The 111,468-nt window shown below is 74.0% G+C and carries 103 protein-coding genes (1 of these 103 only partly in view); 55 read left to right on the top strand and 48 right to left on the bottom strand.

Annotated elements, in window-relative coordinates; translation table 11 throughout:
* Positions 1–202: 202 nt before the first annotated feature.
* Both ACWDCZ_RS04830 and ACWDCZ_RS04835 read right to left on the bottom strand, forming a co-directional pair.
* Positions 203–910, bottom strand: a complete 708-nt coding sequence (locus ACWDCZ_RS04830) for an N-acyl homoserine lactonase family protein (protein ID WP_449815200.1) — start codon at positions 908–910, stop codon at positions 203–205.
* 58 nt (positions 911–968) lie between these two features.
* A complete protein-coding gene (locus tag ACWDCZ_RS04835; protein WP_049652743.1) occupies positions 969–1,427 on the bottom strand; it encodes an Lrp/AsnC family transcriptional regulator in 459 nt (152 codons plus the stop codon).
* 228 nt (positions 1,428–1,655) lie between these two features.
* Here ACWDCZ_RS04835 and ACWDCZ_RS04840 point away from each other — a divergent pair, with 228 nt between their 5' ends.
* From ACWDCZ_RS04840 to ACWDCZ_RS04850, 3 genes are read left to right on the top strand one after another with little or no spacing between them, the layout of a single operon-like run.
* Positions 1,656–2,285, top strand: coding sequence for a LysE family translocator (locus ACWDCZ_RS04840; RefSeq protein ID WP_074004196.1), 630 nt, complete (start codon positions 1,656–1,658; stop codon positions 2,283–2,285).
* Positions 2,286–2,307: 22 nt separating this feature from the next.
* Entirely contained in the window at positions 2,308–3,783 is a 1,476-nt protein-coding gene (locus tag ACWDCZ_RS04845) for a CoA transferase (RefSeq protein ID WP_449815201.1), read from the top strand.
* A 46-nt stretch (positions 3,784–3,829) separates the two neighbouring features.
* On the top strand, positions 3,830–4,465 hold the full coding sequence (locus tag ACWDCZ_RS04850) for a DUF6461 domain-containing protein (protein ID WP_449815202.1): 636 nt from the start codon (positions 3,830–3,832) through the stop codon (positions 4,463–4,465).
* Positions 4,466–4,569: 104 nt separating this feature from the next.
* Here the strand turns inward: ACWDCZ_RS04850 and ACWDCZ_RS04855 are convergent, their stop codons facing one another.
* On the bottom strand, positions 4,570–5,169 hold the full coding sequence (locus ACWDCZ_RS04855) for an HdeD family acid-resistance protein (RefSeq protein ID WP_049652737.1): 600 nt from the start codon (positions 5,167–5,169) through the stop codon (positions 4,570–4,572).
* Between the two features lie 173 nt (positions 5,170–5,342).
* Between ACWDCZ_RS04855 and ACWDCZ_RS04860 the strand changes: the two genes are divergently transcribed.
* Complete coding sequence (locus ACWDCZ_RS04860; RefSeq protein WP_449815203.1) at positions 5,343–7,262, top strand: NAD-binding protein; 1,920 nt, start codon at positions 5,343–5,345, stop codon at positions 7,260–7,262.
* 106 nt (positions 7,263–7,368) lie between these two features.
* Here the strand turns inward: ACWDCZ_RS04860 and ACWDCZ_RS04865 are convergent, their stop codons facing one another.
* From ACWDCZ_RS04865 to ACWDCZ_RS04885, 5 genes are all read right to left on the bottom strand, one after another.
* Positions 7,369–8,154, bottom strand: coding sequence for an enoyl-CoA hydratase (locus tag ACWDCZ_RS04865; RefSeq protein WP_074004199.1), 786 nt, complete (start codon positions 8,152–8,154; stop codon positions 7,369–7,371).
* A gap of 192 nt (positions 8,155–8,346) precedes the next feature.
* Positions 8,347–11,073 carry a pyruvate dehydrogenase (acetyl-transferring), homodimeric type gene (gene aceE / locus ACWDCZ_RS04870; protein WP_449815204.1) on the bottom strand — a complete coding sequence of 909 codons (2,727 nt, stop codon included), beginning with the start codon at positions 11,071–11,073 and terminating at the stop codon, positions 8,347–8,349.
* Between the two features lie 193 nt (positions 11,074–11,266).
* Positions 11,267–11,932, bottom strand: a complete 666-nt coding sequence (locus ACWDCZ_RS04875) for a GntR family transcriptional regulator (protein ID WP_449815205.1) — start codon at positions 11,930–11,932, stop codon at positions 11,267–11,269.
* Between the two features lie 62 nt (positions 11,933–11,994).
* A complete protein-coding gene (locus tag ACWDCZ_RS04880) occupies positions 11,995–13,077 on the bottom strand; it encodes an enoyl-CoA hydratase/isomerase family protein (RefSeq protein WP_449815206.1) in 1,083 nt (360 codons plus the stop codon).
* Positions 13,078–13,226: 149 nt separating this feature from the next.
* Positions 13,227–13,880, bottom strand: coding sequence for a TetR/AcrR family transcriptional regulator (locus ACWDCZ_RS04885; RefSeq protein ID WP_449815207.1), 654 nt, complete (start codon positions 13,878–13,880; stop codon positions 13,227–13,229).
* A gap of 101 nt (positions 13,881–13,981) precedes the next feature.
* Between ACWDCZ_RS04885 and ACWDCZ_RS04890 the strand changes: the two genes are divergently transcribed.
* Positions 13,982–14,752, top strand: a complete 771-nt coding sequence (locus ACWDCZ_RS04890) for an SDR family oxidoreductase (protein WP_375873341.1) — start codon at positions 13,982–13,984, stop codon at positions 14,750–14,752.
* A 104-nt stretch (positions 14,753–14,856) separates the two neighbouring features.
* Here ACWDCZ_RS04890 and fahA read toward each other — a convergent pair whose 3' ends face one another.
* From fahA to ACWDCZ_RS04915, 5 genes are all read right to left on the bottom strand, one after another.
* On the bottom strand, positions 14,857–16,080 hold the full coding sequence (gene fahA / locus ACWDCZ_RS04895) for a fumarylacetoacetase (protein WP_449815208.1): 1,224 nt from the start codon (positions 16,078–16,080) through the stop codon (positions 14,857–14,859).
* Positions 16,077–16,988, bottom strand: a complete 912-nt coding sequence (locus ACWDCZ_RS04900; protein ID WP_449815209.1) for a hypothetical protein — start codon at positions 16,986–16,988, stop codon at positions 16,077–16,079. Before ACWDCZ_RS04900 ends, fahA begins: the two co-directional genes overlap by 4 nt.
* A complete protein-coding gene (locus ACWDCZ_RS04905) occupies positions 16,985–18,187 on the bottom strand; it encodes a cupin domain-containing protein (protein ID WP_449815210.1) in 1,203 nt (400 codons plus the stop codon). The genes ACWDCZ_RS04900 and ACWDCZ_RS04905 overlap by 4 nt, the downstream gene beginning before the upstream one ends.
* A gap of 150 nt (positions 18,188–18,337) precedes the next feature.
* Positions 18,338–19,552: a 4-hydroxyphenylpyruvate dioxygenase gene (hppD, locus tag ACWDCZ_RS04910; RefSeq protein WP_049659944.1), complete on the bottom strand. Its 1,215-nt coding sequence runs from the start codon at positions 19,550–19,552 to the stop codon at positions 18,338–18,340.
* A gap of 229 nt (positions 19,553–19,781) precedes the next feature.
* Entirely contained in the window at positions 19,782–21,146 is a 1,365-nt protein-coding gene (locus tag ACWDCZ_RS04915) for a phosphoribosyltransferase family protein (RefSeq protein WP_449815211.1), read from the bottom strand.
* 354 nt (positions 21,147–21,500) lie between these two features.
* Here ACWDCZ_RS04915 and ACWDCZ_RS04920 point away from each other — a divergent pair, with 354 nt between their 5' ends.
* The 4 genes from ACWDCZ_RS04920 (at position 21,501) to ACWDCZ_RS04935 (ending at position 23,945) form a co-directional block, all read left to right on the top strand.
* Positions 21,501–21,914: a hypothetical protein gene (locus tag ACWDCZ_RS04920; RefSeq protein ID WP_449815212.1), complete on the top strand. Its 414-nt coding sequence runs from the start codon at positions 21,501–21,503 to the stop codon at positions 21,912–21,914.
* On the top strand, positions 21,911–22,321 hold the full coding sequence (locus tag ACWDCZ_RS04925) for a hypothetical protein (protein WP_449815213.1): 411 nt from the start codon (positions 21,911–21,913) through the stop codon (positions 22,319–22,321). Before ACWDCZ_RS04920 ends, ACWDCZ_RS04925 begins: the two co-directional genes overlap by 4 nt.
* Before the next feature lie 46 nt (positions 22,322–22,367).
* Positions 22,368–23,033, top strand: a complete 666-nt coding sequence (locus ACWDCZ_RS04930) for a hypothetical protein (protein WP_449815214.1) — start codon at positions 22,368–22,370, stop codon at positions 23,031–23,033.
* Between the two features lie 201 nt (positions 23,034–23,234).
* Positions 23,235–23,945, top strand: a complete 711-nt coding sequence (locus tag ACWDCZ_RS04935; protein WP_449815215.1) for a response regulator — start codon at positions 23,235–23,237, stop codon at positions 23,943–23,945.
* A gap of 116 nt (positions 23,946–24,061) precedes the next feature.
* Here the strand turns inward: ACWDCZ_RS04935 and ACWDCZ_RS04940 are convergent, their stop codons facing one another.
* Positions 24,062–25,777, bottom strand: coding sequence for an acyl-CoA dehydrogenase family protein (locus ACWDCZ_RS04940; protein WP_074004212.1), 1,716 nt, complete (start codon positions 25,775–25,777; stop codon positions 24,062–24,064).
* A gap of 98 nt (positions 25,778–25,875) precedes the next feature.
* The gene (locus ACWDCZ_RS04945) at positions 25,876–26,424 is read right to left on the bottom strand and encodes a PadR family transcriptional regulator (protein ID WP_049652276.1); all 549 of its coding nucleotides are present in this window, start codon (positions 26,422–26,424) and stop codon (positions 25,876–25,878) included.
* A 185-nt stretch (positions 26,425–26,609) separates the two neighbouring features.
* Between ACWDCZ_RS04945 and ACWDCZ_RS04950 the strand changes: the two genes are divergently transcribed.
* Positions 26,610–27,083 carry an SPW repeat protein gene (locus ACWDCZ_RS04950; RefSeq protein WP_310593178.1) on the top strand — a complete coding sequence of 158 codons (474 nt, stop codon included), beginning with the start codon at positions 26,610–26,612 and terminating at the stop codon, positions 27,081–27,083.
* 131 nt (positions 27,084–27,214) lie between these two features.
* Here the strand turns inward: ACWDCZ_RS04950 and ACWDCZ_RS04955 are convergent, their stop codons facing one another.
* Positions 27,215–28,621 (bottom strand): class II fumarate hydratase, encoded by a 1,407-nt coding sequence (locus ACWDCZ_RS04955; protein ID WP_380737499.1) that lies wholly within the window; start codon positions 28,619–28,621, stop codon positions 27,215–27,217.
* A gap of 135 nt (positions 28,622–28,756) precedes the next feature.
* On the bottom strand, positions 28,757–29,536 hold the full coding sequence (locus ACWDCZ_RS04960; RefSeq protein WP_449815216.1) for a carbon-nitrogen hydrolase family protein: 780 nt from the start codon (positions 29,534–29,536) through the stop codon (positions 28,757–28,759).
* 342 nt (positions 29,537–29,878) lie between these two features.
* Between ACWDCZ_RS04960 and ACWDCZ_RS04965 the strand changes: the two genes are divergently transcribed.
* Complete coding sequence (locus tag ACWDCZ_RS04965; RefSeq protein WP_449815217.1) at positions 29,879–31,903, top strand: cholesterol oxidase substrate-binding domain-containing protein; 2,025 nt, start codon at positions 29,879–29,881, stop codon at positions 31,901–31,903.
* A 31-nt stretch (positions 31,904–31,934) separates the two neighbouring features.
* Here the strand turns inward: ACWDCZ_RS04965 and ACWDCZ_RS04970 are convergent, their stop codons facing one another.
* A complete protein-coding gene (locus tag ACWDCZ_RS04970) occupies positions 31,935–32,582 on the bottom strand; it encodes a helix-turn-helix domain-containing protein (RefSeq protein WP_449815218.1) in 648 nt (215 codons plus the stop codon).
* A gap of 174 nt (positions 32,583–32,756) precedes the next feature.
* On the opposite strand from ACWDCZ_RS04970, the gene ACWDCZ_RS04975 reads away from it, so the two are divergent.
* Together ACWDCZ_RS04975 and ACWDCZ_RS04980 are read left to right on the top strand one after the other, a co-directional pair.
* Positions 32,757–33,521: an AzlC family ABC transporter permease gene (locus ACWDCZ_RS04975; RefSeq protein ID WP_449815219.1), complete on the top strand. Its 765-nt coding sequence runs from the start codon at positions 32,757–32,759 to the stop codon at positions 33,519–33,521.
* Positions 33,521–33,829, top strand: a complete 309-nt coding sequence (locus tag ACWDCZ_RS04980) for an AzlD domain-containing protein (protein ID WP_369808302.1) — start codon at positions 33,521–33,523, stop codon at positions 33,827–33,829. Before ACWDCZ_RS04975 ends, ACWDCZ_RS04980 begins: the two co-directional genes overlap by 1 nt.
* Positions 33,830–33,901: 72 nt before the next feature.
* Here ACWDCZ_RS04980 and ACWDCZ_RS04985 read toward each other — a convergent pair whose 3' ends face one another.
* Complete coding sequence (locus tag ACWDCZ_RS04985) at positions 33,902–34,228, bottom strand: hypothetical protein (RefSeq protein WP_074004216.1); 327 nt, start codon at positions 34,226–34,228, stop codon at positions 33,902–33,904.
* Positions 34,229–34,307: 79 nt separating this feature from the next.
* Positions 34,308–34,847 carry a GNAT family N-acetyltransferase gene (locus tag ACWDCZ_RS04990; RefSeq protein WP_416873110.1) on the bottom strand — a complete coding sequence of 180 codons (540 nt, stop codon included), beginning with the start codon at positions 34,845–34,847 and terminating at the stop codon, positions 34,308–34,310.
* A gap of 100 nt (positions 34,848–34,947) precedes the next feature.
* Here ACWDCZ_RS04990 and ACWDCZ_RS04995 point away from each other — a divergent pair, with 100 nt between their 5' ends.
* The 5 genes from ACWDCZ_RS04995 to ACWDCZ_RS05015 all read left to right on the top strand — a co-directional run bounded on the left by ACWDCZ_RS04995 (position 34,948) and on the right by ACWDCZ_RS05015 (position 40,259).
* A complete protein-coding gene (locus tag ACWDCZ_RS04995; protein ID WP_049652265.1) occupies positions 34,948–36,135 on the top strand; it encodes an acyl-CoA dehydrogenase family protein in 1,188 nt (395 codons plus the stop codon).
* A 74-nt stretch (positions 36,136–36,209) separates the two neighbouring features.
* Positions 36,210–36,587 (top strand): ADP-ribosylation/crystallin J1, encoded by a 378-nt coding sequence (locus ACWDCZ_RS05000; RefSeq protein ID WP_449815220.1) that lies wholly within the window; start codon positions 36,210–36,212, stop codon positions 36,585–36,587.
* Between the two features lie 318 nt (positions 36,588–36,905).
* The gene (locus ACWDCZ_RS05005; protein WP_449815221.1) at positions 36,906–37,784 is read left to right on the top strand and encodes an alkaline phosphatase family protein; all 879 of its coding nucleotides are present in this window, start codon (positions 36,906–36,908) and stop codon (positions 37,782–37,784) included.
* Positions 37,785–38,198: 414 nt separating this feature from the next.
* Entirely contained in the window at positions 38,199–38,681 is a 483-nt protein-coding gene (locus ACWDCZ_RS05010; RefSeq protein ID WP_049657923.1) for a hypothetical protein, read from the top strand.
* Between the two features lie 276 nt (positions 38,682–38,957).
* The gene (locus ACWDCZ_RS05015) at positions 38,958–40,259 is read left to right on the top strand and encodes a multidrug effflux MFS transporter (protein ID WP_049657919.1); all 1,302 of its coding nucleotides are present in this window, start codon (positions 38,958–38,960) and stop codon (positions 40,257–40,259) included.
* A gap of 165 nt (positions 40,260–40,424) precedes the next feature.
* Here the strand turns inward: ACWDCZ_RS05015 and ACWDCZ_RS05020 are convergent, their stop codons facing one another.
* The 10 genes from ACWDCZ_RS05020 to ACWDCZ_RS05065 all read right to left on the bottom strand — a co-directional run bounded on the left by ACWDCZ_RS05020 (position 40,425) and on the right by ACWDCZ_RS05065 (position 52,145).
* A complete protein-coding gene (locus tag ACWDCZ_RS05020; RefSeq protein WP_416873107.1) occupies positions 40,425–42,482 on the bottom strand; it encodes a glycosyl hydrolase family 18 protein in 2,058 nt (685 codons plus the stop codon).
* 580 nt (positions 42,483–43,062) lie between these two features.
* Positions 43,063–43,638: a hypothetical protein gene (locus ACWDCZ_RS05025; RefSeq protein WP_449815222.1), complete on the bottom strand. Its 576-nt coding sequence runs from the start codon at positions 43,636–43,638 to the stop codon at positions 43,063–43,065.
* A 214-nt stretch (positions 43,639–43,852) separates the two neighbouring features.
* Entirely contained in the window at positions 43,853–44,791 is a 939-nt protein-coding gene (locus ACWDCZ_RS05030; protein WP_449815223.1) for an ABC transporter substrate-binding protein, read from the bottom strand.
* Positions 44,792–44,835: 44 nt separating this feature from the next.
* Positions 44,836–45,513 (bottom strand): ABC transporter permease, encoded by a 678-nt coding sequence (locus ACWDCZ_RS05035; protein ID WP_049657036.1) that lies wholly within the window; start codon positions 45,511–45,513, stop codon positions 44,836–44,838.
* On the bottom strand, positions 45,510–46,178 hold the full coding sequence (locus tag ACWDCZ_RS05040; RefSeq protein ID WP_049657035.1) for an ABC transporter permease: 669 nt from the start codon (positions 46,176–46,178) through the stop codon (positions 45,510–45,512). The genes ACWDCZ_RS05035 and ACWDCZ_RS05040 overlap by 4 nt, the downstream gene beginning before the upstream one ends.
* Positions 46,168–47,373 carry an ABC transporter ATP-binding protein gene (locus ACWDCZ_RS05045; RefSeq protein WP_449815224.1) on the bottom strand — a complete coding sequence of 402 codons (1,206 nt, stop codon included), beginning with the start codon at positions 47,371–47,373 and terminating at the stop codon, positions 46,168–46,170. Before ACWDCZ_RS05045 ends, ACWDCZ_RS05040 begins: the two co-directional genes overlap by 11 nt.
* 215 nt (positions 47,374–47,588) lie before the next feature.
* Entirely contained in the window at positions 47,589–47,975 is a 387-nt protein-coding gene (locus ACWDCZ_RS05050; protein ID WP_049657033.1) for a rhodanese-like domain-containing protein, read from the bottom strand.
* A complete protein-coding gene (locus ACWDCZ_RS05055; protein ID WP_449815225.1) occupies positions 47,969–48,559 on the bottom strand; it encodes a cysteine dioxygenase in 591 nt (196 codons plus the stop codon). Before ACWDCZ_RS05055 ends, ACWDCZ_RS05050 begins: the two co-directional genes overlap by 7 nt.
* 195 nt (positions 48,560–48,754) lie before the next feature.
* Positions 48,755–48,832, bottom strand: coding sequence for a putative leader peptide (locus ACWDCZ_RS05060; RefSeq protein WP_107086570.1), 78 nt, complete (start codon positions 48,830–48,832; stop codon positions 48,755–48,757).
* A 145-nt stretch (positions 48,833–48,977) separates the two neighbouring features.
* A complete protein-coding gene (locus tag ACWDCZ_RS05065) occupies positions 48,978–52,145 on the bottom strand; it encodes a hypothetical protein (RefSeq protein ID WP_449815226.1) in 3,168 nt (1,055 codons plus the stop codon).
* Between the two features lie 430 nt (positions 52,146–52,575).
* Here ACWDCZ_RS05065 and ACWDCZ_RS05070 point away from each other — a divergent pair, with 430 nt between their 5' ends.
* From ACWDCZ_RS05070 to ACWDCZ_RS05085, 4 genes are all read left to right on the top strand, one after another.
* Complete coding sequence (locus ACWDCZ_RS05070) at positions 52,576–53,418, top strand: nitrilase-related carbon-nitrogen hydrolase (RefSeq protein ID WP_449815227.1); 843 nt, start codon at positions 52,576–52,578, stop codon at positions 53,416–53,418.
* 11 nt (positions 53,419–53,429) lie between these two features.
* On the top strand, positions 53,430–54,878 hold the full coding sequence (gene hydA / locus ACWDCZ_RS05075; protein WP_449815228.1) for a dihydropyrimidinase: 1,449 nt from the start codon (positions 53,430–53,432) through the stop codon (positions 54,876–54,878).
* Positions 54,879–55,053: 175 nt separating this feature from the next.
* A complete protein-coding gene (locus ACWDCZ_RS05080; protein WP_387820187.1) occupies positions 55,054–56,067 on the top strand; it encodes a TIGR03842 family LLM class F420-dependent oxidoreductase in 1,014 nt (337 codons plus the stop codon).
* 63 nt (positions 56,068–56,130) lie between these two features.
* Positions 56,131–57,687, top strand: a complete 1,557-nt coding sequence (locus tag ACWDCZ_RS05085) for an NCS1 family nucleobase:cation symporter-1 (RefSeq protein WP_449815229.1) — start codon at positions 56,131–56,133, stop codon at positions 57,685–57,687.
* A 72-nt stretch (positions 57,688–57,759) separates the two neighbouring features.
* Here ACWDCZ_RS05085 and ACWDCZ_RS05090 read toward each other — a convergent pair whose 3' ends face one another.
* Entirely contained in the window at positions 57,760–59,004 is a 1,245-nt protein-coding gene (locus tag ACWDCZ_RS05090; protein ID WP_449815230.1) for a glycosyltransferase, read from the bottom strand.
* A 272-nt stretch (positions 59,005–59,276) separates the two neighbouring features.
* On the opposite strand from ACWDCZ_RS05090, the gene ACWDCZ_RS05095 reads away from it, so the two are divergent.
* Together ACWDCZ_RS05095 and ACWDCZ_RS05100 are read left to right on the top strand one after the other, a co-directional pair.
* Complete coding sequence (locus tag ACWDCZ_RS05095) at positions 59,277–59,543, top strand: GlsB/YeaQ/YmgE family stress response membrane protein (RefSeq protein WP_117491020.1); 267 nt, start codon at positions 59,277–59,279, stop codon at positions 59,541–59,543.
* A gap of 206 nt (positions 59,544–59,749) precedes the next feature.
* Complete coding sequence (locus ACWDCZ_RS05100) at positions 59,750–60,013, top strand: GlsB/YeaQ/YmgE family stress response membrane protein (protein ID WP_063780048.1); 264 nt, start codon at positions 59,750–59,752, stop codon at positions 60,011–60,013.
* 101 nt (positions 60,014–60,114) lie between these two features.
* On the opposite strand, the gene ACWDCZ_RS05105 is transcribed toward ACWDCZ_RS05100, so the two are convergent.
* From ACWDCZ_RS05105 to ACWDCZ_RS05125, 5 genes are all read right to left on the bottom strand, one after another.
* Complete coding sequence (locus ACWDCZ_RS05105) at positions 60,115–61,038, bottom strand: ADP-ribosylglycohydrolase family protein (RefSeq protein ID WP_449815231.1); 924 nt, start codon at positions 61,036–61,038, stop codon at positions 60,115–60,117.
* Between the two features lie 107 nt (positions 61,039–61,145).
* A complete protein-coding gene (locus ACWDCZ_RS05110) occupies positions 61,146–61,733 on the bottom strand; it encodes a TetR family transcriptional regulator (RefSeq protein WP_074004228.1) in 588 nt (195 codons plus the stop codon).
* A gap of 80 nt (positions 61,734–61,813) precedes the next feature.
* Positions 61,814–62,827: an aldo/keto reductase gene (locus ACWDCZ_RS05115; protein ID WP_449815232.1), complete on the bottom strand. Its 1,014-nt coding sequence runs from the start codon at positions 62,825–62,827 to the stop codon at positions 61,814–61,816.
* A gap of 268 nt (positions 62,828–63,095) precedes the next feature.
* Entirely contained in the window at positions 63,096–63,398 is a 303-nt protein-coding gene (locus ACWDCZ_RS05120) for a GNAT family N-acetyltransferase (RefSeq protein ID WP_049649718.1), read from the bottom strand.
* Positions 63,399–63,447: 49 nt separating this feature from the next.
* The gene (locus ACWDCZ_RS05125) at positions 63,448–64,335 is read right to left on the bottom strand and encodes a class I SAM-dependent methyltransferase (RefSeq protein ID WP_449815233.1); all 888 of its coding nucleotides are present in this window, start codon (positions 64,333–64,335) and stop codon (positions 63,448–63,450) included.
* Between the two features lie 197 nt (positions 64,336–64,532).
* On the opposite strand from ACWDCZ_RS05125, the gene ACWDCZ_RS05130 reads away from it, so the two are divergent.
* The 8 genes from ACWDCZ_RS05130 (at position 64,533) to paaE (ending at position 73,670) form a co-directional block, all read left to right on the top strand.
* Positions 64,533–66,035 (top strand): histidine kinase, encoded by a 1,503-nt coding sequence (locus ACWDCZ_RS05130; RefSeq protein WP_449815234.1) that lies wholly within the window; start codon positions 64,533–64,535, stop codon positions 66,033–66,035.
* Positions 66,032–66,691, top strand: a complete 660-nt coding sequence (locus ACWDCZ_RS05135; protein ID WP_449815235.1) for a response regulator — start codon at positions 66,032–66,034, stop codon at positions 66,689–66,691. Before ACWDCZ_RS05130 ends, ACWDCZ_RS05135 begins: the two co-directional genes overlap by 4 nt.
* Positions 66,692–67,536: 845 nt before the next feature.
* Entirely contained in the window at positions 67,537–69,201 is a 1,665-nt protein-coding gene (locus ACWDCZ_RS05140; protein WP_449815236.1) for a M20 family metallopeptidase, read from the top strand.
* A gap of 318 nt (positions 69,202–69,519) precedes the next feature.
* The gene (paaA, locus tag ACWDCZ_RS05145; RefSeq protein ID WP_449815254.1) at positions 69,520–70,530 is read left to right on the top strand and encodes a 1,2-phenylacetyl-CoA epoxidase subunit PaaA; all 1,011 of its coding nucleotides are present in this window, start codon (positions 69,520–69,522) and stop codon (positions 70,528–70,530) included.
* Positions 70,531–70,673: 143 nt separating this feature from the next.
* Positions 70,674–70,940, top strand: coding sequence for a 1,2-phenylacetyl-CoA epoxidase subunit PaaB (paaB, locus tag ACWDCZ_RS05150; RefSeq protein ID WP_220450137.1), 267 nt, complete (start codon positions 70,674–70,676; stop codon positions 70,938–70,940).
* 13 nt (positions 70,941–70,953) lie between these two features.
* Complete coding sequence (gene paaC, locus ACWDCZ_RS05155) at positions 70,954–71,877, top strand: 1,2-phenylacetyl-CoA epoxidase subunit PaaC (RefSeq protein WP_416873094.1); 924 nt, start codon at positions 70,954–70,956, stop codon at positions 71,875–71,877.
* A 47-nt stretch (positions 71,878–71,924) separates the two neighbouring features.
* Entirely contained in the window at positions 71,925–72,491 is a 567-nt protein-coding gene (gene paaD, locus ACWDCZ_RS05160; protein ID WP_449815255.1) for a 1,2-phenylacetyl-CoA epoxidase subunit PaaD, read from the top strand.
* Complete coding sequence (gene paaE / locus ACWDCZ_RS05165; protein WP_074004236.1) at positions 72,492–73,670, top strand: 1,2-phenylacetyl-CoA epoxidase subunit PaaE; 1,179 nt, start codon at positions 72,492–72,494, stop codon at positions 73,668–73,670. It begins immediately after the preceding gene.
* A gap of 43 nt (positions 73,671–73,713) precedes the next feature.
* Here the strand turns inward: paaE and ACWDCZ_RS05170 are convergent, their stop codons facing one another.
* Positions 73,714–74,922 carry an NAD(P)-binding domain-containing protein gene (locus ACWDCZ_RS05170; RefSeq protein WP_449815237.1) on the bottom strand — a complete coding sequence of 403 codons (1,209 nt, stop codon included), beginning with the start codon at positions 74,920–74,922 and terminating at the stop codon, positions 73,714–73,716.
* A 127-nt stretch (positions 74,923–75,049) separates the two neighbouring features.
* The gene (locus tag ACWDCZ_RS05175) at positions 75,050–75,421 is read right to left on the bottom strand and encodes a YbjQ family protein (RefSeq protein ID WP_049649739.1); all 372 of its coding nucleotides are present in this window, start codon (positions 75,419–75,421) and stop codon (positions 75,050–75,052) included.
* Between the two features lie 125 nt (positions 75,422–75,546).
* Here ACWDCZ_RS05175 and ACWDCZ_RS05180 point away from each other — a divergent pair, with 125 nt between their 5' ends.
* A complete protein-coding gene (locus ACWDCZ_RS05180; protein ID WP_143204631.1) occupies positions 75,547–76,476 on the top strand; it encodes a hypothetical protein in 930 nt (309 codons plus the stop codon).
* A gap of 153 nt (positions 76,477–76,629) precedes the next feature.
* On the top strand, positions 76,630–77,328 hold the full coding sequence (locus tag ACWDCZ_RS05185) for an aminoacyl-tRNA hydrolase (protein ID WP_449815256.1): 699 nt from the start codon (positions 76,630–76,632) through the stop codon (positions 77,326–77,328).
* 115 nt (positions 77,329–77,443) lie between these two features.
* Here ACWDCZ_RS05185 and ACWDCZ_RS05190 read toward each other — a convergent pair whose 3' ends face one another.
* Genes ACWDCZ_RS05190 through ACWDCZ_RS05200 form a run of 3 tightly spaced genes read right to left on the bottom strand, consistent with a single transcriptional unit; the run spans position 77,444 to position 79,902 of the window.
* The gene (locus ACWDCZ_RS05190; RefSeq protein WP_380737477.1) at positions 77,444–78,187 is read right to left on the bottom strand and encodes a hypothetical protein; all 744 of its coding nucleotides are present in this window, start codon (positions 78,185–78,187) and stop codon (positions 77,444–77,446) included.
* A gap of 30 nt (positions 78,188–78,217) precedes the next feature.
* Positions 78,218–78,982 (bottom strand): hypothetical protein, encoded by a 765-nt coding sequence (locus tag ACWDCZ_RS05195; RefSeq protein WP_449815238.1) that lies wholly within the window; start codon positions 78,980–78,982, stop codon positions 78,218–78,220.
* Positions 78,979–79,902 (bottom strand): ATP-binding cassette domain-containing protein, encoded by a 924-nt coding sequence (locus ACWDCZ_RS05200; RefSeq protein WP_380737473.1) that lies wholly within the window; start codon positions 79,900–79,902, stop codon positions 78,979–78,981. Before ACWDCZ_RS05200 ends, ACWDCZ_RS05195 begins: the two co-directional genes overlap by 4 nt.
* Positions 79,903–80,166: 264 nt before the next feature.
* Between ACWDCZ_RS05200 and ACWDCZ_RS05205 the strand changes: the two genes are divergently transcribed.
* Complete coding sequence (locus tag ACWDCZ_RS05205; RefSeq protein ID WP_449815239.1) at positions 80,167–81,417, top strand: sensor histidine kinase; 1,251 nt, start codon at positions 80,167–80,169, stop codon at positions 81,415–81,417.
* Between the two features lie 44 nt (positions 81,418–81,461).
* A complete protein-coding gene (locus ACWDCZ_RS05210) occupies positions 81,462–82,121 on the top strand; it encodes a response regulator (RefSeq protein WP_380737469.1) in 660 nt (219 codons plus the stop codon).
* Between the two features lie 31 nt (positions 82,122–82,152).
* Here the strand turns inward: ACWDCZ_RS05210 and ACWDCZ_RS05215 are convergent, their stop codons facing one another.
* From ACWDCZ_RS05215 to modA, 3 genes are all read right to left on the bottom strand, one after another.
* Positions 82,153–83,229, bottom strand: coding sequence for an ABC transporter ATP-binding protein (locus ACWDCZ_RS05215; RefSeq protein ID WP_449815240.1), 1,077 nt, complete (start codon positions 83,227–83,229; stop codon positions 82,153–82,155).
* A gap of 142 nt (positions 83,230–83,371) precedes the next feature.
* Positions 83,372–84,181: an ABC transporter permease gene (locus ACWDCZ_RS05220; RefSeq protein WP_449815257.1), complete on the bottom strand. Its 810-nt coding sequence runs from the start codon at positions 84,179–84,181 to the stop codon at positions 83,372–83,374.
* Positions 84,182–84,321: 140 nt separating this feature from the next.
* Positions 84,322–85,170, bottom strand: coding sequence for a molybdate ABC transporter substrate-binding protein (gene modA / locus ACWDCZ_RS05225; protein WP_449815241.1), 849 nt, complete (start codon positions 85,168–85,170; stop codon positions 84,322–84,324).
* A 363-nt stretch (positions 85,171–85,533) separates the two neighbouring features.
* On the opposite strand from modA, the gene ACWDCZ_RS05230 reads away from it, so the two are divergent.
* The 7 genes from ACWDCZ_RS05230 (at position 85,534) to ACWDCZ_RS05260 (ending at position 93,916) form a co-directional block, all read left to right on the top strand.
* Positions 85,534–86,601: an RNA ligase (ATP) gene (locus ACWDCZ_RS05230; RefSeq protein WP_449815242.1), complete on the top strand. Its 1,068-nt coding sequence runs from the start codon at positions 85,534–85,536 to the stop codon at positions 86,599–86,601.
* 123 nt (positions 86,602–86,724) lie between these two features.
* The gene (locus ACWDCZ_RS05235) at positions 86,725–88,131 is read left to right on the top strand and encodes a cytochrome P450 (protein ID WP_449815243.1); all 1,407 of its coding nucleotides are present in this window, start codon (positions 86,725–86,727) and stop codon (positions 88,129–88,131) included.
* A 331-nt stretch (positions 88,132–88,462) separates the two neighbouring features.
* Positions 88,463–89,356, top strand: coding sequence for an MHYT domain-containing protein (locus ACWDCZ_RS05240; protein WP_117491058.1), 894 nt, complete (start codon positions 88,463–88,465; stop codon positions 89,354–89,356).
* A 73-nt stretch (positions 89,357–89,429) separates the two neighbouring features.
* Positions 89,430–92,348: a nitrate- and nitrite sensing domain-containing protein gene (locus tag ACWDCZ_RS05245; protein WP_449815244.1), complete on the top strand. Its 2,919-nt coding sequence runs from the start codon at positions 89,430–89,432 to the stop codon at positions 92,346–92,348.
* The gene (locus ACWDCZ_RS05250; RefSeq protein WP_049651863.1) at positions 92,345–92,755 is read left to right on the top strand and encodes a roadblock/LC7 domain-containing protein; all 411 of its coding nucleotides are present in this window, start codon (positions 92,345–92,347) and stop codon (positions 92,753–92,755) included. The genes ACWDCZ_RS05245 and ACWDCZ_RS05250 overlap by 4 nt, the downstream gene beginning before the upstream one ends.
* A 125-nt stretch (positions 92,756–92,880) precedes the next feature.
* On the top strand, positions 92,881–93,228 hold the full coding sequence (locus tag ACWDCZ_RS05255; protein WP_049651866.1) for a DUF742 domain-containing protein: 348 nt from the start codon (positions 92,881–92,883) through the stop codon (positions 93,226–93,228).
* Between the two features lie 115 nt (positions 93,229–93,343).
* Positions 93,344–93,916, top strand: coding sequence for a GTP-binding protein (locus tag ACWDCZ_RS05260; protein ID WP_049651867.1), 573 nt, complete (start codon positions 93,344–93,346; stop codon positions 93,914–93,916).
* 145 nt (positions 93,917–94,061) lie between these two features.
* Here the strand turns inward: ACWDCZ_RS05260 and ACWDCZ_RS05265 are convergent, their stop codons facing one another.
* Positions 94,062–94,433, bottom strand: coding sequence for a hypothetical protein (locus ACWDCZ_RS05265; RefSeq protein ID WP_117491060.1), 372 nt, complete (start codon positions 94,431–94,433; stop codon positions 94,062–94,064).
* Between the two features lie 332 nt (positions 94,434–94,765).
* Here ACWDCZ_RS05265 and ACWDCZ_RS05270 point away from each other — a divergent pair, with 332 nt between their 5' ends.
* Positions 94,766–95,338, top strand: a complete 573-nt coding sequence (locus ACWDCZ_RS05270; RefSeq protein WP_387966691.1) for an RNA polymerase sigma factor — start codon at positions 94,766–94,768, stop codon at positions 95,336–95,338.
* A 104-nt stretch (positions 95,339–95,442) separates the two neighbouring features.
* Positions 95,443–96,471, top strand: coding sequence for a hypothetical protein (locus tag ACWDCZ_RS05275; protein ID WP_449815245.1), 1,029 nt, complete (start codon positions 95,443–95,445; stop codon positions 96,469–96,471).
* A 135-nt stretch (positions 96,472–96,606) separates the two neighbouring features.
* Here the strand turns inward: ACWDCZ_RS05275 and ACWDCZ_RS05280 are convergent, their stop codons facing one another.
* Positions 96,607–98,061 carry a cation:dicarboxylate symporter family transporter gene (locus tag ACWDCZ_RS05280; protein WP_449815246.1) on the bottom strand — a complete coding sequence of 485 codons (1,455 nt, stop codon included), beginning with the start codon at positions 98,059–98,061 and terminating at the stop codon, positions 96,607–96,609.
* A 223-nt stretch (positions 98,062–98,284) separates the two neighbouring features.
* On the opposite strand from ACWDCZ_RS05280, the gene ACWDCZ_RS05285 reads away from it, so the two are divergent.
* The 4 genes from ACWDCZ_RS05285 (at position 98,285) to ACWDCZ_RS05300 (ending at position 104,038) form a co-directional block, all read left to right on the top strand.
* On the top strand, positions 98,285–100,144 hold the full coding sequence (locus ACWDCZ_RS05285; RefSeq protein ID WP_449815247.1) for a sensor histidine kinase: 1,860 nt from the start codon (positions 98,285–98,287) through the stop codon (positions 100,142–100,144).
* The gene (locus ACWDCZ_RS05290) at positions 100,141–100,872 is read left to right on the top strand and encodes a response regulator (protein WP_117491070.1); all 732 of its coding nucleotides are present in this window, start codon (positions 100,141–100,143) and stop codon (positions 100,870–100,872) included. The genes ACWDCZ_RS05285 and ACWDCZ_RS05290 overlap by 4 nt, the downstream gene beginning before the upstream one ends.
* Positions 100,873–101,093: 221 nt before the next feature.
* Positions 101,094–102,527 (top strand): diaminobutyrate--2-oxoglutarate transaminase, encoded by a 1,434-nt coding sequence (locus tag ACWDCZ_RS05295; protein ID WP_449815248.1) that lies wholly within the window; start codon positions 101,094–101,096, stop codon positions 102,525–102,527.
* Positions 102,524–104,038, top strand: a complete 1,515-nt coding sequence (locus ACWDCZ_RS05300; protein ID WP_449815249.1) for a pyridoxal phosphate-dependent decarboxylase family protein — start codon at positions 102,524–102,526, stop codon at positions 104,036–104,038. Before ACWDCZ_RS05295 ends, ACWDCZ_RS05300 begins: the two co-directional genes overlap by 4 nt.
* 46 nt (positions 104,039–104,084) lie before the next feature.
* Here ACWDCZ_RS05300 and ACWDCZ_RS05305 read toward each other — a convergent pair whose 3' ends face one another.
* A complete protein-coding gene (locus tag ACWDCZ_RS05305; RefSeq protein WP_049651877.1) occupies positions 104,085–104,882 on the bottom strand; it encodes an inositol monophosphatase family protein in 798 nt (265 codons plus the stop codon).
* 346 nt (positions 104,883–105,228) lie between these two features.
* Here ACWDCZ_RS05305 and ACWDCZ_RS05310 point away from each other — a divergent pair, with 346 nt between their 5' ends.
* Both ACWDCZ_RS05310 and ACWDCZ_RS05315 read left to right on the top strand, forming a co-directional pair.
* Positions 105,229–106,089, top strand: a complete 861-nt coding sequence (locus tag ACWDCZ_RS05310; RefSeq protein ID WP_387966696.1) for a (2Fe-2S)-binding protein — start codon at positions 105,229–105,231, stop codon at positions 106,087–106,089.
* Positions 106,090–106,155: 66 nt separating this feature from the next.
* Positions 106,156–106,557, top strand: coding sequence for a VOC family protein (locus tag ACWDCZ_RS05315; RefSeq protein WP_074004433.1), 402 nt, complete (start codon positions 106,156–106,158; stop codon positions 106,555–106,557).
* Here the strand turns inward: ACWDCZ_RS05315 and ACWDCZ_RS05320 are convergent.
* Complete coding sequence (locus tag ACWDCZ_RS05320) at positions 106,518–106,931, bottom strand: DUF6191 domain-containing protein (protein ID WP_449815250.1); 414 nt, start codon at positions 106,929–106,931, stop codon at positions 106,518–106,520. The two genes, ACWDCZ_RS05315 and ACWDCZ_RS05320, sit on opposite strands and share 40 nt — an antisense overlap.
* Positions 106,932–107,109: 178 nt before the next feature.
* Between ACWDCZ_RS05320 and ACWDCZ_RS05325 the strand changes: the two genes are divergently transcribed.
* The 4 genes from ACWDCZ_RS05325 to ACWDCZ_RS05340 all read left to right on the top strand — a co-directional run.
* Positions 107,110–107,868, top strand: coding sequence for a dienelactone hydrolase family protein (locus ACWDCZ_RS05325; protein WP_074004258.1), 759 nt, complete (start codon positions 107,110–107,112; stop codon positions 107,866–107,868).
* A gap of 126 nt (positions 107,869–107,994) precedes the next feature.
* On the top strand, positions 107,995–109,440 hold the full coding sequence (locus tag ACWDCZ_RS05330) for an NF041680 family putative transposase (protein ID WP_449815251.1): 1,446 nt from the start codon (positions 107,995–107,997) through the stop codon (positions 109,438–109,440).
* Positions 109,441–109,602: 162 nt separating this feature from the next.
* A complete protein-coding gene (locus ACWDCZ_RS05335) occupies positions 109,603–110,529 on the top strand; it encodes an alpha/beta fold hydrolase (protein WP_449815252.1) in 927 nt (308 codons plus the stop codon).
* A 113-nt stretch (positions 110,530–110,642) separates the two neighbouring features.
* A protein-coding gene (locus tag ACWDCZ_RS05340; protein ID WP_449815253.1) for a serine/threonine-protein kinase crosses the window boundary here: on the top strand, positions 110,643–111,468 show its 5' portion. 1,241 nt of this gene lie beyond the right edge of the window; only the first 826 of its 2,067 coding nucleotides appear in the window; its start codon is at positions 110,643–110,645; the stop codon falls past the right edge of the window.

The following is a 111,468-nucleotide window of genomic DNA, read 5'->3' on the forward strand; positions in this document are numbered from 1 at the left end:
GCCCGAGAGCTACCTCGCAGGCCTCCACCTCCGCGCCTCAATGATCTGGATAGACGACCTCGTGCGACCACCCAACTGATCACAACATCACACAGGCCCTAGATGTCCCGGCTGCCCCGGCCACCCTGGGCGCCCCGGAGGTCCCGGACGCTCCGGGCCTCCTGAGCGATCGGTCCCCTCCGGACAGCCGGGGCTCCGGCGGCTACTCGGCCGGCTCCCAGACCGCGTTGTCGTGCGCGAACAGCACCCGGTGCGGCCCGTGCTCGGCCACCCGGTCGAGCCAGGCCCGGTACCCGGGCAGCGGCGGGGCCACGCCCTCGCGCACCGCCCGCCGGGCGAGCACCGCCTGCCCGTACTCGGAGGCGAAGTCGTAGGCCTGCCCGGCCAGCAGGACCGGCCCGCCGCCCGGGCGGTCCACCAGCAGCGACTGGTGGCCCCCGGTGTGGCCGGGGGTGGGCAGCACCCGGACGCCCGGCCAGACCTCGGCCTCCCCGTCGAGTTCGCGGTGCTCGGCGCCGGGGAAGTCGACCAGCGCGTCGATGGTGTACCCGCCGCGCCGGGCGGTGGCCAGCTCCTCCGCCTGGACCAGGACGGGCGTGCCGGCGAACAGCGGGTTGCCGCCGCAGTGGTCGAAGTGGAGGTGGCAGTTGACCACCAGGTCGATGTCGGCGACGGCGACCCCGGCCGCCGCGAGCGCCTCCGGCAGCGGGCGGCGGACCGGGCGGTAGTGCGCCTCGGTCTCCGGTTCGCCGCCACCGATCCCGGTGTCGAACAGCAGCAGCCCCTCCGGACGCCGGACCAGGTACGCGAGCACCGGTTCCACGCGCGGCTCCGGGCCGCCCACTTCGGTGGCCGGTCGGACGAAGTACCCCAGGTCGAGACGGCGGATCACGTGCAATTCAGCCCCCATGTCGCAGTGCGTCGCTCTGCCCCCGTACGGGCGGCCGCGCGGGCCCCCCGTTCGCACCCTACCCGCCGACCGGCAGCCCCCGGTCGGCCTTCACCTGCTTCATCGTCAGGTGCGAGTTGACCTGCGCGATGCCCGGCAGGCCGGAGAGCACGTCGGTGATGAAGCGTTCGTACGCGGCGATGTCGGCCACCGCGATCCGCAGCAGGTAGTCGGGTTCGCCGAACAGCCGGTGGGCCTCCACCACCTCCGGCAGCTCGGCCACCCGGCGCTCGAACTCGGCGACCGTCACCTGGTCCTCGTGACGCATGGTGATCGTCACGAAGGGCTGGAACCCGCGTCCGACCGCCGCGCCGTCCAGCACCGCCCGGTAGCCGCGGATCACACCGTCCTGCTCCAGTTGACGCACCCGGCGCAGGCAGGGGGACGGGGTGAGGTCCACCCGGGAGGCCAGCTCGGCATTGGTCAGGCGCCCGTCCTGCTGGAGCTCGCGGAGGATTCTGCGGTCGATTCGGTCCATGGCGCAACATTCTGCCAAAACGCCGCTCCGACCAGCACGAAGTCGCCATCGCGTGCCAGCCCGATCCGGCTACCTTCAGTGACCGAACCCGCTGCCGGGTCACTCCGGCAGATCCCCGGGGCACCCCGGCAGGCCGCTGGAACAACCTCCGGCCGACCCGCCGGAACGACCCCTGGCCGATCCGCCGGGCCCACACCGCGACGAGCACGACAGGCCACGCCCACGCCCATGGACACCCACGCCCTCCTCCTCTTCCTCGGAGTCGACCTCCTGCTGGTCTGCACCCCGGGCCCCGACTGGCTCTACATCGCCGCCCGCGGCCTCGGCCAGGGACGCCGTGCCGCGCTGATCGCGGTCGGCGGGGTCTGCGCCGGGTACGCCGTCCACACGCTGCTCTCCAGCGCCGGACTGGCCGCCGCGCTGCGCGCCGTCCCGGCCGCCCTGCCCGTGCTGCGCCTCACCGGTGCCGCGTACCTGCTGGTGCTGGCCGTCATGATGCTGCTGGCGCTGCGCAAGAGCGGGGGCGCCGCCGCCCTCGCCGCGCCCAAGCCGCAGCCCACCGCGACGGTGCTGCGCCAGAGCATGCTGACCGCGCTGCTCAACCCCAAGGGGCTGCTGCTCTACCTGTCCCTGGTGCCGCAGTTCGTCGACCCGGACGCCGCCCTGCCGGTCGGCGGCCAGGTGCTCGCGCTCGGCTCGCTCAACGTGCTGGCCTGCGCGGTGGTGTACGGGCTGGTCGCGTACGCCAGTGGGCGGCTCGGCGGCCGGTTCGGCGGCACCCCGCAGGCGGCCCGCCGGATGACCATGGTCTCGGCGGTGCTGTTGATGCTGGTGGCGGGCGTCACAGCGAGCGCCTGAGAACGGGAGCACAATGCCGGGCATGACCGAGCGCCCGTTGCCAGAAGGAACCACCGCGGCCACTGGAACCACCGGAACGGCGGCAGCCGCCGGAGCCGTCGACCGCCCGACCGCCCACGCCTGGGCCGCTCTCGGCGGACCGCCCGAGCTGCTGGAGCGGGTGACCTTCCACGGCCCGGAGGACGTCCTGCCCTCCGGGCTGCCGGTGCGCCGGCTCGCCCGGGCCACCGTGGCGGTCTGTTCACTGGCCGCCGCCGAGCTCGCGTCCCACCGCGCCGGCGGTTCGGCGCCCCTGGCCGCGTCCGTCCCCGCCGTCCGGGTGGACCAGGGGGCCGTCGCCACCGCCTTCGTCAGTGAGCGGCACCTGACGGTCGACGGCCGCGCGCCCGTCAACTTCGCCCCGCACTCCGGCTTCTGGCGTACCGCCGACGGCTGGGTGCGCACCCACGCCAACTACCCGCACCACCGGACCCGGCTGCTCTCCGCCCTCGGCCTCGCCGCGGACGCCGGGCCCGAGCAGCTCGCCGAGGTGCTCGGCAGGCTGCCGGCCGAGCGGATCCAGGAGCGTGCGTACGCGGCGGGAGCGCTCGCGGTGGCCGTCGTGCCGGTGAGCAGCGTCGTGCACCCCCTCGTGGAGCACCTGGAGGTCGGCGCCGCCGCCGGAACCGCGCCGGTCCGCCCGCTCGGCCAGGCCCCGGTGGACCGGCCCGCCGCCGGGATCCGGGTCCTCGACCTGAGCCGCGTGATCGCCGGACCGGTGGCCACCCGTACCCTCGCCCTGCTCGGCGCCGACGTCCTGCGGGTCGACTCGCCCCGGCTGCCCGAGGCCGACGACGCCCACGCCGACACCGGCTTCGGCAAGCGCTCCACCCGCCTCGACCTCGCCGAGCCCGCCGACCGCGCCGTCTTCGACGGCCTGCTCGCCACCGCCGACGTCGTCGTCTCCGCGTACCGCCCCGGCTCCCTCGACGCCCACGGCCTCGGCCCCGACGCGCTGTTCGCCCGTCGCCCGGACCTGATCCTCGCCCAGCTCTGCGCCTGGGGCTGGACCGGCCCCTGGGCCGGGCGGCGCGGCTTCGACAGCCTGGTCCAGGCGGGTGTCGGCATCGCCGCCCACGAGGCCGCCCCCGAGACCGGATCCGGCACCGGCGGCCGCCCCGGCGTGCTGCCCGCCCAGGCCCTCGACCACGGCACCGGCTACCTCGTCGCCGCCGCCGTGCTGCGCTCCCTCACCGACCAGCGCACCCGCCGCCCCGGCGGCCGCCACCTGCGCTTCTCCCTCGCCGGCACGGCCTCCTGGCTGCTGCACGGCATCGAACCGGAGACGCCGCGGGGAGGCCCGTCCGAGCCCTACGACCCCGCCCGCCGGCTGGCCGAGGTCGACTCCCCGTACGGGCGGCTGCGCCACGCCCTGCCGCCGATCGGGTACGAGGGGGCGCCCGCCGACTGGTCGCGCCCGCCGGGGCGTTGGGGAACGGACGAGCCGGTCTGGCTCTGACGGCCTCGGGCGGGCGCTGTCCGAGGCGTCTGGCAGCATCGCCGTCATGACCGCACACGCCACGGACTACACCTGGTTCACCCGGTGCTACCCCGTCCTGGGGGAGGCCTGCTGCCTCACCCAGGTGCAGGGGCTCGAGGCCGGTGAACTGCTGCGCCGCTTCAACGCCCTGCCGGGGACGGGTGCCGTCGGGCTGGAGGGGGTGGTGGCCCGCTGGAGCTCCTACACGAACGGGGCCGACGCCGAGGCCAGGGAGCTGTTCGACCCCGCCGAGGACCGGCTGCTCGTGGCCGTCACCGAACTCGACGGCTGGGCACTCGCGGTGGAGCCCTTCGGCTACCTCGGCACCCTGGACGCGGAGATCCTCCGGCTCGCCGAGGGCACCCGGCTGGTCTCGCACTACCGCAACGCCCTGGGGGCCGACCACTTCCACTGGTGGGAGCACGGCATCCAGCGGCTGCACTTCGAGCCGCTCTTCCCCGACCAGCGGGACGGCACGGACGCCGAGGCGCCCGGCATCCCCGAGCTGCTGACCGCCTGCGGCTTCGAGCTGGAGACGGAGGCGTACGACCTGTGCGGCGAGGCCGCGTTCGCGCTCGCCGAGCGGCTGACCGACGTCCGGCTCGACCCGGAACGGCTGGAGGCCGCGACCTTCCGGATCGGCTACGCGCCGCGTCCGTGAGCCGCTCCGTGCCCGTGAGCCGCTCCGCGTCCGTGAGCCGTTCCGCCCAGCGCTGAGGCCGCGCCCCGGCGGGACGCGGCCTCGGTGTTATAGGACGGCTGTTGTCAGACCCCGGACGGGATCTGCTTGGCCCGGCTGCGGACCTGGAGTGCCGTCACGATCTCGACCAGGCCCAGGATCACCAGCCAGCACCCGGACAGTACGGCCAGCGCGGTGATCGACCCGACCGGCCACACCATCAGCAGCACACCGGCCAGGGTGTTGGCCACGCCCGCGAAGGCCTGCCAGCCCCGGGCGGGCATCATCGGGTCGGAGATCGCGGCGGCGAGCTGGGTGATGCCGCGGAACAGCCAGCCGATCCCGATCCAGAGCGCGAGCAGCAGCAGCGACTGCACCGCACTGCGGAAGCAGAGCAGTCCCAGCAGCACGCAGATCGCGCCGCTGATGAAGGCCAGCACCCGCAGCGCGGTGGTGGAGTGGGTGCCGAACGCGGCGATCAGCTGCACGATGCCGATCACCAGCAGGTAGAGGCCGAACAGCACGCCCACCACCAGGAGCGTCTCCCGGGGCCAGGCGAAGACCACGATCCCGAGGGCGAGCGAGGCGAGTCCGGCGACCAGCAGGACCTGCCAGGCGGCCTTGGCGAGCAGTCCGAGCGGACCCTGGACCGGGGTGCCGTCGGGGGTGATGATCGGAGGGGCCACGGTGGCGTACTCCTCGGGGCTGACGCCGGGGCGGCCGGCTGACGGGCAGGGAACGAACCCCAGCCTCTCCGCGCCACGGCCGGACCGCGCGTCGGATACGGCCGTTCGGGGGATTCGCCGCGGTCGCCGGAACGTCACCCTCCGGACACTTGCCGTCGATACCATCCGTCGGTATGACTTCTGAAGGGTGGGGGACCCCTCCGGTCGAGCCGATCAGCCAGCACTACATCGTCTGCGGGGGCAACGCGCTGGCACACCGACTGGTCCTGGAACTCGTCGAGCACTACGAGGTGCCGGTCGTCGTCCTGGTCGCCGACCGGACCCGCGACCACGCGCCGCAGATCGAGCAACTCTCCGGCGTGGCGGCGGTCGTGGAGTACACCAGCGTCACCGAGGAGGCGCTGCGCGCGGTGTCCATCGGCACCGCGCGCGGCCTCGCCCTGGTCGAGGGGAGCGACCAGGAGAACATCCACGCCGCGCTCAGCGCGCAGAACCACAACCCGGACATCCGCATCGTGTTCCGGATGTTCAACCAGCGGCTCGGCGAGAACATCGAACGGCTGCTCAGGAACGGTGCCGCGCTCTCCGGCTCCGCCACCGCCGCCCCGGCCTTCGCCTCCGCGGCGCTCGGGCGGCCCAACTCGGTGGAGATCGAGGGGCGTTACCTGCACATCGCGTTCGACGACGACATCACCTCCGACCGGATCTGCGTGGTCGCCGACCAGATCGACCGGCAGGACCTCGGCAGGATCCGGCTGCTGCCCGAGCAGCAGGGCGACTCGGCCGAATTCGTCCGGCTCGCCGCCGAGTTCGGCGACCAGGGGCCGATCCGCCCCGGTGGCGTACGGCCCGAACCGGCGCCGCCGGCCGACCCGGAGCCTTCGGCCGGGCCGATGCCGCCGGCCGGTCCGGAGCCTTCGGCCGGGCCGATGCCGCCGGCCGGTCCGGAGCCTTCGCCCGGCCCCGCCCGGGACGGGGAGCCGGGCGGCCGGGCGGCGCTCCAGGTGCTGCGGATCGAGCCCCGGGAACCGATCGACTGGATGAGACGGCTGCGCTGGCGGCTGCTCGACACCATGCGCTTCTTCACCAGCGCCCGGATGCGCCTGGTGCTGCTCACCGCCCTCGCGGCGGTGCTGCTGGCCTTCGGCGTGCTCTGGTACCTCAACCGGAACTTCGGCTGGACCGTCTACATCGCGCTGCTCGACCTGGCCGGCGCCGCCCAGCCGGACCAGCTCTCCGACGTCGCCGCCGGGACGGGGGCGGGCACCGGCGGGTTCTGGCAGCGGGTCGCGCAGGTGGTGATCACCATCTGCGGGATCACCTTCGCGCCGGTCGCCACCGCGATCGCGGTCGAGGTGCTGGGCTCCGGGCGGCGCGGGCAGCCGCGCAACCCCGGGGCGGGCACCCGGGACCACGTGATCGTCGTCGGCCTCGGCAACGTCGGCACCCGGGTCGCGACCCAGCTGCACACCATGGGCGTGCCGGTGGTCTGCATGGAGCGGGACCCGCAGGCGCGCGGCATCGCCGCCGTACGGGCACTGGGGATCCCGGTGGTGATGGGCGACGGCCCGTTCGAACAGCAGCTGCGCCGGGCCCGGCTGAAGCACAGCAGGGCGCTGGTCGCGGTCAGCGGGGACGACGCCACCAACCTGGAGGCGGCTCTGGAGGCGCGCCACGGCAATCCCGAGGTCCGGGTGGTGGTGCGGCTGTTCGAGGACGACTTCGCGAGTCACTTCTACAAGACGCTGGACAACGCGGCCTCCCGGTCGGTGTCCTACCTGGCCGCGCCCGCCTTCGCGGCGGCGCTGATGGGGCGCGAGGTGCGCGGGACGCTGTCGGTGCTCCGGCACGTGCTGCTGATCGCCGAGCTGACGGTGGAGGACGGCAGCGGGCTGATCGGGCTGAACCGGCACGACCTGGAGGACCCGGGCGGCGTCCGGGTGATCGCGGTGCGCTTCGCCCACGGCGGACAGCTGCAGTGGAACTTCCCCGACCGCACCCGGCGGCTCGCCCCGGGCGACCAGATCGTGGTCGCAGCCACCCGCAGCGGGCTCGCCCGGCTGAACACGGTGGCGGTGGAGGAGCAGGGCTGAGCGGGGCTGTCCTCGGACAGGGTTCAGCTGACAGATTTCAGATGTTGAAATCTGAAATCTGTCAGCTGTTATCCGTCGGCCGTCAGTTGTCAGCCGTCCTCGGCCGTCAGCGGTTCTGGAACTCCGGCGGGCGCTTCTCGGCGAAGGCCGTCATGCCCTCCTTCTGGTCCGCCGTGGCGAAGGCCGCGTGGAAGAGCCGGCGCTCGAAGCGGACGCCCTCGGCGAGGGTCGTCTCGAAGGCGCGGTTGACGCTCTCCTTCATCATGATCGCGGCCGGGGCGGACATCGCCGCGATCGTCTCGGCGGTGGCCAGCGCCTCGGACAGCAGCTGGTCGGCGGGGACGATCCGGGAGACCAGTCCGGCCCGCTCGGCCTCCTCGGCGCCCATCATCCGACCGGTCAGGCACAGCTCCATGGCCTTCGCCTTGCCGACCGCCCGGGTCAGCCGCTGCGAGCCGCCGATGCCCGGGATGACGCCGAGCTTGATCTCCGGCTGCCCGAACTTCGCGGTGTCCGCCGCCAGCAGGACGTCGCACAGCATGGCCAACTCGCAGCCGCCGCCCAGCGCGAACCCGGCGACCGCCGCGATCACCGGCTTGCGCAGGGCGCCGAGCCGGTCCCACGGGCCCAGCCAGTCGTCCAGGTAGACGTCCGGGAACCGGTTGCCCTGCATCTCCTTGATGTCGGCGCCGGCCGCGAAGGCCTTCTCCGAGCCGGTGATCACCAGACAGCCGATCTCCGGGTCCCGGTCGAAGGCGGTCGCGGCGGCGACCACCTCGTTCATCAGCTGGGTGTTCAGCGCGTTGAGCGCCTTGGGCCGGTTGAGCGTGATCAGCCCCACCCGGCCCTTGCGCTCGACCAGGATCGTCTCGTAGGTCTCGGTCTCGGTCATCGCCGTCGACTCCCATTTCCGCTGCTCGGCGCCTGTGGGCGCGCCCTGACCACCCAACGATCTACGACGCGCCCCGCCTCGCGCCAGTCTTGGTATGCGAGACGCCGGTCACCAGGGGACGGAGGCGGCGGCGGGGCGGTCGGACGGAGGCGGTGGCGGGACGGAGCGACGGCCGGATGGACGCCGGGCCGGTCAGAAACGGACGCCGTAGCGCTCCGCCGCCTGCCGTACGGTCTCCGCCTTCACCTCGCCCCGGCGGGCCAGCGCGGCCAGCGCCGCGACCGTCACCGACTCGGCGTCCACCCCGAAGTGCCGCCGCGCCGCCGCCCGGCTGTCCGAGAGGCCGAAGCCGTCGGTGCCCAGCGAGGTCCAGTCCTGCTCCACCCACGGGCGGATCTGGTCCGGCACCGCGCGCATCCAGTCGCTGACCGCCAGCACCGGCCCGGGCGCTCCGGCCAGCGCCCTGGTCACGTACGGGACGCGGGCCGCCGCGCCGGTACCGGCCGCGGCCTGCGCCAGGTTGGCCGCGTCGCAGTCCAGCGCCTCGCGGCGCAGCTCCGTCCAGGAGGGTGCGGACCAGACGTCGGCCGCCACGCCCCACTCCTCGCCGAGCAGCCGCTGCGCCGTCAGGGCCCACTGCACGGCGGTGCCGGAGGCGAGCAGTTGGAGCCGCGGCGGGTCGGCGGGCAGGTCGACGGCCGGGGTGGCGGACGACGCGGCGGCGTCCGCCGTACGGTAGCGGTAGAGGCCGCGCAGGATGCCGTCCACGACCTCCTCGCCGTCCGGGAGCGCGGGCTGCACCAGCGGCTCGTTGTAGACGGTGAGGTAGTAGAACACGTCCTCGCCGTGGGGGTGTTGCTCGCTGCCGCCGTACATCCGGCGCAGGCCCTCGCGGACGATCACGGCCACCTCGTAGCCGAACGCAGGGTCGTAGGAGAGCGCGGCCGGGTTGGTGGAGGCGATCAACTGGGAGTGGCCGTCGGCGTGTTGGAGGCCCTCGCCGGTCATGGTGGTGCGGCCGGCGGTGGCGCCGATCAGGAAGCCGCGGCCCAACTGGTCGGCCATCGCCCACATCTGGTCGGCGGTGCGCTGCCAGCCGAACATCGAGTAGAAGATGTAGAACGGGACGACCGGCTCGCCGTGAGTCGCGTACGAGGTCGCGGCGGCGGTCAGCGAGGCCATCGAACCGGCTTCGGTGATGCCCTCGTTGAGGATCTGGCCGGTCGCCGACTCCTTGTAGTGGAGCAGCTGGTCGCGGTCGACCGGGTCGTAGGTCTGCCCGAGCGGGGAGTAGATCCCGGCGGTCGGGAAGAGCGACTCCATGCCGAAGGTGCGCGCCTCGTCCGGGACGATCGGCACCCAGCGGTGGCCGGTCGCCTTGTCCCGCAGCAGGTCCTTGACCAGCCGGACGAAGGCCATGGTGGTGGCGATCTCCTGGCTGCCGGAGCCCTTGAACAGCGTCTCGAAGGGCTTCGCGGGCGGGGTGGGCAGCGGTGTGAAGCGCACCCGGCGGGCGGGCGCCGGCCCACCCAGTGCGGCGCGGCGCTCGCGCAGGTAGCGGGCCTCCGGCGAGTCCGGGCCGGGGTGCGCGTACGGGGGCAGCGGGTCGTTCAACGCGGCGTCCGGAATGGGGAGTTCGAGCAGGTCGCGCATGGCCCGGAACTCGGCTCCGGAGAGCTTCTTCATCTGGTGGTTGGCGTTGCGGGACTCGAAGCCGGGGCCGAGCGTCCAGCCCTTGACGGTCTGCACCAGCACCACGGTGGGCGCGCCCCGGTGTTCCAGCGCCGCGCGGTAGGCCGCGTACACCTTGCGCGGCTCGTGGCCGCCCCGGGAGGTGGCGACCGTCTCGATCAGCCGCCGGTCGTCCACGGTGTCGGCGAGCGCCCGCAGTTCGGGCGAGCTGTGGAAGAGGTGCTCGCGGACGTACCCGGCGTCCGAGGCGGCGTAGGTCTGGAACTGCCCGTCCGGCACCTCGCCGAGCCGGCGGACCAGAGCGCCCGTGGTGTCGCGGGCCAGCAGTTCGTCCCAGGCCTCGCCCCACAGCGACTTGACCACGTTCCACCCGGCCGCACGGAAGCGGCGCTCCAGCTCCTGCACGATCTTGCCGTTGCCGCGCACCGGCCCGTCCAGGCGCTGCAGGTTGCAGTTGACGACGAAGCTGAGGTTGTCCAGGCCCTCCCGGGCGGCCAGCGCGAGCGCGGCGGTGGACTCGGGCTCGTCCATCTCGCCGTCGCCGAGGAAGGCCCACACGTGCGAGCCGGAGGTGTCCTTGATCCCGCGCGCGGTCAGGTAGCGGTTGAACCGGGCCTGGTGGATCGCCGAGAGCGGCCCGAGGCCCATCGAGACGGTCGGGAACTCCCAGAACCAGGGCAGTCGGCGCGGGTGCGGGTAGGAGGGCAGGCCGTCGCCGTCGGCCTCCTGGCGGAAGCGGTCCAGCTGGGCCTCGGAGACCCGGCCCTCCAGGAACGCGCGGGCGTAGACGCCGGGGGCGGCGTGGCCCTGCACGTACAGCTGGTCGCCGGAGCCGTCGGCCTCCTTGCCGCGGAAGAAGTGCTGGAAGCCGACCTCGTACAGCCAGGCGGCGGAGGCGTAGGTGGCCATGTGCCCGCCCAGGCCGCCGCGGTGGTTGCCCCTGGTCACCATGGCGGCGGCGTTCCAGCGGTTCCAGGCGGTGATCCGGCGCTCCATCTCCTCGTCGCCGGGGAACTCCGGTTCGGCGGCGGTGGGGATGGTGTTGACGTACGGGGTGTCCAGCAGCGGAGGGACGTCGAGCCGCTGCAGCTCGGCGTGCTCGACGAGGCGGCGCAGCAGGTGGGCGGCGCGGTTCGGTCCGCCGAAGTCGCGGGCGGCGTCGAGGGACGCGCGCCACTCCGCGATCTCCTCGGGGTCGTGGTCGGGAAGCTGGTCGAGCTGGGACACGGGTGGTTCCCCTTTACCGGTGCGCTTCAGGGTGCTTATTCCAGGATGCGGAATAGCATTTCTCTCCATGGAACTATTTGGACGGTAGAGAGTGATCGGGTGGCCCGTCAACCGCTACTGGCGGGTAGTTTGAGCGATGATCGATCATCTCTATGCGAACTTTATGCGGAAGGGCAACCCCGGCCCGAGCGGCTCAGTCGGAGTGCCAGGCGTACTCCAGGACGTGCTCGGCCAGCAGCCGGCCGACCGCCGGGTCCTGCCGCCGGAAGGCCTCGATCAGCGGCCGGTGGTCGGCGGCGTTCTCGTGCAGCTCCGGCCGGACCCGGTGCAGCGACAGCACCGTCCACACCTCGACCCCGAGGCCCTCCCAGGCCCGCAGCAGCGTCCCGTTGCCGGAGGCGGCGACGATCTCGCGGTGGAAGGCCACCCCGTGCCGGGCCTGGCCGAGGGCGTCGCCCGCCGCCGCGGCCGTCGCCATCCGCTCGGCGTGCCGCTCCAGCGCGGTGGTGTCCCCGGCCAGCCGGACCACCGCCGACTCGGCGGCCAGCCGCTCCAGCGCGGCCCGCACCTGGTAGACCTCGCGCAGCTCGGCCGGGCCGATCTCGCGCACCCGCACGCCCCGGTTGGGCTCGGCGTCGAGCAGCCCGAGGGTCTGGAGTGCGCGCAGCGCCTCGCGGACCGGCGCCTGGCTGACGTTCAACTCGGCGGCCAGGCGCCGTTCGACGATCCGGTCCCCGGGCTGCCAGCGGCCGTTCAGCAGGCCCTCCAGCAGCAGCCCGCGCACCTGCTCGCCCAGCGGCACCCGGGACAGCGGGTCGGTGCCCCCGGCCGGGGTCGGCGGCGGGACCGGGTGGTTCATGGCGGGCTCCAGGTGTGCCGGTGGAGGTGGGGCGGGGGAAGGGGGCGGGGAAGGGGTGGGGCTCAGGCCAGGCCCAGTTCGTCGCCCACGCGCGGGGCGAGGAAGCGGGCGACGTCCGCCTCCGTCACCTCGGCGAGGGTGCCGGGCTTCCACCGGGGGTTGCGGTCCTTGTCGATCACCTGCGCGCGGACGCCCTCGACCATGTCGTGGCCCTCCAGCGCGGCGCAGGAGATCCGGTACTCCTGGTCGAGCACGGCCTCCAGCGAGGGGAGCATACGGGCGCGGCGCAGCGCGGCCAGGGTGGTCTTCACGGCGGTGGGGGAGTTCGCCAGGACGGCCTCGGCGGCCTCCTTGGCCTCCGGGACACCGGAGTTCAGCAGCCGGTCGACGATCTCCTCGACCGTGTCGGCCGCGTAGCAGGCGTCGATCCAGGGGCGCTGGGCGGCCAGTGCGGCGGGCGGCGCGGGCTCGGCGTGCGCGGCGACGACGGCCGCGACGGCGGAGGCGACGGCGGTGGTGCTGTCGGGCGCCGTGGCGGTGCTCCGGCCCAGGGCGTCGAGCAGGTCCGGGATGCGCCGCGAGGGCACGAAGTGGTCCGCGAACCCGCACAGCAGGGCGTCGCCCGGGCCCATCGAGGCCGCGCTGAGCCCGAGGTGGGTGCCCAACTCGCCCGGGGCGTGGGCGAGCAGCCGACTGCCGCCGACGTCCGGGGCGATCCCGATCCGGGTCTCGGGCATCGCGACGGTGGACCGCTCGGTGACGATCCGCACCGCGCCGTGGGCGGACACGCCGACGCCGCCGCCCATGGTGATGCCGTCCATGACCGCGACGTACGGCTTCGGGTAGCGGGCGATCAGCGCGTTCAGCCGGTACTCGTCGCGGAAGAACGCCCGGGTGCCGGCCCCGCCCGCCTTGGCGTCGTCGTGCATCGCGCGGATGTCGCCGCCCGCGCACAGGCCGCGCTCGCCCGCGCCGGTCAGCACGACGGCGCGTATCCGGTCGTCCGCGGCCCAGCCGTCCAGGGTGGCGCGCAGGGCGGTGACCATGACGTGGGTCAGCGAGTTGAGCGCCCGCGGGCGGTTCAGCACGAGCCGTCCGACGCCGCCGTCCAGGAACGCCTGGACCTCCGCCACCTCTGCGTTCATCGGGCCCGCTCCCGTTCCTCGGTGCTGTCGTCGGCGATGGTGATTCCCACCGTCCACCGTACCGGGGCAGGCGCCCGTTGTGATCACTCGCCCGGCGATCATGTTTCCGACGGGCGCTCCAGGGGCGCTCCGCGGGTGCGCGGGAGGCGCTACGGCCAGGCGCGCAGGGCGAGTTCGGCGGTGCGGGCCAGGTCGGCGGGGGTGGCGCCGTCGCGGGCCTGCTGGGACATGCCCTGGAGTACCGCACCGAAGTAGCCGGCCAGCCCCTTCGGGTCGGCCTCCGGCGGCAGTTCGCCGTCCTGCTGTGCCCGGCGCAGCCGCTCCTCGAAGGTGCGCAGGTTCCCGTTGCGTCGCTCGCGCAGCTGGTCCTGGATGACGGCGTCCTGCGGGGTCACATTGGTGGCGGCGGAGATCACCAGGCAGCCGGTCGGATGCGACGGGTCGGCGTAGACGGCGGCGGCCTCGCGCAGGATGCGGGCGAAGGCGCCGTACGCGGTGGGCTCCTCCGCCAGCGCGATGGCCGCGAACTCGCCGGCGGGGGAGTGGCCGTACTGGCGGACCACCTCCTCGAACAGCGACCGCTTGTCACCGAAGGCCGCGTACAGGCTGCCGGGGCGGATGCCCATGGCGGTGGTGAGGTCGGTGACGGAGGTGGCCTCGTAGCCGTGCTGCCAGAACAGCCGGGTGGCCGCGGCCAGGGCCTCGGCGCGGTCGAAGGCCGGCGGGCGTCCGCGACGGGGAGTGCGCGGCGGGCCGGTGGGCCCGTCCGGGGATGCCGTTGTCGCCGCGTGCGCCTCTGTCATGCGCTGAATTTTAGAGCACTCACTCAAGAAGTGTGTGCTAGCGTATTTTTTGAGCGATCGCTCAAGAAATGCGTTGAGTGCAAACAGGAGGGGGCTCGGACATGGGCGCGGACAGGCTTCAGGGCAAGACGGCACTGGTCACGGGGGGCAGCAGGGGGATCGGCCGGGCCATCGCCCGCCGGCTCGGGCGGGACGGCGCCACCGTCGCCGTCGGCTACGCCCGCGATGCGGTGGCGGCGGAGGAGGTGGTGGCGGGCATCCGGGCGGACGGCGGGCGGGCCTTCGCGCTGCCCGCCGCGCTCGGGCGGCACGGCGATGCCGTCGCGCTGTGGGAGGCCTTCGACGTGCGGATAGGCGAGTACGCGCCGGCCGGGGGCGTCGACATCATCGTGAACAACGCCGGGATCGGGCGCAGCTCCGACCTCGCCGGCCTGACCGAGGAGGAGTTCGACGAGGTCTTCGCGGTCAACGTCCGCGCACCGTTCTTCATCGTCAAGCACGGGCTGGAGCGACTGCGTGACGGCGGCCGGATCATCAACATCTCCAGCGGCCTGGCCCGGCTCGCCATGCCGGAGATCATGGCCTACGGCGCCACCAAGGGCGCGCTGGACACCTTCTCGCTCAACCTCGCCCAGCAGCTCGGGCCGCGCGGGATCACCGTCAACTCCGTGGCGCCCGGGATCATCGACACCGACCTCAATGCGGAGTTCCTGGGCGATCCGGAGGCGCGGGCCTGGGCGGCCTCGGTCGCCGCGCTCGGCCGGGTCGGGGCGCCGGAGGACATCGCGGACGTCGTCGCCTTCATCGCCTCGGACGACGCGCGGTGGATGACGGGGCGCGTGGTCGACGCCACCGGCGGCTCGCGGCTGTAGGCGGGAGCCGCCGGCGGTGGGCTGACGGATGACAGATAACAGCTAACAGATGATGAAATCTGTCAGCTGTTATCTGTCATCCGTCATCCGTCGGTCGTGAGCCCTCAGCCCCGCACGCGCCCGGTGACCTCGCCGAACCCGATCACGGTGCCGTCCGGCCCGGGCGCCGTGGCGGTGATGGTCACCTCGTCGCCGTCCTCGAGGAACGTCCGGGTCGTCCCGTCCGGGAGCTTCAGCGGCTCCTCGCCGTTCCAGGTCAGCTCGATCAGCGCGCCCCGGGTGTCCCGCTCCGGCCCGCTGACCGTCCCCGAGGCGAACAGGTCGCCGGTGCGCAGCGAGGCGCCGTTGACCGTCATGTGGGTCAGCTGCTGCTGCGCCGTCCAGTACATGGTGGCGAACGGCGGCCGGGAGACCTGGTGCCCGTTCAGCCGGACCTCCATCGCGAGGTCCAGGCCCCACGGTTCGCCGCCCCGGTCGTCCAGGTACGCCAGCGGCTCGACGTCGCGCTCCGGCGGCGTGACCCGGGCGTGGTCCAGGGCGTCCAGCGGCACGATCCACGGCGAGATGGAGGTCGCGAAGGACTTGCCGAGGAAGGGGCCGAGCGGCACGTACTCCCAGGCCTGGATGTCGCGCGCCGACCAGTCGTTGAGCAGGCAGACGCCGAACACGTGCTCGCGGAAGTCATCCAGCGCGACCGGCCGGCCCAGCTCCGACGGCGTGCCGACGACGAAGCCGACCTCGGCCTCGATGTCGAGCCGGCGGGACGGCCCGAAGGTCGGTGCGGCGTCGGCGGGTGCCTTGCGCTGCCCGGACGGCCGCACCACCGGCGTGCCGGAGACCACGACCGTGCCCGCCCGCCCGTGGTAACCGATCGGCAGGTGCTTCCAGTTGGGGGTGAGCGGCTCCGAGCCCGGGCGGAAGATCCGGCCCAGGTTGGTGGCGTGGTACTCGGAGGCGTAGAAGTCGACGTAGTCGGCGACCTCGAACGGCAGGTGCAGCTCCACCTCGTCGGCCGGCAGCAGCGCCGGCGACAGGGCCTCGCGGAAGGACTCGTCGGTGAGCCAGGTGGTGAGGTCCGCCCGCACCCGGCTCCAGACCGGGCGCCCCGCCGCCATCAGCGGGTTGAGCGAGTCCGCGTCCAGCAGCACCGACGGCGCTCCGGCCGCGCGGGCGGCCGCCCCGGCGTCCAGCACGAAGTCCCCGACGCGGATGCCGATCCGGCGCCGCCCGGGCTGGTCGGCGGCGGTGAAGACGCCGTACGGCAGGTTGTGCACGCCGAACGGCGAGTCCTGGGCGCTGGCGAGCCAGCTGCTGGGGGTGGTGCTCAACGGTCCTCCTGGTGCAGTGGACTGGGCGACGACAGCAGGCCGAGCGCGGCCAGGTCACCCAGGGGCTCGGCGATGCTACAGGTGCCGAACGCGGTGAACGAGTTGCGGATCACCACGATCTGACGGTCCGTCAGTGCGCGTGCCGCCTTGGCCAGCACCTCGCCGTCGCGTTCCGCCAGCACCGCCGCCGCGGCGGCCCGGTCGGTCTCCTGCGCGGCCAGCAGCACGTTCAGGAAGCCGTGGTGCTCGAAGCCGGTCTCCGGGTCGGTGTGCCGGACGGCGTTGTGCAGTCCGGCCGTGCACTTGTACGGCAGTCCGCGCTGCGCGCACCCGGTGAGGAAGGCGGCCAGTTCGTCCTCGTCCGGGAAGGCCTCGGCGACCAGCCCGCCGGTGCGGAACTTCGCCCGGTACGGGCTGTCCACCAGCACGTCCAGGACGGCGTCCAGCCCGTCCCCGCGCAGCAGTTCGCGCGGGAGTTCGACGGCGGCGGGGACGTCCGGGGGCAGCAGCCGGTCCAGCGCGGCCACCGCCTCGGCGGCGTCCCGGGTGGCCAGCTCGACGCCGGCCAGCTCGAACGGTGCGGCGGCGGCGAGCGCCGGGGCGAGCTCGATGCTGCCCCCCGGCAGCACCAGCCCGACCTTGAGCGGCCGGTCGCCCGCCACCACCGAGTCGTCCGCCTCCGCGGCGCCCGGAGCCGCGTCGGCCGAGACCGCCGCGGCCAGCTCGCCCAGTCGGCCGGCCCCGCAGAGGAAGGGCCCGACCGCCTCGGCGTACCAGGCCGCGCGGTGCGCCCGGTGCGCGGGTACCGCCTCGGCGACCGGCAGGTTCCCGGGCGGGAACACCGCCGCGTCGTCGAACAGTCCGCGGAACAGCTCGGGGATCACACCCCCCGAAGGCAGCGCGTTCATCGCCCGGGCCCCCGACCGGCCCAGGTCCAGGCGTAGTTGGCGTCCTCGGTGGCCCGGCCGCCCTCGCCGAGCTCCAGCGGGCGGAAGGTGTCCACCATGACGGCCAGCTCGTCGAAGAACTCCGCGCCGATGCTGCGCTCGTACGCCCCCGGCTGCGGCCCGTGGGTGTGCCCGCCCGGGTGCAGCGAGATCGAGCCCTGGCCGATGCCGGAGCCCTTGCGGGCCGCGTAGTCGCCGCCGCAGTAGAACATGACCTCGTCGCTGTCCACGTTGGCGTGGTAGTACGGCACCGGGATCGCCAGCGGGTGGTAGTCCACCTTGCGCGGGACGAAGTTGCAGATCACGAAGCCGTTGCCCTCGAAGACCTGGTGGGCCGGCGGCGGCTGGTGGATCCGGCCGGTGATCGGCTCGAAGTCCTTGATGTTGAACGCGTACGGGTACAGGCAGCCGTCCCAGCCGACCACGTCGAACGGGTGGTGCGGCACGGTGTAGCGGGTGCCCGCGATCCCGTTCGGGCCGCGGTGCTTGACCAGCACGTCGACGTCCCCGGGGGCGTCGACGACCAGCGGGCCGACCGGTCCGCGGAAGTCCCGCTCGCAGTACGGCGCGTGCTCCAGCAGCTGCCCGTACTTGGACAGGTAGCGCTTGACCGGGGTGATGTGGCTGTTCGCCTCGACGCAGTACGCGCGCAGTGGCTCGTCCCCGGCCGGCACCCAGCGGTGGGTGGTGGCACGGGGGATGACCACGTAGTCGCCCTGTCCGACCTCGATCGAGCCGAACACCGTCTCGACCGTGCCGGAGCCGGACTCCACGTACACGCACTCGTCGCCGAGCCCGTTGCGGTAGAGCTCGCTCGGGGCCCCGGCGGCGACGTACGAGATCCGTACGTCGCCGTTGCCGAGGACGAGCCGGCGGCTGCCGACGACGTCCGCGGACTTCCAGTCCTGGTCCGCGAACAGCTCGTGCAGCTTGAGGTGGCGGGGGAGGAGGGGGTGGTTGGGCACCGTGGACTGGTCCGGCAGCTCCCACGGCACCGCGTTGACCACCGCCGAGGGGATGCCCCGGTGGTAGAGCAGTGAGGAGTCCGAGGAGAACCCCTCCTCGCCCATCAACTCCTCGTAGTACAGCCCGCCTTCGGGGGTGCGGTGCTGGGTGTGCCGCTTGGGCGGGATGCTTCCCAGCTGCCGGTAGTACGCCATCTCCGTGGTCCTCCTCGACCGTTCGGCAGAGATCCGTTCGTCAGAGCCTGCCAGAGCCTGCCAGAGCCTGTCAGGGCCCGGACAGACCCTTGTCAGGGTCCGTCCGGGCTTCTACAGAGCTCGTCGGGGCCCGTCAGAGCCCTCGGACGCTCACAGGTTGCCGCGTCGGTCCTGCTCGCGCTCGATGGACTCGAAGAGCGCCTTGAAGTTGCCCTTGCCGAAGCCGAGCGAACCGTGCCGCTCGATGAACTCGTAGAAGACGGTGGGGCGGTCGCCGATCGGCTTGGTGAAGATCTGCAGCAGGTAGCCGTCCTCGTCGCGGTCGACCAGGATGCCGCGCTTCTTCAGCTCCTCGACCGGCACCCGGACCTTGCCGATCCGCGCGCGCAGCTCCGGGTCGTCGTAGTAGGAGTCCGGGGTGGAGAGGAACTCCACGCCGCGCGCCCGCAGCACGTCCACGGTGGTGAGGATGTCGTTGGTGGCGAGCGCCATGTGCTGGCAGCCGGGGCCGGTGTAGAACTCCAGGTACTCGTCGATCTGGGACTTCTTCTTGGCGATGGCCGGCTCGTTGAGCGGGAACTTCACCCGGTGGTTGCCGCTGGCGACGACCTTGGACATCAGCGCGGAGTAGTCGGTGGCGATGTCGTCGCCGACGAACTCGGCCATGTTCACGAAGCCCATGACGCGGTTGTAGAACGCCACCCACTCGTCCATCCGGCCCAGCTCGACGTTGCCGACGGCGTGGTCGAGGGCCTGGAAGAGACGCTTGGGCGAGCCCTCCGGGTGGGTGACCCGGCTCTCCGCGACGACGTAGCCCGGCAGGTACGGGCCGTGGTAGCGGGAGCGGTCGATCAGGGTGTGGCGGGTCTCGCCGTAGGTCGCGATGGCCGCGCGGCGCACGGTGCCGTTCTCGTCCGAGACGTCGTTCGGCTCCTCCAGCACGGTGGCGCCGGTCGCGCGGGCGTGCTCGATGCACTTGTCGACGTCCGGGACCTCCAGGGCGAGGTCGACGACGCCGTCGCCGTGGCGGCGGTGGTGGTCCAGCAGCGGGCTGTCCGGCTGGACGCCGCCCTTGATCACGAAGCGGCAGGAGCCGGAGCGGAGCACGTACGCCTTGCGGTCGCGGCGGCCGGTCTCCGGGCCGGAGTAGGCGACCAGCTCCATGCCGAAGACGACCTGGTAGAACTGCGCCGTCTGGGTGGCGTTGCCGACCACGAAGACGACCGCGTCCTGGGCCGTCACCGGGAAGGGGTCGGCGGCGGCGTCGTGCTCGACGAGGCCGACGAGGCGGCGCAGCTGGTCGGCGTCAAGACCGGCCTCGCGCTCCTCGGGGGTCAACTCAAGGGCGTGGGACTGCGGGGTCATCGCTCGTTCCTCCACTTCGGGCCTCGCCGTCGAGGCTTCCGCTGGATCGCGACCGCACCGAACGGGTGGGCGGTGTGGTTGCGGAGAGCTTGCTCCTGTCGGGGTGGTTGGGCAACAGGTCGGATTTTGACTGCTCAATGTGTACAAGCTGATCAGAAATTCCCGCTGTCAGCTGCGCAAAATGCGCTGCTCACCGGGGGTGAAGCACGAAGTCTGCGCAATGGGACGGTCACGCGCTCCCGGGGCCGACGGGGCGCGGGAGGTGGCGGAGGAACCAGTCCGCGGCCAGCTCGGCGACCCGGTCCAGGGTCCCCGGCTCCTCGAACAGGTGGCTCGCGTGCGGCACCACCGCGAGCCCGGTCTCGCAGCGCAGTCGGCTCCGGGCCCGCCGGTTGAGGTCGAGCACGGTGGGGTCCAGCGACCCGACCACGAGCAGCGTCGGGGCGCGGACCCGGGCCAGGGTGTCGGGCGCGGCGAGGTCCGGGCGACCGCCCCGGGAGACCACGGCGCGCACCGCCGGGCCCAGTTCGGCGGCGGTGTGCAGCGCGGCCGCGGCGCCGGTGCTGGCACCGAACAGGCCGAGCGGCAGGCCCCGGGTCTCGGGCACGGTGGCGCCCGGGCCGCCCTCCGCCGGGCCCAGCCGCCGGGCGACGGCCGTCAGCCGGCCGCCCAGCAGCGCCACGTCGAACACGTTCCGCCGGTCGGGCTCCTCGGCCTCGGTGAGCAGGTCGAACAGCAGCGTGGCCAGCCCGGTGCGGTTCAGGTACTCGGCGACGTGCCGGTTGCGCGGGCTGTGCCGACCGCTGCCGCTGCCGTGTGCGAAGACGACGACGCCGCGCGCGCCGGCCGGGACGGTCAGCCGGCCCGCGAGGCGGACCCCGGCGACGGGCAGCGGCAGCTCCCGGTCGACCCCGGCGGAGGCCCCGGGCGGGTCGCCACGGGCGGCCTCGGCCAGCAGCCGCAGCACCTCCTCGTCCTCGGTCTGCGAGAAGTCGGCGTAGAACTCGCCGATCGCGTAGAACGGGGACGGCGTGTCGACGCAGACCAGTTCGTCGGCGACCTCGTCGAGACGCTCGGCCCAGTCCGCGGGCGCGACCGGCACCGCGAGCACCACCCGCGCCGCGCCGCGCTCCCGGACGATCCGGCAGGCCGCCCGGGCGGTGGACCCGGTGGCGATGCCGTCGTCCACCACGACCACCGTCCGTCCGCGCAGGTCGGCGGGCGGCCGGTCACCCCGGTAGCGGCGGGCCCGGCGCGCCAGCTCGGCGCGCTCGCGCCGTTCCACCTCGGCCAGTTGGCCGTCCGTGACCGAGGAGAACCGGATCACCTGCTCGTTCAGCACCCGGACGCCGTCCTCGCCGATCGCCCCCATGCCCAGCTCGGGCTGGTACGGCACGCCGAGCTTGCGGATCACGCAGATGTCCAGCGGTGCGCCGAGCGCCGCGGCGACCTCGGCGGCCACCGGCACGCCGCCCCTCGGCAGCGCCACGATCACGGTGTCGGGGCCGGCCAGGTGGCCGAGCCAGGCGGCCAGCCGACGGCCCGCCTCGGTGCGGTCGGCGAAGCGGGTGAAGTGGGTTCCGGTGACGTGCATGACACGGCCTCCGGTTCCACCGTACGTCGTTCCGGGCGGCTCGGGGCGGTCGCGGACGGGGGCTCCCGGGGTGCGCGCGGACGGGGTTCCCGGGGTGCGTGCGGAGGGCGGTGCGCGGGATCGGGAGCCGCGACCGGACCGGGGGCGCGACCGGGGTGCGACCAGGGCAGGACCCTGGCGCGACCGGGGCGGGACCGGAGCGGGATCCGGCCGGGACGGGGCCGGGATCCCGGGTGGGATCGGGTCGGGAGCCGGACGGGACGACACCCCCGTGTGGCCGGGACAACGGGCGGCGCACGGTGGATCACAGAGGCGGACCGCAGCGCCCGCCCGCGACCGGAAGGAGCGCCCGTCATGTCGGGCACCGTGATCACCGACCTGCGCCGCCGAGGCGCCGTCGACCCCGGCCGCCTGCTCGCCGGGCCGCTGCGCGGCGTCGGCCTGCAACGGCTCGACCCGGGCCGGCGCACCGAGGTGGCCGCCGACGGCGTCGAGCACGCGCTCTACGTCACCGCCGGCTCCGGTCTCGCCGAACTGCCCGAGGGCGCCGTGCATCCGAACCAGCCGAACCAGCCGGACCACCAGGACCGCCAGGACCGCCAGGACCGTCGGGAGCGTGCCGAGTCCGGCCTGCCGCTGGTCGAGGGCACCGCGATCGTGCTGCCGCTCGGCTCGCGGACCGTGCTGACCGCCGGCACGGCCGGACTGGAGTACTTCCACGCCGTCCTCGCCGTCCCGCCCTCCTCCGAAGAAGGTGACCCCAGGTGATCGTCACCACCGACACCGGCGCGGCCATGGTCGTCATCGGCCCGAACGGCGAGCGGGTACGGATCCGCTCCCTCGCCCGGCGCCCGATGCTCGCCAGCGCCTGCGAGACCTTCGACCACCTGCGGCTGAGCCCCGGAGCCCACCACGTGCTCGCGGGCCGGCCCGACACCGAGACCGTCCTGCACGTGCTGCGCGGAGCCGCCGTCGTCGGGCAACTCTCCGACGAGACCGACCACTTGGCATCCGTGGGGGACCTGCTGATGGCCCACCGCGGCCGCACGCTGCACCTCGAAGCCGGACCGATCGGCGCGGAACTGCTCTGCCTGACCCTCGCCGTCCCCCGGCACACCGCCGGCGCCCGGGCCGCCCCGGCCCGCCGCCGCGCCACCCGCCGCGACCGGCCCTGACCGGCCCCGACGGGTCCTGCCAGTCCTCGATCCGAGGAGACCCCTCGTGATACTCGTCCCCGCTGCCGTCCCCCGCACCGCACCCGCGTTCCAGCGGCTGATCGACCCCGAGCAGCGGCCGGCCGTCCGCGCCGGACTCACCGTCGAGGCGCTGCCGCCGGGCGTCCGGGTCGAGCAACTCCCTTACGAATCCGTCGAATCGGTGACCGTGGTGCTCTCCGGTCGGCTGCTCGCGGCCGGCCGGATCCTCTCCCCGGGCGAGGCGCTGCACCACCGGCCCGGCACCTCCTACCGGCTCACCGCCGTCCGCGGCGCGCCGACCGCCGTGCTCACCGTCCGTCCCACCCCGCCCCGGGCCGTCATCCCGGCCCAGCGGTCGGGCTCCGCACCCGCCCCGAGCTGGCGGCAGGTGGAGGTGGGCACCGTACGGCTCGACCCGGTCGGTGTCTGCGGACCGTACGCGGACCGGGCCGCCGACGCCTTCCTGGTGGTCCTCTCCGGAGCCTCCTCCTTCCTCGGCGAGCTCGGTGAAGTGCCGCTGCTCCCCGGCGACTTGGTCTACGTCCGGGCGGGGGAGCGGTACGGCCTCCGGGCCGGCCGCCGCGGACCGGTCGCCGCCGTCCTGGGCCGCGTCGGCACCCCCAGCACCGCTCTGGGACCGGAATGGGACAGCAGGCCCATGCGCTCGGGGCAGGCCGATCCGCAGGGGTGAGGGCGCGAGGCCGGGAGGCCGCGGTGAGATGACAGTCGACAGCTGACAGAGTTCAAAATCTGTCAGCTGTCGACTGTCATCTGTTATCCGTCCGCCGCCCGTCCATCGCCGTCGGGTGCGGCGGGCGCCGGGCCGACACGCGGAGGGCTTCACGCGCACGTCACGGAAAGTCACGTGATCGCCGCTGATAGTGTCGGCCGGGTGGATGAAGAACAGCCGGTGGAACCCGCGGACCCGGCCGGAGACCCGCCCGTCCGTGTACTGATCGTCGACGACCACCCCCTGTTCCGGGAGGGGCTCAAGGCGGCACTGGAGAGCGCCGAGGGTGTCCTCGTGGTCGCCGAGGCGGAGCGGGTCGCCGACGTTCCGGGGGCGGTCGCCCGGCACCACCCCGACGTGGTGATCATGGACCTCTCGCTGCCCGACGGCTCAGGACTGGAGGCCGTCCGACAGCTCGCCACCCGGGAGGCGCCGCCGCCGGTGCTGATGCTGACCATGTCGGACGACGACGGCAATCTGCTCGCCGCCCTCCAGGCGGGCGCGCGCGGTTACCTGGTCAAGGGGGCCGGGCGGGAGGAGGTGCTGCACGCGGTGCGGACGGTGGCGACGGGCGGCGCGGTGTTCGGCGGCGAGGTGGCCGGGCGGATCACCGCCCTGCTGGCCGGGGCGAAGATGCGGGAGGCGGGGCAGCTCTTCCCCGAACTCACCGCCCGCGAGGCCGAGGTACTGGGCCTGGTCGCGCGCGGGCTGGACAACCGGCGGATCGCCCGGGAGCTGGTGGTCGCGGAGAAGACCGTCCGCAACCACATCACCCACATCTTCGAGAAGCTGCACGTCGCCACGCGCGCCGAGGCGGTCGCCCGGGCCCGTGACATGGGCCTCGGCGACGGCCGGACCTCCCCGGAGCGGTGAACCGGAGCGGTGAACCGAGGGGCGAACGGTGAAGGTGAACGCGGGCGGTGGGCCGGAGAAGTGAACCGGGGGTGCCGGCCCGCCGACCGGCACCCCCGGAGTCCTGCCGCTCCGCCCTACGGCCGCATCTCGTACGCGCCGGAGAGCGCCTCGACCCGCTCCCACACCCGCGCGTCCCGCGCCGGGTCGGCGACCGGGCGGCGCACGTTCGTCAGCGCCCAGGCGGCCTGCTCCTCGGTGGCCGAGGCCTTGCCGTGCAGCTCGGTGGCATGCGCGGAGAAGTCGCGGACCAGCGCGTCGAAGATCCGGTCCAGCACGTCGCCGCCGTCCTCGGAGGCGGTCAGGCCGGTCAACTCGGCCTGCTCCAGCACCAGCTGGCCGTAGACGATCAGCGCGAACAGCTGGCCGATCTCCAGCAGGAAGTCCAGGTCGGCCTGCTGCTCCTTGCTCGGCGCGTTCTCGAGCAGCAGCGCGCAGAAGCCGTCGGCCTGCTCGCGGAAGCGGGCGACGTTGGGCAGCGCGGCGTGGCGGTCGTAGGCGGCGCGCCAGTCGTGGAAGCGGATCGCGCCGAGGCCGCGGGCCGGGCCCTGCCGGAACAGGAAGTCGTCGTCGGCGGCGTCCAGGCGGCTCGGCACCGGGGCGTAGTCGGCCGGGGCGAACAGGTAGTTGCCCATGAACTTGAGGATCAGCGCCAGGTTGACGTGGACGGTGCCCTCCAGCTTCGGCAGGCCGCGGATGTCCTTCGCGGCCTTGTCGAAGTAGGTGTCCGCCTCGAAGCCCTTGGCGGCGATGACGTCCCACATCAGGTCGATGACCTTCTCGCCCTCGGTGGTGACCTTCATCTTGGTCATCGGGTTGAACAGCAGGTAGCGGCGGTCCTCGGGGGAGGCGGTGCGGAAGTAGTCCACGGCCCGCGCGCTGAACAGCTTCATCGCCACCAGGCGGACGTAGGCGTCGGTCAACTCCCGCTTGACGTGCGGGAAGTCGGTGACCCGCTTGCCGTACAGCACCCGGTTGTGGGCGTGCGTGACGGCCTCGTACATCGCGTGCTCGCAGATGCCGATCGAGGCGGTGCAGAGGTTGAACTTGCCGACGTTGACGGTGTTGAGCGCGGCGTCGAAGGCGGCCTGGCCGGTGTGCAGCACGTCCTCGGCGCGCACCGGGTAGTCCTCCAGGCGGAACTCGCTGACGTACATCTGCGCGTTCACCACGTTCTTGACCAGGTGGTACGCGTCGTGGCGGCTGTCGGCGGCGAAGAAGACGTAGCCCTCCGGGCCCTCGACGTCCGAGCGGCGGCCGAACACCGAGACCAGGCCGGCCACGTTGCCGTTGCCGATGTAGTACTTGGAGCCGGTCGCGGTGAAGCCGCCCTCGCCGTCCGGGGTGAGGATCATGTCGGTGGAGTAGATGTCCGCGCCGTGGGTGCGCTCGGAGAGGCCGAAGGCCATCACGTGGCCCTCGGCCAGCAGCTTGGCGGCGCGGGCGCGGACGGCCTCGTTCCCGCTCTGCCAGACCGGGCCCAGGCCCAGGATGGTGACCTGCCAGGTGTACCAGTAGCCGAGGCCGTAGAAGCCGAGGATCTCGTTCAGCTCGGCGATGCGGGCGGTGTCCCAGCGCTTGTCGGGGTCGGCCGAGGCGGGGGTCAGGAACTCCGCGAACAGGCCCTCCTTCGCGGCGAAGTCCAGGAAGTCGGCGTACCAGCTGCGGTCGATGTAGGTGTCGATCAGCGCCTTCTTGCCGCGGGACTCGAACCAGTCCACCGTCGCGCGCAGCAGTCGGCGGGTCGGCTCGTCGAACTGTGCGGGGTCGTAGTTGCGCGGGTTGAAGAGCATCGAGGGGCTCCCGGGGGTCGAGGGTGTGAGGAGGGGCGGGTGGCAGGGACCGGGCGTCGCCCGCCGTCCGCCGTCCGCCGGTCGTCGGCGGTCCGCCGTCAGCCGGCGGAGGAGAGGCGGCGCAGGGTGGCGAGCACGTCGTCGAGCCAGGCGAGGGTCATCCGCTCATACTCGATGCCGCCGCGCAGCACCACGTGCTGCAGCTGCTGCCCGGCGTCGAGCGCGGTGGCGTCGGGGAAGTCCCGCTGCTCGCCGTGCAGGTAGCGGGCGAGCAGGGCGGCATGGCCCTCGCGGTGCCGTTCGACCTCGGAGATCAGTGCGGCCGGGTCGTCGAAGGCGGCGGCCCGGATCTTGACCGCGAGCTCGTGCCGGACGGTCTCCGGTTCGACCGGTTCGCGCAGCCAGCCGGCCAGCGCGGCCCGTCCGGCCTCGGCCGCCGAGTAGACCTTCTTGTCCGGGCGTCCGTCCTGGCTGACCTCCTGCGCGGCCACCCAGCCGTCCGTCTCCATCCGCCGCAGCACCCGGTAGATCTGCTGGTGGGTGGCGGTCCAGAAGCGCCCGATCGAGCGGTCGAAGCGCCGGGCCAGCTCGTAGCCGGAGCCGGGCTGCTCCAGCAGTGAGACGAGGATCGCGTGCTCCAGTGCCATGGCCCGCATCCTGCTATGCAACGAGTTGCATAGGCAATGGCGACCCGGACGGTTGAGACGCAGGTCACCGGCGTGATCCGATGGTTATCGGTTATTCCGGACTATTGGGTGCAAATCGTTGGATAAGAGCCAGAATGGGTACGGGGCAAGCGCCTTACCGGTTCCGACCACAGGAGGTGGTATCGGTGGCAACCCATATCCCGACGACGGGCATGGAGCACCATCCGGACATCGTCGAACTGCGCGAACGCTACGAGCGGGTCACCTCGACCCCCCGCGCCCAGGGCATCGAGGCCCTGGCCGTCCTGGCCGGCCTCTTCCTGGCGGCATCGCCGTGGATCGTCGGCTTCACCGCGTACAACACCCTGACCGTGACCTGCCTGATCGTCGGGCTGGCCTACACGGCTCTGATGGCCGGCTACGGGTCGGCCTACGAACGCACCCACGCGCGGGCCTGGGCGGCCGCCGCGCTCGGTGCCTGGACGATCATCTCCCCGTGGGTCGTCTCCGGGTCCGTCGCGCACGGCAAGAACATCGTGACCTGCGTCATCGTGGGCGCCGTGATGTTCCTGCTCGGCCTCGCGGCGATCTCGATGGCGACCATGACGTCGAACGGAGCATCGATGCGGCGCGGCCGGGCCGGTCGCGCCAAGGGCTGATCTTCCCCGCAGCCCGTGACCGGGGCGCGGAGGGCGCAACCGCCCGCCGCGCCCCGGCGCGCGTCCTCCGGCGAAGGCGAGGCCGGCGACCGGGACCAAGCCGTGTCACAGCCGCCGGCCGGCCCGGCCCGCTAGGGGTGCGTCATCCGCAGCACGTCCAGCGCCTCGTCCAGCTGCTCCACGGTGAGCCTGCCCTGTTCGACGTAGCCGCGCTCCAGCACCACCTGACGGATCGTCTTGCGTTCGGCCAGTGCCTGCTTGGCGACCTTCGCGGCCTCCTCGTACCCGATGTAGCGGTTCAGCGGGGTCACCACCGAGGGTGAGGACTCCGCGTACTCCCGGGCCCGTTCGACGTTGGCGGTGATGCCGTCCACCGTCCGGTCGGCCAGCAGCCGGGCGCTGTTGGCGAGCAGCCGCACCGACTCCAGGACGTTGCGGGCGAGCACCGGGAGCATCACGTTCAGCTCGAAGTTGCCGCTCGCGCCCGCCAGGGTGACCGTCGCGTCGTTTCCCACCACCTGGGCGGCGACCATCAGCACCACCTCGGGCAGCACCGGGTTCACCTTGCCCGGCATGATCGACGAACCCGGCTGGAGGTCCGGCAGGTTGATCTCGCCGAGCCCGGTGCGCGGACCGGAGCCCATCCACCGCAGGTCGTTCGCGATCTTCGTGAACCCGACCGCCACCGTGCGCAGTTGACCGCTCAGTTCGACCAGGGCGTCCCGCGCGCCCTGCGCCTCGAAGTGGTTCCTGGCCTCCGTCAGCGGCAGGTCGGTGGCGCGGGCGACCTCCGCGATGACGGCCTCCGGGAAGCCGGGCGGGGTGTTGATCCCGGTGCCCACCGCCGTGCCGCCGAGCGGGAGTTCGGCCACCCGGGGGAGGGTGGCCAGCAGCCGCTCCCGCCCGTGCCGTACCTGCGCCGCGTAGCCGCCGAACTCCTGGCCGAGCGTGACGGGCGTGGCGTCCATCAGGTGGGTGCGGCCCGACTTGACCACCCGGGCGAACTCGGCGGCCTTGCGCTCCAACGCCTCCGCGAGGTGCTCCAGCGCCGGGACCAGGTCGTGGGTGACGGCGCCGGTGGCGGCGATGTGGATCGAGGACGGGAAGACGTCGTTGGACGACTGGCTGGCGTTGACGTGGTCGTTCGGGTGGACCGGCCGGCCCAGCCGCTCCCCGGCCAGGGTGGCGATCACCTCGTTGGTGTTCATGTTGGACGAGGTGCCCGAGCCGGTCTGGAACACGTCCACCGGGAACTGGTCGTCCCAGCGCCCGTCCGCGACCTCCTCGGCCGCCGCCGCGATCGCCTCCGCCGTCTCCTCGTCCAGCACCCCGAGCCGGGCGTTCACCCGGGCGGCTGCCGCCTTGATCCGGGCCAGCGCGGCGATGTGCGCCCGCTCCAGCCGCTGACCGGACACCGGGAAGTTCTCCACCGCCCGCTGCGTCTGCGCCTGCCACTTCGCGTCGGCCGGTACCCGGACCTCGCCCATCGAGTCGTGCTCGATCCGGTACTCCTGCGGCTTCTCCTGCTGGCCACCCATCGCGCGCTGCACCTCCTGTACGGGCCCGACCGGGCCCGGAACGGATCTCCGATCACCACAGCCGCGAGCGGGGCCCGGGTATTTCCGGTGGGGGTGACCCGGTTTCCGGTTCTGGTCCCGGTTCGGGCCCGGCGCCTACGGCCGAGGCAGGCCGGTACGGGCCACCTCGGCGCGGACCAGCTCGCCCGGGGCGGTACCGGCCTGGGCGACGAGGCCGCCGCCCGGGGCCCAGACGCCGGAGCCGCCCGAGCTGTCCGGGTACTCGCCGGTGGCCCCGGCGCAGGTCGCGAGCACGCACCACACCCCGTGGGCGGCGGCCCGGTCGCGGACGTGGCCGTCCCGGCGCTCGGCCTGGGCGGCGCCGGGCCCGTAGAGGGTGGAGGCGACGTAGGCGTCGATGCCGAGCGCGGCGGTCTCCTCGGCGTGCGTCGGATCGGCGGCGTCCGCGCAGACGGCGAGGCCGAGCCGCAGACCGTCCAGCTCCAGGACGACGGGCTTCCCGCCCGGGGTGAAGCGCTCGACCTCGGCGCCGTGCAGGCGCATCTTCCGATAGACGACCTCGGCGCCCTCCCCGGTGACCGCCAGCGTGGCGATGGACTCGCGCCCGTCGGCCTCGACCACCGGCGCCCCGACCAGGGCGACGGCACCGGCTGCGGCGCAGGCCGCCACCAGCGGTGCGAGCCGGGCGTCCGCCGGGTCGACGGCCGGTGCGGCCAGGTCGTAGCCGGTCAGCGACAGCTCGGGGAACACCACCAGCCGGGTGCCCGCCTCCCGTACCGCCTCGGCGTGCAGGGCCACGTTCTCGGACACGGTGTCCGGACGGCCGGCGGCGGCGCAGACGGGCTGGGCGACGGCGACCGTCAGCGGCCCGGGCACGGGACGCGCGGGCACGGGCGGGTTCGCGGACGAGGGCATGGCGGGGCCTCCGGCGGGCGGGGTGGGGTGATCGCGATCAACCTATGCGCCCGCCGAGGAGCCGGGCAACAGAGTCCGGACGAGGAGCTGTGCAGGTGGACGGGGTTCCCGGGGCGGATCGGACCGATCTCACTCGAAGGAGTGAGATCCCCGGCGGGTGCTTCAAACGGCCGTACGCCCCTCCATACGCTCCAGACCGGGCCGGGCGGACTCCGGCCGGACCCGGATCGCCGCAGCTCGGCCCGGGGGGACCAGCGCGAAGGGGCGGACGGACGGATGACCACAGGACACGGCCAGAGGGGCGGAACGGGTGACGGGGCGACACCGGAGGGGATGACCCCCATGAATACCCGTATGAACGCCCAGGTGGACGCCGCTGCGGACGCCCCGACGGAGGCCTCCGCGGGCGCCCGGGCGCAGGCCCCGGTGAGAGCCTCGTCGGCGGCCCCGGCGGCCCCGGCGGCCCCGGCGGCCCCGGCGGGCCCGCGGAGGAGCACCACCGACGGCCTCACCCGCCGACAGCTGCTGGGCGCGTCGGCGGTGCTCGGCGGCGCGGCCTGGCTGCTGCGCGGCACCGTCGGCCCGGACAGCGCCGAGGCCGCCACGCCCGTACCGCCCGGGCTGCCCGCCGGCACCGAGCTCTACCAGCGGGTCTTCCAGAACTGGTCCGGCGAGATCCGCACCGACCAGCTGTGGACCTGCGCGCCGCGCACCCCCGAGGAGGTCCCGGCCCTCGCCGACTGGGCGCACGCCAACGGCTGGCGGCTGCGCGCCTCCGGCTACCGGCACACCTGGGCGCCGCTCACCGTCGCCGCCGGGACCCCGGAGAGCGCCCGGGTCCTGCTCGTGGACACCAGTCGGTACCTCACCGCCATCAGCGCCGACTCGCCCGGCACCGTCCGGGTGCAGACCGGCGCCACCATGGAGGCCCTGCTCGCGCACCTGGCCCAGCGCGGCCTCGGCCTGACCGCCTGCCCCGCCCCCGGCGAGCTCACCGTCGGCGGCGTGCTCGCCATCGGCGGCCACGGCACCGCCACCACGGCGGTCGGGGAGGCACGGCCGGAGGGGCACGGCTACGGCTCGGTCAGCAACCAGGTCGTCCGGCTCACCGCCGTCGTCCTCGACCCGGCCACCGGCCGCTACACCCTGCGCACCTTCGACCGCTCCGAGGCCGACAGCGCCGCCTTCCTGGTGCACCTGGGCCGCGCCTTCCTCACCGAGGTGGTGCTGCGGGCCGGCGCCGACCGCCCCTTGCGCTGCGTCAGCCGGCTCGACATCCCGGCGAGCGAGCTCTTCGCCCGCCCGGGCAGCGGCAGCGGCACCGGGACCGGCGGCGGGCTCGGCGGAGTGCTCGGGGGAGTGCTGGGCGGCGTCCTCGGCGGCGGGAGCGGCCCGCGCACGCTCGCCGAGTTCGTGGACCGCGACGGCCGGGTCGAGGCGATCTGGTTCGCCTACACCGAGTACCCCTGGCTCAAGACCTGGAGCGTCACCCCGAACAAGCCGCTCGGCTCCCTCTCCGTCGACCGCCCCTACAACTACCCTTTCTCGGACAGCATTCCGGAGCCGGTCGCCCGGCTCGCCGGGGAGATCGTCGCCGGCGCCTGGGCATCGGCCCCGCTGTTCGGCCAACTCCAGTACCTGGTCGCGAAGGTGGGGCTCACCGGCGACATCACGGACATCCTGCTCTCCGGCGACCTGCTGCGCCGGCTGCTCAGCGGCGAGGTGCTCACCCACCTGCTCGCCGGCGGACTGCACTCCGACCTCTGGGGCCCTTCCCGTGCCCTGCTCCAGTACGTCCGCCCGACCACCCTGCGGGTCACCGCCAACGGCTACGCGATCCTCACCAAGCGCGCCGACCTCCAGTGGGTGGTGAGCGAATTCGCCGCCTACTACCGGGAGTTGCTCGCCGCCTACCAGGCCCAGGGTGAGTTCCCGGTGAACGGCGCGGTGGAGATCCGGGTCACCGGCCTGGACGACCCGGCCGCCTCCGGCGTCCCCGGCGCCCGGCCCCCGCTGCTGTCCGCACTGCGCCCGCGCGCCGACCGTCCCGAGTGGGACACGGCGGTCTGGCTGGACGTCCTGGCCTTCCCCGGCACCCCCGGACTGGAGCGCTTCGCCCGGGAGTTGGAGCAGTGGCTGCTGCGCACCTTCGATGGCACCCGGGCGGGCCTGCGGGTCGAGTGGTCCAAGGGCTGGGCCTACACCGACGCCGCCGCCTGGTCCGACCCGGACATGATCGGCCGGGCCATCCCCGACAGCCTGCGGGCCGGTGGCGGGCCCGGCTGGGACGAGGCGGTCGCCGTCCTGGACCGCCACGACCCGCACCGGGTGTTCGGAAATCCCTTCCTGGACGGGCTGTTGAAGTAGTCCGTGCCCGCAAGGAGATGCTGACTGGTCGTCAGATGTGTTCCATGACGATCACCGCGAGGGTGTCCGGGGCCAGGGCGCGGAACACGTGCGGAGCGTCGCCCGGGTAGCTCACGTAGTCGCCCGGGCCCAGTTCCACCGGCGCCTCCGTCGGCCCGACCAGCGCCCGCCCGGCACCGATCAGCACGTGCTCGACGGTGCCGGGCATGTGCGGGTCGGAGGCCCTGGTCTCGCCCGGCTGCGCCTCGATCCGGTAGATGTCGCGCCGGGCGTTGGGCGGGCAGGAGGAGAGCACGGTGGCGGCGTAGTCGGCACGCTCGGAGTGGGTCACCGGGCCCTCGCCGACCCGGATCACCTTGACCACCGGGCGAGGCGGGTCGACCAGCCGGCTGAACGGCACGTTCAGCGCGACCCCGAGCGCCCAGAGCGTCTCCACGCTGGGGTTGCCCGCCCCCGACTCCAGCTGGGACAGGGTGGACTTGGCGATGCCCGCACGCCGGGCCAGCTCGGCCATCGACAGGCCGCTGCGCTCGCGCTCGCGCCGGATCGCGGCGGCGATCTGGCCGATCAGCTCGGTGCCGTTGCCGCCGGTGCCGCCGGTGCCGTTGCCGCCGGGGCGGTTGCCGGTGCCGCCGTCGGGGCCCGTGGCCGGGGTGGTCTGGTCACTCATGCTCGCCACTCACGCTTCCTCCTGGCCCCTTCCACGTCCACGGCTCCCGGTGCGGCCGATGCCGCCGTTCATGCTGCCACGGTCGGTCGCGCCGACCGTACCGACCGCGTCGGCCATCGTTCGCCGGATCGGTCCGCCTGTTCGCCTTGACGAACGAGGCTGGAGCGGTTCACTCTAATGAACATGCGTTCGCTACTCCGAACACTGGAGCGCGCCACCCTCCGGGACGTCGCTCTGGTCTGCCTGGCCGATGCCCTCGTCGGCGCCTCCTTCGGCGCGATCAGCGTCTCCGGCGGTCTGCCGCTCTGGGTGCCGGTCGCCCTCTCCGTCCTGGTGTTCGCGGGCGGCTCCCAGTTCGCGGCGGTCGGCGTGGTGCTCTCCGGCGGCGGCGCCCTCGCCGCGGTCGCCACCGGGCTGGTGCTCAACGCCCGACTGCTGCCCTTCGGCTTCACCGTGGCCGATGTGCTCGACGGCCCCTGGTGGCGGCGCCTGCTGGGCGCGCAGCTGCTCACCGACGAGACCGCCGCCTTCGCCCTGCAGCAGAACGAGCCGCGCCGACGCCGGGCCGTGTACTGGCTCTGCGGGATCGCGCTGTTCGTGGTCTGGAACGTCTCGGTGCTGCTCGGCGCGCTCGCGGGCGGGCTGCTCGGCGACACGGACGCGCTCGGCCTGGACGCCGCCTTCCCGGCGGTGCTGCTCGCCCTCGTCCTGCCCTCGCTCGTGGACCGCCGCATCCGTACGGCGGCGCTGGTGGGAGCGGTGGTCGCGGTCGCCGCCACGCCGTTCGTCCCGGCCGGGCTGCCGGTGCTGCTGGCCCTCGTCGGGCTGCTGTTCGCCGGACGGCCGGCGGCGGGGGAGGCGGCCCGGAGTGCCGCGGACGAGCAGAACGTGGAGAACGCGGTGGGCGGGGAGAGTGCCGTGAAGGGCGAGAAGGAGACGGTTCGATGATGCCGCTGTACGCCGTTCTGCTGCTCGCGGCTGGAACGTACGCCTACCGGCTCGCCGGGCCGCTGCTCGCCGGCCGGCTCGCCCTCTCGGAGCGACTGCGGCACCTGCTGGCCGTCGCGGCGACGGTGCTGCTCGTGGCCCTGGTCGCGACCGGCGCGCTGACCCAGGGGCACGGTTTCGCGGGGTGGGCCCGCCCGGCGGGCGTGCTGGCCGCAGGGGTGCTCGCGCTGCGCCGGGCACCGTTCCCGGTGGTGGTGGTCGCCGGTGCGGCGACGACGGCGGTGCTGCGGCTCTGCGGGGTGGGGTGACGGCTGACAGCTGACAGAGTTTGAAATCTGTTATCTGTCGGCTGTCATCTGTTCGCTGTCACCCGCCCTCCGTCACCCGTCCTCCGCGTCCCCCTCGGCCAGGCGCTCCGCCTGGACCTCCGGCCGCTCGCTGTCCCACAGCAGCTCCCACACCTTGAACACGCAGTGGTAGTCGCGCATGCTCCCCTGCGAGACCAGCAGGTAGGTGTCCCCGTCGCGGAGCAGCGTCCGCCGCCGGCTGTTGAACGGGTGCTGCGGGGTGTAGGAGGGGACGAGTCGCTTCAGCTCCTCGACGGCCTCCTCGCGGCTGCCCTCGACCTCGGCGAGCACCTTGCTGCCCCAGGTCCGGTCGTGCCCGGTGCCCACCGTCTCCTCCACGACCAGCGCCCAACGTGCCATGCCCTGCTCCCGTTCCGTTCCGATCCGCTGTGTTCCTCGGCCCGCCCGGCCCGCTTCGCCCGCCCGGCCCGTCGACCCGTCAGCGCGTCGGCGACTTGAAGAAGATGGTGGTCGGCCGGAGCACGCCCGCCGGGTCGGCCGCGAAGTCCGGCACCGAGCCGACCCGGGTCCAGCCCGCCCCCTCGTAGAGCCGCTCCGCCGGGCTCCCGGTCTCGGTGTCCAGTACCAGCAGCCGGATGCCCAGCTCCACCGCCCGTTCTTCCAGGGCCGTCAGCAGCCGTCCCGCCAGCCGGTGCCCGCGATCGGCGGGGTGCACCATCAGCTTGGCCACCTCGCCCCGGTGGCGGCCGTTCGCGGTGGTGGCGGGCCGCAGCTGCACCGTGCCGGCCAGCCGTCCGTCGGCCCGGTTCCGGGCGGTCCACAGCACCAGCCGGCCGGCCGCGAGGTCCGGGCCGAGCGCCCGCCACCACGTCCTGGCCTCGGCGGGCGCCAGCGGGGCGAGGAACCCGATCGAGGCGCCGCCGTGCACGGTCTCCACCAGGAGCCCGGCGAACTCCTCCGCCGAGTCGTCCAGCTCCTGGGCCGTCACCTCGCCGATCATGTACGCACCGTCGGACATGTCGCCATCCTCACTCGTTCGCGCCCGCCCACCGCTCGGCCGGGTGCGCGATACTCGCCGGTATTCCGCTGGTATTCCGCCGAGAGTACAAGGAGCTTCGATGACGAAGCCGACCCGGATCGACCCGTCCGACCTGCTCGCCGTCGGCGACCTGCTCTCGGACGAGGAGCGGCTGATCCGCGACACCGTCCGCCGGTTCACCGAGGAGCACATCCGCCCGCACATCGGCGACTGGTTCGAGCGCGGGGTCTTCCCGGTCCGCGAGCTGGCTCCCGAGCTCGGCGCCCTGGGCGTGCTCGGCATGCACCTCGACGGCTACGGCTGCGCGGGCGCCGACGCGGTGGCGTACGGGGTGGCCTGCATGGAGCTGGAGGCGGCCGACTCCGGGCTGCGCAGCTTCGTCTCCGTCCAGGGCTCGCTCGCCATGCGCTCGATCCACGCCTTCGGCTCCGAGGAGCAGAAGCAGCGCTGGCTGCCCGGCATGGCCGCCGGCGAACTGATCGGCTGCTTCGGCCTCACCGAGCCGGACTTCGGCTCCGACCCCGCCAACATGCGGACCCGGGCGGTGCGGAAGGGCGGTGAGGGCGGCGACTGGGTGCTGTCCGGCAGCAAGATGTGGATCACCAACGGCAGCATCGCCGACGTCGCCGTGGTCTGGGCGCAGACCGAGGAGGGCGTGCGCGGCTTCCTGGTCGAGCGCGGCACCCGCGGCCTGACCGCCACCGACGTGCACGGCAAGCTCTCGCTGCGCGCCTCCGTCACCAGCGAGCTGGCCTTCGACGAGGTGGTGCTGCCCGCCGACGCCGTGCTGCCCGGGGTGGTCGGCCTGCGCGGCCCGCTCTCCTCCCTCAACGAGGCCCGCTACGGCATCCTCTGGGGCACCGTCGGAGCCGCCCGCGACTGCTACACCGCCGCCCTGGACTACGCCAAGAGCCGGATCCAGTTCGACCGCCCGATCGCGGGCTTCCAGCTGACCCAGCAGAAGCTGGTCGAGATGATGCTGGAGGTCGAGAAGGCCTACCTGGTCGCGCTGCGGATCGGCCGGCTCAAGGAGCAGGGCGCGGCCCGCCCGCCGCACATCAGCTTCGGCAAGCTCAACAACGTCCGCACCGCGCTGGAGATCGCCCGCAGCGCCCGGACCGTCCTCGGCGCCAACGGCATCACCACCGAGTACCCGGTGCTGCGGCACGCCAACAACCTGGAGTCGGTGCTCACCTACGAGGGCACCAGTGAGATCCACACCCTGGTCCTCGGCGAGGCCATCACCGGCGAGTCCGCCTACCGCTGACGGGCCGCCGCCCGCCCTCCCGGCCCGGGAAAACCGGTGGCCGGGCCCGTCGCGGCCCGGCTACCGTCCCTGCCATGACCAGCCGGTACGTCCCGAAGCGGCCCCCGACCACCACCCTCTGGCGCCCCACCGGCCCGGAGGAGCTGGCCCTGGTCGAGGCCGCCGACCGGCGCGCCTGGCCGCCCCGTCTGCCCGAGCAGCCGATCTTCTACCCCGTCCTCAACGAGGACTACGCGATCCGGATCGCCCGGGACTGGAACGTGCCCGCCTCCGGCGTCGGCTACGTCACCCGCTTCGAGGTCGACACCGCCTTCCTCGCCCGCTACCCCGTCCAGCGGGCGGGCGGCCGGACGATCCTCGAACTCTGGGTGCCCGCTGAGGAGTTGGCCGAGTTCAACCGGCACATCGTCGGCCGCATCGAGGTGGTCCACGAGTTCCGCCCGCAGTCGTGACCCGCCCCGCCGCCGGCAGCCCCGACCTGCCCCGCCGTCCGTAGCGCCGACCTGCCGCCTCCCCGCCTGCAGCCCAGTCGCCCGGAGCCCGCCGCCCGGAGCCCGCGGCGTCGGCACGGTCGGCGGGGCGGCCCGTTCCGTACGGTCCCCGTCGGCCGCGGACCGCCCCGGCGGCTTCCCGGCGCTCTTCCGACACCTCGTGGACACCCAGCGTTCGATGAGGTGACGCCGACCGGTACGGCGGTCGGTGGAGCATGGCGCGGTCGGCGGCGCCCTCGGCGGGCGCGGCCGGGTGCGCACGACCGAGAGGAACGCCCCATGTCCGCTGCCCAGTGGCCCCGCCCCCGCGTGCTCGTCGTCGGGATCGACGGTGTCCGCCACGACTACCTGGCGCAGGTGCCGATGCCGCGCCTGGAGGAGGTCGCCGCGGCCGGGTTCCTGGTGCCGGTCACCGTCGCGGACGGCACGCCCACCATGTCCGGGCCGTGCTGGACCACCATCGTGACCGGGGTCGAGCCCGCCAAGCACGGGGTCTGGGGCAACCACCTGGGCGGCAACCGGCTCGACGTGTTCCCCGACTTCGCCACCCGCCTCGCCCGGGGCGACCGGCGCCGCACCTTCGTCGCGGCCGGCTGGGACCCGCTGATGATCAACGAGTCCGGCGGCCCGCTGTTCCGCGCCCCCGGCCGGCTCTCCTACGTGGCCCCCGCCGAGGACACCCCCGAGGCCTGGGAGGCGGTGGACGAGGAGGTCGTCCGGGAGGCCGTCCACGTCCTCGGCGCCGCCGACCCCGAGGCCTCCTTCGTCTACCTCGGCGCCGTCGACGAGACCGCCCACTTCCTGGGCTGCGGCGACGAGTACCGCGCCTCCATGCGCACCGCCGACGAGCGCCTCGGCCGCCTCCTCGACGCCGTCCGCGGCCGGGCGACCTACACCGAGGAGCAGTGGACGGTCATCGTCGTCACCGACCACGGGCACGTGGACGCCGGCGGCCACGGCGGCCGTACGGTCGAGGAGCGGACGGCCTGGGTCGCCTGCGCCGGGCACGGCATCCCGGCCGGCCCGCCCACCGGCGAGATCCGCCACCCGGACGTCGCCGCGCAGGTGTACGCCTCCCTGCTGCGCCCGATCGACCCGCACTGGACCCTCGACGGCCGCCCGTTCCCGCTGGCCAGGCCGGTGCCGGCGGCGGTCTGAGCGACGGGCGGTCCGCGATCCGGGGGTACCGGTGCCCCCGGGTGCAGCAGGCCGGGCTGCGGCGGCGCCGGGCTTGAGCGAGGCTCGACCGGGGCTCGGGCCGCGCTCGACCCGGGCGTGCCGGCCTGGGCGCCGGAGCGGCACGCGTCCGAGACCGCGGGGCCCCGGACCTGCGGGCCTCAGGGTCCCTGCCGAAGGACATACGCCTGAAGGTGGAGAAGGTACCCCGTGGGTTGGAGACAAGATCGCGACCTGGTGGTGACGATCCGACGGGTCGGGACGGGCCACGATGGTTGCACCGGACGGTGGAGCACGCCGACCGGGTCGGCGACGCGGACCTGAGCGGCCGCCGGCGGCGGAGACGAGCGGTCGGCGACGGCCGCACCGGTCACGACACGGAGAGGACAGCCGGGCATGAAGGGCATCGTGAGCAAGGTCGCGCTGGGAGTCGCTGGTACCGGCATGGCCGTCGCCGTGGCGGCCGTGGCAATCGGCCCGCGGGTGTCCGACTGGTACGACGAGCACCACCAGCAGCAGGGCTCGTACGAGACCGGCACCCAGGCCAAGGCCGACCGCCGGTCGATGCCGACCTGGCTGCCCGACAACGCCTCCGGGGTGAAGTACCTGATGTCCACCAGGGGCGACGACCGCCTGCTGCGCGCCACCCTCCCGGAGGAGCGGCTGCCCGTCGGCTGCACCGCCGGGCAGCCGGGCAAGAGCGCGCACCCGGTGCCGGAGTCGCTCAAGGCCGGCTGGTTCCCCGAGGGCGTCGCGACCAAGGTCATCGGCACCTGCGGGTACTACAACGTGGCGCTGACCGGCAACCAGCTCTACGCGTGGCAGGACGGCGCGGCGGTTCAGGCGGCGCTGCGCGCCGAGCACGTCGCCAAGCGCTGAGTCCGGCGGGGAACCCGAGTACTCCTGAGCACTCCCGGGAACCCCTGAACACCTCTGAGCACTCCTGGTCGCCGCGACCGGGGAACGGAACGGCCCGCCGGGCACCGGAAGGTGCGGGTGGGCCGTCGCCGTGTGCGGGCCGGAAACGGGCGGCGGACGATCCGCCCGGCGCACCCCCGCAGCCGGACAGCACGTACCCCCGCTGTCGGAACCGGACCGTGCTGCGGTAGGACGGAGCGCGAACGAACCCCACGTCGCCCGTCCGTAAGGAGAACCATGCCCGGCCCGACCGTCGGCCCCACCGACGACACGTCGACCGCTGCCGCCACCACCGCCGCCCCCGCATCCGTCGCCGCACCCGCCACCGGCCAGACCCGTCCCGGCTGGGCCGTGATCGCCGCCCTCGGCGGCCTCACCGCGCTCGGTCCGCTCACCACCGACCTCTACCTGCCGGGCCTGCCCGCGATCGCCGACGACCTGGTCGCCCAGCCGGCCGCCGTCCAGCTCACCCTGACCTTCTCGATGTTCGGGGTCGCCGCCGGGCAGCTGCTCTTCGGGCCGCTCAGCGACCGCTATGGGCGCCGGGTGCCGCTGCTCGCCGGGCTCGTCCTCTACACCCTGTCCAGTGTGGTGTGCGTGTTCGCGCCGAACCTGGCCGTGCTGATCGCCGCCCGCTTCGTCCAGGGCGCGGCCGGCTCCGCCGGGCTGGTGATCGGACGCGCCGTCTCCCGGGACCGCTTCCAGGGCGTCGCGCTGCTGCGCTTCCTCGCCTCGATCGCCCTGATATCCGGGCTGGCGCCGATCCTCGCGCCGATCATCGGCGCGCAGCTGATGCGGTTCACCTCGTGGCGCGGCACCTTCGGCGTGCTGACGGCGCTCGGGCTGCTGCTCACCCTGGTCTCGTTCGGGGTGCTGCGCGAGACGCTGCCGCCGGAGACCCGGGACCGCGGCGGGGTGGGCGCGACCCTGCGGACGATGGGACGGCTGCTGGGCAACCTGCCGTTCCTCGGGCTGGCGCTGACCAGCTCCCTCGCCTTCGGGGCGCTGTTCGGCTACATCAGCGGGTCGTCGACGGTGCTCCAGCACGTGTACCAGGTCTCGCCGCAGACCTACAGCCTGCTGTTCGGGCTGAACTCGTTCGCGATCGTGGTGATGACCCAGGTGAACGGGCGCGTACTGGCGCCGCGCTTCACTCAGCGGGTGCTGATGCTGGGCAGCCTCGCGGCGGCGGTCGCCGCCGGGGTGGCGCTGGTGCTGCTGACCACGGTGTGGGACTTCGGACTGGCCGGGTTCTGCCCGCCGCTGTTCGTGATGATGGGCAGCCTGGGCGTGCTGCTGCCGAACACCGCCGCCCAGGCGCTCGGCCTGGTCGAGCCGCAGGTGGCGGGTACCGCGTCGGCGCTGCTCGGGACGGGCAACTTCCTGTGCGCCGCGGTGGTCGCGCCGCTGAGCAGCCTCGGCGGTCAGCCGTCGGCGGTGCTGCTGGCGCTGGTGGTCCTGGTCTGCGGGGTGCTCGCGACGGTGGTCTACCTGGCGCTGTGCCGACCGGAGCGGATGCGGGCGGCGGCGGGGGGCTGACGGGAGACGGGCGGCAGGCCGCGGCCGGACGACTGACGGCGGACGGATGACAGCGAACGGGTAACAACGAACAGAAGACGGATGACAGCTGACAGATGTTGAAATCTGTCAGCTGTCATCCGTTATCCGTTACTCGTCAACCGTCATTCGTCGCCTGGGGCGGTCTCAGGCGATGGAGAAGTCATCCCCGTACACGTTGCCCTGGCCGTACCAGCCGTGCAGGTACACGGAGACGGTGCCGTTGGCGCCGGTGGTGAAGGGAACGGACACCTTGGTCCAGCCGGAGGAGTTGGCCCACGCACTGGCGGTGGCGCCGCCGTTGACGCCGATGTAGGCGTAGTTGCCCTGCACCCAACCGCTCAGGGTGTAGCTGGTGTTGGGCTTCAGCGTGACGGTCTGCGCGCACTCGCCGGTCTGGGCGGCGGTGGCCGCGGCCTGGAGGGCCTTGGTGCCGGAGTGGACCGGGGTGGAGACCACGGCGCCGCCGCTCTGGCAGGTCCACGGGGCCAGGCTGCCGCTCTCCAGGTCGCCGTTGACCAGGCCGGTGGTCGGCGTGGTCCCGGTGACGGTCAGCGTGTAGGACGCGATGTGGTTGCCGGAGGCCCCGGTGGCGCTGATGCCCAGCGGGTAGGTGCCCGGAGTCACGGCCGAGCTGGTGGAGATGTTCAGGGTGGCGCTGTTGCCGGCGGTGACGCTGCCGGGGGTGATGGTGGCGGTGATGCCGGGGACGGGCTGGCTGACGACCGCGAGGTTGAGGTTCTGCGCCGAGCCGGCGGTGACCGCCGTCGAGATGGTCGCCGAGACGGACGAACCAGCCGCGACCGTACCGGAGTTCGGGTTCACGGCGACCGAGAAGTCATTGCCGGGCTGGGTGCCGGTGACGGTCAGGGTGAAGGTGCCGGTGTGGCTGCCGGAGGCCGCCGAGCCGGTGACCGTGATCGGGTAACTCCCGGGCGTCACCGAGGAGGTGGTGGAGATGTTCAGCGTGGCGCTGTTGCCGGCGGTGACGCTGCCGGGGGTGACGGTGGCGGTGACGCCGGCCGGGGCGCCGCTGACCGTGAGGTTGACGCTCTGCGCGGAGCCCGCCGTCACGGCCGTCGCGATGGTGGCCGAGGTGGACGAACCGGCCGCGACCGTGGCGGAGTTCGGGCTGGCCGACACCGAGAAGTCGTTGCTCACCGTCGAGCCGCTGGTGAACGGCGCGAAGACGTGGGTGAAGTCCCAGGTGTTCTGGGCGATCCCGGAGCAGTTGTCGTTGCCGGCCGTGCCCGGGCAGCCGCCGTTGTCGCGCTGGAGGGCCCAGAAGGACAGCGTGTTGATGCCCTTGGAGACCGCCCAGTTGTACACGGTGGTGGCGTTGGCCAGGGTGAAGGTCTCGGCCGGACCGAAGTCGTCGACACCGATCATCTCGGTGATCCCGATCGAACCCCACAGCTGGGCGGGGGTCTTGGACGGGTAGAGCTTGGCGAGCTGGTTGTAGAGGCCCTGCGCGGAGGTCTGGGTGTCGGCCGCCATGTCGTGGGCGGCGTTGTCGTAGTAGTCGAAGGTCATCATGTTGACGACATCGATCCGCGCGTTGTTGCTGACCGCGTTCTTCAGCACCGCGAGACCGCTGCTGGCCAGCCCGGAGGTGGTGGTGGGCAGCGTGTAGGAGAACTGGATGTTCCGCCCGTTGGCGGCGGCCCAGTCCTGCACGAGCTTGATGGCCTTGTTGCGGCGGTCGATCCCGGCGGTGTTGGTCAGCGAGTTGTCCTCGATGTCGAGGTCGATCCGGCTGACGTCGTAGGTGGTGATCACGTTCTGGAAGGCGGCCGCGATCTGGTTGACGTCGGTGCAGCTGTCGGCGATCTCGGTGCCGGTGTTGTCGGCGGTGTAGCCGCCGAAGGACGGGATCACGTCCCCGCCGTTGGCGCGGATGGTCGCGATGTCCGCACCGAACGTGGAGGAGGACACCGGCTTGGAGGTGTCGCCGTTCCAGTACGGCGTGCAGGAGCCCTTGGTGGCGGCCTGGAGGAACGCCATGGTCAGGTGCTTGGCGCCGGACTGCGCGGCCAGCTGGGCCGGGCTCTGGCCGGTCCAGGACTCGAAGTAGGGGGCGAAGACCCGGCTGGGGAGCGGGGTGGCGGCCTGGGCGGAGCTCGTCCCGGCGGCGACCAGGCCGGCCGAGGCGGCCAGCGTGGCGCAGGCCGTCAACACGGCCTGGACTGTTCGGCGGAGGCGCATGAATTCTCCAACAGACTTGGTGGGGCAGGACGTTGGGGAGGTGCGATCGGTCCGGGTGGGGCGGCCGTGTGGGGTCGGCGGCGGCCCCGGGACCGGGTCGGAACCGGGAGTACGGGGAAGTGCGGGGGCGTGCGGGCGTGCGAAGGCCCACCGACTCGCGTGGACGCGGGCGGCGTGCGGAAGCGCGCGCCGTACGGAGCGGGGGTGGAGCGGAGCATGGCAGGGCATGGCAGTGCCTCAGCCGCCGGTGGTCACACCCCCACAGTGCATCCCGGTCGGATCGACATGCTTATGTTTGGACTAGACCACTGGTCTGTCAAGAGTCCTAACAGTTCGTCAGCACACGGCCCGCGCGACGGAAGGGGGGCGGACCGGCGTCGGGACGGGTGGGCCGCCGGTGGGGCCCGCCGGGGGGCGTCGCACGCTCCGGGCGGCGGTGAGGGGGCGGTGCCGGGCGGCGGTGAGGGGCACCGGAAACGAGAAGACCGTGGCCGCGCACCCGGAAAGGGGCGCGGCCACGGCAGCCCGGCGCTCAGGACACCGGGCGGATCATGGTGCTGCGGACCAGCGGATCGGCAGGTCAGCGGGACGGCGGGCAGAGCGTGGCGAGCAGCGCGTCGTTGATCTTCGTGGCGGTGTCCGGCCCGAAGCCCTGCGGGTGGTCGGCGGAGGTGAAGCGCTGGTTGGCCAGGTCCGCCAGCTTCTGCTTGTCCTTGGGGAACTGGTACATCGACTGGCACTGGTTGCGCGCCCGGTCCACGGCCTGGTCCGGCTTGCCACCGACGATCGCCGGGTCGATCGCGTCCAGCGCGGAGACCAGCTTGGCCGTCACGTCGGTGCCCGGCTTGGCGGGCAGTCCGGCGTCGGCGGGCGGCGCGGGCTTGGACGGTGCGGGGGCTCCCGAGGCGCCGGCGTCGGGGGCGGGCGCGCCGGTGCCGCCGTCGGCGGTGGGGGCGGCCGAGTCGGACCCGGGGGCCGCGGGCGTCGTCGCCGCGGGCGTGGCGGCGTCGGAGGGCGCGGTGGCCGAGGCGGCGGGGGCGGTGGGGGAGCCGGCCGCGGAGGTGGCCTTGCCCGAGTCCGATCCGGAGCTGGAGCAGGCAGCGAGGCTCACCGCGGCGAGTGCCGTGAGGGTGGCGGCGAGGAGACGAGTGCGCATGGCGCCCAGACTGTCATGTTCGCGCCGCAGAAGGGAAGGTCCCTTCAGTGGTCGGAAAGCACCTGGAACGCACCCGTGAGCGCACCTGTGAGCGCACACGCGAGCGCACCCGGAAAGCCCCGGGACGGTGCCCCCGGAACGGCGGACGGCGGCCCGGAGGAGCTTCCTCCGGGCCGCCGCGTTCACGCTCCACGGCCGCCGGGCCGGATCGCCGTCAGCCGAGGCCGTTGGACTTCAGCCAGTCCTTGGCGACCGCCGACGGGTCCTCCTTGTCCACCGACACGCGCTTCATCAGCGCCACCAGCCCGGCCGTGTCGAGCTTGGCCGACACCGCGTTGAGCGCCGCCGTCGCGGTCGCGTCCACGCCCGCCTTGTTGACCAGCGGGGTGACGTTCTGGGCGCCGAAGATGTTCTTCGGGTCGGCCAGCGGGACCAGCTTGTACTGGACGATCTTCGGGTCGGTGGTGAACACGTTGCCGACCTGGATGCTGCCGTCCTTGAGCGCGTTCGCGGTGGCGTCGCCGGTGGGCTTCCACTCCTTGAAGGTCAGCCCGTAGACGTCCTTGAGCTGCTGCTCGCGGCGGCTCTTGAACTCCGGCGGCCCGCCGATGGTGTACTCGCCGGCCTTGGCGGCGAGGTCGGCGATGCTCTTGAGGTTGTCCTTGTCGGCCGTCTCCTGGGTGAGGCTGAGCGAGTCCTTGTCCTCGGCCGGGGAGGACTCGAGGATGCCCAGCGTGGCGGGCAGCGTCTTGGCGAGCTCCGCGTTCACGTCCTGGGTGGTGACGGCGGTGGACTTGGCGTCCAGGTAGGCGAGCAGCGAGCCGTTGTACTCCGGCAGGACGGTGAGGTTGCCGCTCTGCAACTGCCCGTAGAGCACCTCGCGGCTGCCGATGTTGAACTTCTCCTGGACCTTCACGCCCTTGGCCTTGAGCGCCTGCGAGTAGATCGACCCGAGCAGGACGTTCTCCGGGAAGTTGGCCGAGCCGACCACCACGGTCGAGCCGGACCCGCCCGCGCCGCCCGTGGCGGCCGAGGCGCTCGAACCCCCGTCGAGCGGGTTGCCGCCGGAGGAGCCGCAGGCGGTGGCGCCGAGGGTGAGCGCGGCGAGGGTGCCGAGGGCGGCGACGCGGCGGCTTCGGTTGATTGTCGACATGGTGACAGATGTCCTTCCGGAACGGGAGGGGAGGGGGAACGGAGTCAGCGGGGCCGCTGCTGGGCGCGCACCCCGGGCGGGAGCGCGAACCGGGCGAGCAGGGCGAAGAACAGCTGGGCGACGACCGCGAGCAGGACCACCAGCAGCGCGCCACCCACGGTCACGGCGTACTTGCGGGTCGCCAGCCCGTCGATGACGTAGCGGCCGAGGCCGCCCAGGCCGACGTAGGCGGCCACCGTGGCGGTCGCGATCACCTGCACGGTCGCGGTGCGGAAGCCCGCCAGCAGGGTCGGCGCGGCCGAGGGCAGGCAGACCTGCCACAGCACCTGGGGGTGGGTCAGCCCGATGCCGCGCGCCGCGTCCCGGACGTCCGGGTCGGTGCCGCGCACCCCCTCGACGGCGGCCACCAGCAGCGGCGGCGCGGCGAGCGCGACCAGCGGGACCAGTACGGCGGTGTCGCCGACCCCGGCGAGCAGCACCGCCAGCGTCACCAGGCCGAGGGTGGGCAGGGCGCGGGCGGCGCCCGCGAGCGCGGTCACCACGGTGACGCCGCGCCCGGTGTAACCGATCAGCAGCCCGAGCGGGACGGCGAGCAGCGCCGCGAACAGCAGGGCTGCGCCGGAGAGCAGCAGGTGCTCGGAGACCCGGTGCACGATCGAGTCCGGTCCGCTGAGGTGGTCCGGGTCGGTGAAGAAGTCGCTCAGCCAGTTCAGCCAGTTCACGAGCCCGCCCCCTTCTCCCGGACGGCCCAGGGCGCGAGCAGCCGCCGGGCGGCCACCAGCACCAGGTCGACGGCCAGCGCGAGGACGGCGATCAGCACGATGCCGGCCAGGATCGGCGTCGGGAAGGTGCGCTGGAAGCCGTCGACGAACAGGTAGCCGAGCCCGCCGCGACCGACCAGCGCGCCGACGCTGGCCAGCGAGATGCTGGACACCGCCGCGACCCGCAGTCCGGCGATCAGGTACGGCACGGCGGCGGGTAGCTCGACCGAGGTCAGCCGGTGCCACGGCCCGTACCCCATCGCGGTGGCGGCCTGCCGGACGGAGTCCGGGACGGCGCGCAGGCCGTCCACGGTGGTCGGCAGCAGCACGGCGAGGGCGTAGAAGGTGAGCGGGATCATCACCGTCGCCTGGGTGGCGAGGCCGGTGTACGGGATCAGCACCACGAACACGGCCAGCGAGGGCAGCGCGTAGACGATGTTGAACACGGCGGAGAGCGGCTGGTACAGCCGGGGGTAGCGGGCGCAGGCCAGGCCGAGCGGGACGGCCAGCAGCAGGCCGATGAGCACGGGGACGAGGGCGATCACGGCATGGTCGGCGAGCAGGTGGCCCAGGTAGCCGAGGTGGTCGCCGATCCAGTACCAGCGGACGATCGGTTCATCGTCCACCGTCGGCTCCGTCCGTGCTGCCCGTGCCGCCCGGGTCGGATGCCCCGCCCGGGTGGCCGCCGGCGGCCGGGGGCTTGTCGGTGCGGACGGGCGCATCAGCGGCCGGCGAACCGGTGGCAGACGAACCGGTGGCAGACGGACCGGCGGCCGACGGGCCGGAGGCGTCGGGCCGCAGGGCGGCGAGGACGGCCTCGCGGCTCGCGGTGCCGGTGACCAGGCCCTCGGCGTCCAGCGCGACCGCGACCCCGGCGGGGGAGAGGACGGCGGCGTCAAGCGCCGTGCGCAGGGTGTCGGCGTCCGGGCGGAAGGCGGCCGCCGGGTGCAGCTCGGCGGTGACGGCGTCGCGGTCGATCCAGCCGATCGGGCGGCGCCCGTCGTCCAGAGCCAACTCCCAGCCGCCGTACCGGAGTCCGTCGCCCACCGGGCGGAGCCGGACGCCGCTCGCGGGGCGCAGGGCGAGGCCGCGCAGGCCCCGGTCGCGCCCGAGGAAGGCGGCCACGCCCTCGTCGGCGGGGGTGGTGAGCAGGGTGTGCGGGTCGGCCAGTTGGGCGATCCGGCCGTGCTCGCGCAGCACCACCACCTGGTCGCCGAGCCGGACGGCCTCCTCGATGTCGTGGGTGACGAACAGCACCGTCTTGTGCAGCTCGGACTGGAGCCGCAGCAGCTCCTCCTGGAGCCCGGCCCGCACCACCGGGTCGACCGCGCTGAACGGCTCGTCCATCAGCAGCACCGGCGGGTCGGCGGCCAGTGCGCGCGCCACGCCGACCCGCTGCTGCTGGCCGCCGGACAGCTGGAACGGGTACCGCTTCGCGGTCTCGGGCGCGAGCCCGACCAGTTCGAGCAGTTCGGCGGCGCGGGCGCGGGCCTTCTTCCGGTCCCAGCCGAGCAGGTAGGGGACGGTGGCGATGTTGTCGATCACCTTGCGGTGCGGGAAGAGTCCGGCCTGCTGGATCACGTACCCGATGCCGCGGCGCAGCTTGGCGGGTTCCAGCTCCGCGACGTCCGTGTCGTCCAGCAGGACCCGGCCCGAAGTGGGCTCGACCATCCGGTTGACCATGCGCAGCAGGGTGGTCTTCCCGCAGCCGGACGGTCCGACCAGGACGGTTATCCGACCGGTCGGGACCTCCAGGTCCAGTCCCTCGACGGCGATGGTGCCGTCGGGGTGGCGCATTCCCGCGCCCTCGAATCTGATCACGTGGAGTTTCCTCGTCAGGGCGCCCCGGAAAGGCGGCGCCTGGGTCGTTCGGTCGTTCGGTCAGGGTCGTTCGGTGGCGGCGGTTTCAAGCGCCCGGGCGTACTTCCGCCCGCGTGGTTGCCCGGCTTTGGACCAGCGGAAACTCTGATCACACTATGACCTGCATCATCTCCTGTCCCTGATTTACCGCCCCGGCACGCGGTGCGACCGCAGGCTCAGCCGCCCTGACGGGTCGGCAGGCCGGCGGCCGCCCAGCCGACGAAACCGCCGTCCAGGTCGGTCGCCCGGTGCAGTCCCAGCTCGCGCAGGGAGGCCGCGGCCAGGCTGGAGGCGTAGCCCTCGGAGCAGACCACGACCACCTCGACGTCGTAGCCCGAGGCCTCGGGAATCCGGTGACTTCCCGTCGGATCGAGCCGCCACTCCAGCACGTTGCGTTCGATGATCAGCGAGCCGGGGATCTCCCCCTCGGCCGCCCGCTGCGCCGCCGGACGGATGTCCACCAGCAGCGCGCCGTCCAGCTGGGCCTGGTACGCCTCGCGGGCGCGCGGTCGGTGGACGCCCTCCCGGGCCCGCTCCACCAGGTCGTCGATCGTGGTCACCACTGTTCAGGTCCTTCCTCGGAGGTGCGGACGAGCCCGCCGGCCCGCAGGTCGTAGTGCGCCATCGAACTCAGCGGCGGCGAGTAGGCGTGCAGGGTGACGGCGGGGCCGACGGCGGTGTTGCGCACGTCGTGCACGTACTCGGGGCCGAAGGCGCGGGCGGTGCCGGCCGGGATCCGGCGGATCAGCAGGCCCTGCTCGGGCCCGCCGAGGGACAGCTCCTCCAACTCGCCGAGGGCGACGGCGAAGGCGCCGCGCGAGCCGCCGTGGTCGTGGAAGCCGGTGGACTGGCCGGGCAGCCAGCTGATCAGCCACACCTCGTGGTCGTCGTCCGCGGCCAGCCGCCGGTACCAGCGCTCCTCGGTGGAGAGGCGGACGTGGTGGATCCACTCCTCGGGCCGCTCGGCCAGTTCGCGGACGATGGTCCGCAGGGTGCCGGGGGTGAGCGGCGCGGGGGTGTCCCCGGCAGGCGGCGTCGGTGGTGGCTCGGGGGTGCTCGTGGGGCTCGCGGCGTCGGGGCGGGTGTTGTCGGGGTTTACGGTCGGCTGGGTTCCGGGGCTGATGCTCGGGCTCGGGCTCAGAGTCATGAGGGCGTCCTCGGGTGCGGCGGGAACGTCGGTGGGAAGCGCCCGGTGTCCGGCGGCGGTGGAGGGCGCGGGCCGACGGGGCGGCCCGGCACGCAAGGGTGCGCCGGGGCTGGGCGGGGTCAGAACTGCGGGTGCGGGTGCGCGGCGCGGGCCCTGGCAGACGTCACAGAGCGGGACCGGCGGGGGAGAACAAGGTCAACAGGCACAGATGGAACTCGCCTGGCGTCGCAGATCGACGTGCAGGCGGCATACCAGAGTGGCGCCGGAGTCCATGCGCCGGATCTTTCCCGAGCGAAGCGGAGGAAGTCAAGCCGGGCCGACCGTCCGCCGCCGTCCGTTCCCGGCGACCGACGGACCGGTCGGCTACCCGTCGCCCGCTCGCCGAGCACCCTTCGAGCATCCGTCGGTCGCCTCCCGGCTACTCCTCGGCCGGGCGGCGCGGTGGCGGGGGAGCCGTGGCGGACGGTGCCGGGTTGGTGTCGCGCGTCGGCTGTGCGGGCACCGACCCGGTGGGGCCCGGGGCCGGTCCGGCCGGTCCGGCCGGTGCCTGGTCGGCCCGCGCCTGGTCGGTCAGTGCCTGCTCGGCCCGCGCCTGGTCGGTCAGTGCCTGCTCGATCAGCGGCGCGGCCTGTTCTCCCAGGTGGCGGCCGAGCGTCTGGTAGGCGTCGAACTGCTGGTGGTCGAACCACTGGTCGCTGGTGCGGTCGTTCGGGAAGGCCCGGTTCGCCGTCGCGTAGGCGTGCAGCTCGTACGGCATCCCGGGGGTCAGTACCGCCTGGAGGAGGATCAGCCGGCCGTGCCGGACGGCCCCGGGCCCCTCGTCCAGATCCGGGTAGCGGATGTCCCCGGTGACCACCGCCCGGGCCGAGAGCCGGGCGGAGAGCTGCGCCGCGAGCCCGCGCAGCGGCGGCCGGCGGCCCGCGCGGCCCTGCACGCCGTCGTCCGCGCGGCCGTCCGCGTCGTCACCCTCGGCGGGCCGGTCGGCGGCGGTGCCCGGGATCAGCAGCTCGGGCTCGTGCAGGGTGATGGCGACGCCCAGCTCCTCGCGGGCCAGGGTGATCGCGGCGGCCAGGTTGGTGGCGTACCCCGCGTCGCCGCTGGCGTCGATGCAGACCACCGTCCGCACCCGGTGCCGCAGCAGCTCGACCAGCCCGAGGTTCTCGTAGTGGCCGCCGTCGGTGGTGAGCAGGAAGCGGTCGTCGGCCGGGAACCGCCCTATCAGCTCCCGCAGTTGGTACGGGAGGCGGCGGACGGCGGGCTGCGCGGGGCGGCGCCAGTCCGGCGGACCGGACCAGTCGGGGCCGAGCACCGCCGGGTTGGGCAGCCACGTCCCGAGGCGGGCGTTGGTCACCGCGAACAGCCGCTGGTAGACGCGGGATTCCCGCCCCATCGCGGAGGAGAAGGCCGCGCCGGAGACGGCCATCGCCGACTGCACGGTGAGGTCCCGGGCGATGTGCGCACTGGTGCGCCGCTCCAGCAGGTCGGTGCGCGCGTACCCGATGTCCGGGCCGCCCACGTAGTCGTAGGAGAGCGAGAAGGAGGCCGCCGGACGGCCCGGTGGCGTACGGGAGTTGCCCGACAGGTTGGCCGCCGCCGAGAAGATCACCTGGGGGAAGTCGGGGTGCCGGGCGCCGTAGTGGCTCAGCCACGTCTGCTCCCGGAAGAAGTGGTACGGGCGGGCCACCGACCGGCCGCCCTCGGTGGCCCGCCGGACCGCGAAGGCCGAGGCCAGCCGCAACCGGTAGAACGGGTGCAGGCTCACCCAGGTCTGGTCGAGGTTCAGCCCGACCGCGCCGAGCACCAGGGGCAGCAACACCTGGACGGCCCTCGGCCAGGCGTAGCCGGTGGCGACCGCCCAGCCGAGGGCCAGCAGCGCACCCGCCGTCAGCGCCAGGAGGGCGGAGCAGACCACGAGAGTCTGCGGGAGGCTGGCGCCGCTGACACGGGGCCGACCCGCCGCGCCCGGCGTGGTGCCACCCCGACCGGGCGTCCGGCGGTCGCGCCAGAGTATGCCGAGCAGCAGCGCCAGGTAGCTGAGCGCCACGGTCAGGCCGAGCCCCGCGCCGGTGAGCTGTGGCCCCGCCGCCAGCGCCTGCTGGAGCCGCACCGCGCCCCAGGCCAGCCCCGGCACCACCAGCACCCCGGCGGCCAGCAGGGCGGCCAGGGCGAGCAGGCCGAGATTGGCCCTGCGCAGCGCCCGTGGCAGCAGCGCCTGCCAGCCGAGCGAGGGGAAGGCCAGCAGCCAGAGCAGCCAGCACCCGGTGGCCGAGGCCAGCAGGAGGCCGAAGGCGGCGAGCGCCGGTGTCCGGAGCTCCAACGGCCCCGGTACGGCGCCGGCGTGGCGCAGCCCGGCCGCCGCCAGGTGGCTCAGGTCGGTGAGCGGCACGGCCCGGTAGAAGCGGCTGAGCCCGAGGCCGAGTGTCAGGACGGCGGCCAGCAGCAGGGTGAGGGCGGACAGCACCCCGCGCAGCAGCGTCCCGAGGGCGACCAGCCATTCGCCCGCGCCGTCGGCGATGTACTTGCCGTGTCGGCGGAGGTGGTCCTCCTCGGGGGACCCGGGCTCCATCACGGTGTCGGCCGTCAGGCCCGAGACGGCGCGCACCGGGCTGCCGGGCGCGGAGTCGCTGAGCGCGAGCTGGAGCGCGCCGACGGTGTAGCCGCCGCCCGAGACGGAGACCAGGTAGCGGGCCCGTTTCAGCCACGGCCGCAGCGACTGGAGCGCGCCGAGGGTGACGCAGGCGGAGCGGATGCCGCCGCCGGAGGCGCAGAAGCCGAGTTCGGCGGGTTCGCGGCCGGGCGGCACCCGGGCGGCGTCGCGCCAGTGGGCGTGCCGGACGGGCGTGTCCGGGGCCTCCGGCGCTTCGGCGGCGGGTGCCGTGGCGCCGCGCCGGGCGGCGATCGGCCAGGGCGGGATCAGCGCCGGACGGTCGGGGGAGTCGGTGCCGCGGGCCTTCGCGCCCGCCCGCGACGGCCGGAGCCCGCGCACCGCGCGGGTGGCGGTCACCAGCAGGATGCCCGCCGCGAGCACCCCGGCGGGCAGGAGCAGCAGCCACTTGACGGTGGCGAGCGCGGTGGCGACGGCGAAGGGGGTGTCGGAACCGCCCGCACCCGGGTGGAGGCCGTCCAGCCCGGCGCGCAGCAGCGCGTCCTCGCCCAGGTCGCAGCAGGCCGCGAGCAGCCCGGCGCCGCCGACCGCGACGGCCGACAGCCGCCGGCGGGCCGGCCCGAGCACGTACCCGCCGAGCAGCGCGGCGGCGAGCAACGTCAGCCCGTAGCCGCCGATCAGCCAGCCGTCGGCGCGCAGCGCGGCCAGGTGGTCCGCGGCGCGGCCGCCGACCACGGCCTCGGCGGCCGCACGGGAACCGGCGAGCTGGAGGGCGACGTCCCGTACGCGCGGCGCCTGGTGGCGGAACAGCAGCCCGCCGAGGAGGACCGGCAGCAGGGCGCCGAGGGTGAGTAGCAGGCCGGCCCAGGCGGGCAGGGCGGGCAGCCGCGCCGCCGGGCCTCCGCCCGCCGCGCCACCTGCCGTACCCGTCGCCTCCGCCGCTTCCTTCGCCGCCGCGGTTTCCGTCGCGGAATCCGCCACCACCATCGTCACCCCCCGCTTGGCCGCCCCGATCCCCCGTGACCGGGGCGCTGAACTCGTAGGAAACCACCGATGACTGACGATCCGTAGTGATCCACCGCGATGTCCACGCGGGTCTTACCCCACCATCGCCGATTGCGCACCCGGGGTGTCCGGTTTCACTCGAACGAGTAAGAAGGCGACGCGTGGGGTAGATCAGCTTTTCATCCCACCCGGGACCATCCGCGTGTCCGCGCAACAAGATCACCCCAGACGCGTTTCCACCGACGTATTGTCAGGCCACCGAGGCCGGGCCTACCGTCTACAGATCGCTTTCTACGCACGTAGACCCTGCGGTTTCCCGAGCGGACCCGCAGGCGAGACCCGCCCCGTCAACCCTCAGACCGCGGGCCCGACCGCACGGCCGGGCCGCGGAGTTGCGGAGGTAACCATGTCGCAGATCGTCCGGGCCGCGCTCGTCCAGACCCGCTGGACGGGTGACCAGGAGAGCATGATCGCGCTCCACGAGCGGTACGCCCGCGAGGCCGCCGCCCAGGGTGCGAAGATCATCGGCTTCCAGGAGGTCTTCAACTCCCCGTACTTCTGTCAGGTCCAGGAAGCCGAGCACTACCGCTGGGCCGAGGCCGTCCCCGACGGCCCGACCGTGCGCCGGATGCGGGACCTCGCCCGCGAGCTCGGGCTGGTGATGGTCATCCCGGTCTACGAGGAGGAACAGGCCGGCGTCTACTACAACACCGCCGCCGTCATCGACGCCGACGGCAGCTACCTCGGCAAGTACCGCAAGCACCACATCCCGCAGGTCAAGGGCTTCTGGGAGAAGTACTACTTCAAGCCCGGCAACCTCGGCTGGCCCGTGTTCGACACCGCCGTCGGCAAGGTCGGCGTGTACATCTGCTACGACCGCCACTTCCCCGAGGGCTGGCGCGCCCTGGGCCTGGCCGGCGCGCAGATCGTCTACAACCCCTCCGCCACCAGCCGCGGCCTGTCCGCCTACCTCTGGCAGCTCGAACAGCCCGCCGCCGCCGTCGCCAACGAGTACTTCGTCGCCGCGATCAACCGCGTCGGCACCGAGGAGTACGGCGACAACGACTTCTACGGCACCTCCTACTTCGTCGACCCGCGCGGGCAGTTCGTCGGCGACGTCGCCTCCGACAAGGAGGAGGAACTCGTCGTCCGCGACCTCGACCTCGGCCTGATCGAACAGGTCCGCCAGCAGTGGGCGTTCTACCGGGACCGCCGGCCCGACGCCTACGGGCCGCTCGCCGAGGCCTGAGGAGCAGCGCGATGACCACCAACGACGTGAGGGCCACCCGCGACCCGCACCAGCGCACCGTCGTCCGCGGCGGCCTCGTCATCACCGCCACCGAGGAACTCCACGCCGACGTCCTGATCGAGGGCGAGCGCGTCGCCGCCCTGGCCACCACCGGCAGCTCCGCCGCCGAGGCCTGGACCGCCGACACCGTCATCGACGCCACCGGCCACTACGTCATCCCGGGCGGCGTCGACGCCCACACCCACATGGAGCTGCCGTTCGGCGGCACCGCGGCCTCCGACACCTTCGAGACCGGCACCCGCGCCGCGGCCTGGGGCGGCACCACCACCATCGTGGACTTCGCCGTCCAGTCGGTCGGCGGCTCGCTGCGCGAGGGCCTGGACACCTGGCACGCCAAGGCCGAGGGCAACTGCGCGATCGACTACGCCTTCCACACCATCGTCTCCGACGTCAACGACGCCGTGCTCAAGGAGATGGACACCCTCGTGGACTCCGGCGAGTCCACCTCCTTCAAGCTCTTCATGGCCTACCCCGGCGTCTTCTACAGCGACGACGGCCGCATCCTGCGGGCCATGCAGCGCGGCGCCGCCAACGGCGGGCTGATCATGATGCACGCGGAGAACGGCATCGCTATCGACGTCCTGGTCGAACAGGCGCTCGCCGCCGGGAGGACCGCCCCCCGCTACCACGGCGAGGTCCGGCGCGAACTGCTGGAGGCCGAGGCCACCCACCGGGCGATCAAGCTCGCCCAGGTGGCCGGCAGCCCGCTCTACGTGGTGCACGTCTCCGCCGCCGCCGCGCTCGCCGAACTCGTCGGGGCCCGGGACGCCGGCCTCAACGTCTTCGGCGAGACCTGCCCGCAGTACCTCTTCCTCTCCACCGACAACCTCGCCGAGGAGGGCGCCGACGGCTTCGAGGGCGCCAAGTACGTGTGCAGCACGCCGCTCAGACCGCGCGAGCACCAGGAGGCGCTCTGGCGCGGGCTGCGCACCAACGACCTCCAGGTGGTCTCCACCGACCACTGCCCGTTCTGCTTCGTCGGCCAGAAGGAGCTGGGCCGGGGCGACTTCTCGAAGATCCCCAACGGCCTGCCGGGCGTCGAGAACCGGATGGACCTGCTCCACCAGGCCGTGGTGGACGGGCACATCAGCCGGCGCCGCTGGGTCGAGATCGCCTGCACCACCCCGGCCCGGATGTTCGGCCTGCACCCGCGCAAGGGCACCATCGCCCCGGGTGCCGACGCCGACCTGGTGGTCTACGACCCCACCGCGGTGCAGACCGTCTCCGCCGCGACCCACCACATGAACGTGGACTACTCGGCCTACGAGGGCCGCCGACTCACCGGCCGGGTGCGGACGGTGATGTCGCGCGGCACCGTCGTGCTGGACGACGGCGACTGGCGCGGCCGGGCCGGCCACGGCACCTTCCTGCGCCGGGACACCTGCCAGTACCTGGTCTGATCCCTCTCCCGATTCCCGTTCCTCCCGTTCCTCCCGTTCCGCGACGTCCACCCCGCCGTCCGGTCTGCCGACCGTCCGGTCGCCCGCCCGGCTGCCGGCCCGGCCCTTCGACCGGGGCGACCGATCCGGCCGACGGCCGGGTGGCGGCGGTCAAAACCCTTACCTGGAGCCCCTCATGGACATCGGCCTCGTCCTCCAGACCGACCCGCCCGCCCGACTGCTCATCGACCGGATGATCCGCGCCGAGCAGGCCGGGTTCAGCCACGGCTGGACCTTCGACTCCTGCGTGCTGTGGCAGGAGCCCTTCGTCATCTACAGCCGGATCCTCGCCGAGACGGAGCGGATGACCGTCGGCCCGATGGTCACCAACCCCTCCACCCGCACCTGGGAGGTGACCGCCTCCACGTTCGCCACCCTCAACGACATGTACGGCAACCGGACCGTCTGCGGCATCGGCCGCGGCGACTCCGCCATGCGGGTCGCCGGGCGGAGCCCCGCCACCCTCGCCCGGCTCTCCGAAGCCATGCACGCCATCAAGGAGTTGGCCGAGGGGCGCACCGCCGAGGTGGACGGCAGCGAGATGCACCTGCCGTGGGTCCGCGCCGGCGCCTCCCTGCCGATCTGGATGGGGGCTTACGGGCCGAAGGCGTTGAACCTGACCGGACGTCAGGCTGACGGCTTCATCCTGCAGTTGGCCGACCCCTACCTCACCGAGTTCATGGTCAAGGCGGTGCGGGCCGCCGCCGTCGAGGCCGGCCGGGATCCGGAGTCGATCACCATCTGCGTCGCCGCCCCGGCCTACGTCACCGCCGACGACTCGCCCGAGGCGCTCGCCCACGCCCGGGAGCAGTGCCGCTGGTTCGGCGGGATGGTCGGCAACCACGTCGCCGACCTGGTCAGCCACTACGGCGAGCACTCCGACCTGGTACCGGAGGCGCTCACCGACTACATCAAGGACCGGCAGGGCTACGACTACAGCCACCACGGGCGGGCCGGGAACCCGGACACGGCCTTCGTCCCGGACGGGATCATCGACCGCTTCTGCCTGATCGGCCCGGTGGAGGCGCAGCGGGCCCGACTGGCGGAGCTCCGCTCGCTCGGCGTCGACCAGTTCGCCGTCTACGCCATGCACGACGCCATCGAGACCACCATCGACGCGTACGGGACGGACGTCATCCCGCACCTGTGACCCCGCCCGGCGCCCCCACCCGAGCTCGGCCGCGGATCCGCCCGCGGCGGACGGGAGTTGCCCATGCCCGGAACCGCGACCAGTGACGGCAGACAGTGGCACCACCCCGACGGCCGGGTCGAACTCGACCCGGCCGCCGGGGACTTGCCTCCCAACGGCTTCACCAGCGACGACCTGCGGCCGGTCCCGGTGGCACGGCGTACCTGGACCACGTACAACTTCCTCGCGCTCTGGGTCGGCATGGCCCACAACATCCCGTCCTGGACGCTGGCTTCGGGCCTGGTCACGCTCGGCATGGACTGGAAGCAGGCGGTGCTGACGATCGCGCTCGCCAACCTCCTCGTGCTGGTCCCGATGCTGCTCACCGGGCACGCCGGCACCAAGTACGGCATCCCGTTCCCGGTCTTCGCCCGGGCCGCCTTCGGGCTGCGCGGCGCCAACCTGCCCGCCCTGCTGCGGGCGGCGGTGGCCTGCGCCTGGTTCGGCATCCAGACCTGGATCGGCGGCGAGGGCATCTTCCTGCTGGCGGGCAAGCTGTTCGGCGAATCCTGGCGCACGGCCGGTGAGTTCGGCGGCTACCCGTGGACGCAGTGGCTCTCGTTCCTGCTGTTCTGGCTGATCGAGATGGCCATCATCGCGCGGGGGATGGAGGCGCTGCGGCGGTTCGAGAACTGGGCGGCGCCGTTCGTCATCGTCGGCGCGCTCGCGCTGCTGGTGTGGATCACCGTCAAGGCGGGCGGGCTCGGGCCATTGCTCGACCAGCCGTCCAGGCTGGGGTGGGGCGGCGGCTTCTGGAAGGTCTTCTTCCCCGCGCTGATGGGCATGATCGGGTTCTGGTCCACCCTCTCGCTGAACATCCCCGACTTCACCCGCTTCGGCGGCAGCCAGCGGGCCCAGATACGCGGGCAGGCGCTCGGCCTGCCGACCACGATGACGCTCTTCGCGTTCCTGTCCGTGCTGGTCACCTCGGGCTCCGAGGCGGTCTACGGGGCCCCGGTGTGGGACCCGATCCAGCTGGCCGCCAAGATGGAGAACCCGGTCGGCATCCTGTTCGCGCTGCTGACCGTGCTGGTCGCGACGCTGTCGGTGAACATCGCCGCCAACGTCGTCTCGCCCGCGTACGACCTCGCCAACCTGCTGCCCCGCTTCGTCACCTTCCGGACCGGGGCGCTGATCACGGGGGTGGTCGGGATCGTGATCCTCCCGTGGCGGCTGATCTCCGACCCGCACGTGTACATCTTCACCTGGCTCGGTGTGGTCGGCGGGCTGCTCGGCACGGTCGGCGGAGTGCTGATCGCCGACTACTGGGCCCTGCGCCGCACCCGCCTCCGGCTCGCCGAGCTGTACCGCCCGGGCGGGGCGTACTGGTACGCGGCCGGCTGGAACTGGCGGGCCGTGACGGCGCTGCTGGTGGGCGGCGTGCTGGCCGTCGGCGGCTCGTACTCCACCGTCGACGCCGACGGTGTGAAGCAGGGCCCCTTCCCGGCGGACGGCCTGATCCCCGTCCTCAAGTCGCTCGCCGACTACGGCTGGGCCGTCGGGCTGACGGCGGCGGCCGTGGTGTACCTGGGGCTGAGCAGGGTGTTCGGGAGGGGGAGCGGGGAGGCGGGGGAGGGCTGACGGGGGAGGGCGAACGACTGACGGGTGACAGCGAACAGCTGACAGATTTCGAAAGTTGTCGGTTGTCAGTTGTCAGCTGTTCGCTGAAACCCGTTCGACGGCGGCGAGGACCTTGGCCGCGCCGTCCTCGGCGGCCAGGGTGGTGGCGACGGCTCGGGCGCGGGTGCGGTAGCGGGGGTCGTCGAGCGTCAGGCGGAGGGAGGTGGCGAGGCGGGCGGGGGTGAGGCCGCGCAGGGGGACGGGGCCGGGGGAGACGCCGAGCCGGGCCAGTCGGGCGGACCAGAACGGTGCGTCGAGCTGGGCGGGCACGGGGACGGCCGGGGTCCCGGAGCGGAGGGCGGCGGCCGTGGTGCCGGCACCCGCGTGGTGGACCACGGCGGCGGTGCGGGGGAAGAGCCAGTCGTGCGGGGTGTCGCCGACGGTCAGGACGGAGTCCGAGTCCTCGGCGGCCAGCCCGCTCCACCCCGACTGGAGCAGGAGGCGCACCCGGGCGGCGCGGGCGGCGGCGAGGACGGTCGCGGTCAGCCGCTCGGCGTCGGGGACGACCAGGCTGCCGAAGCCGACGAAGACCGGCGGCGGCCCGGCGGCCAGGAAGTCGAGCAGCCGGGCCGGGGGCTGCCAGTCCGGCCGGTCGGCCGGCCACCAGTAGCCCGCCACCTCCAGTCGGGGGCGCCAGTCGGCGGGTCGGGGCACCACCAGTGGCGAGAAGCCGTGCAGGACGGGGTGGTTGCGGCGGGCCCGGGCGATGCCGAGCGGCGGCAGGCCGAGCCGACGGCGCAGCCCGCGGACGGCCGGGACGAACAGCTGGTCGGTCGCGGCCTGGACGGCGTGTCCCGCCAGCAGGTTGCCGGACCGGCCGAGCGATCGGGTGCCGGTGACGGCGGGCGCGAACTCCCGGGTGGGGGCGAGGGGTTGGAGGTACAGCCCGATGCTGGGGATGCCGGCCGCCTCGGCGGCGACCTGGCCGAGTGCGCTGGTGGTGCTGGTGGTCAGCAGCAGGTCGGTCCCGAGCGCCGTGGCGTCGGCGATGCCGTCGCCGAGTGCGGGCATGAACCTCCGGCCGAGCCGCAGGAGTTGCAGGACGGCGCCGGGTCCGCTGCCGGCCCGCAGCAGGCGCCGGCCCTCAACGGAGGCGAGTTCGGCGCGCGGGTCAACCGGAAGCGGGCGGAACTCCAGCCCGGCGGCCCGTACCAACTCGGCGAAGGTGTCGTGGGTGGCGACGGCCACCTGATGCCCGGCCGCCCGCAGCCGGACGCCGAGCCCGGTGAAGGGGGCCACGTCGCCCCGGGAGCCGGCGGTGGCGATCAGGAAGCGCATGGCCGCAGTATTTCGGCGCGGACGGCGCGCGGGAAGGGCGCCACGCGCGGGCGGTCCGGCCTGGGCGGCCGGTGTCGTCAGCCGGTCCCGTCCGCCGGTCCCGTCGGCCGGTCCCGTCCGCTGGGTTCGTCCGCCGGGTTCGGACGGTGCTGCGCGGGTGGCCGACCGGGGCGGCCGACGCGGGTGGCGGAACCGGGCGGCGGGCGGTGGCGTCCTTGCGGGCAGAGCGGACGGGACGGGGCCGTCGCGCCTTGGACGGGAAGGGATGCCGGATGAGCATCGTCGCGTGGATCGTGCTGGGCCTGCTGGCGGGTGCGCTGGCCAAGCTGCTGCTGCCGGGGAAGGACCCGGGCGGCCTGATCGTGACCACCCTGATCGGCATCGCCGGCTCCTTCGTCGGCGGCTGGATCGCGTCGCACTTCATGCACCGCTCGATCTCCGCGCACTTCTTCGACGCGGCGACCTGGGTGTCGGCGATCGGCGGCGCCCTGGTGCTGCTGATCGCCTACCGGCTGCTGTTCGGCAACTCGCGCCGCTGACGGAATGGTTCGGTGCGGCCCCGGCGTGCGGGAGACGGCGGGGCGTGCCGGGGGAGGAGTTCCGCCGACCGGTACGACGGCGCCCGGATGGCCGGTTCGAACCGGTCCTTGCCGGTGCTGGAACGGTGCGAGGCCCTCGTACGTCCTTCCGAACGGGACCCGGGGGCTCGACGGGGTCGCCACACCGATGACGCAAGGGGCGGCGGATGAGCTGGATGGCGTGGATCGTGCTGGGCCTGGTGTCGGGGACACTGGCCAGGATGGCGATGTCGAGGGGGGAGCGCGGTCTGATCGGCAGCACCCTGATCGGCATCACCGGCTCCTACATCGGCACCTGGATCGTCTCGCACTGGATGCACGGGACGGTGAAGGTGAGCTTCCTCGACGTCACGACCTGGGTGTCGGCGATCGGCGGCGCCATGGTCCTGCTCTTCGGCTACAAGGTGCTCCGCTTCCTTGCCCGGCGCTGACCATCTGGTGCTGACGGCTCGATGCTGATGGCTCGGCACTGACGGCTCGGTGCTGACCGCCGGGCTCTGAAGCCGGGCGGTCAGCATCCGGCACCGCCCGGTTACCGGTCGGCGGTCCGGGACGCCTCGGCGACCCAGCCCGGGAGTGGCTCGCGCGCGGCGAGCCAGCCGGGCGGCACGCCCGCGAGCCCGGTCCGGGCGGCGGCCACACCGGCGGCGATGGCGCAGGTGGTGTCCTTGTCGCCCCAGCCCTCCAGGGTGTTCCAGACGGTCTCCGGCAGCGCGTCCAGGTGCCCGGCCGCGGACCAGAGGGCGAACGGCACGGTGTCCGCGGCGGAGATCAGCGCTCCCGAGCCGAGCACGGTGGCGGCGTGCCGGACGCTGGTGTGCTCGGGCATCCGGGCGGCGATCCGGAGCCCGGAGCGGACCTCGCTGTCCGGCAGCCGTCCGGCGATCTCGGTCAGCAACTCGGCCCGGCCGGGCGGGTTTCCGCCCCGGCTCCGGACCGCCAGCGCAGCCGCGAGCGCGACCGCCACCGCACCGGCGACGGCCTCCGGGTGGAAGTGGGTGGTGAGCGCCTGCAGTTCGGCCTGCCGGACCACCGCGTCGAGGTCCTCGGCGAACCAGGCGCCCAGCGGCGCGACCCGCATCGCGGCGCCGTTCCCGTGCGAGCCCTGACCCTCGAACTGGGCCGCGGTGATGGCGCGCCAGTCCCCGCCGGCGCCGATCCCGCGCAGGACCCGGTGCATCGACGGGCCGTACTTGCGCCCGTACTCGCGGGCGTACTCGGCGGCGAACCCCCGGGCGAGCGCGTCCGGTCGGACCTCGCCCGCGTCGAGCAGGTGGCGGACCAGCACGAGCGCCATGGCGGTGTCGTCGGTCCAGTGCCAGGGTGCGGGCCGGACCAGCCGGGCGGTGAGCGCGGCGGGCGCCTCGTCCAGCGGGACCGAGAACCACCGGTCGCCGAAGGCGTCGCCGAGGGCGAGTCCTTCCAGGCTGTCCAGGACCGGGCGGGCCGCACGCATGTCATCCTCCGTGTGAGATCAACTGTGTGCGGCAGTCTGCCGGACGGGCGGGGCGCCGGCGAGCGGTTATTCCTCCGCTCGCCGGCGCCACATCTGCTGACGGTTCGTCACTTCGCCTTCAGGCCGCCGAGGACGAGCTTCCAGACGGCGTCGAACCGGTCGTCGACGTCGGGGGTGGACCAGGTGGACGCGTAGGCCGGGTCGTGGAAGGGGCCGGTCGCGTCGAAGACGGCGCGGGCGGTGTTGCGGATGTGGGCGAGCTTGAACTCCTTGGTCTCGATGCCCTCCGCCACCATCCGCGCGATCTGGTCGACCAGGGTGTCGACGTGGGTGTCCACCAGGCCGCTGTTCTCCTCGACCAGCACCATGTAGGTGGCGAACAGCTCCGGGTCGTCCAGCGCCTTCTTCCGCTTGGCCGTGAACAGCGCCGTCAGCCACCGCTGCAGCCGCTCGGAGGCGGGGCCGCCCTCGTTGGAGACGGTCGACAGCTCGTGGTGCGCCTGGTCGAGCCAGCGCTGGGTGACCGCCTCGCGCAGCGCGGCCTTGCTGGGGAAGTGGCGGTAGACGCTGCTGTGGCTGACGCCGAGGATGCGGGCGACGTCCACGACGGTGGCCTTGGCCGGGCCGAACCGCCGGAGGACGTCCTCCGCCGCGCTCAGGATCTGCTCGGCGGTGAGTGTGGTGTCCGTGGTCACGGGGAGGTCCGTCCTTAGGTCGTGCGGTCGGGTCGTGCGGCGATGGCGCCGGTGGTGCGGCGACGGCGCTGGTGGTGCGGTCAGCGCTCGCTGTCCAGGTGGGCCATCTGTGCGGCAGCGTACCGGTCACCGGCGGCGGAGCCGGCGGGTACGGCGGCCTCGACGGCGGCGAGGTCGGCCTCGGTCAGCGCGACGTCGAGGGCGCCGAGGGCCTCGGTCAGGCGGTCCCGGCGGCGGGCCCCGATCAGCGGGACGACGTCCTGACCGCGGGAGGCCACCCAGGTGATGGCGACCTGGGCGACGGTGGCGCCCCGTGCGGCGGCGATCTCGCGCAGGGCCTCGACCAGCGCCAGGTTGTGGGCCAGGTTCTCGCCCTGGAAGCGCGGGCTGTGGCTGCGGAAGTCGGTCCCGGCGAGGGCGCGTTCCCGGTCCCAGTGGCCGCCGAGCAGGCCGCGGGAGAGCACGCCGTACGCGGTGATGCCGATGCCGAGCTCGCGGGCGGCGGGCAGGACGGCGGCCTCGATCGAGCGGGAGAGCAGCGAGTACTCGATCTGGAGGTCGCTGATCGGGTGGACGGCGGCGGCCCGGCGCAGGGTGTCGGCGCCGACCTCGGAGAGCCCGATGTGGCGGACGTAGCCGGCCTGCACCAGGTCGGCGATGGCGCCGACGGTCTCCTCGACCGGGACGCCAGGGTCCAGGCGGGCCGGGCGGTAGACGTCGACGTGGTCGGTGCGCAGGCGGCGCAGGGTGTAGGCGAGCGCCGTCTTGGTGGTGGCGGGGCTCGCGTCGTAGCCGAGCCACTGGCCGTCGGGGCCGCGCTGGGCGCCGAACTTCACGCTGATCTGCACGCTCTCGCGGTCGCGGCCGCGCAGCGCCTCGTGGATCAGCAGCTCGTTGTGGCCCATGCCGTAGAAGTCGCCGGTGTCGAGGAGGGTGACCCCGGCGTCGAGGGCGGCGTGGATGGTGGCGATGCTCTCGGCCTCGTCGGCCGGGCCGTACAGGTCGGACATGCCCATGCAGCCGAGGCCGAGGGTCGAGGTGACCGGTCCGGTGGTGCCGAGGGTGCGCCGGGCGGGGCGGGTGTGGGAGGACACGGGTGACTCCAAGGGGGCGGGTGCGGTGCCGGAAGGGGCAGGAGCAGGGTGACCCGGGTCTCACTGTGACACGACAGCGAACAGATTTCAAAATCTGTTCGCTGTCGTCTGTTATCTGAAAGTTGAAATCTGTCGACTGTCATTTGTTCGGCGGACGGGCGGGTGGGCGGACATGCGGTCGGTCGGTCGGTCGGTCGGTCGGTCGGGCGGGCGGACGGGCGGGCGGGCGACTGCGGCATGGCGGCAGACGCCCGCGCCGAAGCCGACATCAGTCGGCGACCCGGCTCCGGTTCTCGTACGCGAGGTCGGTGTACTCAGGGTGGCGGAGCATCCAGCCCTTGATGAAGGGGCAGGTGGCCAGCACGGACAGGCCGCGGGCGCGGGCGTCGTCCAGGGCGGCGCGGGCCAGCGCGCTGCCGATGCCCCGGCCCTCGAAGGCGGGCTCGACCACGGTGTGCGGATAGACCACCAGCTGGTCGCTGCGCAGGTACTCGGCGAAGCCCGCCGGCTTGCCGTCCTCCCAGGCCTCGAAGCGGTTCCGGGCTTCCACGTCACGTACCGAGATGGTCATCGCGGCTCCTCACTGCGGGAGAGTCGGAGCCGGGCCCGGCCCCGGTCCATCATCGGGGGAGCGGGGCCGCCCCGCCCGCCGATCCGGTTGCCGTGTCCGTGGCGGTCGTCGTGGTCGGTGCCTTGTCCGGGGGCGCTGGTTCGACCGCCGGCCCGACGGCGGGTTCGACAGCGGGGCTCCCGGCCGACGCCCAGGTCTCGCGGCCGCCCGGCGACCGCAGCAGGCAGGCGCGGGCGGGCGGCACATTGCGCCACACCGTGCGCTCGCCCAGCCCGTACGCCTGCTCGAACCGCCGCAGCAGCCGGACCACCGCCCGGTGGCGGGCGCCCCGGCGGGGGCCGGAGGTGAGGCTGCGCGCCGTCGTCGTGCCGAGGTACCCGAAGTACGTCAGCTCGCCGCCGGGCGCCAGCAGCCGCAGGTAGAGGTCGAGGATGTCGCGCACCTGTGCGGGCTCGAAGTTGGTGAACGGCAGCCCGGACACGATCACGTCGTACCGCTGCCCGCGGTCCTCCGCCCGGGCCCCTTCCGGCGCCGGTCGACGGCACTCCGGCAGCTCCTCGACCCGGCAGGCCGACAGTCGCAGGCCGACCCCGGGGTGGCGTGCGGCGAGGACCGGGTCCTCCCGCAGCCGTTCGGCGAACCGCGGGTTGGCCTCGACGACGTGCAACCGGTCGCCCGGGCGCAGCACTTGGGCCAGTCGGCGGGTGACCACGCCGGTGCCGGCGCCGACCTCCAGCACCGAGATCGGACGGTTCGGGCGGCTGGTGACCGGTACCACCAGGGCGTTCACCAGCTCCGGGCCGCTCGGGGCCAGCGCGCCGGTGTCGTGGAAGGTGCGCAGGGCCTCGGCGAGGAACAGCAGGTGGTCGCCGCCGACGGGCGAACTGTACAGGGGGGAAGGGGAGTCCGGACGGTGGTGGAGCCGTTCGTTGGTCATGCCGTCGACGCTAGGCAGGGCGGAGCCGCCGCGAATCGGCCGGTCAGCGGCGCCGACCCCCGACGAAAGTCGAGGGTGCGGTTACCCGGAAGACAGAGGCGCTCCGCGGCCGAGTGCCCCTAGCATCGAGCCCGAGGTGCCCAAGGGCGGACGTACGGAAGGCTTTCGGGCCGAGGAGAGCGGAAAGGAGGAGCACCATGCGCCGGAGTGTGCTCGGCTGGTACGGGCCGGACCACCGGGCCGGGACGGACACGTTGCTGCTGCTCGGCCTGCTCGGCCTGACCATCGAGGAGGCCCTGGCCCAGTGGACGCAGACCGACGGTCCGCTGCGCCTGCCGCGCACGGTCGTCGCCGCGCTCGCCGCGGTCTCGCTCTTCTTCGCCCGCCGCCACCCGGTGGCCTCGGCCGTGCTACCGGTGCTCACGGGCGGGCTGTTCAACCGGGCCGTCCCCGGCCTGTTCAGCGTCTTCCACCTCGCCTACCTCGGCCGGCCGGGCCTGGCGATGGCGGGCGGCTCGGTCATCGCGGTGGCCAGTGCGGTGGGTGTGGACTCACTGGTCGGCCGGGCGGGTACCGCCGGGTCCCAACTCCTGGTCCAGGCCGCCACGATGGCGGTCGGCCTGTGGCTGCGGGGCAGACGGGTGCTGATCCGCACCCTGCACGAGCAGGTCGACGCGCTGCGCCGCGAGCGCGAGCTGCGCGCCGAGCAGGCCCGGTCCGCCGAACGGGCCCGGATCGCCCGGGAGATGCACGACGTGCTGGCCCACCGGCTCAGCCTCCTGGTCCTGCACGCCGGGGTGCTGCGCGACCAGGCCAGGGCCGGCACCGTCGCCGACGACCCCGACCGGCTCACCCACCGCCTCGAGCTGCTGCGCACCACCGCCGCCCGGTCGCTCGACGACCTGCGCGACGTCCTTGGCGCGCTGCGGGCCGACCCGTCGGCCCCGCCCGCCACGGGAGGAGAGCCGTCCGTGCCCGTCGAGGCCGGGCGCGTCCCGGCGCCCGCACTGCGCGACCTCACCGAGCTCGTCGGCGAGGCGACCCAGGCCGGCCAACGGGTCGAACTCACCCTCTCCGGGGAGCCGGAGAGCATCCCGACCACGCACCGGCTGGCCGTGCACCGGCTGGTGCAGGAGGCGCTGACCAACGCCCGCAAGCACGCGCACGCCGCGCCCGTCACCGTACGGGTCGGCTACGGGGCGCCGGCGACGACGGTCGAGGTCCGCAACGGCCCGGGCGAGGCGCCGTTGGGCGGGCCGGGCACCGGTGGCGGGTACGGGCTGGTGGGGCTGGCCGAACGGGTCGGCGCCCTCGGCGGCCACTTCGACGCCGGTCCGGACGGTGGCGGCGGCTTCCGGCTCGCCGCCCGGTTACCCGCGCCGGACCGCCCGCCGCAGGCGGTGCCGGAGGAGGCTTCCGCCCGGCTCCGTGGCGACGGTCCGGATCCACAGTCGGCGCGCGCGGTGGCGCACCCCGGGCGGGCGTCGCCGCGGCCGGAGCGGGGGAAGGGGACGCCAGGGGCGCGGCAATCGCAGGAAGGGGCGCAGGGGGCGCGAGGAGTGAAGCAGTCGGAGCCACCGAAGCAACCGAAGCGACCGGAGGAACCGACGCAGCCGAACCAATCGACGCAAGCGACGCAACCGACGCGGGCGAAGCACGTTGAGCAGGAACCGAAGCCGCAGCCGAAGGACGCCGCATGATCCGAACAATGGTGGTCGACGACGACGCGCTGGTCCGTCTCGGCCTGGTCGACCTCCTGGCCCAGGACCCGGAGCTCACCGTGGTCGCCGAGGCCGCCGATGGGTTGCAGGCCGTCGAGCTCGCCGCCGGTCGGCGGATCGACGTCGTGCTGATGGACATCCGGATGCCCCGGCTCGACGGGATCGCCGCCACCCGGCGGCTGCGCGAACTCCCCGACGGTCCGCGGGTCATCGCCCTCACCACCTTCGACCTGGACGAGTACGTGTACCAGGCGCTCGCGGCCGGGGCGGACGGTTTCCTGCTGAAGGACACCCCGCCCGCGGAGATCGCCCGGGCCGTCCATGTCGTCGCCGGCGGCCAGGGGATGCTGCACCCGGCGGCCGCTCGGCGGCTGATCGACCGCTACCACCGGGTCGGGGCGCCCCGGTCGGTGGCCGCCCGCAGCCGGGCCGCCGGACTCACCCCGCGGGAGACGGACGTACTGCGCGAACTCGCCGACGGGCTCTCCAATGCCGAGATCGCCGGTGTGCTCGGGATGCGCGAGAGCACGGTCAAGGCGCACGTCAGTCGGATCCTGACCGGGCTCGGAGTCGCCAACCGGGTCCAGGCGGCGCTGCTCGCACGCGACGCCGGGCTGATGGGCGACGGCTGCTGAGGACGGACGGCTGGGATCGGCCGGGCCCGGGTTCGGGTGCCGGGGTGCCCGGGTGCCGATCGGTCGTGCACCCGCGGGTACGGTCGCGAACGTTCGCGCACGCGCATATCCGGGCGCTGTCCCGCTGTTCCAGGGTGCCGCCCTGTCGTGCCAGGGGTTGCAGCCGAAGCACGTCGGGGCTCGGCGGGGCTCGGTGGGGCACATCGGGGCACGGCATCGGCCGGTGTTCACCTTGGCGTTCCCCGGACGTTCCTCCGGAGTCGGGGCGGACGTCGAAGCGGGCTTCCATGAGCCGCCGCGTGCTCCCGGTTCGTATCGCGTGCTGAGCCGCTGTCACCCATCCGGCGTGGAAATGCCGTGCCTTGGCCGTTTGCGCTGCCGAACTCGGGCGGCGGGTCCATGGTGGAGATGGGCGCGATCCGGCGACCGCGTCCGCGCGCCGATCCAGGCCCGCGCGCCGAGCGCCCGCGCCGAAAGCGGACGGGTGTTGTCCGAAGCGGGGCCCGGTACCGGCACGCTGGGAACAGGGCCACCTCGCAGGAAACCGAACGGTTCTTCTAGGCTCACATCTCGGCTTCCCTGCGGCGGTCCGGCCACTGCGCCCACCGCCACGAAGCCGCCGTCCACGGGGCTCCGGGCGGACCGGGGCCACCGGATCGAGCGAGGAGGACGCACATGCCAAGCACGCCGCCCAACCGTTCCACCGTACTTGGGCCAGACAGGCCGATTCGGTGGGCCGCTCATCATCCCGGTCGGCCGGTGCGGTCCGGCCGGGCCTGGTACCCGGGCGGGAGCGGTCGGCCGGCACGGCCGCTGTATACCGGCGGCGGCCGCGGAGGCGAGCGTTGAGTCCCCAGATCGTCGGGTCGCCCGCCGCACCGGGCGCCGCCGCGGAACCCGCCCCGACATCGGTCGCCGTCCCGGCCGCCACCGACGGTGAGGCCCTGGCCGCCGCCACGGCCACTGCGACCACCGCCGCCGCTACCGCCGCTACCACCACCAACGGCACCGCCGCCGGCACCGCAACTGCCGCTGCGGATCCGGGCACTACGGTCTCGGCCCCTGCGCTTCCCGCCGCTTCGGTCCAGGCCACTGCGGCTGCCTCCGGTGCCGCGAAGACCGTCGTGGCCAAGGTGGCCGTCACCACGACCGCAGCCGCCAAGTCCGCCCTCACGAAATCCGCCCTCACCAAACCCGTCGTCGCGAAGGCCGCGGCGGCGAAGAGCCCCGTGACGAAGAGCCCTGTGACGAAGAACGTCGTGGCGAAGAACGTCGTCGCGAAGCCCGCGACGGGCCCGGCCGCCACCGCCTCCCACGGGGCCGCCGCCGTCACCACGGCGCTGCCCGGTGTGCCGCAGGCGCTCAGCACCCGGGCCCGCACCCTCGCCGGGGCCGTCCGGCGTCGCTGCGTCGACCTGGCGCGGATCGAGTCGCCCAGTGGGGACGCCCCCAGACTCGACGCGCTCGCCGAGGAGTTGGCGGCCGGCTTCTGTGCCACCGGTGCCACCGCCCGGCGCGAGCCCGGACCGGCCGGCGACCACCTCGTACTGGAGTGGGAGGGTCGGGACGAGTCCCTGCCGCACCTGCTGATCGTCGGGCACCACGACACCGTGTGGCCGGTCGGCACCCTCGCGGACTGGCCGGTGACGGAGGAGGACGGTCGGCTCACCGGGCCCGGCGTGGTCGACATGAAGGGCGGACTCGCCATCCTGGAGGGGGCGTTGTCGCTGCTCGCGGACCTGGGTGAGCGCCCGCACCGGACCGTCCGCCTGGTCGTGGTCTCCGACGAGGAGGTGGGCAGCCCCGACGGACGCCGCCTGGTCGAGCGCCAGCTGCGCGGAGCCGCCGCGGTCCTGGGTCTCGAACCGCCGCACCCCGACGGTCGGTTGAAGACCGCGCGGCGCGGCAGCACCCGGGTGCGGCTCACCGTGACCGGCCGCGAGGCGCACGCGGGCAACGACGCCCACGACGGGGTGTCCGCGGTCGACGAGCTGGTGGACCAGCTCGTGCTGGTGCGCGACCTCGCCGGTCAGCCCGGCACCGAGCTCAACGCCGGTCGGATCAGCGGTGGTTCGCGCGCCAACGTGGTCGCCGGCCGGGCCGAGGCCGAGCTGGGGCTGCGCTTCGCCACCGTCGAGGCGCAGCGCCGTACGCTGGACAACCTCGCCCGGCTCACCGCGCTGCGTCCGGGCGCCCGGGTCCGTACGGAGGTGCTGTCCAGCCGTCCGGCCTGGCCCGAGCGGACCGGCAACCCGCTGTTGCGGCACGTGCGTTCGCTCGCCGCGGTGCTCGGGCAGCAGTTGGACGGCGCTCCGGCGGGCGGGGCGGGGGACACCAACCTGCCGGGCTCGCGCGGGCTTCCGACCCTGGACGGCTTCGGCGCGGTGGGCGCCGGGGCCCACGCCCGGCACGAGCACATCCGGGTCGACCAGATCGCTCCCCGGATCGCCCTGCTGGCGGCGCTGCTCGCGGTGCCGCTGCCGCGACTGCGCGACCGCGCGGAGGGCTGAGCCGGTGGTGAGCCGCTGACGGCCGGGAGCCGGTCGCCGGTCGCCGGCCCCCGGCAGTCGGCGGCGGCGAACGTAGAACGGCGGACAGCGGACAGCGGACGGCGGACGGCGAACGTAGAGCAGCGAACAGAGAACAGAAGACAGCCGACGGATAACAGCTGACAGATTTCAGAATCTGTCAGCTGTTATCCGTTGCGCACCTTGCCATCCCTCAGCCCCTCCGCGCAGAATGGTACCGACCGAACGGTCAGTCGGTTGGTCGGTGCTCCAGGCGACCGACCGGGCAGGACACGAGAGGGGACTGTGGTGACAGCAGAGGTGGCCGAGACGGTCCCCGCGCAGACGCTGGAGGACCGGTTCGAGGCGGTCGTCGCCGCCGAGCAGCGGATCGAGCCCAGGGACTGGATGCCCGACGCCTACCGGGCCACCCTGATCCGCCAGATCGCCCAGCACGCCCACTCCGAGATCATCGGCATGCAGCCCGAGGGCAACTGGCTGACCCGGGCCCCGTCCCTGCGCCGCAAGGCCATCCTGCTCGCCAAGGCCCAGGACGAGGCCGGCCACGGCCTCTACCTCTACGCCGCCGCCGAGACCCTGGGCGTCGACCGCGCCGAGCTCACCGAGAAGCTGATCTCCGGCCGCCAGAAGTACTCCTCGATCTTCAACTACCCGACTCTCACCTTCGCCGACGTCGGCGTGATCGGCTGGCTGGTGGACGGCGCCGCGATCTGCAACCAGGTCCCGCTCTGCCGCTGCAGCTACGGCCCGTACGCCCGCGCGATGGTGCGGATCTGCAAGGAGGAGTCCTTCCACCAGCGCCAGGGCTACGAGCTCCTGATGACGCTGATGCGCGGCACCGAGGCCCAGCGCCGGATGGTCCAGGACGCGGTGGACCGCTGGTGGTGGCCGTCGCTGATGATGTTCGGCCCCTCGGACGCCGACTCGCCGAACACCGCCCGCTCGATGGCCTGGCGGATCAAGCGGCACAGCAACGACGAGCTGCGCCGGCGCTTCGTCGACATGACCGTCCCGCAGGCCGAGCACCTGGGCGTCACCCTCCCGGACCCCGAGCTGAGCTGGAACGAGGAGCGCGGCGGCTGGGACTTCGGCGAGCCGGACTGGTCCGAGCTGACCAGGGTCATCCACGGCCAGGGCCCCTGCAACGCCCAGCGGGTCGAACGCCGCCGCACCGCCCACGAGGACGGTGCCTGGGTGCGCGAGGCGGCCGTCGCCTACGCGGCCAAGCGCGCGGCCGAGGCCGCCGGGCCCACGGAAGCCACCGAAGCCACCGAAGCCACCAATGTGACCGAACAGGAGAACGGAAAGTGACCGACCCCCAGGTTGGCTCCCCGTCCGGGTCCGAGGCCGGGTCCGAGGCCGGGTCCGAGGCCGGGTCCGAGGCCGGGTCCGAGGCCGGGCCCAAGGCCGGGCCCGAGGCCGGTTCCAAAGCCGGTCCCAAGGCCGGCTGGCCGCTGTACGAGGTGTTCGTGCGTCCCCGGCGCGGGCTGAACCACGTCCACGTCGGCTCGCTGCACGCCGCCGACGACCGGATGGCCCTGCTCGCCGCCCGCGACCTGTACACCCGCCGCAACGAGGGCGTGAGCCTCTGGGTGGTCCGCTCGGACGCGATCACCGCCTCCACCCCGGACGAGCGCGACCCCTTCTTCGAGCCCAGCGGCGACAAGGTCTACCGCCACCCGACCTTCTACGACATCCCCGAGGATGTCCCGCACATCTGACGGGGGAGCCACCGTGCACGACCACACCACCTCCACCACCTCCACCGCCGGCACCGGCCAGGACGACCACGTCTACCTCAGCCTCGCCGACGCCGCCCCCGGCCCCGAGGGCGAGGGCCGCTGGGCGTACGGGACGGGCTTCGCCGATCCCCTGCTCGGCGTGGACACCGCGCTGCCCCCCGGTCTGGACGGCGCCGACCTCGCCGCCTACTGCCAGATGCTGGGCGACGACGCCCTGGTCCTCGCGCAGCGGCTGATCGAGTGGTGCACCCGGGCGCCCGAGCTGGAGGAGGAGGTCGCGCTCGCCAACCTGGGCCTCGACCTGCTCGGCCAGGCCCGCCTGCTGCTCACCCGGGCCGGTCAGGCGGACGGTACCGGCCGCACCGAGGACGACCTGGCGTACTGGCGGGAGGAGCACGAGTTCCGCAACGTCCGCCTGGTGGAGGCCCCGAACGGCGACTTCGCGTACTCGATCGCCCGGCTGCTGCTGTTCGCCACCGCGCGCGGCGCCCTGTACGAGGCGCTGAGCGCGCACCCCGACCCGGTGCTGGCCGCGGTCGCGGCCCGGGGCGTCAAGGAGCTGGCCTACCACCGGGAGTACGCCACCGCCTGGACCCTGCGCCTGGGCGACGGCACGCCGTACTCCGCCGGGCGGATGCAGGCCGGGGTGGACGCGGTCTGGCCGCTGCTGGAGGAGCTGTTCACGGCGCACCCGGTGGAGCTGCGGGCGGGCGTCGACCCGGCGGCCCTGCGCGAACCGGTGTTGCGCTCGCTCGGCGCCGTTCTCGCCGAGGCCGGGCTGACCGTGCCGGACGTACCGCCGCTGGCCACCGTCCTCGGCCTGGCCGGCCGGGACGGTGTGCACACCGAGGCGCTCGGCCCGCTGCTCGCCGAGTTCCAGGTGCTGGCCCGCGCCCACCCGGGGGCGACGTGGTGACCGGCGACGTCGTGACGGGCCCGGGGCCGACGGGCACCGCGGACCCGATGGCCCGCGAGCTGGCCTGGGCGGTCGCCGCGGCCGTGCCGGACCCGGAGCTGCCCATGCTCACCCTGGCCGACCTGGGCGTCCTCGCCGAGGTTGGGGTGGACGGCGGCAGCGGCACGGTGACCGTCTGGCTGACCCCGACCTACTCGGGCTGCCCCGCCGTCGCCGAGATGGCCGCCGACGTGGACCGCCGGCTGCGCGCGGCCGGGTACCCGGACGTCCGGGTGCGGCTGCGGTTGGACCCGCCGTGGTCCACCGACCTGATCACCGCCGAGGGCCGTCGCAAGCTCGCCGAGGCGGGCATCGCCCCGCCGCGCCCGACCGCCGCCGTCGCCGTCGCCGCGGCCGGACCGGTGGCGCTCACCCTCGGCCCCACTCGCATCGGAACCGCGACCGCGCCCACCACCCTGGCCGCGCCGAGGACCGCCGCCGCGCCCCCCGTGCCGTGCCCGCGCTGCGGCGACGCAGACACGGAGGAGCTGTCCCGCTTCGGTTCCACCGCCTGCAAGGCGCTCTGGCGCTGCCGGGCCTGCCGCGAGCCGTTCGAACGCGTCAAGGAGATCTGAATGCCCGCCGCTTCCTCCGCCGCTCCCGCCTCCTCCGCCGCCGGGTCCGCCCCCGACGCCGAGGGGACCGGCATCCGCCCCGCCCGCCGCCCGACCTTCCACCGGCTGCGGATCGACCGGGTCGAGCGGCTCTGCGAGGACGCCGTCGCGGTGACCTTCGCGGTGCCGGTCGGGCTGGCGGAGGAGTACGCCTTCCGCCCCGGGCAGACCCTGACCCTGCGCAAGCTGGTGGACGGCACCGACGAGCGCCGCTCGTACTCGATCTGCGCCCCGGTCGGCGGGCCGCTGCGGATCGCCGTCCGGGAGGTGCCCGGCGGGCTGTTCTCACGCTGGCTGGTGCGCGAGGCGAAGCCGGGCGAGGAGGTGGAGGTGCTGACGCCGTCCGGCCTGTTCACCCCCGAGCTCGGCGTCCCGGCCGACCACGTGCTGCTCGCGGCCGGCTCCGGGATCACCCCGATGCTGTCGATCGCCGGCTCCGTGCTCGCGGCCGACCGCAGCTCCACCGTCACCCTGCTCTACGGCAACCGGCGCAGTGACAGCGTGATGTTCGCGGACGAGCTGGCCGACCTGAAGGACCGCTACCTCGACCGCTTCCAGCTGGTCCACGTGCTCTCCCGGGAGACCAGGGACGCCGAACTGCTCAGCGGCCGGCTGGACCCGGAGCGGGTACGCGCGCTGCTGGCGGCGCTGGTGGACGTCGGGAGCGTCGGGCACTGGTGGCTGTGCGGCCCGTTCGGCATGGTCGTGGGGGCGAAGGACCTGCTCGCCGAGCTGGACGTGCCGGGCGAGCGGGTGCACCAGGAGCTGTTCCACGCCGAGGACGAGCCGCTCCCGGAGCGCGACGAGGACTGGGACCGGACGGACGCCTCGTCCGGCGGCTCCGCCGACGGCGTGTCGGGCCCGCGGAGCGAGGTCACGGTCGTCCTCGACGGCCGCGGCAGCACGCTCTGCCTCCCGCGCGACCGCTCGATCCTGGACGGCGCCCAGCGCTCCCGCCCCGACCTGCCGTTCGCCTGCAAGGGCGGAGTGTGCGGCACCTGCCGCGCCCTGGTCACCGAGGGCGAGGTGGAGATGCGCCGCAACTTCGCGCTGGAGGAGAAGGAGCTGGCCGCCGGCTACGTCCTCACCTGCCAGGCCCGGCCGCTCACCGACCGGGTGACCGTGGACTACGACCGCTGAGCGGGCCACCACCGCCCGCCGACCGGATCACGATCGCCGAGCCTCAGACGGTGGCGGGCTCCATGACCGGGTTACCGGGCGTCGGGCTCCCGACCCTCGGGCCGGCGATCGTCGGGCTCGCGACCGTCGGGCCGGAGATCGTCGGCCGCCCGGGCACCGGGTCCCCGAGCAGCTTGACGAGGTCGTTGACGGCTGCCCGCCCGGCCCGGTTGGCGCCGACGGTGCTGGCGGACGGGCCGTAGCCGACCAGGTGGACGCGGGGGTCGGCGGTGGCCCGGGTGCCGGTGAGCGCGATGCCGCCGCCGGGGGAGCGCAGCCCGAGCGGAGCGAGGTGCCCGACCTCGGGCCGGAAGCCGGTCGCCCAGACGATCGCGTCCACGGTCAGCTCCTCGTCGCCCCAGGCGACCCCGTGCTCGGTCAGGCGGTCGAACATCGGTCGGCGGTGCAGCGCGCCCAGTTCCTCGGCGCGCCGGTAGGCAACGGACGGGCCGAGCCCGGTCACGCTCACCACGCTGCGCGGCGGCAGCCCCTGCCGGACCCGCTCCTCGACCCTGGCGACCACCGCGCGCCCGTACTCGGGGGTGAACGGCCCGTCGTGGTAGACGGGCTCGGAACGGGTGACCCACACCGTCTCGCCGACCGCGGCGACCTCCGACAGCACCTGGACCGCCGAGGCGCCGCCGCCCACCACCAGCACCCGCTTGCCCGTGAACTCCTCGGGGCCGCGGTACTCGGCGTAGTGCAGCTGGCGGCCCGCGAAGCGGCCCGGGTAGTGCGGGAGGAACGGGCGGGTCCAGGTGCCGGTGGCGTTGATCAGCGCGCGGGTGGACCAGGTGCCGCGGTCGGTCTCGACCAGCAGCCGGGAGTCCGGGCGCTCGGACTCGGCGCGTACGGCGCGCACCGCGACCGGGCGTACGACCGGGAGCGCGTGCTGCGCCTCGTACGCCGCGAAGTACTCCGGCACCACCTCGCGCGCGGGGGCGTCCGGGTCCGGCGGCGGGAGTTCGGCGTCCGGGAGGTCGTGGACGCCGTGCACGGTGGCCATCCGCAGGGACGGCGAGCGGTACGCCCAGGCACCGCCGGGGACGGCGTTGGCGTCGAGGACGACGAAGCCGCCGTCGACGCCCGTCCGGTGACGGGCGAAGCCGCGGCGGTGCAGGTGGTAGGCGGCGGACAGACCTGCCTGTCCGGCGCCCACCACCAGGACGTCCACCCGTTCCGGAACGCTGTTCGTTGCACCGTAAACAGTCACCCCCGGGAAACATCGGGAGGTCGGCGGGTGTTCCCGCCGGGATTTCGTCCGTGGGACGTGAGAGATGCCGCGTGAACTGCGACGCGGGAACGGGGCGCGTCAGGAGAGGAATGTCACGAGAGGAACGTCAGGAGACCGGGGAGATGACCGCGGCGGTGCCGTAGGCGCAGACCTCGGTACCCACGGCGGCCGCCTCCGTGACGTCGAAGCGCATCATCAGGACGGCGTTGCCGCCGCGCGCCTTGGTCTGCTCGATCAGCCGCTGCATCGCCTCGTTGCGGCTCTCGACCAGGGTCTTCGTCAGACCGCGCAGCTCGCCGCCGACCAGTGACTTCAGACCGGCACCGATCTGGCTGCCGACGTGGCGGCTGCGGACGGTCAGCCCGAAGACCTCGCCGATCACGTGGTCGACCCGGTAACCGGGGATGTCGTTGGTGGTCACGACCAGGACGTCGGCGTTCGGGCCCTGCCCGCCGCCGTACTCGTTGATGTCAGCCATGCGGCTCATCCTGCCAAACTCCTGCGTCCGAGTGACAGCGGCGGGGCCGGGCGGTGGCCGAGAAGGCTCCCGGAAGCTGGTCCGGACCGGTGATCGGGCGACCGAAAGGCCGTACCGTTAGCCCCATGGGCGAGCGAAGTGATCATCCACAGGGGCCGGGCGCGGCGGAGGACTCCGGCGCGCAGGAAATCGAGGCGACGGTGGTGCTGGGCCTGCGGATCACCGACTGGCCGGCCCTGCGCGCGGCCGCGATCAGGGCCGTCGAGGAGCTGGACTTCGGGGGCGTCGACCCGGCCGGGCAGCGCCGCGAACTGCTGCGCGAGGTAGCCGAGGACGCCAACGCGGCGCTCGGCGCGCTGCTGCATCCGGACCGGCTGGTGGCCGCCATCCCCGGGGTGGAGGCGATCGGCGGCACGCTGGAGATCAGCGTCACGGAGGACTTCACACCGGACTTCGCCGACCTGTTCCCGCTGGAGGGCGACGAGGAGGAGGGCGGCGCGGGTGCGGACTGGACGCTCACCCCGCGCACGGCCTGCCTGCTCCACGCCCAGCTGATCGGCCTGGCGGACGCCGCGTACGACGACCTCGACGAGCACGGGGACGAGGCGGTCGCCGACAGCGATGACGTGGACTGGACGGTCTTCGCCCGGCTTCCCGAACGCACCTGGCGGATGCACCGGGGCTGGCGCCGCGCGATGGCCCGGGCCTTCGACGACCTCGCCGACGACCTCGCGCTCGGCGAGTGGCCGCTGCCGCGCTGCCTGGCCGAGGACATCGCGCTGCGGATGGCTCTGGTGGACGCCCGGGCGCTGCTCGGTGCGCAGCCCGAGTCGGTGGCGGACATGATGGGCGACCTTCCGGCCGACCTGTACGACTACGACTGGGACGGCTGCCAGGACGAGCTGTTCGGGGTCTACGGGCCGGACGAGGGCGATCCGGAGCTGGCGGCGGAGCAGCGCACCGAGATGCTGCTCGCGGCCACCCACCCGGAGGGCTGGTTCCTGATGTACGAGGACGCGGAGGAGCGGGACCCGCAGCGCGGCTACCGGCGCTGACGGGGCCAGTGCCGGCGGGAGTGCCGACGCGAGTGCCGGGGTGACTGCCGGGGCGGACGGGGCGGGCCGAGTCGGTCGGGGCGGGGCTGGCATCCTGGACGGGTGACTTCTCCTTCCGACGCCCCGACTCCCCTTACCCCGGCCCCCGCTCCGGTGGCCGACCCCGGCGACGCCCCGTCGCGCGAGGACCGCGACGAGCGGCCGCAGTACGTGCTGCCGCTGGTCGTCCGGCTGGAGCGGGCCACTCCGCCGGGCCGGACGGACGCGCTGGAGACCTCGGCGCGGGCGGTGCTCACCCTGCTCGCCGACCCTCGGGTGACCGAGGCGGGCGGCGAGTGGGCGGAGCGGGTCGAGGCCTGGGAGGACGCCCGGATCCGCAAGGTGGTCCGGCGGGCCCGGGGCGGGGAGTGGCGCCGGGCCGGTGAGCTGCCGGGCGTCACGGTGCAGGGGCGGGAGGCCGAGGTGCGGGTGTTCCCGCCGGTCCCGCTGGACGGCTGGCCGAAGGAACTCGCCAAGCTCCAGGTGTCCGGGACGGACCTCGAGGAGACGGCCGAGGTCGGCGCGCCCGAGCCGGGGCTGCCCGTGCTGTGGCTCAACCCCGAGCTGGAGATGAGCGCGGGCAAGACGATGGCGCAGACCGGGCACGCCGCCCAGCTCGCGTGGTGGCGGCTGGACGAGGCGCAGCGCAAGGAGTGGGCCGAGGCCGGCTTCGCGCTCGCGGTCCGGACCGCCTCGCCGGAGGCGTGGGAGGAACTCGTCCGCAGCGGGCTGCCGGTGGTCCAGGACGCGGGCTTCACCGAGATCGCGCCGGGCAGCTGCACGGTGATCGCGGAGCACCCGGCGCTGCGGTGACGGGCTGACAGCCGACGGCGAACAGCTAACAGCTAACAGCTTGCAGACGACTGCGAACAGATGACAGATTTCGAAATCTGTCATCTGTTCGCAGTTTGCTGTCGGCTGTCGTCCGTCAGCTGTGCTGGTACCGCCGCATCGCCCGGAGTCCGCCGTAGGCCGCCAGGGCCGTCCAGAGCGCCATGATCAGCAGCCCGGTCCAGTGGCCGTAGTGGATGCCCGGCTCGGTCTGGGTGCGCGTCGCGTAGAGGCCGGCCCGGTCGGGCAGGAACTGGCCGAGTTCCCGGACGCCGGGGATGGCGGCCAGCCAGGTGGTGCCCAGGAACACCATCGGGGTCAGCAGGCCGAGCGCGGCGCTGAAGTTGCCCAGCATCGCGGTCAGTCCGAGGCAGAGCAGCACCATCATCGGGTGGTACAGCACGCCGGCCAGGAAGCTGCGGGCCAGGCCCGGGGTGGAGAGGTCCAGGCCGACGGTGGTGCCGACGGCCAGGAACGAGCCCGCCGTCGAGGCCAGGCCGAGCAGCAGGCCCAGCCCGGCGCCGAGCGCGAGCTTGGCGCCGTACAGTCGGCCGCGCCGGGGGACGGCGGTGAGCGAGGTGCCGATCATGCGGGTGTTGAACTCCTGCCCGATCAGCAGGATGCCGAGGCAGGCCACCGCGACGTGGCCGAAGAGCAGCCCGTAGAAGATCCCGTTGGCCGGGTCCGGGGCGGGCGTGTGCTCCTTCGCCCCGTAGGCGGCGCTGACGGCGGCCGTGACGCCGACGGTCAGTGCCAGGGCGACCAGCGGGGCCGCCCACTGCGAGGGCAGGGTGGTGAACTTGACGCGTTCGGCGCGTAGGGCGCCGGCGAGCGTGCTCATGGTTTTCTCCCGTTTCCCGTTCGTCCGAGGTCACTTGGCGCCGATGCGGCGCAGCGCGCGCAGGCCGCCGTACGCCGCCAGCGCCGTCCAGAGCGCCATGATCAGTAGCCCGGTCCAGTGCCCGTACGCGACCTGCGGGTCGTCGGCGTAGCGCAGGGCGTACTGGCCGGCCCGGTCGGGCAGGAACTGGACGACCCGGCGGATCCCGGGCACTCCGCCGAGCAGTGGCGAGAGCAGGAAGACGGTCGGCACCAGCAGTCCCATGGCGGCGGTGAGGTTGCCCAGCAGCGCGGTCGCTCCGAGGCAGAGCACCACGAGCAGCGCCTGGTAGAGCACGCCGGCGACGGCGCTGCGGAGGAGGGCCGGCCCGTCCCAGGCGCCCGGGGCGGTGGCCGCGTAGCCGGCGAAGGCGCCCGCCGTGCCGACGGCGCCGACGGCGAGGCCGACGAGCGCGCCGAGCGCCAACTTGGCGCCGTACAGCCGGTTGCGGCGCGGGACGGCGGTGAGCGACACGTTGATCATGCGGGTGTTGAACTCCTGCCCGATCAGCAGGATGCCGAAGCAGGCCAGGGCCGCCTGGCCGAAGTTGAGCCCGTAGAAGACCCCGACGCTCGGGTCGTCGGTGATGCTGTGGTCCTTGCCGCCGATGGCCGCGCCGATGGCCGTGGTGACCCCGGCGGTCAGCAGCAGGGCGAGCAGCGGGGTGATCCAGAGCGAGCGGAGGGTGGTGAGCTTGATCCGCTCGGCGCGCAGGACGTGCAGGACGTGCGCGGAGCCGGCAACCGGTGTGGTCATGCGGAGGCCTCCGCGCGGTACTCGACGCTGTCGGCGGTCATCCGCATGAACGCCTCCTCCAGCGAGTCCTGTTGGACGGCGATCTCGTACAGCACCACCCCGTTGGCGGCGGCGAGCGCGGCGATCCGCTCGGGTTCGGCGCCGCTCACCTCCCAGGCGCCGCCGTCGACTTCGGTGGCGTCGAGGCCGTGGTCGTGGCCGGGGTCGCCGAGCAGGGCGGCGAGCTTGGCGGGGGCGACGGCGCGGACCCTGATCCGGGTCCGGCCGTGGCGGTCGATGAACTCGGAGGTGGCGGCGTCGGCGAGCAGTCGGCCGCGCCCGATCACCACCAAGTGGTCGGCGGTGAGCGCCATTTCGGTCATCAGGTGGGAGGAGACCAGCACCGCCCGGCCTTCGGCGGCCAGGTCGCGCAGCAGGGTGCGGATCCAGCGGATGCCTTCCGGGTCCAGGCCGTTGACGGGTTCGTCCAGCAGCAGCACCGGCGGGTCGCCGAGCAGGGCGGCGGCCACCCCGAGGCGCTGGCGCATGCCGAGCGAGAAGCCCCGGATCCGCCGTCCGGCCGCGTCCGCCAGGCCGACCTGGCCGAGCACCTCGTCGACCCGGCGGGCCGGCAGCCCGTTGCTCGCGGCGAGCCAGCGCAGGTGGCCGTGCGCGGTCCGGCCGCCGTGCATCGCCTGGGCGTCCAGCAGTGCGCCCACCGTCCGCAGTGGGGCGGGGAGTTCGGCGTACGGGCGGCCGTCGACCAGGGCGTGTCCGGCGGTCGGCCGGTCGAGGCCGAGGACCAGGCGCATGGTGGTGCTCTTGCCGGCGCCGTTCGGGCCGAGGAAGCCGGTCACCACGCCGGGTCGGACCTCGAAGGTCAGGTCGTCGACGACGCGCCGGCCGTCGTACTCCTTGGTCAGGCCCTGGATCTCGATCACGGCCCGCTCCCCTCGTCTCGTCGTCGGTGGTCTCCGCCGGTGCCCGCTGTCGCTGCCCCGGTCGGTGGCTCCATTCGACCGGAGCGGGCCGGTGCGGCGGATCCCGCCGGGGCGGGGAGCCGCCTCCCTCCCAGGAGGGAGGGCGCGGGCGACCGGCGCGGGATCCGCGGACCGGGGGCGACCTGGCAGGATGGCGCAATGTCCAAGATCGCAGCGTTGAGGGGCGCGAGCGCGGTGTCCGGAGGATCCGCGCCGGGAAGTGCGGTGTCCAGGCTCGTCGCGCCGCTGGCGGCCGGCGTCACGTACGCGCGGCTGCTGCACCTGCTGGTGGGGTGGATCTTCGCGGGCGTGGTGCTGATGATCTATCCGGGGACGTACCGGAAGGGCCTCGGCGAGATCCTCACGGCGAGCGTACTGGTGGACTGCGTGCTGCTCGCGGCGCTCGCGCTCATCCCGGCGGCTCGGCGGGCGGAGGGGGTGCAGGCGCGGCTGCTGCTGGTGCCCGACCGCGAGGAGGACATCGCCGCCGAGCCCTCCCGCACCTGGGCCGACCGGCGGCGGACGGCGGGCTGGCTGATCGGCCGGGTCGCGCTCGGCTCGGTGGCCGGGTTCGTGCTCTCCCTCGGCTCCGCCGCGTGCTACGACCGGCTGACCGGTCCGGACGCGCTCTGGTACCTCCCGTTCTCTCCTCTGCTGGTACTCGGTTTCGGCTGGTTCCTGGTCCTCGCCGGGCGCCTCCAACTCGCCATGGCTGTACGGCTGCTGGGCCCGTCTCCGACCGAGCGGCTGGCGGAGGCGGAGCTGCGGGCCGAACGCCTGCTGGAACGCAACCGGTTGGCCCGGGAGCTGCACGATTCGATCGGCCACGCACTGACGGTGACGGTCCTTCAGGCAGGCGCGGCGCGCGAGGTCGGGGACCCGGCCTTCGTCGCCAAGGCGCTCGAAGTCATCGAGGAGACCGGCCGGCAGGCCATGGAGGACCTCGAACGCACCCTCGTGCTGCTGCGCGAGACCCCGGCCGGGGCGAACGGCGTGGCCACCGAACAGCCCGGGATCGACCAGCTGCCCGCGCTGTTCGACACCGCCCGGGCGGCCGGCAGCCCGGTGGAGGCGCGGATGGAGGTGCCGCCCGGCACGCTGCCCGGGGTGCTCTCCCGCGAGTCGTACCGGATCGTCCAGGAGGGTGTCACCAACGCGCTCAAGTACGCGCCCGGCGAACCGGTCGACATCCGGATCGCCGTACGGGAAGGGCAGTTGGAGCTGCGCTGCGCCAACCGGCTGCCCGGCGCCGGGCGTTCGGCGGTCGGCGCGGCCGGGCCTGCCGGTCCGGCCGGTTCGGCACGACCTCCGGCGGGCGGTGCGGGCCGGGGCGCGACGCGCAAGGGCGGCAAGGGGCTGCGCGGCATCCGCGAGCGCGCCACGCTGCTCGGCGGGGAGGCGGCGGCGGGGGTGTCGCAGGAGGGCGGAGGGGAGTGGGTGCTGACCGTCCGGCTGCCCCTACGCTTGGGCTCGTGACGAACGATCCTGTGATGCGAGGCCCGGCCGGAGGAGCCGCGGGGATGACGGACATCCTGCTCGCCGACGACGAGGAACTGGTCCGGGCCGGCCTGCGGGCCGTCCTGGAAGCGCAGGGGGACCTGCGGGTGGTCGGCGAGGCGGCCGACGGCGCGGAAGCGGTCGCGCTGGCCCGCGCGCTGCGCCCGCACGTGGTGCTGATGGACGTCCGGATGCCGGTGCTGGACGGCCTGGCGGCCACCCGCGAGCTGCTGCGCCCCGGCGCACCGGAGGAGCGTCCGCCGAGGATCCTGGTCGTGACCACCTTCGAGAACGACGACTACGTCTACCAGGCGTTGCGCGCGGGCGCCGACGGCTTCCTGCTCAAGCGCACCCGCCCGGCCGAGATCGCCCACGCGGTACGGCTGGTGGCGGCGGGCGAGTCGCTGCTGTTCCCGGCCGCGATCCGCCGGCTGGCGGCCGGGCACGGCAACCCGACCGCCCGGGCCGCCATGGAGCGGGCGGCGCTGACCGGGCGCGAGGCGGAGGTGCTGCGGCTGGTCGCGCGGGGCCTGAGCAACGGGGAGATCGCCGAGCGGCTGTTCCTCGGCGTGCAGACGGTGAAGACGCACGTCAGCAGCGTGCTGGCGAAGCTCGGGGCGCGGGACCGCACCCAGGCGGTGATCGCGGCGTACGAGTCGGGGTTCGTCGAGCCCTCGGAGTGACGCGAGCTGATGATGCGTCAAAAAGGGCCGCTCAGGCCGGGTAGGCGTGGGTCTGGGCGGCCTTGACCGAGGCCCAGACCGCGACGCCGGGCGCCAGCTCCAGCTCCGCGACGGCGGCCGGGGTCAGGTCGGCGGCCATCGGCAGGTCGCCGGAGAGTTCGACGCGGACCTGGTCGCCGTGCAGGTCGAGCCCGGTGACCTCGGCCTGCCAGAGGTTGCGCGCGCTGGTCCGCGGACGCTCCCGGTACAGCGTCACGGCGGAGGGTGGGAAGGCGACGAAGGCCGGACCGTCCAGCTCCTCGGTGGTGGCCAGCACCGTGCCGTCCGGGAGCGTGACCCGGGAGCCCTCGGCCCGGCCCTGGTACAGGTTCAGCCCGACCAGCCGGGCGATGTAGTCGGTGCGCGGGCGCCGGGCGACCTCCGCCGGGCTGCCGGACTGCACCTCGTGCCCGTCCTCGATCACCACCAGTCGGTCGGCCAGCACCATGGCGTCCAGCGGGTCGTGCGTCACCAGCACCGCCACCGCCTCGAACTCGGCCAGGTGGCGCCGCAGTTGGGCGCGTACGTCGAGCCGGGTGCGGGCGTCCAGGGCGGCCAGCGGCTCGTCCAGCAGGAGCAGCCGGGGGCGTACGGCGAGGGCTCGGGCGAGCGCCACCCGCTGGGCCTGGCCGCCGGAGAGCCGGCCGGGGCGGACCGTGGCGTGGTCGGCCAGGCCCATCCGCTCCAGCCAGTCGGCCGCCTCGGCCCGCGCCTCCCGCTTGGGGCGGCCCTGGCAGCGCGGGCCGAAGGCGACGTTGTCGAGCGCGCTCAGGTGCGGGAACAGCAGGTAGTCCTGGAACACCACGCCGACCGGCCGCTCCTCGGCCGGGGTGTGCACGCGCTGCGCCGGGTCCTCCAGGAGGCGGCCGTCCAGGCGCAGGTGGCCGCCGGTGAGCGGGAGCAGCCCGGCGAGGGCGCGCAGGGCGGTGGACTTCCCGGCGCCGTTGGGGCCGAGCAGTGCCACCACCTCGCCGGGGGCGGCGGTCAGCGTGAGGTCGAGGGCGAACGCGGCGCGCTCGACCCGCAGGCGGGCGTCCAGGGCGGGGCCGGGGCGGCTTTCGGTGCTCATCGGGGCGGCGTCCAGGTTTCCAGTGCGTCTGCTGCGTTCAGCGTGTCCGGGATGGCAGGTGGGGATGGGAGGGCGCGTGCGCTCGGGATGGTGCGGGTGGTCGGGATGGCCTGTGCGCTCGGGGCGGCGCGGGCGGGCGGGGTCACGGCGTCGACAGCCAGCGGTCGCGCAGGCCGACCAGGACGGCGACGGAGACCACCAGCAGCACCAGCGACAGCGCGATCGCCGCCTGCGGGTCGGACTCCATGGCCAGGTAGACGGCCAGCGGCATGGTCTGGGTGCGGCCCGGGAAGTTGCCCGCGAAGGTGATCGTCGCACCGAACTCGCCGAGCGCCCGGGCCCAGGCCAGGACGGCCCCGGCGGCGATGCCCGGCGCGATCAGCGGCAGGGTGACCCGCCGGAACGCGGTCAGTCGGGAGGCGCCCAGGGTCGCGGCGGCCTCCTCGTAGCGGGGGTCGGCGGCCCGCAGCGCGCCCTCGACGCTGATCACCAGGAACGGCATCGCCACGAACGCCTCGGCGATCACGACCCCGGTGGTGGTGAACGGCAGCGTGATGCCGAAGGCCGAGTCCAGCCAGGAGCCGACGATGCCGCGCCGCCCGAGCACCAGCAGCAGCGCCACACCGCCGACCACCGGCGGCAGCACCAGCGGCAGGGTGACCAGCGCCCGGATCACCCGCCGGCCCGGCAGCTCGGTGCGGGCGAGCAGCCAGGCCAGCGGGACGCCCAGGACCAGCGACACGGCGGTGGCCGCGGTCGCGCTGATCAGCGACAGGCGCAGCGCGTCCCAGACGGCGGTGCTGGTGAGCTGCTCGGACAGGTCGCTCCAGGGCGCCCGGATCAGCAGGCCGACCAGCGGCAGGACCAGGAACGCCAACCCGAGCAGCGCCGGGAGCAGCAGGGCGACCGGGGCGCGGTACGTCCGCGGGTATCGGCTTCGAGGGCCCCGGATTCGCGGGGCGCGGTTTCGTGGGGCGCGGCGCGGCAGGGCCTTCTCGGCTTCCGCCGCGCCGCCGCCGACGGTGCGGTTCCGACCGGAGTCGCCCCCGGAGTCGCGTCCGGAGCCGTCCCCGGAGCCGGTGGTGCGCTCGCTCACGGTGCCTGGAAGCCCGCCGAGGTCAGCACCTGCTTGGCCTCGGGCGACTGGACGTACGCGACGAAGGCGGCGGCGCCGTCCTTGTTCGGCGCCTTGGCGAGCGCGGCGATCGGGTAGTCGTTCACGGCCTTGTCGGCCTCGGGGAAGTCCACGCCGTCGATCTTCGCAGCATCGGCCTGCACATCGGTCCGGTACACCAGGGACGCGTCGACCTCGCCGAGTTCGACCTTGGTGAGCGCGCCCTTGACGTCCTGCTCCAGGGTGACCGGGGTGAGGTCGACGCCCGCCGCCTTGAGCGCGGTCTGGGCGGCGGCGCCGCACGGCACCTCCTTCGCGCACAGCGCGACCTTCACGCCGGAGGCGGTGAGGTCCTTGAGGCCCGCGATGTGCTTGGGGTTGCCCTTGGGGACGGCGATGGTGAGCGTGTTCCGGACGAAGGTCGTCGGCTGCCCGTTGGCGCCGCCCGCGTCCGTCACGGTCTTCATGGTGGCCGGGCTGGCGGCGGCGAACACGTCCGCCGGGGCACCGGAGTTGATGCTGGTGGCGAGACTGGAGCTGCCGCCGAAGTTGAAGGTGACCTTGGCGCCCGGGTTGGCGGCCTCGAACTTCTTGCCGAGCTCGGTGAAGGTCTCCTTGAGCGAGGCGGCGGCGAAGACGGTGATGGTGCCGGAGGCCTTCGGGACGCTGCTGCCCGCAGCGGAGGCGTTCGCGGAGGTGCTCGAAGAGGCCGAGGAACCGGAGGACTTGCCGCCGTCGCTGCCGCAGGCGCTGACTCCGAGCCCGAGGACGAGGACCGCGGCGGTGGCGACGGCGAGCCTGCGGGCGGTGGGCGTACGGGTGCTCATCGGTGCTTCCCCTCCAGGGTGCGCGCCGGGAGGGGCGCGAGGGACGAGCCGCAGGTGCGGCCATTACGGCGATCATAGTGCCGCATATGCGAGCGATAAATCCCCTGTCGGTTCGCACAGCTGGGGGCCGGGCGGGTCTCGGGGCTGCTGTGGGATGGCTCAACCGGGACTCGCGGGGCGCGGTGAGGACGGTGAGGCGGTCAGGCTGGTGGGGACGGTGGGCCGGTGGGGGCGCTGGCGAGGGGCGCGCGGTAATTGCGTCGCGCCGTGGGTGGTCGAACGGCGAGAGTGGTCGCCGTCCGTACAGACGGCCGGGCCGGTCGGACACACGGCCGGGGCCGAACCAAGGGGAGGAGTCCGTCCATGTCCACGCTGCGCGTCACCGCCGAGAAGCTGGTCATCCTGGAGCACCCGAACGCCGATGCCCTGGAGCTCGCCCAGGTCGGCCTCTACCGGGCGGTGGTCGCGAAAGGCGCGTACCGGACCGGGGACCACGCCGTCTACATCCCCGAACAGTCCGTCCTCCCGGATGAGTTGATCGCGGAGCTGGGCCTGACCGGCAAGCTGGCCGGCGCCCGGGCGAACCGGGTGAAGGCGGTACGGCTGCGCGGCGAGCTGTCCCAGGGCGTCGTCTGCCGGCCCGCCGCGCTCGCCGGCACCGACCTGGCCGCCGCGGCCGAGCGCGGTGAGGACTTCGCCGAGCTGCTCGGGGTCGTCAAGTGGCAGCCGCCGGTGCCGACGTCGATGAGCGGTGACGTGGTCAGCGCGCCGGACCTGCTGCCCTGGGTGGACATCGAGAACCTCAAGCGCTACCCCGAGGCCTTCGCGCCGGGCGAGCCGGTCGTGCTGACCGAGAAGCTGCACGGCAGCTGCTGCCTGGTCACGTACACCGCCGCCACCGGCGAGGTGCGGGTGTCGTCCAAGGGCATCGGTGCGCAGGGGCTGGCGCTGGCCGAGGACGCGCGCAACCTCTACTGGCGGGCGGTGCGCGCGTACGACATCCCGGCGGTGGCGGCCCGGCTGGCGGAGCGCCTCGGGGCCGAGCGGGTCGGCATCTTCGGCGAGGTCTTCGGCGAGGGCGTGCAGGACCTGGGCTACGGTGCCTCGGCGCGCACCGAGCGGCCCGGATACGCCGCGTTCGACGTGTCGGCCCTCGTGGACGGGCAGCTGAACTGGCTTTCGGCGGCCGAACTGCTGGACGGGGAACTGCCGTTGGTGCCCGAGCTGTGGCGCGGACCGTTCGATCCGGAGACCGTGCTGGGGTTCGCCCGGGGCCGGGAGACCGTCTCCGGGCGTGAACTGCACCTGCGCGAGGGCGTGGTGGTGCGGCTGGTCACCGAGCGCTGGAGCCCGGTGCTCGGCGGGCGGGCGATCGCCAAGGTGGTCAGCGAGGCTTACCTGACCCGTAAGGGGGGCACCGAGTACGAGTGAGACGGGCCCGGATCCGGTGGCCGGGCAGGTCGGCCCGGCCGGCCGGTCCGGGTGCGGCTCCTCTCGGTGCTGACCGCCCGTCGGTAGAGGCGGCGGGTGAGTCCCCGTACAGAAGGAGTGCCGATGGCCACCGAAGTCCTCCCCGTTCCCGACCCCGGCCTCGTGCCCGCCCCCACCTCCGCGATACCCGTGCCGGCCGGGAACCCGCTGGTCGGATCGCTGTTCGACCTCACCCGCCGCCCGCTGCGCAGCTACCTCGCGGCCCGCCGCGACCACGGCGACGTGGTGCGCTTCCAGGCCGGGCCGCCCGGGCTGCGGGCCGACTTCTACGGGGTGTTCTCGCCGGAGGGCGTCCGCCAGGTGCTGGCGGGCGAGGCGGCCAACTTCCGCAAGGAGGACCCGTTCTACGACGAGCTCCGGAGCAGCGTCGGCAACGGGCTGCTGACCAGCCAGGACGCCGAGTACCAGCGCCAACGCCGAATGGTGCAGCCGCTGTTCACCCGGCGCCGGGTGGACGGCTACGCGGACGCGCTCGCGCAGGAGGCGCAGTCGCTCGCCGAGCGGTGGCGGGCGGTGCCCGGCGGGGTGGTGGACGCGGCGGACGAGACGTCCCGGTTCGCGCTGCGGGCGGTCGCGCGCATCCTCTTCGGCGCCGACGTGGAGGAGGCGATAGCGGTGGTCCACCGCAGCTTCCCGGTGCTCGGCGAGTACGTGAAGGAGCGCGGCTACGCCCCGGTCCGCCTCCCGCGCACCTGGCCGACGCCGGCCAACCGGCGCGGTGCCGAGGCCCAGCGGGCGCTGTACGGGGTCTGCGACCGGATCATCGCCGAACGGGCCGCGCGGGGCGGCGGCGACGAGGGCGCGGACGACCTGCTCACCCTGCTCGGCCGGGCCCGCGACGACCACGGCGAGCGGCTGGACCCGGCCGAACTCCGGGACCAGGTCCTGGTGTTCCTGCTCGCCGGGCACGAGACCACGGCCACCGCGCTTGCCTTCGCGCTGCACCTGCTGGCCAAGCACCCCGAGCAGCGGCGGCTCGCCCGCGAGGAGGCGCGGACCGTCCTGGTCGGGCGCGCGCCGACGGCGGCGGACCTGGACGCGCTCCCGTACATCACCCGGGTGCTGAAGGAGGCGATGCGGCTCTATCCGTCGGCGGCCCTGGGCGGGCGGCGGGCGGTCGAGGAGACCGTCATCGACGGGTACGTGATCCCGGCGGGCGCGCAGGTCGTCGTCGCGCCGCTGGTCACCCACCGGCACCCGGACCACTGGGAGGATCCGGAGCGCTTCGACCCGGACCGGTTCCTGCCGGAGGCGGAGCGGGCCCGGCACCGCTACGCCTGGTTCCCGTTCGGGGGCGGGCCGCGGGCCTGCATCGGGCAGCACTTCTCGATGCTGGAGGCGGTGCTGGCGCTGGGGGTGCTGCTGCGGGACTTCGAGGTGGAGGCGGTGGACCGGAGGGTAGCGCTCGCCCAGGGGATCACGCTGCGGGCGGCGAGCCCGATGCGGATCCGGGTGACGGCTGACAGCTGACGGCTGACGGGTTCAGCGAACAACGAACAGCGAACAGCGAACAACAGACAGCGGACAGATGACAGATTTCAAACTCTGTTATCTGTCTGTTGTCATCTGTGCGCCGTCCGCTGGGCAGACGACCGGAGCATTCGAACACATCACCCGGGCCTCGCGGGCAGCTTTTCAGATCTTTGTCTGACCGATTCCGGCCCCTCGATAGCGTCCCACGCACCCTAGGCCGGAAGCGCACATGCGGTTGGCATATGCCTTCGTATGCAGTCCGCCCGGCCCGGGGAGCCCGGGCGCACCGCGTACCGCCTCCGGGCCCGACCGGTCGACCGGAGGTCCCATGGGCACCATCAACCACCTCAGCTTCGGCTGGCTGACCCCCGCCCTCTCGTACCTGATGGCCTGCGCCGGCGCGGCCCTCGGGCTGCGCTGCACGCTGCGCGGCCTGGCCGCGAGCGGCCCGGCCCGGCGGAACTGGCTGGTCACGGCCGCCGCCGCGATCGGCTCCGGGATCTGGACCATGCACTTCGTCGCCATGTTCGGCTTCACCGTCGACGGCACCGAGCTGCGCTACAACGTGCCGCTGACCGTCCTCAGCCTCGTGGTCGCGGTGCTGGTCACCGGCCTCGGCCTGACCGTGGTCTGCTACGGCCGGCACCGCGGCCTCTCCCTGCTGTCCGGCGGCGTCACCACCGGTCTCGGCGTCGCCGCGATGCACTACCTGGGCATGGCGGCCCTCCGGATGCACGGCGGGCTGCACTACGACGCGGGGACGGTCGCGCTGTCCGTGCTGGTCGCGGTCGGCGCCGCCACCGCCGCGCTCTGGGCCGCCGTCACCATCCGCAACGTGTACGCGGCCGCGGCCGCCGCGATGGCCATGGGCCTCGCCGTCAGCTGCATGCACTACACCGGCATGGCCGCCGTCCACGTCCGGTTGGAGCCGACCCGGACCGGCCTCGGCGGGGTCAGCCCGATGGAGTTCGTCTTCCCGCTCGCCGTCGGTCTCGGCTCGTTCCTCTTCCTCGCCTCGGCCTTCGTCGCGCTCTCGCCGACCGCCCAGGAGCGGGCCGGCTACCGGGAGGCCGGCGAGTTGGCCACCGAGGAGCTCCCCGCCGGGCCCCCGTACCCCGAGTCCCCGTACCCCGAGCCCGCCCGGCAGGAGCTTGCCCCGGCCGAGGCCGGGCGGCGCGGCGGCGAGGGGCGCGACGGCGAACGGCACGGCCGCGCCGCCTGAGCCGCGCCCCCTCCAGCCCCCGCCCACCTGCCTCCGTCCTCCAGCCTCTCCCTGCCCGAAAGGCCCCTCACCCATGCGAGAAGACCGCGGTACCGCCCCCGGTGCCCGTCGGGGTGCCCATGCCGGGCCGCCCGCCCGTCCACCGCGGCCCGGCCCGTGGCTGCGCGGCCTGCGCCCCCGGACCGTCCGCGCCCGGATCATCGCCCTGCTGATGGTCCCGGTCGTCTCCGTCATCGCCCTGTGGGGGTTCGCCACCGTCACCACCGCCCAGGGCGTCTGGGGCCTGATGCGCCAGCGCGACGCCCAGCGCACGCTGCTCACGCCGGTCGCGGAGACGGTCGCCGGGCTGCAAGCCGAACGCACGGCCGTCGGTCAGCTGCTGGCCGCCCCGGTGGCCGCCCCCAGCGCCGTCCGGGAGAGCGCCCTGCGCGAGGCGGCGGCGGCCACCGACCGGGCGCTCACCCCGCTGTTCCCGGACCCCCGCCGGCCCGACCGGGGCTACAACCGTGCCGACGCCCAGGGCCTGGGCGGGGACGCGGCCGCCCGGCTGGACGCGCTCGGCGGCTCCCTCGCCGCCCTGCCCGTCCTGCGCGACCGGGTCCTGGCCAGGAGCGTCGGCTGGCCCGAGGCGTACGCCGCGTACGGCGAGGCGGTGGACCGGGCGCTCGCCGCCGCCGGTGCCGTCGCGCCGCTCCAGGACCGCCAGGTGGCCGCCGACGCGCGGGTGCTGCTGGAGCTGGCCCGGTCCCGGGAACTGCTCGCCCGGGAGGACGCCCTGCTGCGCGCCGCCCAGCTGTCCGGCGGGCTCGGCGACGACCAGCTGCGGGAGTTCGCCGGCGCGGCCTTCGCCCGGCGCGAGTTCGAGCGAGGCGCCGCCGCCGAGCTGCGCCCCGCCGACCGGGCGGCGCTGCTCGCCGTCACCGGTGGCCAGGACCACCGCGAGCTGGCCGGGTACGAGGACAGGGTGCGGACGGCCGCCGACGGCCGGACGGCGGTCGCGGCGGTGCCGGCCGACCGGTGGGCGATGGTCGCGGGCAATGTGGCCGGCGGCCTGCGGACCGTCGAGGACCAGGCCGGACGGCTCGCCGCCGAGCGCCAGGACCCGTACGCCCTGGGCCTGTTCACCCCGGCGGGGATGGCAGTGCTGCTCGGACTGGTCGGCGTGGTGGCCTCGTTGGTGATCTCGGTGCAGATCGGGCGCGGGCTGGTCACCGATCTGATCGGCCTGCGCAACTCGGCACTTGAGCTGGCCGGGCGCAAACTCCCGGCGACCATGCGGAAGTTGCGTGCGGGGGAGGAGGTGGACATCGAGGCCGAGGCGCCCCGGCCGGTGGGGCGGGGCGACGAGATCGGCCAGGTGCAGCGGGCGCTGGGCACCGTCCAGCGGGCGGCCGTGACGGCGGCGGTCGAGCGGGCCGAGGTGCTCTCCGGGGTCTCCGGTGTGTTCGTCAACCTCGCGCGCCGCAGCCAGGTCCTGGTGCACCGCCAACTCACCCTGCTGGACGCGATGGAGCGCCGCACCGACGACCCGTCCGAGCTGGCCGACCTGTTCCGCTTGGACCACCTCACCACCCGGATGCGCCGCCACGCCGAGGGCCTGATCATCCTCTCCGGGGCCGCTCCCGGGCGGGGTTGGCGCCGGCCCGTCCCGCTGGTGGACGTGGTGCGCGCGGCCGTCTCGGAGGTCGAGGAGTACGCCCGGGTCGAGGTCCACCCGCTGCCACGGGCCGCGGTGGTCGGCCACGCCGTCGCTGACCTCACCCACCTGGTGGCCGAACTCGTCGAGAACGCCACCGGGTTCTCCCCGCCGCACACCCGGGTGCACATCCGGGGCGAACGGGTCGGCAACGGCTTCGCGTTGGAGATCGAGGACCGCGGCCTCGGCATGGGCCCGGAGGTGCTGGCCTCGGCCAACCGCCGGATCGCCGCCGCCGAGCAGAGCGACCTCTTCGACAGCGACCGGCTCGGCCTGTTCGTGGTCAGCCGGCTCGCCCGGCGGCAGGACGTCAAGGTCTCGCTGGTGACCTCCGCGTACGGCGGCACCACGGCGGTGGTCCTGCTGCCGACCACGCTGCTGGCCGACGAGACGGCCGACGATACGGCCGAAGTGGAGGCGGAGGTGGGGGCGGCGGAGGCGCGGTACGGCTTCGAGCCGGTGCCGCCCCTGCCGCGCGCGGCGGCGCCGGGCGGCGTGGCGGTCGGGGCGGGGCCGACGGAGCCGGTGTTCGCCGAGCGGGCACAGCACGCTGGCCCGGAGCGGGAGTTCGCGCCGGTGCACGGTCACGCGGGGGAGCCGACGGGGGGTCCCAGCGGTGTCCCGGGCGGCGACCCGGGGCGCCGGGAGCACCCGCGGGACAGGGCAAGTGACGGGCTTCCGGCGGCGGGTGGGCCGCCGCCGGAGGGTGGGGCGCTGCTGCCGTTCGGTGCCCGGGGCAGTGACCCCGGGCCGGTGCGCCGTACCCCCTACCGGGCCTCCGGTGCCCGGGTGGCCGGTCCGGCTGCGGACGGGGGCGCGGGTGCGGCCGCCCGTCCGCAGTCCGGGCCGCCGCAGCCGTACGGCGCGGAGCCGTACCGCACGGAACGCCGTTCGGAGCCGGTGCCCGGACCTGGCTTGCGCGGTCCCCGTCCAGATGGTCAACAACCGGACGGTCCCCAAGTCGACTCGGGCCCCGAGGAGTTGCCACGCCGGACCCGCCAGGCGAGCCTCGCACCGCAGCTGCGCGAGGGCCCGGCCCGTCCGACCGCGCACAGTCGTCGTACGGCCGCCGCCACTGCAGCCGTGGCCTCGGCCGGCCCCGGGTCCGGCGACGGCCTCGGCGCCGCGGGCCGCAGCCCGGAGGAGGCGCGGGCGGCGATGTCGGCCTTCCAGAACGGATGGGCGCGCGGTCTGCACCCGGAGGTTCGGCGGGACGGGCAGCCCGCCGACGCTCCGCGGCCGCCGCGGGCGCGCCACCCCCAACCCCCGTCCCGACCCGAAGGAGAGCGTCCGTGATCGCCACCACCCACCGCGCGGGGGAGCTGAACTGGCTCCTCGACGAGCTGGTCCAGCGCGCCCCCGAGCTCCGCTTCGCCGTGATGCTCTCCGCCGACGGCCTGGCCATGGGCACCTCGGCCGGTCTGGCGCGGGAGGACGGGGAGCATCTGGCGGCCGTCGCCTCCGGCTTCCACAGCCTGGCCAAGGGCGCCGGCCGGCACTTCGGCGCCGGCGAAGTCCGCCAGACCATGGTCGAGTTGGAGGGCGGCTACCTGCTGGTCGCGGCGGCCGGGGAGGGCACCTGCCTCGCCGTGTTCACCACGGCCCGGGCCGACCTCGGCCTGGTCGCCTACGAGATGGCCAGGCTGGTCCGCCGGGTCGGGGAGCACCTGAGCGCCCCGCCGCGGACGGTGGGCGGCCGGTGAGTCCGGTGCCCCACCCGCCCCGGGGGCGACATTCCGAGCACCCGAGGGCCGAACCCGACGGTCACCCCCGCAACCCGCTCGCGGCCGCCCACCGGGCCCGCTGGTACGACGACGACGCCGGGCCGCTGGTCCGCCCGTACGCGATGACCAGGGGGCGCACCGGGGCCGGGGAGCAGCGCTTCGACCTGATCGCCGTGGTGGTCGCCGAACTCCCCGACCCGGCGCTCGTACCGGACGCGCCCGAGCCGCCGGTCGGCCCGGAACAGGCGCGCATCCTCGCGCTGTGCCGGGGCACCCCGCTGTCCGTGGCCGAGCTGGCCGCCGAGCTCGACCTGCCGGTGGGCGTCGTGCGGGTGCTGCTCGGCGACCTGCTGGCGGCCGGGCTCATCCGGGTCCGCCGTCCCGTCCCGCCCGCCCTGCTCCCCGACGAGCGCATCCTCCAGGAGGTCATCCGTGGACTCCGTGCACTCTGACCATCCGTCCGACCTGCCTGATCCGTCGGTATCGTCCGACCCGTCCGATCCGTACGGCCGGTCCGGTCCGTACGGCGGGTCGGACCCGTTCGATGCCGAGGATCCCGACGACGCCGTGCTGGCGCTCAAGATCCTGGTGGCGGGCGGCTTCGGGGTCGGCAAGACGACGCTGGTCGGCGCGGTCAGCGAGATCCGACCGCTGCGCACCGAGGAGCGGCTGACCGAGGCCGGGCGGGAGGTGGACGACCTCGACGGCGTGGAGCGGAAGTCGACGACCACGGTGGCGATGGACTTCGGTCGGATCACCATCCGCGAGGGGCTGGCGGTCTACCTGTTCGGCACCCCGGGGCAGGACCGGTTCTGGTTCCTCTGGGACGAGCTGGCCCAGGGGGCGCTCGGTGCGGTGGTGCTCGCCGACACCCGCCGGCTGACCGACTGCTTCCCGGCCGTCGACTTCTTCGAGCACCGGGGCATCCCCTTCGTGGTCGCGGTGAACCGTTTCGCCGGGACACGGGAGTTCAGGCCGGAGGAGGTCGCCCGCGCGCTGGACCTGGACGCGGGTACGCCGGTGCTGTTGTGCGATGCGCGCCACCGGGCCTCGGGCAAGGAGGTGCTGATCAACCTGGTCGAGCACGCGGGCCGGGTGCACGCCGCCCGGCTGCTCGCGGACGTCTCTCCGGTGGGCTGAGGTGTCGGCGGGAGGTGTCGGCGGGCGGACGGCGTGCGGATGACAGCTGACACCTCACAACTAACAGATGACAGCTGACAGATTTCGAAATCTGTCAGCTGTCATCTGTCACCCGTCGTCTCTCAGCGGTTCCGGGTCCGGCGGTTCAGCTGTGCCACTGGAACACGATCCGGGTCCAGCTCGACCCGGGGCAGTTGCCCCAGACCGCCCAGGCCTGCGGCCGCGCGCCGATCCACAGGCCGGTGCTCGACGAGCCGTCGGCACAGTAGGTGATGGTGCGCAGTCGTCCGGAGTAGACGTTGCAGGTCCCCTCCCAGCGCCAGCCGTAGTCGGCGGTGATGACGCAGCGGTAGGTCGCGGTCTCGACGGTGTTCCAGTCCGTGTCGGTCTCGGGGGTGATGGCCTGGGTCCGGACCGTCGCCGCGGCGGCCGGCAGGGCGGTGGTCCCGAGCACGCCGAGGGCGGCCGTGGCGGCCAGCCCGAACGTGGCGATCTTCCTGGCGATGCAACCTCGCACGGTGGTTCTCCTTGCTCAGGGGTTCTCGTCGGGCGGAGCCGTCCCCGGTCGCCGGGGTGTCCGCGCGGAGGTGAAGTCCCGCTTCCTGTGCGGTTGGTGACATGGTGCACACGAATGACTGCGCACAGTGAGACGACGAACTATGATGTGACCTGTGTCACAAGTCATTCGGTCGGCTCAAGACCCCTGTGGCCAGGGCGGACCGGGTGCTCGGGGTGCCGATTTCCGGGGAGAGCGGCATGGTGGATTGCAGCGGTCGAAATGCGGGCGGCGGACGGGAAGAGGGCTTCGGTCCGAGTGGGAGTAGCGGTCAATCGGCCGAATTCAACCGGGTGTTCACGGATCTCCTGCCCAGACTCCAGCAGGCGGCGGCCTCCCTCGCCGGCGGTCCGGTCGGCGCCGGGGACGTCGTCCACGAGGCGTACCTGCGGATCGCCCGCCGGCCGGAGCGCTTCCTCGGTCATCCGCAGCCGTACGCCTACGCGTTCACCACGATGGTGAACATCCTGCGCGACCAGTGGCGCCGGGAGCGCCGGCGGGTGTCGATGCCCGAGGTGCCGGAGGTGGGCGACGCCGTCGAGCGGGACCGGGGGGAGTCCGACCCCCGGTCCGGCGGGATGGCCGAGTTGCAGGCGCGCTGGGAGGTGGTCCGCCTGCTGGGCTTCCTGACCGTCAAGCAGGCCCGCGCGGTGGCGCTGGTGGACCTCGACGGCTACAGCGTCGACGAGGCCGCCGAGCTGCTCGGGCTGCACCGCAGCACGCTGGCCGTCACCCGGCGCCGCGCCCACGGCCGACTGCGCGCCGTCCTCCAGCGGGAACGCGAACGCGAGCGGGAGGCGGGGTGCGAACGGGAGCAGGAGCGGGGGTGCGAACAGGAGCGCGAGCGGGAGCACGAGCGGAGCTGAGGGTGTGGCGGTGCGCGGGGCGGCGGGCGTACGAGCGCCGCCCCGACGCACCGAGCTGACGGCAAGTCAGCTGATGCGCCGCCCCGGCCCGTACCCTGCGAATCGTGATCATCCACCAGCACGGCCGCCTGCGCGCACTGGCCGAGGACGGCCGCTGGCCCGAGCTGCTCGCCGCCTACCGGCAGGGCCGCGCGGCCGCCGTGGCGGAGGCGGGCGAGGAGGCCGCGGCCGTGCTGACCGCGCCGCTCGGCCACCTGATCGCCTACGCGGCGCCGCCCGAGCTGGCCGTCCGCCTGTTCGACCGGGACGGCGGCGCGGGGACGTCCGCCGGAGTGGCCGACCACGACGCCGGCCCGCTCTGGGAGGTGCTGGCGACCCGGCACTCCTGGCTGCGGCTGGCCCCGCTGCTCGGTCCGGTCCCGGTGCGACGGCTGGTCGCGCACACCCGGGCGCTGCTCGGCGAGGACCTCTCGTACGGGGCCGAGCCCGACCCGGAGGGCGTGCCGCTGCGCCTGGAGCCGTGGGAGGCGGCGGGCTGGGACGAGGCGGCCCGGGTACGCGAGTACCTGCCCGGCGGGGGCGCGCGCAGTGCGCTGCTGACCCTGCCGGCCAGCCGGGAGGGCCTGGGCGAGGTGGAGCTGCCGCCGGTGGCGCGGTCGGCCGGACGGCCGGACGGGCCGCCGGTCACCCGGGCCCTGGAGGGGCTGGGCGCGCTCGCGCCGTGGGCGGAGACGGCCTGCGTGCGCGGTCAGGCCCCGGCGGCGGCCGCCCTGCTGGCCCGCGACCGGCAGGTGGTCGGCGGGTACCTGCCGTTCGCGCTCGTCTACCCGGCGCTGGTGCGGTCCGCCGCCCTGGAGCGGGCGCAGGGCTGCGCGCACGGGAGGCTGGGGGTGTGGCGGGCACTGGCCGCGATGGCCGGGGCGGACGGCCTGGACGGTTCGGACGGTTCGGACGGTCCGGATGGGGCGGGCGCTGCGGGCGGGGTGGACCGGGGCGAGGTGAACGCGCTGGTGGACCGGATGCGCTGTTTCACCTGGCAGGAGCCGTCGGCCGGGCTGCACCATCTGCACGTCGTGCTGGAGGACCCGGCCGGCGGGGTGTCCTGGGTGGTCAGCGGCTCGCAGGACCTGTGACGAGCGGGCCGGGGACCCGTCCGGGCCCGACCGGGAACGTCGGCCGGACGGGAAAACGAGGACCCCCGGTCCGGCGCCGTTTCCGGGGGTTGGTGGGGGCGCCGGACCGGGGGAGTGCGGGGGTCGCTGCCGGGGTCAGACCCCGGCGGTGGCCGCGCCCTGGGTGGCGGTGCCCCGGGTGGGGACAGCCTCGGGGGCGGTCTCGGGAGTGGCCTCGGGGGCGTCGGCCGTGGAGCCGTCCGACGCGGCGGCGGGACCGGAGGCCGCACCGTGGGAGTCGACCAGTGTCAGCTCGTCGAACGGCAGCTCGCCGGCCAGCACCCGCCGGGCGCGCTCGGCGTCGATCTCGCCGGTCCAGTGCCCGATCAGCACGGTCGCGACGGCGTTGCCCGCGAAGTTGGTGAGCGCGCGGGCCTCCGACATGAAGCGGTCGATGCCGACGATCAGGCCGACCCCGTCCACCAGCGCGGGCTTGTGCGACTGGAGCCCGCCCGCGAGGGTGGCCAGGCCGGCGCCGGTGACCCCGGCCGCGCCCTTGCTCGCGATCACCATGAAGACCAGCAGCGAGAGCTGTTCGCCGAGCGACATCGGCTTGTCCATCGCCTCGGAGATGAAGATCGACGACATGGTCAGGTAGATGGCGGTGCCGTCGAGGTTGAAGCTGTAGCCGGTCGGCACGGTGATGCCGACGACCGGGCGGCTGACGCCCAGGTGCTCCATCTTGGCGATCAGGCGGGGCAGCGCGCTCTCGGAGGAGGAGGTGGAGAGGATCAGCAGGAACTCGCGGCCGAGGTACTTCAGCAGCGCGAACACGTTGACCCCGGCGACCAGGCGCAGCAGCGTGCCCAGCACCACGACGACGAAGAGCACGCAGGTGACGTAGAAGCCGATCATGATGACGGCCAGGCTCTTCAGCGCGGCGGTGCCGGTGGCGCCGACCACGGCGGCCATCGCACCGAAGGCGCCGACCGGCGCGACCCACATGATCATCGACATGACCCGGAAGACCAGTCGCTGCACGTGCTCGATCCCGCGCAGCACCGGCGCGCCGGCCGGGCCCATCGCCTGGAGGGCGAAGCCGGTGAGCAGGGCGACCAGCAGGGTCTGGAGCACCTTGCCCTGGGTCAGGGCGGAGAACAGCGTCTCGGGGATCATCCCGAGCAGGAAGTCGGCGGTCGACTGGGCGCCGCCGGCGGCCGCCTGGGCGTGGCCGGACTTGGCGAGCGCGGCGGTCAGGTGCAGGCCGCCGCCGGGCTCCAGCAGGTTGCCGACGACCATGCCGATGGCCAGTGCGACGGTCGACATGGCGAGGAAGTAGCCGAGGGCGAGGCCGCCGACCTTGCCGACCTTCGCGGCCTTGGTCACCGAGCCGATGCCCAGGACGATGGTGCAGAAGATCACCGGGCTGATCATCATCTTGATCAGGTTGACGAAGCCCGTGCCGATCGGCTTCAGCTCCACGGCGAAACCGGGGGCGGCCAGGCCGACCACCACACCCGCGACCACCGCGGCGATCACGGCGATGTAGAGGTAGTGGGTCCGGTCCTTGCGTCTGGGTCCCGCCGCCGCGGCGGCTCCAGTGATCGACATCTGCGGCTCCCTTGCCGTGCAGTCCTGGTGGCCCCGGGGGGATGGGCCGCTCTGACTATGGGCTCCGAGGTGACGGAGGTCACGTTTGCGTTCATAGAGTTCATGAACGGCGCGGGCGGCCCGGATGTCCGACCCGGCTGTCCGGCCCGGAGGCCTAGCCCGCGAATGGTGCGGGCCGGACGGCCCTCGGGGGCGCCCGGGGGCGTGGTGCACACTGGCAGGCATGTCCGAGCGCACCGCCCCCACCGCCCCGCGCCGCCGTTCGCACCGGCCGACGGGCCGCGGTCCCCGGCGGCTGGTCCGCAGCCTGGCCGGGCAGCTGTTCGTCGTCCAGGTGGTGATCGTCGCCGCCGTGGTCGCCGGTGGCGCGGTGCTCGCGTACCTCTTCACCGCCGACCGTGCCGAGGACGCCGCCCGTCGCCAGGTCACCGCGGTCGCGCACGCCGTCGCCGACTCGCCGTCCGTCCGGGCCGCCGTCGGCGCCCCCGACCCGACCGCGGCGCTCCAGCCGTACGTCGAGCAGGTGCGGGCCGACACCGGGGTCTCCTTCATCACCGTCATGGACACCGACGGCGTGCGCTGGACCCACCCGCTGCCCGAGCAGATCGGCCGGACCTACCTCGGGCACATCGACTGGGCGCTCGCCGGGCAGACCCGCAGCGAGACGTACACCGGCACGCTCGGCCCGTCCGTGCGGGTGGTCGCCCCGGTGTGGGACGAGCGGCACCGGGTGGTCGCGCTGGTCAGCGCGGGCCTCACGGTGGAGTCGATCTCCGCGCAGCTGAGCGGTCCGCTGCTCGCCCTGGTGGGGGTGGCGGTCGCCGCGCTCGCGGTCGGCGGCGTCGGTACCTACCTCGCCAACTCCCGGCTGCGGCGGCACACCCATGGGATGGGGCCGGACCAGCTGAGCCACCTCTACGAGTACCACCAGGCGACCCTGCACGCGGTGCGCGAGGGACTGGTCCTGCTGGACCGCTCGCACCGGGTGGTGCTGTGCAACGACGCCGCCCGTGAACTGCTCGGTCTGACCGGCGACCTGGACGGTCGACCGGTGGTGGAACTGGGCCTGCCGGAGGCGCTGGTGGCGGCCGTGCTGGGGGAGGAGCCCGTCCGGGACGAGGTGCACCTGACCGCCGAGCGCGTCGTGGTGCTGAACACCTCCACCATCGGCACCGGCCCCGGCCTCGGCCGGGTGGTGACCCTTCGGGACCACACCGAACTCCAAGCGCTCAGCGGGGAGTTGGACTCGGTGCGGTGCTTCACCGAGGCGCTCGGCGCGCAGGCTCACGAAGCCGCCAACCGGTTGCACGCGGTGGTCTCGCTGATCGAACTCGGCCGCCACGAACAGGCGGTGGAGTTCGCCACCGCGGAGCTCGAACTCGCCCAGCAGCTCACCGACCGGGTGGTCGCGGCGGTGGGCGAGCCGGTGCTGGCCGCGCTGCTGCTCGGCAAGGCCGCCCAAGCCGCCGAACGGGGTGTGGAGTTGACGCTCACCGAGGACAGCCGGATCGACGACGGGGTGCTGCCGCCCGACCTCTCCGCGCGGGACCTGATCACCGTCCTCGGCAACCTGATCGACAACGCCGTGGACGCCGCCATCGCCGGCGCGGCCGAGAGCCCCGTCCCGCCGGAGGTCACCGTCACGGCGCGGATCGCCGGCGGTCGGGACTGCGGCGGTCGGGACTGCACCGGCGGCGACGGCGAAGGTCGCGATGGCGGCGATGACGGGGATGGCGGTGACGGCGCAGGGGTGCCCGGTGACTGCCTGCTGCTGCGGGTCGCCGACACCGGCGCGGGGATCGACCCGGGCGCGGTCGAGGACGTCTTCCGGCGGGGCTGGAGTACCAAGCAGGACGGGCACGGGCACGGGCTCGGGCTGGCGCTGGTCGCCCAGGCCGCCCGGCGCAACGGCGGCACCGTCGAGGTCGGACGGGAGCGCGGCGCGGTGCTCACGGTGCGGCTGCCGCTGGCCGGACGGCCGGGAGGGCCGGGAGGGCCGGGCGGGCCCGGTGGCGAGCCGGGGGAGCCCGCCGACCGGCCCGGTGGGTCGAGCGGTCGGGAGCGGGAAGGGGCCCTGGCGTGAACGGCACCGCCCACACAGCCGCCGCCGGGGCGGGGATCTCCGTCCTGGTGGTCGAGGACGACCCGGTGGCCGCCGCCGCGCACACCCTCTACGTCCGGCGGGAGCCCGGCTTCCACGCCGCCGGGACGGTCCACAGCTGCGCCGACGCGCTGCGCTTCCTGGACCGGGCCCGCGCCGCCGGGACGCCCGTCGACCTCACCCTGCTCGACCTCTACCTGCCGGACGGCCACGGGCTCCAGCTCTGCCGTACGCTGCGCGCGGCCGGCCACAGCACCGACGTCATCGCGGTGACCTCGGCCCGCGACCTCGCGATGGTCCGGCAGGCGGTCTCCGCGGGCGTCGTGCAGTACCTGCTGAAGCCGTTCAGCGCGGCCGCCCTGCACGACCGGCTGGAGCGCTACGCCCGCTACCGCGACAGCCTCGGGCGCAGCGGGGAGGCGACCGGGCAGGAGGAGGTCGACCAGGCGTTCGCCCTGCTCCGTACGCCGGAGCGCAGCACCCTGCCCAAGGGGCTGAGCGCGCCCACCCTGGACACCGTCGCCTCGGTCCTGCGCGAGGCGGCCACCGGGTTGTCGGCGGCGGCCGCGGGCGCGGCGGCCGGCGTTTCCCGGATCACCGCGCGGCGCTACCTGGAGCACCTGGTGGAGACCGGGTGCGCGGTGCGGGAGCCGCAGTACGGGAGTGTCGGGCGGCCGGAGCTCTGCTACCGGTGGCGGCACCGGGCCTGAGGGGCGGGGCCCGAGGAGCCGGACCTGAGGGTCGGGCCTGCGGGGCGGGGCCCGGCCGTCGGGTTCGGCCGGTGCGGGCCGGGCCGTGACCTTTCCGCGCGGCGCTCGTTGGAGGAACCGGGGGAGGTTCACTCACTCGGGTGGTTCTGGGACCCCGAGGGCATTCCGCCAGGTCAAGGGCAGTAAAGTTAGGCTTACCTAACTTCCCCTGGGGGTTTCTCGTGTCGCTCGCTGCCGTACCCGTCCAGGCCGCCTCCGGAGCCCCGGCCGCCGGTGAAGCCATCCTGCGCCGTCAGCGCGTCCGCGAGTCCGCAGCCAGAACATACGCCCGCTCCTTCCCGATCGTCCCGGTCCGCGCCCACGGCATGACCGTCGAGGGCGCCGACGGGCGGCGCTACCTGGACTGCCTCTCCGGCGCCGGCACGCTCGCCCTCGGCCACAACCACCCGGTGGTGCTGGAGGCGATCCGCCGCACCCTCGACAGCGGCGCCCCGCTGCACCTGCTCGACCTCGCCACCGCCGAGAAGGACGACTTCACCAGCGCGCTCTTCGAGAGCCTGCCCGCCGAGTTCGCCGCCCGCGCCCGGGTGCACTTCTGCGGACCGGCCGGGACGGACGCCGTCGAGGCCGCGCTCAAGCTGATGCAGACCGCCACCGGCCGCTCCGGCGCGCTCGCCTTCACCGGCGCCTACCACGGCATGACCGCCGGCGCCCTCGCGCTCACCGGCAACGTCGCGGTCAAGGAGCCGCTGCCGAGCGGCGGCGAGGTCGCCCGGCTGCCCTACCCGTACGGCTACCGCTGCCCGTTCGGGGTCGGCGGCGAGGCGGGCGCGGACCTCGCCGCGACCTACGTGGAGCGGCTGCTGGACGACCCCTCGGGCGGTGTGGTCGCGCCCGCCGCGATGATCCTGGAAGCCGTCCAGGGCGAGGGCGGGGTCGTCCCCGCGCCCGACGGCTGGCTGCGCGCGATGCGCCGGATCACCGCCGAGCGCGGCATCCCGCTGATCGTCGACGAGGTGCAGACCGGAGTCGGCCGCACCGGCGCGATGTGGGCGATCGAGCACAGCGGCATCGTCCCGGACGCGATGGTCCTCTCCAAGGCCATCGGCGGCAGCCTGCCGCTCGCCGTCGTCGTCTACCGCGAGGACTACGACGGCTGGCGGCCCGGCGCCCACACCGGCACCTTCCGCGGCAACACCCTCGCCATGGCCGCCGGGGCCGCGACGCTGCGCCACGTCGCGGCGAACGGGCTGGTCGAGCGGGCCGCCGTCGTCGGCGAGCGGATGGCGGCCCGGCTGCGCGAACTCGCGGCCGAACTGCCGGTGATCGGCGACGTGCGCGGCCGGGGGCTGATGCTCGGGGTCGAACTGGTCGACCCGGCGGCCGAGCCCGACGCGTGCGGCGCCCGGCCGGCCGACCCGGCGCTCGCGGTGCGGGTCCGGGAGGCGTGCCTGGCGCGGGGGCTGATCGTCGAGCTCGGCGGGCGCCACGACGCGGTGCTGCGACTGCTCCCGCCGCTCACCATCACCGACGAGCAGGTGGCGGCGGTGCTGGAGCGGCTGGCGGAGGCGATCGCGGCGGCGTCCACGGGTGGGCCGACGGGTGGTTCGGCGAATGGTTCGGCGGGCGCGCCGACGGTGCGGGGGAACCGGTGAGCGGGCCCGGATCCGGCCCCGTCGGGCTCCCCCGGGACGGCGCCGCCACCGACGCCCTGGCGGGCGGCGCGGCCGGTCCTGGCGCGCTCGGACCGCTGCTGGCCACCGTCCTCGACTCCCTGGAGACGGGCGCCGCCATGCGCTCCGGACCGGTGCCGGCGGGCAGCCCGGCCGAGATCGCCGCACTCGTCGACGAGGCCCTGGCCACCGACGACGGACCCGGCGCGCTCGCCCGGCTCACCCAACTGCTCGCCTACGGCGCCGCCGACCCCGCCGACCCGGCCTGCGCCGCGCACCTGCACTGCCCGCCGCTGGCCGTCGCCGCCGCGGCGGACCTCGCGGTCAGCGCCCTCAATCCCTCCCAGGACTCCTGGGACCAGGCCCCCGCCGCCACCGCCCTGGAGAGCACGCTGCTCGCCGAGATCGCCGGGCTCATCGGCTACGACCCGCAGCGCGCCGCCGGCGTCCTCACCTCCGGCGGCACCGAGTCCAACCTCATGGGGCTCATGCTGGCGCGCGACCAGAAGCTCGACGGCATCGTGGAGCTGGACGGCATCCCGGCCGGCGTCCGGCCCTGCATCCTCGCCTCCGAGGCCGCGCACTTCTCCGTCCAGCGCGCCGCCGCCCTGCTCGGCCTCGGCGAGCGGGCCGTCATCCCCGTCGCGGTCGACCGCGGGCTGCGGATGCGGGAGGACGAACTGGAACGGGCGATGGCCGAGGCCAGCTGGGCCGGACGGACCCCGATCGCCGTGGTCGCCACCGCGGGCACCACCGACACCGGAGCCGTCGACCCGCTGTCCGCCGCCGCCGACCTCGCCGGCCGCTACGGCGCCTGGCTGCACGTGGACGCCGCGTACGGCGGCGGGGCGCTGCTCTCCGACCGGCTCGCCCCACTGCTCGACGGCATCGCCCGCGCCGACTCGGTCTCCCTCGACTGGCACAAGCTCGGCTGGCAGCCGGCCGCGGCCGGGGTCTTCCTGGTGCGCCGCGCCGAGACCTACGTCTCGCTCGCCCGCCGCGCCGAGTACCTCAACCCGGTCGACGACGAGCAGGCCGGCTACCCCAGCCTGCTCGGCCGCTCGCTGCGCACCACCCGCCGGGCCGACGCCTTCAAGCTCGCCGTCACCCTGCGCACCCTCGGCCGCGACGGACTCGGCCGCCTGGTCGACTCCTGCCACGACCTCGCGCTCGCCGCGGCCGACGCCGTGCGCGCGGACCCGGCGCTCGAGCTCTACGCCGAGCCGGTGCTGACCGCCGTCCTTTTCCGCTACCGGCCGCCCGGCGTGACGGACGAGGCCGCGCTGGACGAGGTGAACGGCCGGCTGCGGCGCCTGCTGCTGCGCACCGGCCGGGCGGTGGTCGGCCGCACCGAACTCCCGGGCGACGGTCCGGGCCGGGTCCGGTTGAAGCTCACGCTGCTGAACCCCCACACCACGGTGGGGGAGGTCGGCGCGCTGGTGCGGGAGGTGGTGGGCGCCGGCCGCAAGGTCGCGGGCGAGCGGGCGGGGTAGGGCCGACGGGGGTTCCGCGGGGGCTCCGGGCGGGCGGGCCCCGGCGTCAGCCGGCGAGGAGGATCGACCGGGTGAGCTCCCAGGTCTCGGGGTCGGCGGCGACCAGGAGGCCGTCCTCGCAGCCGGGGGCCTCCGGGCGGTACGGGGTGCCGTCCGGGCGGGCGGAGACGCCGCCGGCCTCGGTGACCAGGAGGGAGCCCGGGGCGTGGTCCCAGGGGAGGGTGCGCCAGTAGAGGAGGAAGTCGAAGCGACCGTCGACGACGTCCGGGTACTCGATCCCGGCGGCGTGCCGGCCGGGGGAGATCTCGCCGAAGGCCGCGATGTTGTCCTGGAGCCGGCGGCGGTGCGCGGCGTCGAGGTAGCGGCTCTTCACCGAGCCGCGCAGCTTCGCGACGTCCTTCGGTGCCGGGGGCCGGGTCAGGCGCACGCCGTCGCGCCAGGCGCCGGAGCCCAGCTCGGCGCAGTAGGCGGTGGCGGTGGCGGGCTGCCAGATCCAGGAGGCGACGGTCCGGCCGGAGCGGACCAGGGAGCACATCACGGCGTACTCGGGTCTGCCGGCGACGAAGTTGGCGGTGCCGTCCACCGGGTCGACCAGCCAGGCCGCCGGCTCGTCGTGGAGGGCCAGGGCGAGCGACGGGTCGGCGGAGACCGCCTCCTCGCCGACCACGGGGACGGGCAGCAGCTCGTGCAGTCGACGGGCGATGATCGCCTCGGCCTCGCGGTCGGCGACCGTGACGATCTCGCCGGGGGCCTTCTCCATCACCTCGCCGGCGGCCAGCGCCCGGAAGCGCGGCTCCACCACCTCGGCCGACGCCTCGGCGAGTATCTCCGCCACCTTGTCCATCAGCACGTTCGCGCTCCCTTCGCTGCCTACCACTCTCCCACGAGCGGAGGAAGGGGGCGGCGGCGGTCCGGGGCGGTGGAACGGCTGACGGCCTACGGTTGATGGCTGACAGATTGCAGCTGACAGATAACAGATAACAGCTGACAGATTTCGAAATCTGTCAGCTGTTCGCCCCCGGCCGTCGACGGCCACTTCGGCGCGTCCACGCCCGCGGCCTTCGGGCCACTTCGACCGGCGGGACCGGTGAGCCGACCGGTGGAGTTGGGCATGGTTATCGAGCGCGGTGATGCGTTGTAAGGTGAGCCTCACCTTAATCGATCATGCGGAATCGATCTCGGGAGTGCCCATGGTTCCCGGAACACCCCTGCCCGTAGCACCCTGCGCGTCCTCCGCGCTGGTCGCCGACTACCGGCGGCTGCGGGAGCTCTGCCCGGTGCTTGAGCTGCGCCTGCTCGACGCCGCCGAGCCCGCCCCGGGCCTCGCCGACGGCTGGCACTCCGGAGCCGAACTCGCCACCGACGAACGGGCGCTGGCCGCCGTCCTGGCGGGTGCGGAGGCCCGCATCGCCGACGAGCACGGCCGCGCCCCGCGCCCGCACGTCACCGCCTCCCGGCTGCTCCACCACTACGTCTGGTCGGCCTGCCTGCTGATCGCCGGCCCCTGGCACCTCGCCCGCCGGGTCCCCGTCGTCGACCCGGCCGACCTCTGGCTGCACGCCCCCACCGGCGCGCTCGCCCTGCGCCCGCGCGGGTACGTCACCCTCCCCGGCGACGACGAACTGCGCGCCGAGCTGCGGGCCGCCGTGGTCGCGCACCTCGGACCGGTGCTCGCCGCGTTCGCCGGTCCCACCCGGCGCCGCGACCGGGCGCTCTGGGGCATGGTGACGGACGATCTGGCCTCCGCCCTCTGGTACCTGGGGCGGATGCTCGGCGAGGAGGGTGCCGCCGTCGCCGCCGCAGGGGAGGGCGCCGCCGTCGCGGTCGCCGAGGAGGACGCCGCCGTCGCCGCCGCCGAGGCCGTCCTGCCCGGCGGCACCCTGCCGCTCCCCGGCGGCGCCGACTTCCGCCGCCTGCACACCCCCGACGGGCGCGCCCACCACACCCGCACCCGGCTCGCCTGCTGCCTCTACTACGCGGTCGGGCCCGCGGCCACCGCCTGTCTGACCTGCCCGAGGACCTCCGACGAGGAGCGGCTGCGGCGGCTCTGACGGTCCGTCCACAGTCGGGCCGCGCAGCCTGGTTCGCTGTCAGTGGCATCGGCTATGGTCGCCGACATGATCGATTCCACCACGCGGGTCCGGATCGCCCGCCCCTCGCGCGACATCGCGGCGGCCGAGCGCTTCTACGTCGACGCCCTCGGCCTCGCCGTGCAGTGGCGCAGCACCGAGCGGGTGTCCGGCGAGCACGACCTGCTGATGGTCGGCCCGCCCGGCGGCAGTTGGCACTTCGAGCTGACGCACGACCCGGAGCGGCCGCTGGAGCCCACCCCGACGGTGGACGACCTGTTCGTCGTCTACCTCGGCGCCCCGGTGGACGAGGCACTGGTCGCCCGGCTGGAGGAGGCAGGCGGCACCCGGGTCGCGTCCCACAACCCGTACTGGGACGAGCACGGCGTGACGATAGCCGACCCGGACGGCTACCGGCTGGTGCTCTGCTCCCGCACCTGGGGGGCCTGAGCCCCCGGCTCCCGGGGCGCCCGGCCGGCCGTACCCGTTCCGATCCCCTCGCGCTCCGCGGGGCCGGGCGCACGTCCTCCGGCCCCGCCGGGCAGCACCGCCACGCCCCGGTCCAGGTCCACGCCGAAGTGCGGCGGCGCTCCGGCCTGTTCGTCGTCCCGGAGCACGAGCTGCTCCCGCTTCTGCTCGACCTGCACCTGCTTGCCCGGGCTGAACAGCGCGTGCAGCTCCTCCAGCCCGCCGGCACCCGTCCCCACCCCGGGCCCGCGCCGCCGCGGCCGCGACGAGGACTCCCCCTGGACCTGCCACACCGCCAGCAGCACCAGCCCCAGCACCGCCGCGACCGTCGCCGCCACACCCACGATCCACCCCATGCCCGCTCAACGCGCGCACGGGGCCACGGCGTTCCCCCGGGCGCACACGTGGGCGCGCCGCGGGTACGTCGCGGATTCGACGCGGGTTCGACGCGGCCGCACTGTGGCGCAAAGCGCACGGGCGGGCGGCGGGTCCACCGGATACGCTGCCGGACGAATCGGAAGGAGCACCCTCACCATGCTCGTGCGCGGAACCCTCGTGGACATCCCGACGGCGGACGGCACCGCCGACGCCTACCTCGCCCACCCCGACGACGGCCGGGCCCACCCGGGCGTCATCCTCTTCACGGACGCCTTCGGCCTCCGGCCGCACGTGGAGGGCATGGCCGACCGGCTGGCCGCGGCCGGGTACGCCGTACTCGCCCCCAACCTCTTCTACCGCGCCGGCCGCGCGCCGGTCTTCGACCTGCCGGAGCGCATCGACCTGGAGCAGGCCGACGAACTCTTCGGCCGGATCTTCCCGCTGATCGAAACGCTCACCCCGGACGCGAACTCCCGCGACGCGGACGCGTACCTGCGCTGGCTCGCCGAGTCCCCGCTGGTCCAGGACGGCCCGGTCGGCCTGACCGGCTACTGCTTCGGGGCCATGCTGGCGCTGCGCGCCGCCGCCAGCCACCCGGACCGGATCGCCGTCGCGGCCGGGTTCCACGGCGGCAGGCTCGCCACCGACAGCCCGGACAGCCCGCACCTGGGCGCCGACCGGATCACCGCGGAGCTGTACTTCGGCCACGCGGACGAGGACCCGTCGCTGCCGCCCGAGCAGATCGACCGGCTCGCCGCGGCCCTCACCGCCGCCGGTGTCCGGTACCGGGCGGAGGTCTACGCCGGCGCCCCGCACGGCTACACCCAGGCCGACACCAACCGCTACGACGCGGTGGCGGCCGAGCGGCACTGGGAGGCGCTGCTCGGGCTGCTGAAGCGGGCCCTGCCCGCCTGAGCTTGTTGTTTAACCTCGCGGGTCACTCGACCTGCTGAGATCTCCGGGATCGGGGAGCATGCGACGCGGCCGTTCCCCATGCTTCGAGATGTCGAGTCACGAAGTACGAGGGAACGGCCGCTGCTTATGAGTCTTCCAGCCAACGTGCCTGCGGGCGGGGCATTGGACGTCCTGTCCCGCTTTCGGGTCGAGTTCTACGACTGTCTGTACGCCCGCGCGGATGCGTTGTTCGAGCTCACGGATGCGGTGCTGTGCGCGGACGGCCCGGTCAAGACTTTGGTCGAGCTGTCACTGGCCGTCGAGCACCGGCGCGGGCACGGCGCCTTGTATGCGGCGCTGGACCGTGGCTGGTTGGAGCCGACGCGCCTGCGCCGGGCCCTGGCCGAGCTGCCGCTGCCGAAGGCGGCGGACGGGTGGATCATGCTGGCCGTCGACGTGTCCAACTGGCTGCGGCCCGATGCCCCCACCAGCAACAACCGTCTCTTCTGCCACGTCTATGGACGCGGCGATCGCACCCGCGATCAGCTCGTCCCCGGCTGGCCCTACTCCTTCGTCGCCGCCCTGGAAGCCGGACGCACCTCCTGGGTCGCACTGCTGGACGCCGTGCGACTGGGCCCTGCGGACGACGCAACGCTCGTGACCACCATCCAACTACGTGACGTCATCGAGCGGTTGATCCGGGCAGGACAGTGGACGCCGGACGATCCACAGATGCTGGTCGTCATGGACTCCGGCTACGATGTCGCCTACCTCTCCCACGCCCTGGCCGACCTGCCGGTCGTGCTTGTCGGACGGCTTCGCTCGGACCGGGTCATGCTCCGCGATCCGGGCCCGGCCCGCCCCGGACCGAAGGTCGGGCGGCCCCGCCGACACGGCGGCGTCCTCACTTTCGCCAAGCCCGAAAGCTGGCACCAGCCCGACGTCACCACGGCTACGGACACCACCCGCTACGGCAAGGCCGAGGCGATGGCCTGGGACCGGATGCACCCCCGGCTCACCCACCGAGGCCCCTGGCTGGAGCGCACCGAGGAAGAACTGCCCGTCCTGCACGGAACGTTGGTGCGCTTGCAGGTCGAGCGACTGCCGGGCGATCGCGACCCGAAGCCGGTCTGGCTGTGGTGCTCGGCCGCCGGCGCCACGCCGACGGACGTGGACCGCTGGTGGCAGTTGTTCCTCCGCAGATTCGACCTGGAGCACACGTTCCGGCTGATGAAGCAGACCCTGGGCTGGACCGCCCCGAAGGTTCGCCACGCGGACACTGCCGACCTGTGGACCTGGCTGATCATCGCCGCCCACACCCAGCTCCGCCTCACCCGGCCCCTCACCGAGGACCTCCGCAGGCCCTGGGAACGACCGGCCGAGCAACGGCGCCTCACCCCTGCCCGCGTCCGCCGGGGGTTTCGCAACATCCGCGCGACAGCCACCTGCCCAGCAGCCGCACCGAAACCGTCCCGACCGGGGCCAGGACGGCCTCCAGGCTCGAAGAACAAGCACCGAGCCAAGCGCCATGACGTCGGCAAGACCGTCAAACGCGCCAAGACGATCAAGAAACACCAAGCGCACCAGGGTTAAACGGCAAGCTGAGGGGCCGTCGGAGAACTGTCCGGGGCCGGTCTGATGATTGCCTGAGACCGGTCCCGGACAGGTCTGAGGACTGCCCGAGGCCGCTCGCAGGCCGGTCGGAACCAGGCCCGGGGGAAACGGGGCCGAACGAGGGATCCAGGGGGACGGCACATGAACACCAGTCAGGGCACGCGGGGAAAGCCCGCCGGGCCGGGTCTGCGGAGCGTCCAGGAGGCCGTCGCCCGGGCGCTCGGCGAGCACCTGCCCGGCGGCGTGCGCACCGGCGAACTGGACCGGGACGGACGGGCGTTGCACTGGGTGGAGGCCGGCCGGGGCGGCGCCGTGCCGGTGGTCCTGATCGCGGGCGCCGGGACGTCGGCGCTCACCTGGTCGGCCGTCCTGCCCGAACTCGCCCGGTACGGGAGGGTCGTGGCGTACGACCGGGCCGGGCTGGGGGCCAGCGAGCCCGAGCGGTCCACCGCCCCGGCGCTGAACGGCCAGCTCGCCGACCTGGCCGCTCTCGTGCGGCACCTGGACGCGGGTCCGGCCCTCCTGGTCGGGCACAGCTGGGGCGGTCAGCTGGCCCAACTCCTCGCCTGGCAGCGGCCGGAGCTGGTGGCCGGGCAGGTGCTCGTGGACCCGGCCCACGAGGAGTTCCAGCCGCGGTCCATCCAGGTCGCCGAGGCCGCGCTGAACCGGCTCTGGCTGTACCGGACGGCGCTGTCGCCGACCTCGCCCGAACCGGAGGAGCCGCTCGCCCGGGCCGAGGCGGCCGTGATAGCGCACCGGCACCAGCGGCGTGCCCTCCTCGCCGAACTGGGGCTGACCGCCGCCGCCGTCCCCGAGCTCCGTCGTCGCCGCGCCGGGGCTCCGCCGACCGAGGCGCCGCTGGCCGTCCTGAGCGCGACCCGGGGGCTGCCCAGGGCGATGCGCGTCCGCTGGACCGCCCTCCAGGCGGGCGTCGCGAGGAGCGCCGTCCGGGGGACGCACGGCACGGTGCTCGGCGCCGGTCACGCCATCCAGGCCGACCGGCCCCACGCGGTCGTCTCGGCCGTCCGGGAAGTCGCGGACCGTGCTCGATATTTCCTCAAGGACTGACAACTCACGCCCAATTCCTTTTCGGACCTGCACGACTGAGTCCACGACACCCTCTGGCACACTGTGTGCCGACGACCCGCGGGGGTGGGGTCATGACACGGGGGAGCAGGGGTATGAGCGGCGCGGGCACCGTGCTCGGCGGGCGGTACGAGCTGGTCGAGAAGATCGGCGGCGGCGCCATGGGCTCGGTCTGGAAGGCCGAGGACACCGTGCTGGCGCGCAGGGTCGCGGTCAAGATCCTGCGCTCGGAGCTGCTGGAGGACGACACCTCCGCCCAGCGCTTCCGCCGCGAGGCCCAGCTGGTCGCCGCGGTCGACCACCCCGGTGTGGTGGGCGTCCACGACTACGGCGAGAGCGGCGGGGACGGCGAGGAGCGCTGCGCCTACATCGTCATGGAGCTGATCGACGGCCGTCCGCTGGACCGGGTGCTCAAGGACACCGGACCGATGGGCGTCGAGCGCACCCTCGACCTGGTGGCCGGAGCCCTGGACGCGCTGCACGCCGCGCACCAGCGGGAGATCGTCCACCGGGACATCAAGCCGTCCAACCTGATGGTGCGTTCGGACGGCCGGGTGGCCATCACCGACTTCGGCATCGCCCGGGCGCTCGCCAGCACCAAGCTCACCGCCCCGTTCGCGATCATCGGCACCGCGCTCTACATGTCCCCGGAGCAGGCCGAGGGCGTGAACCTCGGACCGGCCACCGACCTGTACTCGATCGGCGTGGTCTGCTACGAACTGCTGGTCGGCGAGCCGCCGTACTCCGGTGACGGGCCGCTCCAGATCGCGCTCAAGCATGTCAACCAGCCGGTGCCGGAACTGCCGGACACCTTTCCGGCGCCGGTACGGGCACTGGTCGCCCGGGCGCTCGCCAAGAAGCCCGAGGAGCGGTACGCGGACGCGGCGGAGATGGCGAGGGCGGTCCGGGCGGCGCTCGCGG

This window comes from Kitasatospora sp. NPDC001225 (genome assembly GCF_053597855.1).

Excerpts from the sequence above, each read along its gene's own strand:
- ACWDCZ_RS04830 (WP_449815200.1), bottom strand. The coding sequence starts at position 910 with ATGGGGGCTGAATTGCACGTGATCCGCCGTCTCGACCTGGGGTACTTC.
- ACWDCZ_RS04835 (WP_049652743.1), bottom strand. The coding sequence starts at position 1,427 with ATGGACCGAATCGACCGCAGAATCCTCCGCGAGCTCCAGCAGGACGGG.
- ACWDCZ_RS04840 (WP_074004196.1), top strand. The coding sequence starts at position 1,656 with ATGGACACCCACGCCCTCCTCCTCTTCCTCGGAGTCGACCTCCTGCTG.
- ACWDCZ_RS04845 (WP_449815201.1), top strand. The coding sequence starts at position 2,308 with ATGACCGAGCGCCCGTTGCCAGAAGGAACCACCGCGGCCACTGGAACC.
- ACWDCZ_RS04850 (WP_449815202.1), top strand. The coding sequence starts at position 3,830 with ATGACCGCACACGCCACGGACTACACCTGGTTCACCCGGTGCTACCCC.
- ACWDCZ_RS04860 (WP_449815203.1), top strand. The coding sequence starts at position 5,343 with ATGACTTCTGAAGGGTGGGGGACCCCTCCGGTCGAGCCGATCAGCCAG.
- ACWDCZ_RS04865 (WP_074004199.1), bottom strand. The coding sequence starts at position 8,154 with ATGACCGAGACCGAGACCTACGAGACGATCCTGGTCGAGCGCAAGGGC.
- ACWDCZ_RS04875 (WP_449815205.1), bottom strand. The coding sequence starts at position 11,932 with ATGAACCACCCGGTCCCGCCGCCGACCCCGGCCGGGGGCACCGACCCG.
- ACWDCZ_RS04880 (WP_449815206.1), bottom strand. The coding sequence starts at position 13,077 with ATGAACGCAGAGGTGGCGGAGGTCCAGGCGTTCCTGGACGGCGGCGTC.
- ACWDCZ_RS04885 (WP_449815207.1), bottom strand. The coding sequence starts at position 13,880 with ATGACAGAGGCGCACGCGGCGACAACGGCATCCCCGGACGGGCCCACC.
- ACWDCZ_RS04890 (WP_375873341.1), top strand. The coding sequence starts at position 13,982 with ATGGGCGCGGACAGGCTTCAGGGCAAGACGGCACTGGTCACGGGGGGC.
- ACWDCZ_RS04900 (WP_449815209.1), bottom strand. The coding sequence starts at position 16,988 with ATGAACGCGCTGCCTTCGGGGGGTGTGATCCCCGAGCTGTTCCGCGGA.
- ACWDCZ_RS04905 (WP_449815210.1), bottom strand. The coding sequence starts at position 18,187 with ATGGCGTACTACCGGCAGCTGGGAAGCATCCCGCCCAAGCGGCACACC.
- hppD (WP_049659944.1), bottom strand. The coding sequence starts at position 19,552 with ATGACCCCGCAGTCCCACGCCCTTGAGTTGACCCCCGAGGAGCGCGAG.
- ACWDCZ_RS04915 (WP_449815211.1), bottom strand. The coding sequence starts at position 21,146 with ATGCACGTCACCGGAACCCACTTCACCCGCTTCGCCGACCGCACCGAG.
- ACWDCZ_RS04920 (WP_449815212.1), top strand. The coding sequence starts at position 21,501 with ATGTCGGGCACCGTGATCACCGACCTGCGCCGCCGAGGCGCCGTCGAC.
- ACWDCZ_RS04940 (WP_074004212.1), bottom strand. The coding sequence starts at position 25,777 with ATGCTCTTCAACCCGCGCAACTACGACCCCGCACAGTTCGACGAGCCG.
- ACWDCZ_RS04945 (WP_049652276.1), bottom strand. The coding sequence starts at position 26,424 with ATGGCACTGGAGCACGCGATCCTCGTCTCACTGCTGGAGCAGCCCGGC.
- ACWDCZ_RS04955 (WP_380737499.1), bottom strand. The coding sequence starts at position 28,621 with ATGGGTGGCCAGCAGGAGAAGCCGCAGGAGTACCGGATCGAGCACGAC.
- ACWDCZ_RS04960 (WP_449815216.1), bottom strand. The coding sequence starts at position 29,536 with ATGCCCTCGTCCGCGAACCCGCCCGTGCCCGCGCGTCCCGTGCCCGGG.
- ACWDCZ_RS04965 (WP_449815217.1), top strand. The coding sequence starts at position 29,879 with ATGAATACCCGTATGAACGCCCAGGTGGACGCCGCTGCGGACGCCCCG.
- ACWDCZ_RS04975 (WP_449815219.1), top strand. The coding sequence starts at position 32,757 with ATGCGTTCGCTACTCCGAACACTGGAGCGCGCCACCCTCCGGGACGTC.
- ACWDCZ_RS04980 (WP_369808302.1), top strand. The coding sequence starts at position 33,521 with ATGCCGCTGTACGCCGTTCTGCTGCTCGCGGCTGGAACGTACGCCTAC.
- ACWDCZ_RS04985 (WP_074004216.1), bottom strand. The coding sequence starts at position 34,228 with ATGGCACGTTGGGCGCTGGTCGTGGAGGAGACGGTGGGCACCGGGCAC.
- ACWDCZ_RS04990 (WP_416873110.1), bottom strand. The coding sequence starts at position 34,847 with ATGTCCGACGGTGCGTACATGATCGGCGAGGTGACGGCCCAGGAGCTG.
- ACWDCZ_RS04995 (WP_049652265.1), top strand. The coding sequence starts at position 34,948 with ATGACGAAGCCGACCCGGATCGACCCGTCCGACCTGCTCGCCGTCGGC.
- ACWDCZ_RS05000 (WP_449815220.1), top strand. The coding sequence starts at position 36,210 with ATGACCAGCCGGTACGTCCCGAAGCGGCCCCCGACCACCACCCTCTGG.
- ACWDCZ_RS05005 (WP_449815221.1), top strand. The coding sequence starts at position 36,906 with ATGTCCGCTGCCCAGTGGCCCCGCCCCCGCGTGCTCGTCGTCGGGATC.
- ACWDCZ_RS05010 (WP_049657923.1), top strand. The coding sequence starts at position 38,199 with ATGAAGGGCATCGTGAGCAAGGTCGCGCTGGGAGTCGCTGGTACCGGC.
- ACWDCZ_RS05015 (WP_049657919.1), top strand. The coding sequence starts at position 38,958 with ATGCCCGGCCCGACCGTCGGCCCCACCGACGACACGTCGACCGCTGCC.
- ACWDCZ_RS05020 (WP_416873107.1), bottom strand. The coding sequence starts at position 42,482 with ATGCGCCTCCGCCGAACAGTCCAGGCCGTGTTGACGGCCTGCGCCACG.
- ACWDCZ_RS05025 (WP_449815222.1), bottom strand. The coding sequence starts at position 43,638 with ATGCGCACTCGTCTCCTCGCCGCCACCCTCACGGCACTCGCCGCGGTG.
- ACWDCZ_RS05030 (WP_449815223.1), bottom strand. The coding sequence starts at position 44,791 with ATGTCGACAATCAACCGAAGCCGCCGCGTCGCCGCCCTCGGCACCCTC.
- ACWDCZ_RS05055 (WP_449815225.1), bottom strand. The coding sequence starts at position 48,559 with ATGACTCTGAGCCCGAGCCCGAGCATCAGCCCCGGAACCCAGCCGACC.
- ACWDCZ_RS05060 (WP_107086570.1), bottom strand. The coding sequence starts at position 48,832 with ATGGACTCCGGCGCCACTCTGGTATGCCGCCTGCACGTCGATCTGCGA.
- ACWDCZ_RS05070 (WP_449815227.1), top strand. The coding sequence starts at position 52,576 with ATGTCGCAGATCGTCCGGGCCGCGCTCGTCCAGACCCGCTGGACGGGT.
- hydA (WP_449815228.1), top strand. The coding sequence starts at position 53,430 with ATGACCACCAACGACGTGAGGGCCACCCGCGACCCGCACCAGCGCACC.
- ACWDCZ_RS05080 (WP_387820187.1), top strand. The coding sequence starts at position 55,054 with ATGGACATCGGCCTCGTCCTCCAGACCGACCCGCCCGCCCGACTGCTC.
- ACWDCZ_RS05085 (WP_449815229.1), top strand. The coding sequence starts at position 56,131 with ATGCCCGGAACCGCGACCAGTGACGGCAGACAGTGGCACCACCCCGAC.
- ACWDCZ_RS05090 (WP_449815230.1), bottom strand. The coding sequence starts at position 59,004 with ATGCGCTTCCTGATCGCCACCGCCGGCTCCCGGGGCGACGTGGCCCCC.
- ACWDCZ_RS05095 (WP_117491020.1), top strand. The coding sequence starts at position 59,277 with ATGAGCATCGTCGCGTGGATCGTGCTGGGCCTGCTGGCGGGTGCGCTG.
- ACWDCZ_RS05100 (WP_063780048.1), top strand. The coding sequence starts at position 59,750 with ATGAGCTGGATGGCGTGGATCGTGCTGGGCCTGGTGTCGGGGACACTG.
- ACWDCZ_RS05105 (WP_449815231.1), bottom strand. The coding sequence starts at position 61,038 with ATGCGTGCGGCCCGCCCGGTCCTGGACAGCCTGGAAGGACTCGCCCTC.
- ACWDCZ_RS05120 (WP_049649718.1), bottom strand. The coding sequence starts at position 63,398 with ATGACCATCTCGGTACGTGACGTGGAAGCCCGGAACCGCTTCGAGGCC.
- ACWDCZ_RS05125 (WP_449815233.1), bottom strand. The coding sequence starts at position 64,335 with ATGACCAACGAACGGCTCCACCACCGTCCGGACTCCCCTTCCCCCCTG.
- ACWDCZ_RS05130 (WP_449815234.1), top strand. The coding sequence starts at position 64,533 with ATGCGCCGGAGTGTGCTCGGCTGGTACGGGCCGGACCACCGGGCCGGG.
- ACWDCZ_RS05135 (WP_449815235.1), top strand. The coding sequence starts at position 66,032 with ATGATCCGAACAATGGTGGTCGACGACGACGCGCTGGTCCGTCTCGGC.
- paaD (WP_449815255.1), top strand. The coding sequence starts at position 71,925 with ATGGCCCGCGAGCTGGCCTGGGCGGTCGCCGCGGCCGTGCCGGACCCG.
- paaE (WP_074004236.1), top strand. The coding sequence starts at position 72,492 with ATGCCCGCCGCTTCCTCCGCCGCTCCCGCCTCCTCCGCCGCCGGGTCC.
- ACWDCZ_RS05175 (WP_049649739.1), bottom strand. The coding sequence starts at position 75,421 with ATGGCTGACATCAACGAGTACGGCGGCGGGCAGGGCCCGAACGCCGAC.
- ACWDCZ_RS05180 (WP_143204631.1), top strand. The coding sequence starts at position 75,547 with ATGGGCGAGCGAAGTGATCATCCACAGGGGCCGGGCGCGGCGGAGGAC.
- ACWDCZ_RS05190 (WP_380737477.1), bottom strand. The coding sequence starts at position 78,187 with ATGAGCACGCTCGCCGGCGCCCTACGCGCCGAACGCGTCAAGTTCACC.
- ACWDCZ_RS05195 (WP_449815238.1), bottom strand. The coding sequence starts at position 78,982 with ATGACCACACCGGTTGCCGGCTCCGCGCACGTCCTGCACGTCCTGCGC.
- ACWDCZ_RS05210 (WP_380737469.1), top strand. The coding sequence starts at position 81,462 with ATGACGGACATCCTGCTCGCCGACGACGAGGAACTGGTCCGGGCCGGC.
- ACWDCZ_RS05215 (WP_449815240.1), bottom strand. The coding sequence starts at position 83,229 with ATGAGCACCGAAAGCCGCCCCGGCCCCGCCCTGGACGCCCGCCTGCGG.
- modA (WP_449815241.1), bottom strand. The coding sequence starts at position 85,170 with ATGAGCACCCGTACGCCCACCGCCCGCAGGCTCGCCGTCGCCACCGCC.
- ACWDCZ_RS05230 (WP_449815242.1), top strand. The coding sequence starts at position 85,534 with ATGTCCACGCTGCGCGTCACCGCCGAGAAGCTGGTCATCCTGGAGCAC.
- ACWDCZ_RS05235 (WP_449815243.1), top strand. The coding sequence starts at position 86,725 with ATGGCCACCGAAGTCCTCCCCGTTCCCGACCCCGGCCTCGTGCCCGCC.
- ACWDCZ_RS05240 (WP_117491058.1), top strand. The coding sequence starts at position 88,463 with ATGGGCACCATCAACCACCTCAGCTTCGGCTGGCTGACCCCCGCCCTC.
- ACWDCZ_RS05245 (WP_449815244.1), top strand. The coding sequence starts at position 89,430 with ATGCGAGAAGACCGCGGTACCGCCCCCGGTGCCCGTCGGGGTGCCCAT.
- ACWDCZ_RS05280 (WP_449815246.1), bottom strand. The coding sequence starts at position 98,061 with ATGTCGATCACTGGAGCCGCCGCGGCGGCGGGACCCAGACGCAAGGAC.
- ACWDCZ_RS05285 (WP_449815247.1), top strand. The coding sequence starts at position 98,285 with ATGTCCGAGCGCACCGCCCCCACCGCCCCGCGCCGCCGTTCGCACCGG.
- ACWDCZ_RS05305 (WP_049651877.1), bottom strand. The coding sequence starts at position 104,882 with ATGGACAAGGTGGCGGAGATACTCGCCGAGGCGTCGGCCGAGGTGGTG.
- ACWDCZ_RS05310 (WP_387966696.1), top strand. The coding sequence starts at position 105,229 with ATGGTTCCCGGAACACCCCTGCCCGTAGCACCCTGCGCGTCCTCCGCG.
- ACWDCZ_RS05315 (WP_074004433.1), top strand. The coding sequence starts at position 106,156 with ATGATCGATTCCACCACGCGGGTCCGGATCGCCCGCCCCTCGCGCGAC.
- ACWDCZ_RS05320 (WP_449815250.1), bottom strand. The coding sequence starts at position 106,931 with ATGGGGTGGATCGTGGGTGTGGCGGCGACGGTCGCGGCGGTGCTGGGG.
- ACWDCZ_RS05325 (WP_074004258.1), top strand. The coding sequence starts at position 107,110 with ATGCTCGTGCGCGGAACCCTCGTGGACATCCCGACGGCGGACGGCACC.
- ACWDCZ_RS05330 (WP_449815251.1), top strand. The coding sequence starts at position 107,995 with ATGAGTCTTCCAGCCAACGTGCCTGCGGGCGGGGCATTGGACGTCCTG.
- ACWDCZ_RS05335 (WP_449815252.1), top strand. The coding sequence starts at position 109,603 with ATGAACACCAGTCAGGGCACGCGGGGAAAGCCCGCCGGGCCGGGTCTG.